Origin of the sequence: Roseibium sp. MMSF_3247 (genome assembly GCF_030733765.1) — a bacterium.
GTDB lineage: Bacteria > Pseudomonadota > Alphaproteobacteria > Rhizobiales > Stappiaceae > Roseibium.
Window position 1 is genome coordinate 56792 of the sequence record NZ_JASHII010000005.1, and the last position, 112996, is coordinate 169787.

Annotated in this window: 110 protein-coding genes and 1 tRNA gene (2 of these 111 cut by a window edge); 48 read left to right on the forward strand and 63 right to left on the reverse strand. The window is 56.5% G+C overall.

Annotated features, from left to right (window positions below):
• Positions 1 to 1486: the 3' portion of a methyl-accepting chemotaxis protein gene (locus RBB44_RS16930; protein WP_306148823.1), read on the forward strand. Its footprint begins 641 nt before the window's first position; the window shows 1486 of its 2127 coding nt (coding positions 642–2127); the start codon falls outside the window, past its left edge; its stop codon occupies positions 1484 to 1486.
• Between the two features lie 21 nt (positions 1487 to 1507).
• Here RBB44_RS16930 and RBB44_RS16935 read toward each other — a convergent pair whose 3' ends face one another.
• Together RBB44_RS16935 and RBB44_RS16940 are read right to left on the reverse strand one after the other, a co-directional pair.
• Positions 1508 to 2194 (reverse strand): MOSC domain-containing protein, encoded by a 687-nt coding sequence (locus tag RBB44_RS16935; RefSeq protein WP_306148824.1) that lies wholly within the window; start codon positions 2192 to 2194, stop codon positions 1508 to 1510.
• A 9-nt stretch (positions 2195 to 2203) separates the two neighbouring features.
• Positions 2204 to 2764 (reverse strand): MarR family winged helix-turn-helix transcriptional regulator, encoded by a 561-nt coding sequence (locus RBB44_RS16940; RefSeq protein WP_306148825.1) that lies wholly within the window; start codon positions 2762 to 2764, stop codon positions 2204 to 2206.
• A gap of 88 nt (positions 2765 to 2852) precedes the next feature.
• On the opposite strand from RBB44_RS16940, the gene RBB44_RS16945 reads away from it, so the two are divergent.
• On the forward strand, positions 2853 to 3611 hold the full coding sequence (locus RBB44_RS16945) for a hypothetical protein (RefSeq protein WP_306148826.1): 759 nt from the start codon (positions 2853 to 2855) through the stop codon (positions 3609 to 3611).
• Between the two features lie 69 nt (positions 3612 to 3680).
• On the opposite strand, the gene RBB44_RS16950 is transcribed toward RBB44_RS16945, so the two are convergent.
• The 5 genes from RBB44_RS16950 to lgt form a co-directional block, all read right to left on the reverse strand.
• Positions 3681 to 4613, reverse strand: a complete 933-nt coding sequence (locus RBB44_RS16950) for a ribose-phosphate pyrophosphokinase (RefSeq protein WP_133946006.1) — start codon at positions 4611 to 4613, stop codon at positions 3681 to 3683.
• Positions 4614 to 4856: 243 nt separating this feature from the next.
• Positions 4857 to 5378: a hypothetical protein gene (locus RBB44_RS16955; protein WP_306148827.1), complete on the reverse strand. Its 522-nt coding sequence runs from the start codon at positions 5376 to 5378 to the stop codon at positions 4857 to 4859.
• Between the two features lie 227 nt (positions 5379 to 5605).
• Positions 5606 to 6373: a peptidoglycan editing factor PgeF gene (gene pgeF / locus RBB44_RS16960; RefSeq protein ID WP_306148828.1), complete on the reverse strand. Its 768-nt coding sequence runs from the start codon at positions 6371 to 6373 to the stop codon at positions 5606 to 5608.
• Between the two features lie 42 nt (positions 6374 to 6415).
• Positions 6416 to 7504: a class I SAM-dependent methyltransferase gene (locus tag RBB44_RS16965; RefSeq protein WP_306148829.1), complete on the reverse strand. Its 1089-nt coding sequence runs from the start codon at positions 7502 to 7504 to the stop codon at positions 6416 to 6418.
• Complete coding sequence (gene lgt / locus RBB44_RS16970) at positions 7501 to 8394, reverse strand: prolipoprotein diacylglyceryl transferase (protein ID WP_306148830.1); 894 nt, start codon at positions 8392 to 8394, stop codon at positions 7501 to 7503. Before lgt ends, RBB44_RS16965 begins: the two co-directional genes overlap by 4 nt.
• Positions 8395 to 8543: 149 nt before the next feature.
• Between lgt and RBB44_RS16975 the strand changes: the two genes are divergently transcribed.
• The 5 genes from RBB44_RS16975 (at position 8544) to RBB44_RS16995 (ending at position 11660) form a co-directional block, all read left to right on the forward strand.
• Positions 8544 to 8810 (forward strand): accessory factor UbiK family protein, encoded by a 267-nt coding sequence (locus tag RBB44_RS16975; RefSeq protein ID WP_306148831.1) that lies wholly within the window; start codon positions 8544 to 8546, stop codon positions 8808 to 8810.
• Between the two features lie 345 nt (positions 8811 to 9155).
• A complete protein-coding gene (locus tag RBB44_RS16980; RefSeq protein ID WP_209174376.1) occupies positions 9156 to 9656 on the forward strand; it encodes a YbjN domain-containing protein in 501 nt (166 codons plus the stop codon).
• Entirely contained in the window at positions 9653 to 10471 is an 819-nt protein-coding gene (gene proC / locus RBB44_RS16985) for a pyrroline-5-carboxylate reductase (RefSeq protein ID WP_306148832.1), read from the forward strand. The genes RBB44_RS16980 and proC overlap by 4 nt, the downstream gene beginning before the upstream one ends.
• Before the next feature lie 83 nt (positions 10472 to 10554).
• On the forward strand, positions 10555 to 11244 hold the full coding sequence (locus RBB44_RS16990; protein ID WP_306148833.1) for a TetR/AcrR family transcriptional regulator: 690 nt from the start codon (positions 10555 to 10557) through the stop codon (positions 11242 to 11244).
• Positions 11245 to 11318: 74 nt separating this feature from the next.
• Positions 11319 to 11660, forward strand: a complete 342-nt coding sequence (locus RBB44_RS16995) for a tRNA-binding protein (RefSeq protein ID WP_306148834.1) — start codon at positions 11319 to 11321, stop codon at positions 11658 to 11660.
• A gap of 30 nt (positions 11661 to 11690) precedes the next feature.
• Here RBB44_RS16995 and RBB44_RS17000 read toward each other — a convergent pair whose 3' ends face one another.
• Genes RBB44_RS17000 through RBB44_RS17010 form a run of 3 tightly spaced genes read right to left on the reverse strand, consistent with a single transcriptional unit; the run spans position 11691 to position 14396 of the window.
• Entirely contained in the window at positions 11691 to 13085 is a 1395-nt protein-coding gene (locus RBB44_RS17000; RefSeq protein WP_306148835.1) for an ATP-binding protein, read from the reverse strand.
• Positions 13086 to 13095: 10 nt separating this feature from the next.
• Positions 13096 to 13794, reverse strand: coding sequence for a response regulator (locus RBB44_RS17005; protein WP_133946027.1), 699 nt, complete (start codon positions 13792 to 13794; stop codon positions 13096 to 13098).
• A gap of 44 nt (positions 13795 to 13838) precedes the next feature.
• A complete protein-coding gene (locus tag RBB44_RS17010) occupies positions 13839 to 14396 on the reverse strand; it encodes a MarR family winged helix-turn-helix transcriptional regulator (RefSeq protein ID WP_306148836.1) in 558 nt (185 codons plus the stop codon).
• A gap of 248 nt (positions 14397 to 14644) precedes the next feature.
• On the opposite strand from RBB44_RS17010, the gene RBB44_RS17015 reads away from it, so the two are divergent.
• The gene (locus tag RBB44_RS17015; RefSeq protein ID WP_306148837.1) at positions 14645 to 15550 is read left to right on the forward strand and encodes a branched-chain amino acid aminotransferase; all 906 of its coding nucleotides are present in this window, start codon (positions 14645 to 14647) and stop codon (positions 15548 to 15550) included.
• A gap of 108 nt (positions 15551 to 15658) precedes the next feature.
• Here RBB44_RS17015 and RBB44_RS17020 read toward each other — a convergent pair whose 3' ends face one another.
• A complete protein-coding gene (locus tag RBB44_RS17020; RefSeq protein ID WP_209174369.1) occupies positions 15659 to 16324 on the reverse strand; it encodes an outer membrane protein in 666 nt (221 codons plus the stop codon).
• Between the two features lie 323 nt (positions 16325 to 16647).
• On the opposite strand from RBB44_RS17020, the gene RBB44_RS17025 reads away from it, so the two are divergent.
• The 9 genes from RBB44_RS17025 (at position 16648) to RBB44_RS17065 (ending at position 24907) form a co-directional block, all read left to right on the forward strand.
• On the forward strand, positions 16648 to 17652 hold the full coding sequence (locus tag RBB44_RS17025) for a calcium/sodium antiporter (protein ID WP_306148838.1): 1005 nt from the start codon (positions 16648 to 16650) through the stop codon (positions 17650 to 17652).
• Positions 17653 to 17719: 67 nt separating this feature from the next.
• Positions 17720 to 19690, forward strand: a complete 1971-nt coding sequence (gene uvrC, locus RBB44_RS17030) for an excinuclease ABC subunit UvrC (protein WP_306148839.1) — start codon at positions 17720 to 17722, stop codon at positions 19688 to 19690.
• A gap of 174 nt (positions 19691 to 19864) precedes the next feature.
• Positions 19865 to 20962 (forward strand): endonuclease/exonuclease/phosphatase family protein, encoded by a 1098-nt coding sequence (locus tag RBB44_RS17035; RefSeq protein WP_306148840.1) that lies wholly within the window; start codon positions 19865 to 19867, stop codon positions 20960 to 20962.
• Positions 20963 to 21076: 114 nt separating this feature from the next.
• Positions 21077 to 21664: a thymidine kinase gene (locus tag RBB44_RS17040; RefSeq protein ID WP_306148841.1), complete on the forward strand. Its 588-nt coding sequence runs from the start codon at positions 21077 to 21079 to the stop codon at positions 21662 to 21664.
• Positions 21665 to 21714: 50 nt separating this feature from the next.
• Positions 21715 to 22050 (forward strand): HlyU family transcriptional regulator, encoded by a 336-nt coding sequence (locus RBB44_RS17045; RefSeq protein WP_008191612.1) that lies wholly within the window; start codon positions 21715 to 21717, stop codon positions 22048 to 22050.
• Positions 22051 to 22187: 137 nt separating this feature from the next.
• A complete protein-coding gene (gene pgsA, locus RBB44_RS17050; protein ID WP_133946040.1) occupies positions 22188 to 22760 on the forward strand; it encodes a CDP-diacylglycerol--glycerol-3-phosphate 3-phosphatidyltransferase in 573 nt (190 codons plus the stop codon).
• A gap of 31 nt (positions 22761 to 22791) precedes the next feature.
• On the forward strand, positions 22792 to 23043 hold the full coding sequence (moaD, locus tag RBB44_RS17055; RefSeq protein ID WP_133947544.1) for a molybdopterin converting factor subunit 1: 252 nt from the start codon (positions 22792 to 22794) through the stop codon (positions 23041 to 23043).
• Positions 23044 to 23046: 3 nt separating this feature from the next.
• Positions 23047 to 23514, forward strand: a complete 468-nt coding sequence (locus RBB44_RS17060; RefSeq protein WP_306148842.1) for a molybdenum cofactor biosynthesis protein MoaE — start codon at positions 23047 to 23049, stop codon at positions 23512 to 23514.
• A gap of 91 nt (positions 23515 to 23605) precedes the next feature.
• Positions 23606 to 24907 (forward strand): multidrug effflux MFS transporter, encoded by a 1302-nt coding sequence (locus RBB44_RS17065; RefSeq protein WP_208326650.1) that lies wholly within the window; start codon positions 23606 to 23608, stop codon positions 24905 to 24907.
• A 44-nt stretch (positions 24908 to 24951) separates the two neighbouring features.
• Here RBB44_RS17065 and RBB44_RS17070 read toward each other — a convergent pair whose 3' ends face one another.
• The 7 genes from RBB44_RS17070 to RBB44_RS17100 form a co-directional block, all read right to left on the reverse strand.
• The gene (locus RBB44_RS17070) at positions 24952 to 25602 is read right to left on the reverse strand and encodes a glutathione S-transferase family protein (protein ID WP_306148844.1); all 651 of its coding nucleotides are present in this window, start codon (positions 25600 to 25602) and stop codon (positions 24952 to 24954) included.
• 37 nt (positions 25603 to 25639) lie between these two features.
• Complete coding sequence (locus tag RBB44_RS17075; protein ID WP_306148845.1) at positions 25640 to 26299, reverse strand: ribonuclease T2; 660 nt, start codon at positions 26297 to 26299, stop codon at positions 25640 to 25642.
• A gap of 23 nt (positions 26300 to 26322) precedes the next feature.
• A complete protein-coding gene (locus tag RBB44_RS17080; protein ID WP_306148846.1) occupies positions 26323 to 26766 on the reverse strand; it encodes a cytoplasmic protein in 444 nt (147 codons plus the stop codon).
• An 88-nt stretch (positions 26767 to 26854) separates the two neighbouring features.
• Positions 26855 to 27703, reverse strand: coding sequence for a 23S rRNA (adenine(2030)-N(6))-methyltransferase RlmJ (locus RBB44_RS17085; RefSeq protein WP_306148847.1), 849 nt, complete (start codon positions 27701 to 27703; stop codon positions 26855 to 26857).
• Positions 27700 to 28215 carry a GNAT family N-acetyltransferase gene (locus RBB44_RS17090; protein ID WP_306148848.1) on the reverse strand — a complete coding sequence of 172 codons (516 nt, stop codon included), beginning with the start codon at positions 28213 to 28215 and terminating at the stop codon, positions 27700 to 27702. Before RBB44_RS17090 ends, RBB44_RS17085 begins: the two co-directional genes overlap by 4 nt.
• 150 nt (positions 28216 to 28365) lie before the next feature.
• The gene (locus RBB44_RS17095; protein ID WP_306148849.1) at positions 28366 to 29091 is read right to left on the reverse strand and encodes a cold-shock protein; all 726 of its coding nucleotides are present in this window, start codon (positions 29089 to 29091) and stop codon (positions 28366 to 28368) included.
• Between the two features lie 212 nt (positions 29092 to 29303).
• Positions 29304 to 30401, reverse strand: a complete 1098-nt coding sequence (locus RBB44_RS17100) for a DUF1176 domain-containing protein (protein ID WP_306148850.1) — start codon at positions 30399 to 30401, stop codon at positions 29304 to 29306.
• 224 nt (positions 30402 to 30625) lie between these two features.
• Here RBB44_RS17100 and RBB44_RS17105 point away from each other — a divergent pair, with 224 nt between their 5' ends.
• On the forward strand, positions 30626 to 31264 hold the full coding sequence (locus tag RBB44_RS17105; protein WP_306149100.1) for an MBL fold metallo-hydrolase: 639 nt from the start codon (positions 30626 to 30628) through the stop codon (positions 31262 to 31264).
• Between the two features lie 17 nt (positions 31265 to 31281).
• Here the strand turns inward: RBB44_RS17105 and RBB44_RS17110 are convergent, their stop codons facing one another.
• The 4 genes from RBB44_RS17110 to RBB44_RS17125 all read right to left on the reverse strand — a co-directional run bounded on the left by RBB44_RS17110 (position 31282) and on the right by RBB44_RS17125 (position 34817).
• Entirely contained in the window at positions 31282 to 32286 is a 1005-nt protein-coding gene (locus RBB44_RS17110; RefSeq protein WP_306148851.1) for a DUF1402 family protein, read from the reverse strand.
• 252 nt (positions 32287 to 32538) lie between these two features.
• Positions 32539 to 32883, reverse strand: a complete 345-nt coding sequence (locus RBB44_RS17115) for a DUF6665 family protein (RefSeq protein ID WP_306148852.1) — start codon at positions 32881 to 32883, stop codon at positions 32539 to 32541.
• A gap of 33 nt (positions 32884 to 32916) precedes the next feature.
• Positions 32917 to 34218, reverse strand: coding sequence for an MFS transporter (locus RBB44_RS17120; protein ID WP_306148853.1), 1302 nt, complete (start codon positions 34216 to 34218; stop codon positions 32917 to 32919).
• Between the two features lie 38 nt (positions 34219 to 34256).
• A complete protein-coding gene (locus RBB44_RS17125) occupies positions 34257 to 34817 on the reverse strand; it encodes a chalcone isomerase family protein (protein WP_306148854.1) in 561 nt (186 codons plus the stop codon).
• A 284-nt stretch (positions 34818 to 35101) separates the two neighbouring features.
• On the opposite strand from RBB44_RS17125, the gene RBB44_RS17130 reads away from it, so the two are divergent.
• Together RBB44_RS17130 and clpS are read left to right on the forward strand one after the other, a co-directional pair.
• Positions 35102 to 36736, forward strand: a complete 1635-nt coding sequence (locus tag RBB44_RS17130) for a methyl-accepting chemotaxis protein (protein ID WP_133946058.1) — start codon at positions 35102 to 35104, stop codon at positions 36734 to 36736.
• A gap of 289 nt (positions 36737 to 37025) precedes the next feature.
• On the forward strand, positions 37026 to 37328 hold the full coding sequence (gene clpS / locus RBB44_RS17135; protein ID WP_133947560.1) for an ATP-dependent Clp protease adapter ClpS: 303 nt from the start codon (positions 37026 to 37028) through the stop codon (positions 37326 to 37328).
• An 87-nt stretch (positions 37329 to 37415) separates the two neighbouring features.
• Here clpS and RBB44_RS17140 read toward each other — a convergent pair whose 3' ends face one another.
• Positions 37416 to 38888, reverse strand: a complete 1473-nt coding sequence (locus RBB44_RS17140; RefSeq protein ID WP_306148855.1) for a hypothetical protein — start codon at positions 38886 to 38888, stop codon at positions 37416 to 37418.
• Between the two features lie 277 nt (positions 38889 to 39165).
• The gene (locus tag RBB44_RS17145) at positions 39166 to 40317 is read right to left on the reverse strand and encodes a trypsin-like peptidase domain-containing protein (RefSeq protein WP_306148856.1); all 1152 of its coding nucleotides are present in this window, start codon (positions 40315 to 40317) and stop codon (positions 39166 to 39168) included.
• Positions 40318 to 40806: 489 nt separating this feature from the next.
• Between RBB44_RS17145 and RBB44_RS17150 the strand changes: the two genes are divergently transcribed.
• Together RBB44_RS17150 and RBB44_RS17155 are read left to right on the forward strand one after the other, a co-directional pair.
• Positions 40807 to 41016: a cold-shock protein gene (locus RBB44_RS17150; protein WP_209174351.1), complete on the forward strand. Its 210-nt coding sequence runs from the start codon at positions 40807 to 40809 to the stop codon at positions 41014 to 41016.
• 118 nt (positions 41017 to 41134) lie between these two features.
• Entirely contained in the window at positions 41135 to 41374 is a 240-nt protein-coding gene (locus RBB44_RS17155; RefSeq protein ID WP_306148857.1) for a hypothetical protein, read from the forward strand.
• A gap of 1120 nt (positions 41375 to 42494) precedes the next feature.
• Here the strand turns inward: RBB44_RS17155 and uvrB are convergent.
• The 4 genes from uvrB to RBB44_RS17175 form a co-directional block, all read right to left on the reverse strand.
• On the reverse strand, positions 42495 to 45650 hold the full coding sequence (gene uvrB, locus RBB44_RS17160; RefSeq protein WP_306148858.1) for an excinuclease ABC subunit UvrB: 3156 nt from the start codon (positions 45648 to 45650) through the stop codon (positions 42495 to 42497).
• Positions 45651 to 45763: 113 nt separating this feature from the next.
• Entirely contained in the window at positions 45764 to 47281 is a 1518-nt protein-coding gene (gene betC / locus RBB44_RS17165) for a choline-sulfatase (RefSeq protein WP_306148859.1), read from the reverse strand.
• Between the two features lie 267 nt (positions 47282 to 47548).
• A complete protein-coding gene (locus RBB44_RS17170; protein WP_306148860.1) occupies positions 47549 to 50011 on the reverse strand; it encodes a methyl-accepting chemotaxis protein in 2463 nt (820 codons plus the stop codon).
• A gap of 137 nt (positions 50012 to 50148) precedes the next feature.
• Positions 50149 to 50448, reverse strand: a complete 300-nt coding sequence (locus RBB44_RS17175; RefSeq protein WP_306148861.1) for a SelT/SelW/SelH family protein — start codon at positions 50446 to 50448, stop codon at positions 50149 to 50151.
• Between the two features lie 42 nt (positions 50449 to 50490).
• Here RBB44_RS17175 and RBB44_RS17180 point away from each other — a divergent pair, with 42 nt between their 5' ends.
• Positions 50491 to 51402 carry a choline kinase family protein gene (locus RBB44_RS17180; protein ID WP_306148862.1) on the forward strand — a complete coding sequence of 304 codons (912 nt, stop codon included), beginning with the start codon at positions 50491 to 50493 and terminating at the stop codon, positions 51400 to 51402.
• 27 nt (positions 51403 to 51429) lie between these two features.
• Here the strand turns inward: RBB44_RS17180 and RBB44_RS17185 are convergent, their stop codons facing one another.
• From RBB44_RS17185 to RBB44_RS17200, 4 genes are all read right to left on the reverse strand, one after another.
• On the reverse strand, positions 51430 to 52431 hold the full coding sequence (locus RBB44_RS17185) for a heparan-alpha-glucosaminide N-acetyltransferase (protein WP_306148863.1): 1002 nt from the start codon (positions 52429 to 52431) through the stop codon (positions 51430 to 51432).
• A 404-nt stretch (positions 52432 to 52835) separates the two neighbouring features.
• The gene (locus tag RBB44_RS17190; RefSeq protein ID WP_306148864.1) at positions 52836 to 53306 is read right to left on the reverse strand and encodes a DUF3775 domain-containing protein; all 471 of its coding nucleotides are present in this window, start codon (positions 53304 to 53306) and stop codon (positions 52836 to 52838) included.
• Positions 53307 to 53459: 153 nt separating this feature from the next.
• The gene (locus RBB44_RS17195; protein WP_306148865.1) at positions 53460 to 53711 is read right to left on the reverse strand and encodes a hypothetical protein; all 252 of its coding nucleotides are present in this window, start codon (positions 53709 to 53711) and stop codon (positions 53460 to 53462) included.
• Between the two features lie 50 nt (positions 53712 to 53761).
• Positions 53762 to 53971 (reverse strand): hypothetical protein, encoded by a 210-nt coding sequence (locus RBB44_RS17200; RefSeq protein ID WP_209174342.1) that lies wholly within the window; start codon positions 53969 to 53971, stop codon positions 53762 to 53764.
• A 305-nt stretch (positions 53972 to 54276) separates the two neighbouring features.
• Here RBB44_RS17200 and RBB44_RS17205 point away from each other — a divergent pair, with 305 nt between their 5' ends.
• From RBB44_RS17205 to RBB44_RS17220, 4 genes are all read left to right on the forward strand, one after another.
• Positions 54277 to 55404, forward strand: coding sequence for a hypothetical protein (locus tag RBB44_RS17205; protein ID WP_306148866.1), 1128 nt, complete (start codon positions 54277 to 54279; stop codon positions 55402 to 55404).
• 150 nt (positions 55405 to 55554) lie between these two features.
• On the forward strand, positions 55555 to 56754 hold the full coding sequence (locus RBB44_RS17210) for a pyridoxal phosphate-dependent aminotransferase (RefSeq protein WP_306148867.1): 1200 nt from the start codon (positions 55555 to 55557) through the stop codon (positions 56752 to 56754).
• 139 nt (positions 56755 to 56893) lie between these two features.
• Positions 56894 to 57088, forward strand: coding sequence for a hypothetical protein (locus RBB44_RS17215; protein WP_209002094.1), 195 nt, complete (start codon positions 56894 to 56896; stop codon positions 57086 to 57088).
• Between the two features lie 120 nt (positions 57089 to 57208).
• A complete protein-coding gene (locus RBB44_RS17220; protein ID WP_306148868.1) occupies positions 57209 to 57811 on the forward strand; it encodes a hypothetical protein in 603 nt (200 codons plus the stop codon).
• 3 nt (positions 57812 to 57814) lie between these two features.
• Here RBB44_RS17220 and RBB44_RS17225 read toward each other — a convergent pair whose 3' ends face one another.
• The gene (locus RBB44_RS17225) at positions 57815 to 58132 is read right to left on the reverse strand and encodes a hypothetical protein (protein ID WP_306148869.1); all 318 of its coding nucleotides are present in this window, start codon (positions 58130 to 58132) and stop codon (positions 57815 to 57817) included.
• Positions 58133 to 58496: 364 nt separating this feature from the next.
• On the opposite strand from RBB44_RS17225, the gene RBB44_RS17230 reads away from it, so the two are divergent.
• The 4 genes from RBB44_RS17230 (at position 58497) to RBB44_RS17245 (ending at position 64928) form a co-directional block, all read left to right on the forward strand.
• Positions 58497 to 60560 (forward strand): elongation factor G, encoded by a 2064-nt coding sequence (locus tag RBB44_RS17230; protein ID WP_306148870.1) that lies wholly within the window; start codon positions 58497 to 58499, stop codon positions 60558 to 60560.
• A gap of 99 nt (positions 60561 to 60659) precedes the next feature.
• Entirely contained in the window at positions 60660 to 61028 is a 369-nt protein-coding gene (locus RBB44_RS17235; protein WP_306148871.1) for an STAS/SEC14 domain-containing protein, read from the forward strand.
• 92 nt (positions 61029 to 61120) lie between these two features.
• Positions 61121 to 62083, forward strand: coding sequence for a protein-methionine-sulfoxide reductase catalytic subunit MsrP (gene msrP, locus RBB44_RS17240; RefSeq protein ID WP_306148872.1), 963 nt, complete (start codon positions 61121 to 61123; stop codon positions 62081 to 62083).
• 157 nt (positions 62084 to 62240) lie between these two features.
• Entirely contained in the window at positions 62241 to 64928 is a 2688-nt protein-coding gene (locus RBB44_RS17245; RefSeq protein ID WP_306148873.1) for an EAL domain-containing protein, read from the forward strand.
• A gap of 752 nt (positions 64929 to 65680) precedes the next feature.
• Here the strand turns inward: RBB44_RS17245 and RBB44_RS17250 are convergent.
• From RBB44_RS17250 to RBB44_RS17260, 3 genes are read right to left on the reverse strand one after another with little or no spacing between them, the layout of a single operon-like run.
• A complete protein-coding gene (locus tag RBB44_RS17250; RefSeq protein WP_133946114.1) occupies positions 65681 to 66577 on the reverse strand; it encodes a LysR family transcriptional regulator in 897 nt (298 codons plus the stop codon).
• 34 nt (positions 66578 to 66611) lie between these two features.
• Entirely contained in the window at positions 66612 to 67580 is a 969-nt protein-coding gene (gene trxB / locus RBB44_RS17255; RefSeq protein ID WP_209174328.1) for a thioredoxin-disulfide reductase, read from the reverse strand.
• 48 nt (positions 67581 to 67628) lie between these two features.
• Positions 67629 to 68630 carry a mitochondrial fission ELM1 family protein gene (locus RBB44_RS17260; protein WP_306148874.1) on the reverse strand — a complete coding sequence of 334 codons (1002 nt, stop codon included), beginning with the start codon at positions 68628 to 68630 and terminating at the stop codon, positions 67629 to 67631.
• 198 nt (positions 68631 to 68828) lie between these two features.
• Here RBB44_RS17260 and RBB44_RS17265 point away from each other — a divergent pair, with 198 nt between their 5' ends.
• The gene (locus RBB44_RS17265) at positions 68829 to 69299 is read left to right on the forward strand and encodes an Lrp/AsnC family transcriptional regulator (RefSeq protein WP_008190144.1); all 471 of its coding nucleotides are present in this window, start codon (positions 68829 to 68831) and stop codon (positions 69297 to 69299) included.
• A gap of 73 nt (positions 69300 to 69372) precedes the next feature.
• On the opposite strand, the gene RBB44_RS17270 is transcribed toward RBB44_RS17265, so the two are convergent.
• From RBB44_RS17270 to RBB44_RS17285, 4 genes are all read right to left on the reverse strand, one after another.
• Positions 69373 to 69858 carry a hypothetical protein gene (locus tag RBB44_RS17270; RefSeq protein ID WP_306148875.1) on the reverse strand — a complete coding sequence of 162 codons (486 nt, stop codon included), beginning with the start codon at positions 69856 to 69858 and terminating at the stop codon, positions 69373 to 69375.
• A gap of 134 nt (positions 69859 to 69992) precedes the next feature.
• The gene (greA, locus tag RBB44_RS17275; protein WP_133946122.1) at positions 69993 to 70466 is read right to left on the reverse strand and encodes a transcription elongation factor GreA; all 474 of its coding nucleotides are present in this window, start codon (positions 70464 to 70466) and stop codon (positions 69993 to 69995) included.
• A gap of 110 nt (positions 70467 to 70576) precedes the next feature.
• Complete coding sequence (gene carB, locus RBB44_RS17280) at positions 70577 to 73939, reverse strand: carbamoyl-phosphate synthase large subunit (RefSeq protein ID WP_306148876.1); 3363 nt, start codon at positions 73937 to 73939, stop codon at positions 70577 to 70579.
• Positions 73940 to 74108: 169 nt separating this feature from the next.
• Positions 74109 to 74354, reverse strand: coding sequence for a helix-turn-helix transcriptional regulator (locus RBB44_RS17285; protein WP_286190295.1), 246 nt, complete (start codon positions 74352 to 74354; stop codon positions 74109 to 74111).
• Between the two features lie 945 nt (positions 74355 to 75299).
• Here RBB44_RS17285 and RBB44_RS17290 point away from each other — a divergent pair.
• On the forward strand, positions 75300 to 75737 hold the full coding sequence (locus RBB44_RS17290; protein WP_209181437.1) for a MerR family transcriptional regulator: 438 nt from the start codon (positions 75300 to 75302) through the stop codon (positions 75735 to 75737).
• Positions 75738 to 75827: 90 nt separating this feature from the next.
• Here RBB44_RS17290 and carA read toward each other — a convergent pair whose 3' ends face one another.
• Positions 75828 to 77009, reverse strand: a complete 1182-nt coding sequence (carA, locus tag RBB44_RS17295) for a glutamine-hydrolyzing carbamoyl-phosphate synthase small subunit (protein ID WP_306148877.1) — start codon at positions 77007 to 77009, stop codon at positions 75828 to 75830.
• 245 nt (positions 77010 to 77254) lie between these two features.
• Between carA and RBB44_RS17300 the strand changes: the two genes are divergently transcribed.
• The 4 genes from RBB44_RS17300 to RBB44_RS17315 all read left to right on the forward strand — a co-directional run bounded on the left by RBB44_RS17300 (position 77255) and on the right by RBB44_RS17315 (position 83802).
• On the forward strand, positions 77255 to 77767 hold the full coding sequence (locus tag RBB44_RS17300) for a GatB/YqeY domain-containing protein (protein ID WP_306149101.1): 513 nt from the start codon (positions 77255 to 77257) through the stop codon (positions 77765 to 77767).
• A gap of 190 nt (positions 77768 to 77957) precedes the next feature.
• A complete protein-coding gene (gene dnaG / locus RBB44_RS17305; protein WP_306148878.1) occupies positions 77958 to 79907 on the forward strand; it encodes a DNA primase in 1950 nt (649 codons plus the stop codon).
• A 450-nt stretch (positions 79908 to 80357) separates the two neighbouring features.
• Positions 80358 to 82361, forward strand: a complete 2004-nt coding sequence (gene rpoD / locus RBB44_RS17310; protein WP_133946138.1) for an RNA polymerase sigma factor RpoD — start codon at positions 80358 to 80360, stop codon at positions 82359 to 82361.
• Between the two features lie 109 nt (positions 82362 to 82470).
• Positions 82471 to 83802, forward strand: coding sequence for a DUF930 domain-containing protein (locus RBB44_RS17315; RefSeq protein ID WP_306148879.1), 1332 nt, complete (start codon positions 82471 to 82473; stop codon positions 83800 to 83802).
• Positions 83803 to 83828: 26 nt separating this feature from the next.
• Here RBB44_RS17315 and RBB44_RS17320 read toward each other — a convergent pair whose 3' ends face one another.
• Both RBB44_RS17320 and RBB44_RS17325 read right to left on the reverse strand, forming a co-directional pair.
• Complete coding sequence (locus tag RBB44_RS17320) at positions 83829 to 84563, reverse strand: ABC transporter substrate-binding protein (RefSeq protein WP_306148880.1); 735 nt, start codon at positions 84561 to 84563, stop codon at positions 83829 to 83831.
• A gap of 177 nt (positions 84564 to 84740) precedes the next feature.
• Entirely contained in the window at positions 84741 to 85490 is a 750-nt protein-coding gene (locus tag RBB44_RS17325) for an ABC transporter substrate-binding protein (protein WP_306148881.1), read from the reverse strand.
• 309 nt (positions 85491 to 85799) lie between these two features.
• Here RBB44_RS17325 and RBB44_RS17330 point away from each other — a divergent pair, with 309 nt between their 5' ends.
• The 4 genes from RBB44_RS17330 to RBB44_RS17345 all read left to right on the forward strand — a co-directional run bounded on the left by RBB44_RS17330 (position 85800) and on the right by RBB44_RS17345 (position 88697).
• Positions 85800 to 86228, forward strand: coding sequence for a ketosteroid isomerase-related protein (locus tag RBB44_RS17330; protein ID WP_133946143.1), 429 nt, complete (start codon positions 85800 to 85802; stop codon positions 86226 to 86228).
• A 171-nt stretch (positions 86229 to 86399) separates the two neighbouring features.
• Positions 86400 to 86732: a helix-turn-helix transcriptional regulator gene (locus RBB44_RS17335; RefSeq protein ID WP_306148882.1), complete on the forward strand. Its 333-nt coding sequence runs from the start codon at positions 86400 to 86402 to the stop codon at positions 86730 to 86732.
• Positions 86725 to 87822 carry a permease gene (locus RBB44_RS17340; protein ID WP_306148883.1) on the forward strand — a complete coding sequence of 366 codons (1098 nt, stop codon included), beginning with the start codon at positions 86725 to 86727 and terminating at the stop codon, positions 87820 to 87822. The genes RBB44_RS17335 and RBB44_RS17340 overlap by 8 nt, the downstream gene beginning before the upstream one ends.
• A gap of 26 nt (positions 87823 to 87848) precedes the next feature.
• Positions 87849 to 88697, forward strand: a complete 849-nt coding sequence (locus tag RBB44_RS17345; RefSeq protein ID WP_306148884.1) for a transglutaminase family protein — start codon at positions 87849 to 87851, stop codon at positions 88695 to 88697.
• Between the two features lie 92 nt (positions 88698 to 88789).
• Here RBB44_RS17345 and RBB44_RS17350 read toward each other — a convergent pair whose 3' ends face one another.
• Positions 88790 to 89479 carry a dimethylsulfonioproprionate lyase family protein gene (locus RBB44_RS17350; RefSeq protein WP_306148885.1) on the reverse strand — a complete coding sequence of 230 codons (690 nt, stop codon included), beginning with the start codon at positions 89477 to 89479 and terminating at the stop codon, positions 88790 to 88792.
• 179 nt (positions 89480 to 89658) lie between these two features.
• On the opposite strand from RBB44_RS17350, the gene RBB44_RS17355 reads away from it, so the two are divergent.
• A complete protein-coding gene (locus RBB44_RS17355; RefSeq protein ID WP_306148886.1) occupies positions 89659 to 90756 on the forward strand; it encodes an FAD-binding oxidoreductase in 1098 nt (365 codons plus the stop codon).
• Positions 90757 to 90836: 80 nt separating this feature from the next.
• Here RBB44_RS17355 and RBB44_RS17360 read toward each other — a convergent pair whose 3' ends face one another.
• The 3 genes from RBB44_RS17360 to speD form a co-directional block, all read right to left on the reverse strand.
• The gene (locus RBB44_RS17360) at positions 90837 to 91004 is read right to left on the reverse strand and encodes a hypothetical protein (protein ID WP_306148887.1); all 168 of its coding nucleotides are present in this window, start codon (positions 91002 to 91004) and stop codon (positions 90837 to 90839) included.
• 182 nt (positions 91005 to 91186) lie between these two features.
• The gene (gene speE, locus RBB44_RS17365) at positions 91187 to 92059 is read right to left on the reverse strand and encodes a polyamine aminopropyltransferase (RefSeq protein ID WP_306148888.1); all 873 of its coding nucleotides are present in this window, start codon (positions 92057 to 92059) and stop codon (positions 91187 to 91189) included.
• A complete protein-coding gene (gene speD, locus RBB44_RS17370) occupies positions 92056 to 92610 on the reverse strand; it encodes an adenosylmethionine decarboxylase (protein WP_050775990.1) in 555 nt (184 codons plus the stop codon). The genes speE and speD overlap by 4 nt, the downstream gene beginning before the upstream one ends.
• A 200-nt stretch (positions 92611 to 92810) precedes the next feature.
• Here speD and RBB44_RS17375 point away from each other — a divergent pair, with 200 nt between their 5' ends.
• The 4 genes from RBB44_RS17375 (at position 92811) to RBB44_RS17390 (ending at position 96845) form a co-directional block, all read left to right on the forward strand.
• Complete coding sequence (locus RBB44_RS17375) at positions 92811 to 93398, forward strand: GNAT family N-acetyltransferase (protein WP_306148889.1); 588 nt, start codon at positions 92811 to 92813, stop codon at positions 93396 to 93398.
• A 129-nt stretch (positions 93399 to 93527) separates the two neighbouring features.
• Complete coding sequence (locus tag RBB44_RS17380; protein ID WP_306148890.1) at positions 93528 to 94742, forward strand: adenylate/guanylate cyclase domain-containing protein; 1215 nt, start codon at positions 93528 to 93530, stop codon at positions 94740 to 94742.
• Between the two features lie 161 nt (positions 94743 to 94903).
• Positions 94904 to 95668 carry an ABC transporter substrate-binding protein gene (locus RBB44_RS17385; protein WP_306148891.1) on the forward strand — a complete coding sequence of 255 codons (765 nt, stop codon included), beginning with the start codon at positions 94904 to 94906 and terminating at the stop codon, positions 95666 to 95668.
• Between the two features lie 328 nt (positions 95669 to 95996).
• Positions 95997 to 96845, forward strand: a complete 849-nt coding sequence (locus tag RBB44_RS17390; RefSeq protein ID WP_306148892.1) for an ABC transporter substrate-binding protein — start codon at positions 95997 to 95999, stop codon at positions 96843 to 96845.
• Positions 96846 to 96913: 68 nt separating this feature from the next.
• On the opposite strand, the gene RBB44_RS17395 is transcribed toward RBB44_RS17390, so the two are convergent.
• Positions 96914 to 97678: an SIMPL domain-containing protein gene (locus RBB44_RS17395; protein WP_306148893.1), complete on the reverse strand. Its 765-nt coding sequence runs from the start codon at positions 97676 to 97678 to the stop codon at positions 96914 to 96916.
• 120 nt (positions 97679 to 97798) lie between these two features.
• A complete protein-coding gene (locus RBB44_RS17400; RefSeq protein ID WP_306148894.1) occupies positions 97799 to 98866 on the reverse strand; it encodes an AI-2E family transporter in 1068 nt (355 codons plus the stop codon).
• Positions 98867 to 99094: 228 nt separating this feature from the next.
• Here RBB44_RS17400 and RBB44_RS17405 point away from each other — a divergent pair, with 228 nt between their 5' ends.
• Together RBB44_RS17405 and RBB44_RS17410 are read left to right on the forward strand one after the other, a co-directional pair.
• Complete coding sequence (locus RBB44_RS17405) at positions 99095 to 99925, forward strand: aspartyl/asparaginyl beta-hydroxylase domain-containing protein (RefSeq protein ID WP_008194009.1); 831 nt, start codon at positions 99095 to 99097, stop codon at positions 99923 to 99925.
• A 267-nt stretch (positions 99926 to 100192) separates the two neighbouring features.
• Positions 100193 to 100269 (forward strand) — tRNA-Ile (locus tag RBB44_RS17410).
• A gap of 238 nt (positions 100270 to 100507) precedes the next feature.
• On the opposite strand, the gene RBB44_RS17415 is transcribed toward RBB44_RS17410, so the two are convergent.
• From RBB44_RS17415 to RBB44_RS17480, 14 genes are all read right to left on the reverse strand, one after another.
• Positions 100508 to 101473, reverse strand: a complete 966-nt coding sequence (locus RBB44_RS17415; protein ID WP_306148895.1) for a DNA cytosine methyltransferase — start codon at positions 101471 to 101473, stop codon at positions 100508 to 100510.
• Positions 101424 to 101630 (reverse strand): Com family DNA-binding transcriptional regulator, encoded by a 207-nt coding sequence (locus RBB44_RS25540; RefSeq protein ID WP_371932275.1) that lies wholly within the window; start codon positions 101628 to 101630, stop codon positions 101424 to 101426. The genes RBB44_RS17415 and RBB44_RS25540 overlap by 50 nt, the downstream gene beginning before the upstream one ends.
• A gap of 148 nt (positions 101631 to 101778) precedes the next feature.
• Positions 101779 to 102504, reverse strand: a complete 726-nt coding sequence (locus RBB44_RS17425; RefSeq protein ID WP_306148897.1) for a DUF2793 domain-containing protein — start codon at positions 102502 to 102504, stop codon at positions 101779 to 101781.
• Complete coding sequence (locus RBB44_RS17430) at positions 102501 to 106451, reverse strand: glycoside hydrolase/phage tail family protein (protein ID WP_306148898.1); 3951 nt, start codon at positions 106449 to 106451, stop codon at positions 102501 to 102503. The genes RBB44_RS17425 and RBB44_RS17430 overlap by 4 nt, the downstream gene beginning before the upstream one ends.
• Entirely contained in the window at positions 106451 to 106906 is a 456-nt protein-coding gene (locus tag RBB44_RS17435; RefSeq protein ID WP_306148899.1) for a peptidase P60, read from the reverse strand. The genes RBB44_RS17430 and RBB44_RS17435 overlap by 1 nt, the downstream gene beginning before the upstream one ends.
• Complete coding sequence (locus tag RBB44_RS17440) at positions 106903 to 107787, reverse strand: DUF2163 domain-containing protein (RefSeq protein ID WP_306148900.1); 885 nt, start codon at positions 107785 to 107787, stop codon at positions 106903 to 106905. The genes RBB44_RS17435 and RBB44_RS17440 overlap by 4 nt, the downstream gene beginning before the upstream one ends.
• A gap of 133 nt (positions 107788 to 107920) precedes the next feature.
• Positions 107921 to 108547, reverse strand: a complete 627-nt coding sequence (locus tag RBB44_RS17445; protein ID WP_306148901.1) for a DUF2460 domain-containing protein — start codon at positions 108545 to 108547, stop codon at positions 107921 to 107923.
• 4 nt (positions 108548 to 108551) lie between these two features.
• Entirely contained in the window at positions 108552 to 110561 is a 2010-nt protein-coding gene (locus RBB44_RS17450) for a phage tail length tape measure family protein (protein WP_306148902.1), read from the reverse strand.
• Positions 110558 to 110863 carry a DUF1799 domain-containing protein gene (locus RBB44_RS17455; RefSeq protein ID WP_306148903.1) on the reverse strand — a complete coding sequence of 102 codons (306 nt, stop codon included), beginning with the start codon at positions 110861 to 110863 and terminating at the stop codon, positions 110558 to 110560. Before RBB44_RS17455 ends, RBB44_RS17450 begins: the two co-directional genes overlap by 4 nt.
• Before the next feature lie 65 nt (positions 110864 to 110928).
• Positions 110929 to 111267 (reverse strand): hypothetical protein, encoded by a 339-nt coding sequence (locus RBB44_RS17460; protein ID WP_306148904.1) that lies wholly within the window; start codon positions 111265 to 111267, stop codon positions 110929 to 110931.
• An 8-nt stretch (positions 111268 to 111275) separates the two neighbouring features.
• A complete protein-coding gene (locus RBB44_RS17465) occupies positions 111276 to 112199 on the reverse strand; it encodes a phage tail tube protein (RefSeq protein ID WP_306148905.1) in 924 nt (307 codons plus the stop codon).
• A gap of 3 nt (positions 112200 to 112202) precedes the next feature.
• On the reverse strand, positions 112203 to 112352 hold the full coding sequence (locus RBB44_RS17470; RefSeq protein ID WP_306148906.1) for a hypothetical protein: 150 nt from the start codon (positions 112350 to 112352) through the stop codon (positions 112203 to 112205).
• Positions 112349 to 112777: a hypothetical protein gene (locus RBB44_RS17475; RefSeq protein WP_306148907.1), complete on the reverse strand. Its 429-nt coding sequence runs from the start codon at positions 112775 to 112777 to the stop codon at positions 112349 to 112351. Before RBB44_RS17475 ends, RBB44_RS17470 begins: the two co-directional genes overlap by 4 nt.
• Positions 112774 to 112996 carry the 3' portion of a phage virion morphogenesis protein gene (locus tag RBB44_RS17480; RefSeq protein ID WP_306148908.1) on the reverse strand. The gene runs 377 nt beyond the window's last position, so the window shows 223 of its 600 coding nt (coding positions 378–600); its start codon lies off the right edge, out of view; it ends in the stop codon at positions 112774 to 112776. Before RBB44_RS17480 ends, RBB44_RS17475 begins: the two co-directional genes overlap by 4 nt.

Consider the following 112996-nt stretch of genomic DNA (forward strand, 5'->3'; position numbering starts at 1 on the left):
GATTTCGGTCGGGTCAAAGGTCATCGGTGTCGCCATTTATGAGACCGCTGTCTCCCGCGTGAGCAACATGCTTGGCAAGTATGCAGGCCTTGGTGAGACTGGGAATGTGTTTTTGGTCAACGCTGACGGGATCATTCAAAACGACAGTGTTCGAACCCCCGATGTCGATGAAGTGACGAGCGATCTGCTCCAGGGCAGTCCTATTCTCAATGCACTTGGCGGCGCGCCGGAGTTCCAGGTTTTGGACGATCTGCAAGGACAGGAATCATTCGCGGCAGCCGTACCGTTTGAATATCTCGGCAAAAACTATGCTCTTGTCGTAGTGCAGAGCGCGGCTGAAGTCCTCGCCCCGCTGGCGAAGCTGCGGAACTGGACGGTGGTCATCGCTGTGGTTTGCGCACTTGGTGCCGGGCTGCTCGGCCTTTGGGTGTCGGTGCAGTTGTCCCGCCGGATCAATGGGTTGGCGGGTGTCATGGGCGCTCTGGCCAAAGGCGATACAGCGGTCAATGTCCCCAAGCAGACCTCCGACGATGAGATCAAGGAAATTGCCGACACAGTCGCCGTTTTCCGGGAGAATGCGTTGGAGCGTGAGCGGTTGGAGGCAGAGCAAAATGCCAACCAGCAAGCACAACAAGAACAAGCTCATCGGGTCAGTTCCTTGATTGAAACTTTCCGCGATGAAGTCGAGCAAATGCTTGATACGGTTGTTCACAACAACAATCAAATGCAGGCGGCCGCCGAGGGCCTCAACGGCATTGCGGATGAAACATCCGGCGAGGCGACAAACGCGTCAGCGGCCTCCGAGCAGGCGTCTGCAAATGTCCAGACCGTGGCGTCCGCCTCTGAAGAGCTGTCCGCGTCCATTCAGGAGATTGGCCGGCAAGTTGACAGCACCACGGAGATTATCCGGGCTGCACTCGGATCTGCTCAGGAAACCAACGAGCGGATTGGCGGGCTGGCGCAGCTTGCCCAGAACATCGGCGATGTTGTGAACCTGATCTCTGATATTGCCGAGCAGACCAACCTTCTGGCTCTCAATGCAACGATTGAGGCTGCACGTGCCGGAGAGGCGGGCCGAGGCTTCGCGGTTGTTGCGTCCGAAGTCAAGGAATTGGCGACACAGACGGCCAAGGCGACCGAGCAGATTGAGGCGCAGGTGTCTGAAGTCCAGGCGGCAACAAAGGAAGCCGTTTCGGCGATCGGTACGATCGCGGAAACCATGGCTACCGTCGACAATTACACCGGAAACATCGCGTCGGCGGTTCAGGAACAGGGACAGGCGACAACCGAGATTTCTGCGAATGTCCAAGAGGCTGCTCAAGGAACGCGGTCGGTCGCGGGGTCGATGGTGGCAATCAGCGAAAAGTCGCAGATGACCAGCTCCTCCGCTGGCGATGTTTTGCGGGCGTCTAATGATGTAGCCGACAAAACCGAAGACCTCCGCGGGACGGTGGACCGGTTCCTCAAAGCCGTTGAAGCTGCTTAAGGGTTGCCGGAGCGATCCCGCCTAGCTTCCGGGCAGTCGGCGTGACGTATCTTCTACAAAATCAGGGTCGACCTTCTTTGCGAAGGCGGCCCGCCATGGTTCGGCAAGTACGGCCAGGTTGGCAAGCGTGGACGCCGTACTGCTTTCCAGTTTCGGGTTGAACCGGGCAAAGATCACGTCTTTCAGGTTCCAATCCGGGCAGGGCCGCTCGATCAAGGTCATACTGTCGCCTGCTTCGAAAATGCCGGTTTCCAAAACCCGGTGGTACCAGCCCGTTTTGCCAGTTTTCTGAAAATGCGCCGCAAGGGCAGGGTTCTGGGTGTGCATGTTAAGCTTCCAGCACGGCTGGCGGCCCTGGCAGATTTGGAGACGGGCTGAGCCGACGGCAAAAACATCGCCAATACAAAGGTCTGCTTCGGTGAAACCGGACGATGATATGTTTTCCCCAAATGTCCCGGGTTCGTATGCGAACGGGGAAATGCCAAAGAGCTCAGCCCAAGCGGCGTAGTGTTCCGAAGGATAGTGGTGCAGCGCTTTCTCAGGACCGCCATGGACCGCAAGATCCGCCTGCTGGTCTTCCACAATCCCGGTTTCTGTAAGCTGAACAGCTCCCTGAATCAGAGACTTACGGATTGCAGAGGGTGCTTTCCCGTCCCATCTGTCCTCAGGTTTTCCGGCATATACGCCCAAGATCTGTGCGGTTGTCATCTTTAAGAGTCATCCTGTGGTAGGGGTGTGCTCATGGCAAATCTGTTCAGCTTCCTGCGGCTTCAACGGAACGTCCAGAAGGTTGCAGTACCCGCCAGCATCCGTTGATTGATGGTGGCTACACTCTTTGCAAAGACCGAAGGACTTTGCACCGCGCTGTTCCAGTAGCTTCATAACCAACGCTGTCAGCCCGTCCTTTAGCGCTTCAGCGTTCGTCGCCTCAAGAGCCGAAATGGCGGCTGACATTGCAGATTGCGCGGCCAGCAAAGCGTGCCCGTCATCTGTCACGTCATAACGAATGCTGCGCTTGTCTTCTTCAAGTCGCGACTCGCCAATCAGCTCTTTCCGGGCCAGTGCTTTCAAGGTTTGCGACGCTGTGCCTCTGGTGGTTGCCAGGTAGTCGGCTACGTGAGACGGCGCCCGCGAAAACCTGTTTGCCCGAGCGAGATACGAAAGTGCAGCGAATTGTGACGGGTTGAGCGGTCCATTCCATTCTTCGGCCGCGTTCAGCCTGCCGAGGCGGTCAATCAGATCTGAGATAAATCGGGTGTGGTCGCGATCGTTGGTCATATTTTTTTATAGCGAGTCGAAATTAAACTTGCAATAGTATCGACTCGCTATTATCGAAGGGGCGTCTTTTTTCAAAAGGAGAACACCCATGTTGAAGACACTAGCTGGAAGTCTTGTCCTGGCTGCCCTGCCGGTTGCCGCCCTGGCAGGCGGGTCACACAGCGATCATGCAATTCACCAAGAGGGCGCAGTGCTGTCGCCGGAAAACGCCGAAATAGACCAGAACTACGATATTCTGGCAGCCCACGTGCATCGCTCCGGACGCACTGTGACCTTTCACATGACGCTGAAGGGAACCGCTGGGGCCACGACGCCTGAACCGGCCGGTCAACTCGCCGGGGCTCCGGTTGAGGCCTATGTTTGGCCGACCTCATTGAAGCCGGACGCTGTCGGCTTTGAAAGCGAAGACGGGATCCTGGCACTTGTTGCAACGTCTCACCCGGATTTTGATGACACACCGCTCTTTGATGAAGATGGGGACGGAGATCTCACAAACGACGGCGCCAAATGGCACTCGCACTGGGTTGTTTTAACGCCCAACGAAGCCTGTGGGGCAGGAGCTTTGTCGGTGAAGGATATCCCGGATGGGGCCTCGCCCAAAATGCCAGCGACCTGGCCGGGATTGCCGATTTACATCGACAGCCCAGGTTTCTCCCCGGTGCTCAAAAGTGAAGAAATCACGATCAATGTCAGTTTTGATGATCCGTCAGTAGCTGATGGGATGTCTTACGACGGGGTGACGTCGGCTTTGCGCGTCAATCAGAACATCCACGCTCCGCTGCTGTGCGTCGTCGACGTATTCGATGTGGCTTCTGGAGACCTCAGTCTGCCGGGCAAGCTCAACTGATCGCAGATGGTTTCACTCAAACAAAAAAGCGCCGGCAAACCGGCGCTTTCAAAAAGTCTATCAGACCAATCAGTTGAACAGACTGGAAACCGATTTTTCCAAGGCTGTCCGGTTGATTGCTTCCCCCATCAACGGAGCAATCGAGATCGCGCGAATGTTCGGCGCGGCAGTGATAGCAGCCGTCGGCTCGATGGAGTTGGTGATCACCAGTTCCTTCAGCTTGGAGGAGGTTACGCGTGCAACAGCACCGCCGGACAAAACGCCGTGGGTGATATAGGCGGTGACTGACTTTGCGCCTTTGGCAAGCAGCGCATCCGCTGCATTGCAGAGCGTGCCCCCACTGTCGACGATGTCGTCCACCAGAATGCAATCGTAGCCATTCACATCACCAATGATGTTCATGACTTCCGATTCTCCAGGCTTGTCGCGGCGTTTGTCGACGATGGACAGCGGAGCCTCGATGCGCTTTGCAAGCGCGCGGGCACGAACCACGCCACCGACATCCGGCGAGACGACCATGACATTGTCGGTCGCATAGCGCTCCTTGATGTCGCGGGTCATGACCGGTGCGGCGAACAGGTTGTCCGTCGGAATATCGAAGAAACCCTGGATTTGGCCGGCGTGCAGATCCAGTGTCAGTACGCGGTCAGCACCGGCTTCCGTGATCAAATTCGCAACAAGCTTGGCCGAGACGGGTGTCCGGCCGGAGGCGCGGCGGTCCTGGCGGGCATATCCGAAGTAAGGAATAACAGCAGTGATTCTGCGGGCAGATGACCGGCGCAGTGCATCAATAATGATGAGCAGCTCCATAAGGTGGTCATTGGCCGGGTAGCTGGTCGGCTGGACGACAAAGACGTCCTCACCGCGCACATTTTCCTGGATTTCGACGAAGATTTCCTGGTCGGCGAAGCGCCGGACCTGACATTTGGCCAATGGAACATCCAAGTATTGGGAGATTTCCTCGGCCAGGGCTCGGTTGGAATTGCCCGCGACGATCTTCATAAGCCGCAAGTCCTTCTGGTGCGGAGCCGGGTTTGTAGGGCCAAGAGGGGCCAAGCAAACACGCGGTTGGGGCGTTAGGTCGTTCAAGGTGCCGATTGCCCAAAGCCTTCTTGGGGGAAAACCTTCGGCAGGCGGCGGCGTTGTAACAACCAACCGGACAGACGACAACCGCGCTGAGGGTGTCAGGTGCGGTTTTTTTAGTTTTTATGACGCCGGTTTTGATTTATCCGGTTAAAGTTGACCTTATCGGTTGAGCCAGGCGGAAATTTCAACCACAGAACGTTCTGCGATGCGGGTCAGAACCGTGGACGTTGCCCCAGTCCAGGGATCGCCAGTAGAGCCTCCGGTTTCCTCAGCACCCGAAATCCGTTTCAAGCGGCGCCCTGATCGGTCAACGATGTCGAAAACGTAAAATACCGTACCTTTGCTAGGTTGGCCCGTCGCTGCGAGATATCCGTTCACCCGGTAGGTCGCGTCAGCACCGACTCGCCGCACAAGCTTAAGGCCGCGCAGGGCAGCCTGTTGACCAATTTCATTGGAAAGCTCATCGGCAATGTTGCCCGGGGCGCCGGTAAACGGCTCGAAGGCAAACGTCGTGCCCTGTTGTTCATCAATGGGTTGGATGAAGCTCGGCGCGACCGGCGTCGTGTTGATCGCAGCTGGAGGAGGATTTGCGCCTTGGCAGGCAGCTAGGCCACCTACCAGAAGCAGCCCTCCGATAACTTTGAGGATCCGGAGAATCGCGAATTCGGTTTTATGGGGCATTTAGATGGCTGGCCTGAATTCTCTCACATGGCGTTTGGGCCAGATTCCGGCACTTGCCGAACCCCACCCCGATTTGGTTTCTGGTTTAGCCCGACTTGTCCGGTAGGTCGAGAGGCTTGGTGCAGAACCGGTGCAGCTAACCGCCAATCCGGCCTTATTCGCGGCGAATTGGGTAGCAGGCCAACAGTTCTGGTGCAAAAGCGACCCGATGCTAACCTCATTTTTCGTTATGCACGGATCATAATGGCACTGATTTGGCGCCCGTAATCCGGTTCCTTGCGATGCGTTGTTCGTCGATAAGAAAAAAAGCGGTCCTCGTCCACATATGTACAGACGTCGATTGACGTGACCTTTGCAAGGCCGAGGTTCTTTAGACAATCTGTAATGAACGCAGGTAGATCGAACATGTGATGTTCCGCGCGCGATGACGGTTTGAAATATGTCTCATTCGCTTGCGACGTATCTGCAAACCGTTCGAAGAACTCCTGTCCAACCTCATAGGAATTCTGTGAAATCGTCGGTCCGAGTACAGCGCGGATGTTGTGCTTGCTCGCGCCAAGATCTTCCATGGCCGCAACAGTGTTTTCCATGACGCCTGAGATCGCCCCCTTCCAGCCGGAATGGGCTGCACCAACAACTTTGGCCTCCGGATCGGCAAAGAGAATCGGTCCGCAGTCCGCAGTTGCTACCCCGAGAGCCACGTTCGGGGTTTTTGTTACAAGCGCATCAGCTTTGCGATCTGCACCTTCTGCCCAAGGGCCTTCGACCGTGATCACATCTGGAGAATGGATCTGGTAAGGCGAGACAAGGTGCTCCGGCGCGATGCCGAATGTCTCGGCAACCCGTTTCCGGTTTTCAAGAACCAGAGGCCGTTCGTCATCAGAGCCGAGACCAATGTTCAAGCTCTCGTAAAGGCCACCGGATACACCGCCGTTGCGCGTGAAGAAGCCGTGCGTGATCCCATTGCAATTGAGCTCGTTCGCCTCGATTTTCATTCGGTCTCCATGGTGTATCACCGCAAGGTCTTGCAGGCGCTTCTAACTCGCCGGTTCGAAAGGGGCAAAGACTTGGCCCTCAGGTGCAATCGCGAGAACTTTAAAAAGATCGCCCATCTTGTCCGGAGCGGCAAGCCGTTCGACCGCATCCCGGATGGTATCCTGATCTGCCGGTGTTTTTCCGGCACCAAGAGCGCCCGCGCGTTCCAAAAGTCCTGACTGAAGCAAAAATGTGCCTTGAGTGAGGAGGGGAAGCGGTACTGCACCCGCTCTCCTTGCAGCAGTTGCGAGTGCCTCGAAATTCACATGCGCTGTGAGATCTGCCTCGCCAGGGTGGGCCAAAACATCATCATAAGCATGCCGGTAGAGGGCTTGCAGCGTATCGCCTGGTGCCGTTTGGGCGTAACCGTAGTCAATGAACAGAGCAAAGCCGCCATGTTCCGCAATACGCGTCGCAATTTCCTCTGCGACTGCATTGGCCGCAGGCTGCGTCTCCAAAATGCTCCCCTCCGGAGCTTTCATTGCGGCAGGGGGAATAGCGTCAGCTGGCAGCTGTGCAGGGCCCACGCCAAACTCCAGTTTCCCAGACGCATCAAGTCCGACCATGCGTTCGTTCCAACCATTCGGTGTCTTGACGAACTGGTGGATCGGGAGCGCATCAAAAAACTCGTTTGCAATCACGATTACGGGGCCGTCCGGTACATCCTGAAACGTGTTCCGGAAATTGGGCTGAAGCTGTGTGTTCTGAAGTGTTTGCGATTGAACCCGCCGCAACCTCGGACTCATCTCAACGAGATTGAGTGTGGCTGCCTCCAGGAACTCTGGCCGATGAGATGCCACACGGAGAAAGTCGGCCATGAGCGTGCCGCGGCCCGGGCCGAGCTCCACCAGCTGGAAGTCGCTCGGAGCGCCCAGCGTTTCATAAGCTTTCAGGCAGACTGCACCGATGAGTTCGCCAAACATCTGATTAACTTCCGGAGCCGTTATGAAGTCGCCTGTTCGTCCAAACGGCTCCCGGGTGGTATAATACCCATGCTCCGGATCACCGAGGCAGCGCGCCATGTAGGTTGCAACAGAAATAGGACCTTCTGATGCGATCTGTTGGCGAAGCTTCTCTTTGAGTGCGCTCACTTATCAGCTGCCTGCGGAGTTCGTTTGGCGGACCAGACCATTAACGCGATCCCCGCAAGGATCATCGGGAGTGACAAGAGCATTCCCATCGTCAGGAACCCGCTCAAATATCCGATGTGGGCATCGGGGACCCGATAGAGCTCGACGATGGATCGTCCCACGCCGTAGCCACAGGCGAAAGCGCCGGCTAGGAAGCCTGGCCGCTGCAGCAATTTGAAGCGATGGCTCAAAAGGCGGAGCACCAGGAACAGGATCACGCCTTCCAGGGCGGCTTCGTAAAGCTGGCTCGGGTGGCGCGGTTCAGGTCCGGCGTTTGGAAAGACAACAGCCCATGGGACATCTGTCGGCCGTCCCCAAAGCTCACCGTTGATGAAATTCGCCATCCGGCCGAAGAATATGCCGATGGGCGCCGCGCAGCCGGCAAGATCGAACAGGGTCCACAATGAGAGCCCGCGTTTCCAGGCAAACAGCATCATGGCAATAACCGTTCCGGCAAAGCCGCCATGAAACGACATGCCACCTGACCAGATCGCCAGAACTTCCCCCGGGTTTGCGAGGTAATAAGCGGGATTGTAGAACAGGACATATCCAAGACGTCCGCCCAGGATAATGCCCAGTGTCCCCCAGAGCACAAAGTCATCCAGATCGACCGGGGTTGGACGGTTCCTTGGTCCCCAGAGAGTATCGTTGAGCGCAAGGGCTCTCATGTACCGCCATGCCAAAACAATGCCGACGATGTAGGCCAACGCATACCAGCGCAGGGCAAACGGACCGATTTCGACGATAACGGGATCAATCGCTGGAAACGGAATGGCGAGAAGCGGTGGCAAGCTGGGACCCTCGGTTTCGGAGTAAATGCCGATGTGGGCAACGCATGCGCGATCTCGCATCGGGCGTCAAGCCACCGTGCATCACGTCTTTGGGGTACGAACTGATATATCGTTCGTATTGGCAGATGTTCACTGATCTAAGCGCTTGAAGTTCACCTTAAACCCTCATACCTGTCGGGTAGACATTTAATGCTTGAAAGGAGCAGGGCATGACCCAAGGCCCAAATCGCCTGCTGGATGATTTCGCAAAGCTGATGACCGATGCTGCCGGTGTTGCCCAAGGCGCGCGCCGCGAGGTCGAGACTGCATTTCGCGCCCAGGCGGAACGTTTTCTTTCCGACATGGATCTGGTGTCGCGTGAAGAGCATGAAGCGGTGAAAGAGATGGCCGTCCGCGCTCTTGATCGTCTTGATGAACTGGAAGAAAGACTCGCAGTACTCGAAGGAGCCGGTGAAAAGGCCTCCGAAAAGAGCTAAGCGGTCGCTTTATCAGCGTTATCGGCCGATTTCTGTTAATCAATGATGTCAGTGATGTAACAGTCAAACTCGGCGGAATTGCAGTGTTTTTGGGCAGGAAGGCTAAACTTTCTGCTCACTCGTCCACAAGTTTCGGCTTTCTGCTCGAAATTGGTAGGTAGGCCTCAAGTCCTTCCTGCACCTATACTCAAAGATAACAGGGATTCGTTCGGAGCAAGGCGGAACCGGTCTAACGATTGGGCCAGACAAGGACGCGCCTTTGCTCCTCGGCTTGGGACTTACCCCGGCGGCCCACCCGGTTATCCTGATCGGGTATACGGCCCCGGCTGGAAGGGGAGAAGGCATATGAGCCTCATCGAGATCGACTTCGAGCGACCTGAGAATCCCGTGGATACCATCGAAACTGTTGCGGCCTTGAACGACTGGACGTTCGAGCGCTCAGATGACGATGAGATCACGATTTCCATTGCCGGAAATTGGTGTGATTACCACGTCTCCTTTTCCTGGATGGAAGATGTTGAGGCGCTTCACTTGGCGTGTGCCTTCGACTTGAAGGTGACGGAGATCAGAAAGACCGAGGTTGTCCGGCTCTTGGCACTGGTCAATGAACAGCTGTGGGCTGGCCACTTCGATCTCTGGAGCAAGGAAGGTGTGGTCATGTTCCGCCAATCCCTGCTGCTCGCAGGCGGCGCGGAGCCGACTTCGGCACAAATCGAGGCCATGCTGGCCAATGCGCTTGATAACTGCGAGCGGTTCTATCAAGCCTTCCAGTTTGTGGTCTGGGCTGGCCACTCCGCGTCGGAGGCCCTCAGTACAGCCCTTTTTGAAACTGCAGGAGAAGCATGACGTTTTCCAAGGAGCGCCCCTTTGTTCTTGTCGGCGCTGGCAAGATGGGTGGGGCGATGTTGTCTGGATGGATGGCGGAGGGAATTGATCCGGCATCCATTCTTGTTGTTGATCCCTTTTTATCGCCGGAAATCGGTGCGCTTTTGAAAAAACATGGCATTGGTCATGCTGCGCAGATGCCGGATAATGTGACTGCGGGTATCATACTCGTGGCCGTTAAGCCGCAGATGATGGATGATGTGCTGCCTGGTTTGGTGCCCGCCAGCGACGACAGCACGCTGGTCCTTTCGGTCGCTGCCGGAACGCCGGTACGCAAGTTTCAGGAGTTTTTCGGAGACATCCCGACGGCACGGTGCATGCCGAACACGCCTGCCATGGTGAAACGAGGCATTACTGCAGTTTACCCAACCGAAAAAGTTACGGACGCGCAAAAGAACACGATCTCCCAGCTTCTTTCCGCCGTCGGCAAGGTCGTTTGGCTGGACAGCGAGGACCAGATTGACCTCGTCACCGGCGTCAGTGGTTCGGGACCCGCCTATGTTTTCTACATGACCGAAACGTTGAAAGAAGCCGGCAAAGCTGTGGGTTTGACCGAGGAGCTTGCGGAGCAATTGGCCATAGCCACAGTTTGCGGAGCTGGTGAATTGATGCACCAGTCCGGAGAGGACCCGGCGATTTTGCGTCAGAACGTCACCAGCCCGAACGGGACGACCGCGGCCGCGTTAGATGTTTTGATGTCTGAAAGTGGAATCCTGCCCATCATGACCGAGGCAGTCGCTGCTGCTGTGAAACGGGCAAAAGAACTGGCAGGCTAAAACCGCAACGGGTGCGGCGAGATACCCCTTTTCGCCGCATCGCTGGTCTCCTATCTTCCGGTTAGGAAACAGGAGACCAGGGCATGGCAACCGCCAAGACGAAGCAGAAGATCCTCACCGTTTTTCTGGAGTTGCTTGAAAAGCATCCCTACGAGGATGTCTCGCTTCAGCTGATTGCCGAGACCGCCAAAGTCAAATTGTCGGACCTTCGGCGTGCGTACCCGTCCAAACTTGCTCTGGTCGAAGCATTTGCGGAGAGCATTGACGCTGCGGTTTTGGACGAGCGCGACGAGGGTATGGATAATCAGCCGGCACGTGACCGTCTGTTCGATATCCTGATGACACGCATAGATGCTCTGGCGGAGCATAAGGAGGCCGTCCGGGCCCTCAAAACCGCAGCCGATGAAGACCCGGGCCTGGCACTTGAATTCAATCGCATCGCCATACGCTCGCAGAAATGGATGCTTGTCGCCGCGGGAATCGATCTGGCTGGAGCAAAGGGCACAGTGGTTGCCCAAGGGCTCGTAATGGCGTTTGCAAAGGTCGTCGATACCTGGTTGGACGAACCGGATGAAGGCATGCCGCGCACCATGGCGCGCCTCGACAAGGAACTCGACAATGGCGTGTCTTTCATGAAGCGCCTAAACCGATTGGAAGGAATGGCAAAGGGTTTGCGCAAATTTATCAAATCTGCGTCCAGGCGCGGCCGGAGCCGCAGCAGATCTCGAGAAGATGATGATTTTGCGGCCGACGCTGAAATGCCGATGCCGTAAGAACAGGGCGCGTAATTTCCAGGGTTTACTCCTGCTGGTTTAGCGATCATGGTCGCTCAAAAATGGAGTGAACCGTGAGTGACCAAATAAGTTTTGACGATTTTTTGAAAGTTGACGTACGTGTGGGCCGCGTTGTTGAGGCTGAGGAGTTTCCCGAAGCGCGGAAACCTGCCTACAAACTCCGGATCGATTTCGGACCAGAGATCGGAACCAAGAAAACCTCTGCCCAGATCACGAAACACTACACGCCCGAGACGCTTGTTGGCCGCTTGGTCATGGCGGTGGTCAACTTCCCACCGCGCCAAATTGGACCTGTCAGGTCTGAGGTCCTCACACTTGGTGTTCCAGACGCCGATGGAGAGGTCGTCCTGATGACCCCCGACAAGGACGTGCCAATCGGCGGGCGGCTCTATTAAGTCTTCTGGTTCTAACTATCTCATTGTCACTTAAGCCGGGATCCTGAGGCGGGCGCGCAACCCGCCAAGCGGGCTGTCTTCGAGGTAGAGATCGCCGCCGTGTGACCGCGTGATATCGCGGGCAATTGCAAGGCCGAGGCCACTCCCGGTCTTGTCCTGATTGCGCGCCAAATCAAGGCGGTGAAAAGCACGAAACGCCATATCGCGCTGATCCTCGGGAATGCCCGGGCCGTCATCATCGACGGTGATGATCAACCAGTCATTCTCAATTGTTCCATTGAGCTCGACACGCTGCCCATACTTGCAGCCGTTGGTCACCAGGTTTGAGAGGCACCGTTTCATCGAGTTCCGGCGAAGCAGAACTTCCGAGGGGCCGTCAAAATCGGCTTTGACGTTGTTGCCGGAAATCTCGCTCTCTTCCTCAAGCTCTTCGAACAAAAGCGCCAAATCGGTTTCTTGCGGCTCTTCATCGCCATCGCCTTTGGCAAACGCCAGATAATCCTCCAGCATGTTGCTCATTTCATCCACGTCTTTGCGCATGGCTTCGCTTTCCGGCGTGTCGCCAAGAAACGCAAGCTGCAACCGCATGCGGGTCAGGATGGTACGTAGGTCATGGCTCACACCTGCCAGCATTGTTGTGCGTTGGTCGATCTGCCGTTCGATCCGCCGGCGCATGTCGGCAAAGGCGACCCCCGCGCGCCGGACTTCCAAAGCTCCGCTTGCCTTGTAATCGCCGACCGGGCGGCCCTTGCCGAATGCCTCAGCCGCGTTTGCAAGACGGATGATCGGGCGCATTTGATTGCGCAAAAACAAGAGCGCGATGATGATCAGAACAAGGGCTGTCGAAAACATCCACACAAGGAAAATGTGTGAGTTTGAGGCAAAGGTCTGGCTCCGGCGTGTAAAGACACGAAGAACCTCGTTTTGCAGCTGAATTCGAATTTCGACAAACCGCGACCGGCCGACGGTATCGATCCAAAATGGCCGGCCGATCCGTTGGCTGATCGCCTTGCTGAGCTCCTGATCAATGACATCGAAAAACGGCTTCGGAGCGGGGGGAGGCAACGGCTCCAGCGGCAGGATCGACATGGACATGCCGAGCGCCCTCGCGCCCAGTTCTTCGATCTTTGCATGCGCCGGATCTTGCGGGTAGTTCTCAAGAACATAGACAACAGCTGCAATCTCACGAACCACGGCTTCAGACATGCGCCGCGACACAAGTTGATAGTGCCGCTCCATGAAGACGAAGGCGATCACCGATTGCAGTATGACAACCGGGATCACGATGATCAGAAAGGTTCGGGTGTAAAGGCCTTTCGGCATGACCCGGTAGAGAAACCGGGAGACGCGGCGATAGCCGCGATGAGCAGCCTTGACGGGAAGAAAAGCTGCATACCGCTGTAGAAAGCTTTCAATACTCGCCATTCAACAGGCCCTAGTCACACGCAAGCCGGTAGCCGATGCCCCGAACGGTTTGCAGGTAGACGGGGTTGCCCGGATCATCTTCGATTTTCCGGCGTAACCTGTTGATCTGGACGTCGACCGTGCGTTCACCGAGGCCACTGTCATCGCCGACAATCTTGTGCCGCGGAACGGTGGCGCCGGGTTGTTCTGCGAAAATCGACAGGATCTGTTTCTCGCGGTCGGTGAGGCGGATCGAGCTGTCGCCGTTTTTGAGTTCACCCCGCGATGTGTTGTAGCAAAACGGTCCGAACCGGATTTCCGTCACCGTCGTTGGCGGTTGGTATTGGCCTCGGCGCAGAATGGCACCGATGCGCAGCAACAATTCCTTCGGTTCAAACGGCTTGCCGAGGTAATCGTCGACGCCCGCCTCCAGGCCGGCGATCCTGTCGGGAGCATCCGTTCTTGCTGTCAGCATCAGGATTGGAACCTGTGACGTTTCCCGGAGTGACGTTGCCAGTTCCGTTCCGGTTTCACCCGGCATCATGACGTCGAGAATGATCAGATCAAACTCCAACCCGGACAGGCAAACCCGTGCTTCGGCCGCATTGGCCGCGGCAGACACGCGATATCCGTTGTCCTTCAACAGCCGTCCCAGAAGGTCCCGGATCCGGCTGTCGTCATCTACCAGTAGGAGATGAGGGGCATTGTCATCAGGAGCCGTCACAGTCATCGGCGCATTTGTCCTTCCAAACGATGAACCCGGCGGACGCCAGATCAGTCTTTCAATTCGTATGAACTGCGGATCAGCCCGACAATGTCGTTCCTGGCTTCAGGATCAATGACTTGCAACAAGAATTGCCGGACAATCACGTCGGCGCCATCAGGCAGTCCAATTAGGGCGCGTTCAAGGCGCTTTTGCTGCAAGCGGGCAAGATCATCCGCAAGCACCTGGCCACGTTCCGTTGTGTACAAAAGGCGCTGGCGGCGATCATGCGGGCCTTCACGCTGCTCGATGATATCCGCGTCGACCAACTGTTTCAGCACCCGCCCGAGGCTTTGTTTGGTGATCCTCAAAATGCCAAGCAAGTCAGTCACCATGATCCCGGGATTGCGTTCCACGAAATGGAGCACTCGGTGATGGGCGCGGCCGAAATCATATTCCGCCAGAACATCATCCGGATCGCCGGTAAAATCGCGATAGGCAAAAAACAAAAGTTCGATCAGATCGTAGGGAACAGCGTTTGCGGCTCCGTCATTGTCTCCTGCCGGTTCAGACTGGCTCAAAGGCTTGGATTCGGCGGGCAGGGACGCTTTGAAATTTATGTCAGTCATATTGACTTATTTAGGACCGATTGTTACTTGTTGACCACGGTGTGCGAAATGATTGGTCGTTTTGTTGCTTTTTTCAGCATTTAACGACAAACGAATCCAATCAGGAACGGCGCGCTTCTCAAGATACCGATAGTTGGCGTGCTGTGCAAAAGATACAGCCATTCAATGGGCCGTTGTACGCCTGAGCCGATTGAAAACGCGACTGAAAAATGAAAACACGCTCAGGAGAGCGGGCGGGAGTTTAAGACATGGCTGCACAGCCCTTTGATCAGCTGACAGGTGATATCTGGTATGACGGGACTTTTGTGCCCTGGTCCGATGCCAAGCTGCATGTGTTGAGCCACGGGTTGCATTACGGAAGCAGCGTGTTTGAAGGTGAACGCGCCTATGGCGGACGTATCTTCAAGTCCGAAGAGCATACCGAGCGTCTGCTGGCATCTGCCCGCGAGCTCGGGTTTGAAATTCCCTGGACGGCGGAGCAGATCAATGCTGCCAAGGAAGAAACTCTTGCACGCATGAACTTGACGAACGCCTATATTCGCCCGGTCGCTTGGCGCGGCAGTGAGATGATGGGCATTTCCGCCCAGAAGAACACCATTCACCTTGCGATCGCCGCATGGGAATGGCCGAGCTACTTTGCGCCGGAAGAGCGTTTGAAGGGTATTCGGCTTGATATGGCGGACTATCGCCGTCCGGATCCGAGAACGGCTCCGTTCAAGGCCAAGGCTGCCGGTCTGTACATGATCTGCACGATCTCCAAACATGCCGCCGAGGCAAAGGGCTACACTGATGCTCTGATGCTCGATTGGCGCGGCCAGGTTGCCGAGGCCACCGGTGCGAACGTGTTTTTCGTTAAAGACGGCAAGATCCACACACCGACGCCCGACTGCTTCCTGAACGGGATTACCCGGCAGACTGTGATCGGTCTTGCCAAGGACCGTGGCATTGAGGTTGTTGAACGGGTCATCATGCCGGAAGAGCTCTCAAGCTTCGAGCAGTGTTTCGTTACCGGGACAGCTGCCGAAGTGACGCCGGTGTCTGAAATCGCCGGAAACAGCTATGTCGTTGGTGACATCATCAAGACGTTGATGGAAGACTATGACGCGGCCGTCCGCCCGCAAGTTGGCGAGATGAAAACTGCAGCGACCGGCTAATCGCTTGCAAAGAGACAAGGTTCGGCAGGTTCGATCGCTGAACCTACAACAAAGAAAACCCGGCACGCCTGCGCCGGGTTTTCTTTTAGGTTTGCCTGAATTCCAAGTTTAGAACTTGTAGGCAATACCGGCCCGTACCTGGTGGTCATTGAACTCGGTGCTGACACCGGTTCCACCGAGGTTAAAGTCCTGATCGCCGAAATCCTGGTAGCTGTAGTCGAAGCGGGCGACAACATTGGACGTAATCGCGGCTTCAGCACCAGCGCCCAATGTCCAGCCGAGAGCAGTTTTGCTGTCGGAGACACCATTGGCTGTTGCTTCCAGGTCGGCGATAGCCAAACCACCCGCACCATAGATCATGTAGCGGTCAAACGCGTAGCCGAGACGGCCGCGGAAGTTTGCGTTCCAGTCAGAGCTGGACTTGAGGGAGAGACCGTTGACGGTCCCGCTCTTTTCCAGATCAGTCAGGCTGAAATCGGATTCCAGACCGACGACAACATTCGGAGTGACCTGGAAATTGTATCCGGCATAAGCTCCGCCAGCGACACCGTTGTCGTTGAAACCACGGCTTGCGCCACCGGTGCTGTTGTCAAAGTTGCCAAAGGCCCAGCCAAGCTGTGTCCCGATGTAAAAGCCGGTCCAGTCGATGCTTTGCTGTCCTGCCGGGACAGCGTCATATGCTGGCGCCGGTGCAGGTGACTGCGGCAGGTCGGCAGCGAGCGCTCCTGCAGCGCTGGCAGTGAGGGCAAAACCTGCAAGTGCAAGACGGTTCATTGAAAATACTCCAGATCCACACTAACTCATTCAATTCAAGACGCGCTCGAAGTCGCGTCCACACCTTCCCCCGGTTTGAAGATATGGAGATCGTTTGTGGCGGATCGGGTCAGAGATTATGGAGTTTTGATGACTAATGGCGGCAAATTTCTGTCAGTGTGAACCAGAGATTAAGACCGTTGCGATTTGCAGTGACTGGACAAGAAAGATCCTTGTTCCCCGCTTTCCCCGCACCAATCTATTGCGTATAACGCGCCCAGTCGAAAGAACGGCGATCCCAAATCTGCCGTATTTCAACCCTCAGACCCGAACCGGAACTCAGAATGCTGTTTGACTATTTAAGCCTGGCAGGTGGATTGGTTGCACTCATCATTGCCGGCGATGTCTTGGTCAGAGGCTCTGTCGGGGTCGCTCAGAGGCTTGGCATTCCGAACCTCGTCATCGGATTGACAATTGTTGCGTTCGGCACATCGGCGCCAGAACTTGTCATTTCACTCAAGGCAGCGCTGGATAATGCCAGCGGGATTGCAATCGGAAATGTGGTCGGGTCCAACATTGCGAATGTGTTGCTCGTGCTCGGTATGCCCGCTTTGATTGCTGCGACACCTTGCGGCGAACAGGGCGCCACCCGGACTGCGCTCTTCATGGTTGGCGTCACGCTGGTTTTCATTGCACTTTGTTTTTTCTCGCCGATCGGGCTGTGGTCGGGCATTCTTCTTTTGGCGTTGCTGGCCGTGTTTCTTGGCGGGTCCACAATTGCCGCGCGGCGCCATCGGAAGGATCTAAAAGCCGCTGCAGCTGGTGCGGATGTCACTGCGGAGGTCATGGATAACGATGATGAACTGGAAGACGTCGATGACGTTCCCGATTCCATCTGGGTTGCGCTCATCTACATCGGCCTGGGTCTCGTCGGTCTTCCGCTTGGCGCGCATTTCACCATCAGTGGTGCAACGACCATCGCAACGGCCTGGGGTGTGAGCGATGCAGTGATTGGTTTGACGGTGATCGCGCTTGGAACCTCCCTTCCGGAACTTGCAACAACTGTTATGGCCGCAATCCGGCAGCATGGCGCCGTGGCGATCGGCAACGTCATCGGATCGAATATCTTCAACCTTCTCGCGATTATCGGGATCACGGCTGTCGTTGTTCCCATCGATGTCCCGCAAGAGGTTCTGAAGCTCGATATCTGGGTGATGCTCGCCTGTGCGGTGTTGCTGACCGCGCTCGCCGGGTTCAAGGTCTGTCTTGGCCGGATTTCAGGGTTTGTGATGACAGCCGCATACGGCCTTTACATCGCCAGCGTTTACATGCTGGGCTATGCCGGCTGAGTGAGGCGAACCACGCCTTTCAGATGACTTCAGACCAATACTCTCCGATCCTCACAAAAGGACCAGCATGGGCGACGTGTCCGAAACCGATACTTCAACAGAAAACTCGAAAGGCGCTGAGGATGCGCCGGTTCTGAAGGGTGTTGAAGTCATCGCCCGCGAGGTCAAACGTCTGCCCAACGGGCCAGGTGTTTACCGCATGCTCGATGAAAACGGAGAGGTTCTCTACGTCGGCAAGGCGCGAAGCCTGAAGAAACGGGTGACCAGCTACACCCGCCTGCAGGGGCAATCGAACCGGATCATGCGCATGATCCTTGCGACGGCCGCGATGGAATTTGTCGTCACCAACACCGAACCGGAAGCCCTGCTGCTTGAAGCCAACCTGATCAAACGGTTCAGACCGCGTTTCAACGTGCTTTTGCGGGACGATAAGTCATTCCCCTACATTCTGGTCACCGGTGATCATGAATCCGCGGCCATCGTCAAACACCGGGGGGCTCGCAAGCGCAAGGGCGACTATTTCGGCCCGTTCGCCTCGGCCGGGGCCGTCGACCGGACGATCAATGCCCTGCAAAAGGCTTTTTTAATCCGGACCTGTTCGGACAGCTATTACGAGAACCGGACACGGCCTTGTCTTCAATATCAGATCAAGCGCTGCGCCGGACCGTGTACCGGGGAAATCGCGCCGGAAGACTATGCGGGCCTCGTTTCCGAAGCCAAGGCGTTCTTGTCCGGGCGCAGCCAATTGATCAAAGAACAGTTGGCTGCCCAGATGGAAACCGCTTCTGACGACCTGGAATTCGAGCGGGCGGCGATCTATCGAGATCGTTTGGCAGCGCTGTCTCACGTTCAGGCGCATCAGGGCATCAACCCTCAGACGGTGGATGAAGCAGACGTCTTCGCCATCCACCAGGAGGGCGGGCAATCCTGTGTCCAGGTATTCTTTTTCCGAACGGGACAAAACTGGGGCAACCGCGCCTACTTCCCGAAGGCTGACAAGTCCTGGGACGAGGCTGACATTCTGGAAAGCTTCCTGGCCCAGTTCTATGACGACAAGCCAGCGCCCAAACAGATCCTGTTGTCTCATCCGCTCGGTGAGCAAGAGCTCTTAGGTGAAGCCTTGAGCGAACGGATGAGCCGCAAGGTTGAGGTAACGGTTCCCAAGCGCGGCGAGAAAAAAGAACTTGTCCTGCACGCCATGACAAACGCGCGCGAAGCATTGGGGCGGCGGCTTGCGGAAACCTCAAGCCAGGCAAGGTTGCTTAAAGGCGTTGCGGAAGCTTTCGACCTGGCGACCCCTCCGCGCCGTATCGAAGTTTATGATAACTCGCACATCATGGGCACCAATGCTGTTGGTGGCATGATCGTTGCGGGCCCTGAAGGATTTGCAAAGGCGCACTACCGGAAGTTCAACATCAAGTCAGATGATCTGGTTCCCGGCGATGACTACGGCATGATGCGGGAGGTCCTGACGCGCCGTTTCTCACGTCTCATGAAAGAGCATGCCCGGCCAGAGGGCGGTGAAACGCCCAATCCTAAAGATACTCCGGAAGCGGAAGAAGCCGATGCCCCGGTCGACACGGATATTCCAGCCTGGCCGGATCTGGTTTTGATCGATGGCGGGCAGGGTCAGCTGACGGCTGCGCGGGAGACACTGGAAGAGCTTGGCCTGACCGATGTGCCGCTGGTCGGGATCGCAAAGGGGCCGGAACGGGACGCAGGTCGGGAGAAGTTCTTCATCACCGGCAAACCCTCATTCATGCTGCCAGAGCGGGATCCGGTCCTTTATTTCGTTCAGCGCCTCCGGGATGAAGCGCACCGGTTCGCGATCGGATCTCACAGGGCCCGCCGGAAAAAGGATATCGCCAAGAACCCGCTGGACGAGATTGCCGGTATTGGCCCCACTCGGAAGAAGGCGTTGCTCTCGCATTTCGGGACCGCGAAAGCGGTCTCCAAAGCCGGGGTCGATGACCTTGCTGCTGTGCCAGGGATCTCCGAAGCCATCGCCCGACTGGTCTACGACCACTTTCATGAGTAATTTATCCGCCAAATGGCATATAAGTCCCCGTGCAGTGGTTCGGCAAAACGGTTGAACTGGCTGGTGCTTTGACGGTGAAGTCTGTAAATGGCAAAGGCACGCTTCGTTCTTGAGAAGGCATAACCGTATTGCGCGTCCAGCAGAACCAACACAGCTCAAAAAGCCGGATCACTGATGTTTGAGGAGGTGGTGAAAATCGGCCGCCCGCTCCTCGTTCTGGCGGCTTGGTGCTGCGGTCTGGGTGCGGTGTTCGCCGCGTCTCTTGGTCTTTCGTCATTTATTGCACCGGACTACTGGTTGTCCGACAACATGAGCTTTTTCCTCTGGCAGTTTTTGTATGGAGGCATTGGCGGCACGCTCTGTGCGGTTGCCGGCTTTTGGTTTGTCCGCAGTTTGCGTGGGGCCTATCGGTTGCTGGTCGTGATTGCAGCCCTAGCCACGATCACGCTGGCTGTACTGACAGGTCTGCGGACCATAGAGAACACGGTGCCGCCGGTCGCTTCTTCTACAGATGCTAGGGAAATAAGGATTGTCTCCATCAATCTGGAGGCCTTGTTTCTCGGAGACCCGGTGCTCACCAGTTATCTGAAGGAAGTCGACCCCGACATCATCGTGTTTCAGGAAACGCTCTGGAATCTGCAAAAGTGGCGGTGGCATCAGCGTGGTTTGCCAATCGGCGGACCGGATACCAGTGTTTATCCGGAGCATCTGCTGGTTGGAGACCTTGGCGAACTGGTGATCTTTTCCCGCTTTCCAATTGAAGACACTTCTTCGCTGGTTATCCCGGGTGTGACGCCACCAGGCGCAAGCGTCCATTACAATGCCGATCGCGAAATCCTGTCATTCTCGATAAACGTTGATGGCCAGACCGTGGATCTGGTTTCTGTTCATTCGGACAGTCCCCGCACAGCCCGTCGCTGGCAAAACAAGCGCGCTTATTTTGATAATATGGACGCGGTGATTGCCGAACGGATTGAAAGTGCTGCCACACCGCTGATCGCCATAGGCGATTGGAACAGTGCTCCGTGGTCTGCGAGGTTCCAAAGGTCACTGGAAGCCAATGACCTTGTCACGGCCTATCCAGACCGCATCCCGCAGGTGACGCGGTACTTCTTTGACTATCGCTTGCGCTGGATCCTGGGCTCCCCGGTCGATCAGGTGGCCGTCTCAAAAGACATCGGCATCGTCGATGTGTCTCTAGGTACGCACATCGGGTCGGATCACCGGCCGCTTCTGGTGACGCTTCAACTCCCTGAGCAGGCTAAAAACTAATCTACGCACAACAGGGCGGGGATAGCCTGCGCGGCGGGCCAGAAAACGATTGAGCTCAGGCATCGGATTGGAAAGACTGCGGCAACCTTTCGACCGATTCCTGAAGAAAGCCCGATGGCCAAACTCTATTTCAACTACTCGTCCATGAACGCGGGCAAATCAACGTCCTTGCTGCAAGCTGCTTACAACTATGAAGAACGCGGCATGAACACGTTGTTGCTGATCGCGGCTTTGGATGACAGGGCAGGCAAGGGGCGGATCGCATCCAGGATCGGGCTGGCCGCCGACGCGGACATTTTTTCGTCTGCCGATGACCTTTACGCGCATGTGGATGCTGTACGAAAAGAGCGCGAGATCCACGCGGTATTGGTCGATGAAGCCCAGTTCCTGACCGAGGAGCAGGTTTGGCAACTGGCACGCGTTGCAGATGGCCTGCGCATACCGGTGATGTGCTTCGGCTTGCGAACTGATTTTCAGGGCAAACTGTTTCCGGGAAGTGCTGCTTTGCTGGCTATCTCCGACAATCTCAAGGAGATCAAGACGATCTGCTGGTGTGGCCGCAAGGCGACAATGGTTGCCCGGCTGGACGGAGACGGCAATATCGTTGAGGAGGGAGATCAGGTCGTCATTGGCGGAAATGATAAATACATCTCCCTTTGCCGGCGTCACTGGTCGGGCCGTGATCTTGGAAACAATCAATAGGTTTCATGCTTCTGAGCGGACTCTACCGATCCACACCTTGAAGGTCCCGCGTGACCGGCCTAAAAGAACGGCATCTACTTCTTGAGAAGGATGGCCAGATGTTTGGCAAGGTGTTGAAGTCATTGTTTGGCGGGTCTGATGCTCCGCAAAAGCCCGGCAACAGCGTGTCGGTCGAGTATGACAGCTACACAATCATCGCTGAGCCTCAGCAAAATGGGGGCCAGTGGCAGGTCCGTGGACGGATCGAAAAACAGGACGGTGAAGAGCTGAAAAGCCATGTGTTCATCCGGGCGGACACCTTGCCGGGAGAAACAGAAGCCGCGAATGAAATGATCCGGAAAGCCAAGATGATGATCGACCAGCAGGGCGACAGCATTTTCAGCTGATCCTTCCATTTGACCGCTTGACGAGATATGGCCTTGTAGACCAGCGTTGGGTCAACATCCTCGTGAGTCTGAGAGGTTCAGAGGTCTGGGCCATGCGCCGCATCTGCCGGATACAGACGGTGATTTAGAAAGCCAATATGAAAAACAACGTCGCCTTCAGTCTGCCGAACATCTTGACCTACGGCCGGATCCTGGCCGTACCGGCTGTTGCGTTTTGTTTTTATTTCGAGGGAACAACGCCGCGCTGGATTGCGGTTGGACTGTTTGTTCTCGCAGCGATCACCGATTTCTTTGATGGGTATCTGGCGCGTGCCTGGCAGCAGCAGTCTGCTCTTGGCCGGATGCTTGACCCGATTGCCGATAAGCTGCTGGTTTCTGTATGTCTTTTGATGCTTGCCGCGGATGGGACGATCGGCGGCTGGTCCATCATTGCCGCGCTCATCATCTTGTGCCGCGAAATCCTGGTGTCCGGTTTGCGCGAGTTTCTCGCAGAGCTGCAGGTCAGTGTGCCGGTGACCCAACTGGCGAAATGGAAAACCACGGTCCAGATGGTTGCAATTGGCCTTCTTCTCGCGGGGCCAGCAGGTGACCTGATCTTCCCGTACACGTCTTTGCTTGGTTTGACTGCCCTTTGGGTGGCAGCCACTTTGACCCTATATACGGGGTACGATTACTTCCGTGCAGGGATCGGGCACCTCATCACGGAATAATGGGATGAACCGGTCAACGGTCGAGGGAACAATGAACATTCGTTATTTTGCTTGGGTGCGCGAGCGTGTTGGGGTTGAAGAAGAGGCGATTGAATTGCCGTCAACTGTTGTGACCGTGGCAGACCTGATCGGTCATCTCAAGACCATTGATGACAATCACGCTTTTGCATTTGAAGACGAGGAAGCCATCCGCGTCGCCCTGGATCAGATGCATGTGGAAGTTGACGCGGAGCTCGGTGATGCCAAGGAAGCGGCCTTCTTTCCGCCGATGACAGGGGGCTAAGCCGTGGTGGTGGAGGCAACGGTCCGCGTTCAGGCTGAGGACTTCAGTGCGCAATTCGAAATGGACTCCCTGACAGCTGGGCGCCAGGATGTCGGTGCCCTTGTCTCCTTCACAGGGTTATGCCGCGATGAGGCCGGAACGCTTGCGGCGCTGGAACTCGAGCATTATCCTGGCATGGCCGAAGCCGAATTGGAACGGATCGCCAGCGACGCCCTGAAACGGTGGCCGCTGACCGGCCTGACAGTCGTGCATCGGTATGGGAAGATACGGCCGGGGGAACAGATTGTACTGGTCGTCGCCGCTTCTGCCCACCGCCGTGCCGCCTTTGAGGCGGCTGACTTTTTGATGGATTTTCTAAAGACCCGCGCACCGTTCTGGAAAAAAGAACACTTCGTGTCCGGGAAAGCTGAAACTTGGGTGGCGGCCAAAGCCGATGACGATGCGGATGCCGAGAGGTGGATCGCATCCTAACGGTTCGCTACCTCTGAGGTGGCCCGCCAAATTTTTGTGCTCTGCCGATCAATGGATCGGGAGAGCCCTTTCTGTTTGATCGGAATACCTTGTGAAAGAAAACGACACGTCTGCTGACTACGGCTCTCCGGCTGGCAGAGCGCAACCCTCAGCCCGAGCTGCAAAACCCGAGATCCTTCGGGACCCGGGCATTCCCTTTGCCGAGTTTGTAACAATCATCGCTCTGCTTATGGCGCTGAATGCGCTTGCAATTGACGTCATGCTGCCTGCTCTCCCGGCAATTGGCGAGGCGCTCAATATTCAGGAGGAAAACAACCGGCAGACCGTCTTGCTGCTCTACCTGGTTGGGTTCGGTGGAGGTCAGTTGTTCTTTGGCCCGATCGCCGATTCCCTCGGCCGACGGAAGGTTCTGATCGGCGGCTTGGTGCTTTACAGCCTTGCCAGCATTGCGGCGATTATCACGAATGACCTCACGCAGTTTCTGGCGGCCCGTGTGCTGCAGGGGATTGGCTGCGCTGCGGCGCGGGTCACGGCCCTTTCAATCGTGCGGGATTGCTACACCGGACGGCGCATGGCGAAGGTTATGTCTCTTGTCATGATGGTGTTCATGGCGGTGCCAATCATCGCGCCGTCGGTCGGGCAGGCGATCCTGTTCGTTGCCGGCTGGCACTGGATCTTCACCATGTTGTTGGCAGCGGGTGTCGGGATGCTGGTCTGGACCTGGATGCGCTTGCCTGAAACCCTGGCTCCGGAACACCGCCGGCCAATGGTCATGTCGAACATCGCAGGGGCCTACTGGAAGGCGCTCACGACCCGTGTGACGCTCGGCTACACAATCGGTCTGTCGTTCATTTTCGGCGGCCTGTTCGCGTTCCTCGCCATGTCGCAGCAGATTTTTGTCGATGTCTTTGGGCTGGGTGCTTACTTCCCTGTTGTTTTTGCCGGGATTGCCATAGCAATGGCCATCTCATCCTTCATGAACTCGCGTCTGGTGGAAGCCATCGGTATGCGGCGCCTGTCTCATACCGCTGCACTGATCTTCACAGGGCTGGGGGCACTTCTGGCGGCCGTCGCTGCGTTGGGATTTGAAAGCCTGTGGCTCTTCCTCATCCTGACAACCCTGATCATGACGACGTTTGGGTTTTTGGGTGCAAACTTCAACACTATGGCGATGGAACCGCTCGGCGATATCGCGGGCACCGCATCGTCAGTGATCGGTTTTGTGAGCACCCTGGGCGGCGCCATTTTAGGTTATGTGATGGGCCAGCTTTTTGACGGGTCGACAATGCCGCTGGGGCTTGCATTTGCCTGTTATGGCTTAAGCGCAATTGCCTGCATCTTGTTTGCTGAAGGCGGCCGTATGTTCCACGCATTGGAGCGCGGCGACCAATAATTGACCGATAGAAAAAAAGCCGGGCGGGTGCCCGGCTTCTTGCATCAGCGTAAGGGCGCCGGATCGTTGTCCGGTACCGGAGCTGCTGGCATTTTGGTGTCCGCAAAGGCAGGGACTGCTGTCTCAAAAGCGTCCAGCCAGGCCACCAGTTTTGGATGATCAGATCGCCAGTCGCCGTTGTAGCGAATGTCCAGATATCCGAGAGCGCACGCCAGTGTCAGCGTACCCGCATCAATATCGTCAGCCGATTTTGGAGCAGCTGGAGCATTGGCTTCGAAATGTGCCAGGGCGCGGTCCATCTTCGCAGCCTGATAGGTGTCCCAGTCCGGGTCGCGGAACTTGGGCTCCTTGAAACGCTTCTCATAGACCCTCAGGATCGCCGCATCCATCATTCCGTTGGCGAGGGCTTGATCCCGAAGGACCGGAAATCGTGCTTCGCCTTGTGGAAACAGCTTGCCGCCGCCCGCCAGAAAATCGAGATACTCCAGGATAACCGAACTGTCGTAGATGACGTCGCCGTTTTCCAATACGAGCGCCGGGATCTTTCCGAGCGGATTTTGGCTGCGCAGATCATCCGAGGGATCTGCTGTGTTGGCTTCGACAATCTCGATCCGGTCCTTGAGACCCAAGATTGCCATAGCCAGTTTGACTTTGCGTCCAAACGGTGACGGCGGGGACGAGCGCAATTTCATCATGGTGAAACTCCTTACATGAAGACGAAAATGTCTGATGCTATCGGGCAAGCGGCGGGACGACGGTGAGCGAACCGGAGCGGCAGCCGTTTCGATCGACAGAATGACAGGAGCGGAAATCCAGATCCTTCGACATGCAGATTCGGACTTCTTGAAGTTCGCCGCGTTCGCAAACAATCGCGATGCCGTCCTTGGAAAGTCCCGGATTGACGCTTGAGAATGCCGCTTCGATCTTGGATGGCGCGGCCTGTCCGCGTTTGTTGATCGTCCGGAAAGCTTTGGGAATCTTGACCTTCTCGAACGCGTCCCGGGTCAGATCAAAATAATCCTCAGGCGTCAGGCCAGAGCAAGTACCGTGTTTGCGCCATTGATGAAATATCAGGCCGTGGCTCGGCATGATGTCGTCCATATCAAAGGCAATCTGCCGATCAATCCGGCGTTGGCTTGTATCGCAGCTTTCCGGATAGCCGCGGTCGTATTGCGGCCAGAGACCATGAACAACAAAGCGGAACGGTGTCCGCACATCACACTGGTGGGGACTGGCATCCGGTCCAACTTCCCGGCAGTAGGCCGGGGACCAGGAGAGCGCCAGGACATAAAAGTCGAAGTCACCGGGTGTGTCGGCTTTGGCAGTTGGCGAAAATCCGAAGGCAACGGTAGCCGCCACAGCAAGGTGCTGCAGAAATTTCGCCAATCTCATGATGTGATGCGTCCAAGTGTTGGTTATTGCGCAGTCAGCGTACGGCATGAGCCGCCATAAACATACCACTTATCGCGCTGGTTCAGACAGGTTTCGACATTCCAGCTGATCCCGAACACGCCCGCATGAGCTTCCAGCAGATATTTGACCGACACCCTGCTGCCGTCCGACAGGCTCGCAGTTCCACTGCAATAGCGGCGGGTCACAGCGCTGGATATGTTGGCACGGAAGGTGGTGTCGCGGATTTTATCAAGCTGGACGATGCGGACCCCATTGAAGTAGCTGGGAGCGCGCCTCACAGTGTTCTGCACAGCGCGTTGAACGGAAGTGGCGTCACAGCCAGGCAACTGATTTGATCGCTCACTGGAGAAATAGAGCCGGTGATCGTCTGCTGCCGCGGTGGCTGTCATAATCCCCGAGAGGGCCAGCACAGGAAGGGCAAAGCGGGCAACACGAAACAAACTCATAGCCGAACCTCCGAAAAATGCTTGGCTCTGACGATGGGCGACACCCGGGAGCAGGTCAAGCAGGGATCGTTAAAATCGGCTCATGAAGTCATTCGCCGACAATTTGATGAACATTCCAATCGGCTCCCGGCCCTTGCCGAACTGTTTCACAAAGCCACGGAAGCACTACATTCATTTCGCCTGAAAGGGTAAAGGGCGGGTTAACCATAGTCATGCCCGAGCCCAACATCCTCGTGTCCGGGCCGCTTTTGCCCGCATTTAGTTCCAGAGCCAGGATATCGCGCAGCCCAGCCTCCTCAAGGTCCTTATGCATTCGCGAAATGGCCCGTACATCTTTCATCGGATACCAAAGAGCAAAGGTGCCTGTCTGCCACTTTCGCCAGCTTTTTATGACCGCTGTGGTCATATCGCTGAATTCGCTTGTTTTTTCAAATGCCGGGTCAATCAGCACAAGTCCGCGCTTTTCCTTGGGTGGCAGAAAACTGCCAAGCGCCAGCCAGCCGTCCAGGTGGATCGTTTTCACCTGATGGTCGCCTGCGAACAGGTTTGAAAGGGTTTCAAAATCCGCCGGATGAAGCTCTGTGAGGGTCAACCTGTCCTGTTTTCGCAGCATGCGCCGGGCAAGCAGGGGAGAACCAGGGTATGTTTTCAGGATGCCATCGCCATTTTCGCCGCGCACAACATTAAGCCAGGGAGCCAGAAGCTCCGAAACACGCTCCGGCATATCACTAGCGAGCACCTTACCGATGCCCTGTTGCCACTCTCCCGTCTTTTGGGTTTCATCCGACATCAGATCATAGCGCCCGATGCCCGCATGGGTATCGATGATCCGGAAACCCTTTTCCTTGCGCTGGAAATATGTGATCAAACGCGCCAAAACGGCATGCTTCAGAACGTCACCAATGTTGCCGGCGTGGTAGGCGTGGCGGTAGTTCATTTCGCAGCGCCCAGTGGGTCTTTACGTAAGAAAACAACGGCTTTTTCGCCATGGTCTGCCGTGCCGATTTCTTCAAAGCCGAGCCGCTGATGAAACCGTAAAGAGCCTGGATTTGGTGGCCTTGAGTTCACCTCGCAGACGAAGCTGCGGCCAGTGTCTTTCAGCTGATCGAACAGGGCTTTGTAGAGTTTCTCGCCAATCTTCAAACCGCGCCGAGTTTCATCGACACAAATTCGATCCGTATAGGAGAAGTTGGAGACGTTTTCGCTTAGCCAGCGGTAATTCGCGCTGCCATAATCCGCGCCGTCGCTGATCGACAATAGAAAACCCACGGGCTCCTCGTCGACCTCCGCCACCAGGCAAACAAGCGATTGGCCGATCAGATCCAGAAGTTCTTCTGCAGACAACTCGTTCACAGCCGGCACGGCAGCGTTGTTCAGGGGCAGCAAGTGGCTTAAATCCCCTGGGCGGAACGGCCGGACAGTTGTGGTCGGATTTGAAGTTGTCGTCATCTGCTGCCTTTCTCATGCGCATTCTGGCAGCCTTATAGTGCTTGGCGTGCGGCAATAAAAGCAGGCCGTTTGCCTAAAACAACGGGCGCACCAGTGGTGCGCCCGGAATTTCTTGTTGCAGGGCTTCCGGCAGTGCCGGAAGAGTGCAGCTTATTCGTAATCCGGCTGCTCGCCTGTGCCGTCGTTGACCGGCTGGTCGTCAGAGCCGGCATTCGAACCGTCTTCCTCGAGCATTTGCAGGTTCACCGCTTTTGGGCCCTTGCCCCGGCGATCCGGTTCAGTCTCGAAAGAAATGCGTTGCCCGCTGTCCAGGGAAGCAAGTCCGGACCGCTCAACCGCCGAAATATGGACGAAAACATCGGTCTCGCCATCGTCAGGGGTAATAAATCCGAAGCCTTTGTCAGACTTGAAGAATTTCACAACGCCGGACTGGCGTGGCCCACGTTCGACCGGCGGATAATCGCGCCGTGGAGGACGATCTCCCCCTTCGCGGTTTCCGCCGCCGTATCCGCCCCGGCCGCCACCGCCGCCGTAACCACCGCGGTCTCCGCCGCCATAGCCACCGTCACGACCGCCGCCGTATCCGCCCCGGCCGCCGCCGTAGCCGCCATCACGGCCACCGCCGCCACCATAACCGCCGCGGTCTCCGCCGCCGTAGCCACCGTCACGGCCGCCGCCGCCACCATAACCACCACGGCCACCACCGCCGCCAAAGTCATTATCGCGCCCACCCCGGTGACCGCCATCACGGCCGCCGCCATAATCACCACCGAAGTCGCTTCCGCCAAAGTCACTGCCGAAGTCTTGCGGACCGCCAAACTCGCGCTTGCCGCCGCGCCGACCACGCGACCGCCGGTCCGAATCCCCATCGTGCATTACGTAATCACCTTAATTTCCGTGCCATTCCGACACTAACGCCAATTCTCACCCGCCTTTTCGGCCGAGCCTAAATCGGAGAGCACATCAAGATGCGCTCACCAAACTCAAGGATCGGGGTGAAGTAGAGCTGCCGCACCCCATTCCATCCGCTGCGGAAACATCATAAGGGCGCGATTGTGAAAATCGCAAGAAAATCCTTAGGGGAAAGGTTATTTAGACGCGTTTTTTAGAGGCCAAGTGTTTGACCAATTGGACAAGTCCGGCTCCGTGTTATCACACGTTTTGCGCGAAGCTTCTTCAAGCAACACCAATCCGGTACCATTCCAGACCCATCTGTTCCACAGTCCGCACTCGCCTACGCCGGACCCCTTAAAGTAGCTGATCAACTGACGGTCGGCTGGTACCCAACGGGCATTGTAAATCAAATCGGTGGCGATTGGACCGCTTTCAGACATTCTGGCGACATGCACCTGACGTGCAGCCCCATCCTTGCCCGCATAGATCGCGACATAAGGGCTGTTGTAGGCCGTTGGAGCACCACACGGCACGATATAAAGAGATGCGCCGTCCTCCAGCGGAACACGGACTGCATTCAGGCTGGCAAAAATGGTCGGGTCGATGGAAGAACAGAGGCGGTTGGCGTGCCAAATTGCGGAAACTTCGGCTGGGAGCTCCTCCGGAGCCAAAATTGGAAGCGCATGCGGTGCGTTGACCGGAGGCTCAGCTCCGGGTGAGACAATGGCTGACGCCGTTCCTGTCCGGTTTTGCCGGTTGTCCAGCCAGAGAAGGCCCGATTTTAGTCCTTGCAGAGGAACGGAAACGGATACTGTCTCCGCGCTGCCTTCTCTGGGCATGTGTACGGTCAGTTCTTGCCCTGTTTGCAGAGCCGTAAGCAGTGTGGATGTGACTGCACCCGTCGGGTACCAGAAACCTTCCCCGCCCAGCGGCCGAAACCCGGCTGGGGATGTTACTCCCGCCTGGATTTCCCTGAGTTGTTCAATCGGCAGAGATTCTATCGTTGCCCCGTCGACATCGAAGCGCAGTGTACCGGTCTGGGGGAGGACAGTGTTTGTGGTCAGCCGCAGCAGCGGTTGGGCATCCGCGCGCCAATCCCGGACAATCCGCAAATCAACCCAGACGGACTGGTTCCGGGTGAACGATGAGGAGAAGCACACTCCCGTGCTTGCGCAATCGACAAGCCAAGTATCGAACACCGGCGCTGTGCGGCCTGGCTGAGCTTGGGCGCTTCCGGCAATTCCTAAGGCCAGAAGAGTTGCCGTGACAGCGCTGAACAGTCGAAACGTCATTCGGTGCCGAACCTGATTTCTTTAGCTCTTCCAACAAGAGCCTCTCACCTTTTACGAAATCAACGCCGCAAGGTGAACCCATGGACCATTACAAACATGCGGCTCTGGCGATTTGTCCCGTATTTGTTACAAGGGGCAGGATAACATTCATCCAGGAGATAACATTGGCGCAAGACATGTCGAATTCGGATGCCGGGGCAGGAGAGACTGGCCAGGGTGAGGAGATGCCGCCGATCCAGATCATGATTGTGCCTGTCACGGGGTTCCAGCAGAACTGCTCTGTGATCTGGAACCCGGCGACCATGGTGGGCGCTGTCGTTGATCCGGGCGGCGATGTCGACACAATCATGTCCGCAGTCAAAGAAAAGGGCGTGAAAGTCGAGAAGATTGTCCTGACCCACGGCCACATTGATCACATCGGCGGCGCTGCTGATCTTGCCGAACGCCTTTCAGTTCCTGTCGAGGGACCGCATGAGGCCGATCAGCCCTTGATCGACCGGGTTGCCGATCAGGCGGCTCAGTTCGGAATGGGGGAAGCCAAACCCGTATCGCCTGATAAGTGGATGCAGGAGGGGGACGTTCTGGCAATGGCGGGACGTGAATTTGACGTCTTGCATTGCCCGGGCCATTCACCTGGCCATCTGGTTTTCATTGACAAGGAGTTGCGGCTGGCGATCTCAGGCGATGTGCTCTTTGCCGGGTCGATCGGGCGGACCGATCTGCCGGGAGGAAGCCACGAGACGCTAATCAAGTCGATTACTGAAAAGCTTCTCCCGCTTGGTGACGATATCTCGTTCTTGCCCGGGCATGGGCCGGCATCGACATTCGGCCACGAACGCCAGACCAATCCATTCTTGACCTGAGCATCCGGCCGGATCGATTAGAGCAATGATTCCAGCTCTTCGATCCGGTCATTCACCAGCCAGCCGTAGTAGTTTTCGCGCGGCCAGGAGTTGCCGCTGCGGCGGAATTTGGCCGCGCGGCTCCAGGGATCCCCGAGATTATAGAGCGTTGCCGTCAATCCGGGGTTTTTTGAAATATCCACTTTGCCGACAGACTTGTAGGCGTCGATCGCGTCCCGGATGATCGCGGCCATGTAGTGCAATGACTGGTTTGGATCCATGGTCGCCTTGTAGACGGCTTCCGGATTTGTGGACTTCAACTTGCGGAAATTGCTCGTGCGTGCCACCCGATCGGTCATCTTCAGAACCGTCAGTGGGCTCAGCTGTCCAAGACCGAAGCTTTGACCCGCATAGAGCGGTTGAAAGAACGCTTCGTTGAAGTTTTTCCGTGGATAGCGGACGCCATCGACGCTTTTGCCGCGAAAGCGGCTGTTCCAGACCTGTTCGTAACAGGACCAGCGCCGGTCGCTCGCCTTTTGCACGTGCTCCTTTCGGCACCGGTCAAATTGCGGGCGCTCCACAAAGGTTTCGACTTGCTCGCCATTGAGCTCGAAATCAAACCGGATGCCGGCGTAAGCAAGTGCCTTTACGTAATAGGACTGGGCGCTGTCGAGAGTGTCATAGTTGTAGGTATGTTCCCCGACGATCGCCCCGACAATATGGATCGGATCAATGCCATACCGGCTCGCGACGCGCTTGATGGACGACATCAGCCGCCTGTCACGCCGCAAAACGCTCAGCACCTTTTCGAATTTGGCATCGTATGATGAATTGGAGGCGGACGTCCTGCGGGATGAGGCGAAGGGGATTTTCGGTTGAGAGCGGTATCTGTTGCCTTCCGGGACAACTCGCACCGATTGGGCATATGCGGCACTTGTGAAACCGTCGCTGCCACCGATCGGTAGCAAATTTCCGAGGCAGAAAAACACTGCGAACATGGCAACGGGAACGGTGACCCTATGGACGACAGTGATGCGTTTCATGTTTTTGCTCGGGGCCAACGCTCTTAATGTATCGCACTCCCAAATTGGGGGTGGCGGATTTCAATGGTCCGTAACCGTGTATATTACGCAACGTTACAAAGCGGCATATTATTTTGTTTTATGGCTGCGAAAAAAACACTCTTACCGGCGTGATGCAACTCTGCGAACCTCATACATCCAAGCCATCAACAAGGAAGTGATACAAATCACAAAGGCTTGTCCGGCCGCGTACGCAATGCATGCGCTGCCTTCTCAAGACCCTTTGCGAATGTTCGGTCCCATGTGTAGCCGGACATCATGCGGAACACGCAGCTCGTCATAATAGGCCCTGCTGTTCCTCAATCCACACATCTCCCGTTGTATCGAAACATACCAGAGCGCTTCGCAGGCTTCGGCAAGGTGGGGAGAGATTGTTTTCTCTGTGGCTTCTGCGTTCGCCCTTGCCGCTTCGAGTTTTCTTAAAGCGGTTTCGAGCCGCTTCTGCAGTCGGAACAGCGTTGCCGCTTTCTCGTTAAAGATCTCATTCTGTAGGGCCTGCGACAGCGGATCTTCATCTTGTTTCGGTTTGTGAAGGATCTGCGGTGGCCGTACGGACATGTTTCAATCCTGAGAGCAAGTGCAAGGAACGGTTCAGGACAAAGTGGACTTGTCTTTTGTCAGGATGTCCTGTGCCCAAATTAAACTCCCGAGGGCTGCCAGTTTCAAGGCACAGGGGAGGGCTGCATATGTGAGGCTTAGGACCCAATCCAGTCTCGGCGTCATGTCTCCCCCCGGTACATAGCCCAAAACGCCGAGGATCGGCAGGGCCAATCCGGTCGCAGCCGCAAGGGACGTCTTGGAAAGCAGCGCCATCAGTGAAAAAAGGCGCGATGCATCAGTCTGGCGGTCGTCAGCGTCGATATGGTCTGCAAGAATGGCAGGCGGCAAGGCCAGGTCAGCCCCGAGAGCCAGGCCCGACAGCGTGCACACAACCGCATAGGCGGCAATATCTCCGCGGCCGAGAAATACGGCCCAAATGAACGTAACGATCGCGAGCCCGAGGGAGAGCTGCCAAGCCCGGATTTTCCCAAACTTCGAAGCCAGTTTGATCCAAAGCGGCATGGATGCAGTGCCGGCTAGGAAATAGATCAGCAAAAACAGTCCTGTATATGGCTCAGCGCCGAGCCGGTCCCGCACATAAAAGAGAACAAGAACCGCGGGAATAGCACTGGCGAATGTATTCAGAAGAACGAGGGAAAAGAATACTGACCGCCAGCGGTCCTTGAGCAGGCTCAGCCAGTTTTGCCGGTGATGCGCTTGTTTGGGGGCGGAGAGCTCGGCCGTCTTCATCCATGAAAGTAGAAGCACCAAGCCGACAACAAGCAGCGGGAGGTAAGCCACCGTCAAATAGTGAAACGCCTGTTCCTGACCGGCCCATTGGGTCAGCAGGGTTGGTGTGATGGCGGCTGCAAGCAATCCGAGAAGACCAAGGGCCTCACGCCCGCCGGTGATCCGGGTACGGTCTTGGGGCCGCGACTTCCATAAGCCGCCCAGGGTTTGAAGGTTGATCGTGACGATCGAAAAGCCGGTGGTACAGATGAGAATCGATAGCGCAAACCATGCGAGAGGTGCTGAGGCCAGCGGATGAAACAGCATCCAAAAGCCTGCGCCCAGCATCAAGGTCCCCACGGCCAGGATTTTTGGCCGGTGCGAGTGAAGCCGGTCGCTGATGCTACCGATGAAAGGATCTTGAAACGCGTCAATCAGCCGTAGGGCCAGGAGGACGACACCAAGGCTTGCAAGGGACTGACCTAATGTGACGGCATAGAAGTCAGGCGCATGCAGATAGATCGGCAAGCCGGCGAAAGACAGAGGGAATGCCAATGCGCCATAGACCAGGATGGACCGTTTCGTAATCCGGCCGGAGGACTGCCTGCTAGTCGCCAAGTTCACAGTTTGGGCGGGGTCGCCTGCTGTCTGCTCGGAGATCGTCAAGAGCCGGCGCCGACCAGTTTCGCGCGCAAACGCGGGTTTTGAGTGTTGCTGCCAAGCCAGATGTCAAAGAAATGTTTTGTGAAAGCTGGGTCCATGATTGTGCCGATCTCTTTGTTGCCGAGATAAAAAACACTGCTACCAGACGCGGTGCGGACCCCAGTTATGGACTGACCGGAAGACACATTCGGAAAAATCGCTGCCATTTGCTTGGTCCAGCCGTCCAATTGAGCTTTGGAAACGCCCTGTTTGGCCATTTCTTCTGCGGACTTTTCGGCAATTGCCTTGCCTTTGAAATTGCGCAGATAGGTGAGCCGCAGAGCGAACGGATTGGACGAAGAATACACCCCATTCGGAGCGTAGAGCTGTGCGTCGAAGACGTTGAAACCAAGGAACTTCATGCGTCCTTCCCCAACAAGGCTCGCCGAAGGGACAGACTTTACTGCAGCGCCTAAATCTGCCTGAGCTGCGGTCGTGCCGAATGAGAAGATGATCGCGGTACACAACGCCACCGCAATAACGATACGTTTGGTCCAGGGATGTCTTTTCTGAATTTGCACACCGGCCTCCTAGTTGGATCCACTGGTGTACGAAGTATGCGGGATTATGGATTGCCGTCTGCTGCTGGCTTTTAGCAGAAATCGGCTGGTAGATTGCTAAAGTGTCCGGACTTCTGAGCCGTTAGTTTTTTCTTTAGAACAATACAAGGTCCACTATCACCCTTGCATATATTCCCAATATTCGTGGGAGTTTTGTCTTGTTGAAAGAGGGTTTGCCTGCGTTCGATTAAGAGAAAATTTGCAGTCTATCGTTATATCTTTTCTGAACCTTATGGGGGAAGATTATGAAGTTCTGGCAATCTGTGAAATTCACCACGACGGTGCCAATCGTGGCCGTGGTAGCGGTGGCGTTTATCGCCTTCGCCTACATCACATCCTCTCAACGTGTAGCCGCTGTGCAGCAAGCGTTTGAGCAGCAAATAAGCATGAGTGCCAACCTAACGAACCAGGCTCTGGGAAATGCTATTTGGGATTTTGATCAGGACCTTGCAAACACACTGCTTTCGCCTTTCCTCGATAATCCGAATTTTTCCTGGGCTATTGTGCAGGAAAAGAATGGCGACGTTTTTGCCTCACTGATCCGGGATGAAGAGGCTGCCAACGAAGAACTCATTGGTCTCATCCCTGAGGAACTGCGTGGTGAAGATGCGGCAGCAACGACTACCTTCTTCTCCGACTATAACTATGAAATCGGTATCAAGCCGATTACGCGCGGAGAAGGTGATTCCGCCGAAAAGCTCGGCATGATGTACGTCGCTTTCGACATCTCTGCGATCAATACGGCGCGCAGTGAAGCGTTGATGACGGCGCTGGTCATTACAGTGATCGCGATCCTTGCTGTGTCCTTGGTACTGGTTGCATTGATCCGCCGGATTACTGGTCAGATCGGTACTTTGTCCGACACTATGGGAACTCTGTCGAACGGCAACTACGATATTGCCATTCCGTATGTCGAGCGTGTCGATGAAATGGGCCAGATGGCCCGTACGGTCGAGATTTTCCGGGACAACGGCCTTCGCCAACGCGAGCTGGAACAAGAGCAGCAGCTGAACATCGAGAACGAGCGCCGCCGCCAGACCGCGCTCGAAGAGATGATTTCTAGCTTCCGTGACGACAGTCAGCGCCTGTTGGAGCCCGTCTCGCATTCTACTGATAGCATGGCCAATATCTCCGGGATATTGATGGACCTTTCGACCACCAATACCGAACGGACAGCTTCTGTGGCTGCGGCAACCGAACAGGCTTACGCAAGTGTACAAACGGTCGCCTCGGCTTCCGAAGAACTGTCGGCGTCTATCAGTGAAATCTCCCGCCAGATCGGCGAGACGAGCGAAGTTGTCTCGACGGCCAATGACAAAGCGACCTCCGCCAATGAGCAGGTTGCAAGCCTTGCGGCATCGGCGCAGAAAATTGGCGCGGTTTTGCAGCTTATCCAGGAAATTGCGGAGCAGACCAACCTTCTTGCATTGAATGCGACCATTGAGGCAGCACGTGCCGGTGAAGCCGGCAAGGGCTTCGCGGTCGTTGCGGCTGAAGTCAAGGAGCTGGCAACGCAGACCTCGAAAGCAACGGAAGAAATCTCCGCTCAGATCAACGCTATCCAGGGCGCCTCTGCAGACTCGGTGGCAGCAATTGAGGAGATTGCGACTATTATGGAGCGTGTGAACGAGTTCACAAATTCCATCACTGAGGCGCTGGAGCAGCAAGGAGCTGCGACTGAGGAAATCAGCAGCTCGATCCAGGAAGTTGCGTCCGGCACCCGGGAAATAAGTGAAAACATGACCGGCGTGAAAGCCGCTGTTGACGACACAAGCGCGTCGGCGTCTGAAGTGTCCGTTACATCTTCGGAAGTTGCTGACAACACGCGTCAATTGGCGACGCGGATCGACGATTTCCTGAAAACAGTGGCAGCTGCCTAAAGGCAATCACCCAGAACAGAGACAAGGGTCCCACGTGGTTCGCGTGGGGCCTTTTTCTTTGGCGGCCGGATTGCTGGTTCTGCTTCACAATTGTTTTTTGCAAGTACTGTTCTATAGTGATTGCACAGCAAAAATCGTGACGGTTGACAATTTGTGAGATGCGGTGTGTTTGGCACGCAGCATTCCCAGTTTTCGGTTCTCCGTGCACATCGCCGAGATCATGCCCTTTGCCAAGACTGCTCTAAAGGTCAGAAGATGTGGCGGCGGACACTATCCAAAAGGTAATTTCATGAGTGACTCTGATGTGAAATTACGCCTTAGCAAGCGAACCAAAACAGAGAAACCGAAGCTCTATAAAGTGGTGTTGCTGAATGACGACTACACTCCCCGGGAGTTTGTCGTGCTCATCTTGAAAGGTGAATTCCGTCTGGATAGCGCCCAGGCGGAAGTAGTCATGCTGACTGCGCATCAAAAAGGTGCGTGTGTCGTATCAGTTTATCCAAAAGACGTGGCCGAAACAAAAGCCACGCGTGCGATCGACGCTGCTGGGCGTCTTGGATATCCGCTACAGTTCAATGTTGAACCCGAATAAGGTGCTTGGGCGCGATCGCTCGGTTGCTTCGAATAAAACAACAAAAAACCCGGCTTAATGCCGGGTTTTTCGATAGTAGTCTTATTATCAGTCCCGCAGCTTAACGACCTTATCGCTGCCCCCGCTCGGGCCGTCGTCATCTGGATTGCCGTCGTCCGGTTCTGCAGCACTTTCAAGAAGGTCATCGTCGTCATCCGCGACGGGAAGCGGGTCGGTGATGCCAAGCTCCGCTGCTGGATCAAAACTCTCGGTTAAGCCAAGCTCTTCAGCCGGCCCGCGGCCCTCCATCGCCATCTGGTAGTTGGCGATGACGGTTTTCAACTGGGCGATCTGTTCATTGGCCGTGTCGACCTGGATCTTGTACCGCTGCAGCCGTTTGTTTTCATCGACCAGATCTTCAAGATTGTCTGCGAATTTCTGGTTCTGGTTCCGCTGGTGGTTCAAATCGGTCAGCGCGGAGTTGTAACGCAGGTTGACCTCACGCAGCTTGGCAGTTGTCGCCATAAGCTCGTTGCGGTCTTTTTCGTGGTTTTTCTGAGCACTGTCCAGAAGGTGCTCGATCTCCTGCATCCGCTTGACGAGTTCGCGGTTCCGCTCCTTGATCGTCGAATTCTCGCGGGCCATTTCCTGCAAGGATTGGGCGCCAATCCGGCGCTGTGAGGAGAGGTTCTCGATCTCGGCGTTCAGTGCGTAAACTTCGTTGTCGTGTTTGCGCTGTTCTTCTTCCAAACGGGACTTGGCGTAGACAAGCTCCTGATTGGCGACATCAAGGTGCGACTTCAGATCGATGTTGTCGTTTCGGAAATCGATCAGCTCACGCTTGGCAGCTTCAAGTTCGCTGGATGCCTGATTGTTCTTGCGGACTTCCTCTTCCAGCAACTGAGCGCTCTCAGAGAGGTTCTGTTGCAGTTCCTTCTCGCGGTGCTTAACGGCCTCAAGATCCGAACTCAGGCTTTCTGCATGCTTCTCCAGGGTCTCAAATTTGGCTTTGAGATCGTTCAGCTTGCCGGTCAGATCCGCAATTTGCGCATTGGCATCAACCAGCTTTGCGCTCTGATGACGGTACTCGTCATTGATCTTCTTGTTGTTGTCCCGGATCGTGACAATGTCGTTCCGAGCCGTTTCCAGCGCCGTGCGTGTTTCTGTTGAGCGCTTGCGCAGCGAATGAACTTCAGCCTGTGCATCCTCCAGCTGGGTTGTGAGCGTTTTCACCTTGTGCTCAGCGTCCAGCAGGTCGGTCGAGATTTTGGCGTTTTCGGATTTCAGCCGGACCTCGGTCTCAACGCTTGCGCGTGAGCTCTCGATGTATTCAGCCATCATGCGGATGCTGGTCTGGCTTTCGGCAGCGAAGGCGGCCATCTGATCAAAGGTCTGGGTGAGCCCGCCGACACGGCCTTTCAGGCCATCCAGCTGGTTCATCTTTTCCTGCATTCTCAAGGCGAACGGCGACAGCTGTTCCACGTTGGAAGACGTGTCCTGCTCCGGTGTCTGTTCCGTTACGGTCTCGATCTTCTGGTCCAGGTCTTCGCCGGGGCGCGAGGATTTCGAGAAAATGCCCATTCCGTGCTCCTGAAGTGCCGCGAACGTCATCGGTCTCGCGGGATACGCAATACATTAAGCCTTTTTTAACCCAATTGAAGGGGCCGTACAACGACTCAGACAGTGCTGCCCACATTACACCGGTCAGTGTTAGCGTAAAAAGAAGGATATCCCCGGCATTTTAGCCAAAGTGCGCGAATGGTTAACGCATGAATTCAGGAACGAGGTCCTGCCTTTCCAGGAGCGAAACCGCAAAACACACGTCCCAAAAAACCGTAGTCACTCAGAAGGCTGGGCGTCAGGCAATGTCGACGTAATAGGCGATGCCTTCGTAACTGAACTGACCCATCGTCTGGACGCTGTCTCTTTCTGCATCTACCGCAGTGTAGAAATGGTTGCCGGTCTCGGTGTTGAAGAACCGGTACAGCGCGGTGTTGCTGGCTGTGTCGCCATCATAGGCCTGGTACGCAACTCCTTCGTAAACGAAAGCTGCATTGTTGTTGGTGACGTCTTCGCGCTCGGCTTCGCTTGCGGTGTAAAAATGCGTTCCGGTCTGGGTGTTGTAAAAACGATAGACGTTCACAAGGCTGGACAAGTCCGTGCTGGAGTTTGCGGACAGAAAGGCGACCCCCTCGTAAGAGAAGGAAGACGCATTCGCGATGACAGAATCCCGTTCTGCTGAGCTGGCAGTGTAGAAATGCGTCCCGGTATCTGTGTTGTAAAACCTGTAAATCGCGTTCTCGACCGTGGTCACGACCGGCGTCGGTGTCGTCGTGGTGTCCATGTAAACGTCGTTGCTGGCGATGTTGGATGTCAGCCACGATTCGTGTCCGGCGACAGACGCCGCGGCCGCGCTGGTCGAAACAATGCCGACCACACTGACGTCGTTGCCGCTGCCGGTGAATATCGGGCCGCCACTGTTGCCTGAATTGATTTCCAGGAAACTGGTGTCGACATAATTGTCGACGACATCCTTGTAGGCATAGCCGCTGTCGAAGGTCAGGTTGTTGCCATAGCGCCCCGGGAAGCCGAGCACGCTGACATTTCCGCCCGTGTAGCTGTAGTTGATCCCGAACCAGCCATAGATGTCCCCTGCAGCCTCGCTGAGAGAGAGGAGGGCGATATCTTTCTCCGCGCCGCCGAGGGTGAAAGCGCGGTTGTCGCCGCTGTAGATCAGCCCGTCATTGTCGGGGTCAAAATCAGTGTAATAGTTGTAATAGGCAGGCGTGTAGAACGTCGGGTTGGAATCGTCCGGGTCATAAGAAAAATAGACCTTTACCTCATCGGCCAAGCCGCCCAACGTCGCGTCGTAAATGGAGTGGCTGGCGGTGAGAACGTCATTGCGGCCGACCAAAACGCCGGAGCTGACGAAAGACTGGCTGCCCCAGGTCGCGACAATATAGGCAACGGCCTGGCCTGGATAACTGTCGTCGTTCGCTTCAAATGACATGTCTTGGTCCGGTTAAATCTGCGGATGGTTCGGGTTGCATCGTAGTATCAACCCGGCAGCGCGTCTTTTCTTCCCCTTGAGGTCGGTGTGCCCGCGCTTGTGTGTCTTTTGTACTGATAATAGCGCGGGTGTTAACAATCGCTGTAACCTGAAACACAGTTTTTGCCTTGCGGGATCTATCCAGGGACGTTTTTTGGCCGTTTGCTTGACCCCAACCGTCAATTGAAATGGATCCGCGCCAGACCGTGTGACCAGAGCCCGTCTCCCCAGACACGCCGGCTTGATGCAAATAGTTGAAGTGCACACTGTTTTTGCCTTTATTAAACCTCAATTCTCCGCTATGAATTCACGCATCGATATTGCTGACGAACTTTGTATCTGCGCAGGCGACTGCGAACTGAACGATCTTCCCTCTCAACGTCGACTTCACGCACGGACCGCGCAATGCGGGTCGGGCACTCTTCTATGACCGATTGAAAGGACATCGTTATGACCATCGGTACCGTTAAATTCTTCAACTCCACCAAAGGCTACGGCTTCATTCAGCCGGAAGACGGCGGCAACGACGTGTTCGTCCACATCTCCGCTGTTGAGCGCGCTGGCATGGCAACTTTGAACGAAGGTGACAAGGTCAGCTTCGAAGTTGTTCAGGACCGCCGTTCCGGCAAGTCCGCAGCAGACAACCTGTCCGCTGCCTGATTTGGTAACACTGTCCGCTCTACCGGATCACCGAGGGCGGCATTTTACATGAGTTTCAAAAGCCGGGGCATGTGCTCCGGCTTTTTTGTTTCCAGCAGACGGAAGGTTGCTTGCTCCCATGACGAAGCCCCTGACACGCGACACGCTGTTCAAACCGCAGAGGCCGACTGCGGCGACCAAAGCGGAAATCACGAAACAGGTCTCGATGGACCTTACCCAAGTCGAAACTGATTTGCGCAATGCCAAGACCGCGAAGCTGAAGCAGGCGCGCCTTGAACGGGACGCAAGGCTTGCGGAAGATGCCAAGGCGGCGGCAGCCTCAAAACCTGTTAAAGCTGCGAATGCTCGCAAGCTCTGAAGCCAACTGACCTGGCTCCCCGATGTTGTCTGCCTTAAAGAGTTGAGCCGAAAGGAGACTCTTCTCCAACACCTTGGTCCAGGCTCGGGCCGGAGTGCTGCAAATCAGAAAGCGCCAACACAAAAGCCGCCGCGAGGATTTCCTCCGGCGTTTGGCTCAGGGTACCTCCCGTTGATCACAGGAGTGGCGGGGCGCGTCAGGCCTTGCCTGCGCAGCAGATGTAAAAATACGTTTCTTCGGCAAAGGCTGGTACGCCCCGCCCGGGCCTTCAAGAGGATCCGGCTTGCTCTTCAACGGGCCAGCGGGAGATTTGTCTTGTGTTCTCGTATCAGGAAAACACCCGCCCTCCACAGTCGCTGGCGTTGTTCAAGGCGCGGTGGCAACTGCCTGCCGCCGTCTCGCCCGGATCCTTGTCCGGCGCGCGGATCGTTACCCCGCCGCCCCAGACCAGCCCGGCCTGCTCCCTTCCAAGGGACGGTCCCCCGGAAAGCCCATGTGAGCAGGCACCGGAGAAGTATACGGGCAGGGGAAGGCGGCGTGGATAAGATTTCTGTGTGTCAGGAGGCGCACCCCTTGCCGTCCCGGACTTGATCCGGGACCTTTTTCTCTAGCGTTGGTCTATGACCTAGAAGATTGTCCGCGATCCGATCCGGACGGACCTTTTCCTTGGTGCCGGCTCGGAGGCCGGGACGGCGTAGAAGGAACTACCTCACCACACCCTCTAACGTCATCCCCGACTTGAAGAGCCTGTCCCCGACATGATCGGGGAGGTAATCCATGCCGTGATTTGCCCACCCGATCTGTGCTTGTGACGAGGGAACGGTTTGGATCCTCAAGTCAAGCCCGAGGATGACGGAGTGGGTGGAGAGGCCTTACCACACGCTCAGCCGTCACCCCGGACCAGATCCGGGGCCTACTCGTTTCCAGAGCGAATGAGAAAGGGGACCGCGTTGTAACAACTTCTGCAGTCATCCCCGCCCTGTGCGGGGATCCATTTGCTGCCTTCGCCCAAGGAAGGGGGAAGGGTTAGGCGGGCCACGCTTTAAAGAACTCCCATCTAGCCGGTGGGAACCGATGCATTGGATCCCCGCGCAAGGCGGGGACAACCACTGAGGGAGTGTTACCGCCCCGGCCGCCCGCTCTTCTTCGGCCGGCCGCGCCGTTTTTTCTCGTCGACCGGATCCTCATAGGAGCCAACGCCGATCTTGCCGCGCGGGGTGTGATGCGGGGCATCTTCGGCCGAGATAATGGGCGTCGGTTTCTGCGGCAGCGGGCCCTTGGGCATCGGCACTTCGGTCCGCGCGTTGGTCATCTCGTCCAGGGTTGGCTTGCGGGGTCTGCTTGATCCGCTCACGCTCGTACCGGCCTGACGGCCTGAGCTCCGCGAGGGCGCGCCATCAGGCGCGGCGCCTGTTCGGCTTGCGGGCCTCTGGCCCGAATTCTTTTCCCTTGCTGCTTTGGCCCGGTCCTTCGCCGTTTCCTTCTTCTTGCCGCTCGCGCCTTCCTTGGTACCGCCGGCGCCGAATTTCTTGTCGCCTTTGTAGCCGCCGGTCGCCCCGGAAACATCCGATTGGCGGGCCATGGCGTCGTCGGCGACGGCCAGTTCGGTTTCTTGCAGGCGCTTGATTTCGTCGCGCAGACGGGCTGCTGTCTCGAAATCGAGATCGGCGGCGGCGTCGCGCATCTGTTTTTCCAGATCGGAGATGTGCGCTGCCAGATTGTGGCCGACCAGCGAGCCTTCCTCGGCGAACCCGGCATCGACCGTGACGTGGTCTTGCTCGTAGACGCTTTCCAGAATGTCGCCGATGGAGCGCTTGACGCTCTCCGGCGTGATGCCATGCTCGGCATTGTAGGCCAGCTGCTTGTCGCGGCGGCGGTTGGTTTCCGCAATCGCCCGCTCCATGGACCCGGTCATCTGGTCGGCGTAAAGGATCACCTTGCCGTCGACGTTCCGGGCCGCGCGACCGATGGTCTGGATCAGCGAGGTTTCGGAGCGCAGGAAGCCCTCCTTGTCCGCATCGAGGATCGCGACCAGCGCACATTCGGGAATGTCGAGGCCCTCGCGCAACAGGTTGATGCCGACCAAAACGTCGAAGGCACCAAGGCGCAAATCCCGGATGATCTCGATCCGTTCCAGCGTGTCGATGTCGGAGTGCATGTAGCGCACGCGCACGCCGTTCTCGTGCAGGTATTCGGTGAGATCCTCGGCCATGCGCTTGGTGAGGGTAGTCACAAGCGTGCGGTAGCCCTTTTGGGCAACCTCGCGCACTTCGCCCAGAAGGTCGTCGACCTGGGAGGAGGCAGGCCGGATGTCGATCACCGGATCGACGAGGCCGGTCGGGCGGATGACCTGTTCGGCAAAGACGCCGCCGGCCTCTTCCATTTCCCACGAGCCGGGCGTCGCCGAAACCGCGACGGACTGCGGCCGCATGGCGTTCCATTCCTCAAAGCGCAGCGGCCGGTTGTCCATGCAGGAGGGCAGGCGGAAGCCGTATTCGGCCAGCGTTGCCTTGCGGCGGAAGTCGCCCCGGTACATGGCGCCGATCTGGGGAATTGTGACGTGGCTTTCGTCGGCGAAGACGAGGGCGTTGTCGGGCAGATATTCGAACAACGTGGGGGGCGGCTCGCCCGGCTTGCGGCCGGTGAGATAGCGCGAATAGTTCTCGATCCCCGCGCAGGAGCCGGTCGCCTCCAGCATTTCCAGATCGAACATGGTGCGCTGTTCCAGCCGCTGGGCTTCCAGCAGGCGGCCGTGGGCGTTCAGCTCTTCCAGACGGCCCTTCAGCTCGGTCTTGATCGACTTGATGGCCTGCTGAAGGGTGGGCTTGGGCGTCACATAGTGCGAGTTGGCGTAGATCTTCACCGACTTCATGTCGCCGGACTTCTTGCCGGTCAGCGGGTCGAACTCGGTGATCTGCTCAATCTCGTCGCCGAACAGGGAAATCCGCCACGCCCGGTCCTCATAGTGCGCCGGAAAGAGTTCAATTGTGTCGCCGCGGACCCGGAACGTGCCGCGCTGGAAGGCGGCGTCGTTGCGCTTGTATTGCAGGGCGACCAGATCGGCGATCAGCTGGCGTTGGTCGATGCGCTCACCAACCTCGATGGCAAAGGTCATCGCCGTATAGGTCTCGACCGAGCCGATACCGTAGATGCAGGAGACGGAGGCGACGATGATGACGTCGTCGCGCTCCAGAAGCGCCCGGGTCGCCGAGTGGCGCATCCGGTCGATCTGCTCGTTGATCGAGCTTTCCTTCTCGATGTAGGTGTCGGTGCGCGGGACGTAGGCCTCCGGCTGGTAATAGTCGTAGTAGGAGACGAAATACTCGACCGCGTTGTCCGGGAAGAAGCTCTTGAACTCGCCGTAGAGCTGGGCCGCCAGCGTCTTGTTCGGCGCGAGGATCAGCGCCGGGCGCTGGGTGCGCTGGATGACCTGCGCCATGGTGTAGGTCTTGCCCGAGCCGGTGACGCCGAGCAGCACCTGGGTCTGCTCGCCGCCGGTGACACCCTCCACAAGCTCGGCAATGGCGGTCGGCTGATCGCCCTTCGGCTCATACTCGGATGCCAGATTGATCGGCACGCCGCCTTCGGATTTCGCCGGGCGTTCCGGCCGGTGCGGCACCCACAGTTCGCCGTTCTTGTGCAGCGGGTTGCCGCTTTCGATCAGCGCCGACAGAGCCTCGACGGTTGCGGTCGCGCCCTGGTTGCCGCCGAGCTCGCCATAGCGGCCGTCGGCAGCGGATTTCTTCTTGTTGTCCTTCTTGTGCTGTTTGAGTTTGGCTTCGAGTTCCTCGGCCTCCTCCAGCGACATGTCCATGCCGGCGACAGGATTAAGACCGCCGGCGGCCCGTTCGCGCGCCGTGTCCGCCTTGCCCATCGACGTGCCACGGGCGGATTTCGCCGGTTTCTCGAGCTTGCCCTTCGCTTTCGCGCCCTTGGGCGACAGCTTCGCCTTGCGGCCTTCCTCGACGTTGGCGGCAACTGACCCGTCGCCTCCGGCCCGCTCGCGTTCTTTCGAAGAGGTCCGGGCCGTGCGTTTGGACGAGCCGGGCGTGCCCGGTGCCAGCTCTGCGAGCTTCGACGGATCCTTGATCTTGGATTTGGAGGGGGGTGTCGGCTTCTCTGCTTCCTCGGCAATCTCAGCTGCCCAGTCGGATATGGAGCCGGAGAGGGGCGCGCCAGACAGCGGCTTCTGCGGCGCTTCGCCGAAACCGTCCGGCGTTCGCGGGGCAGGCGTTTTTGGATCGTCAGCGGGGGATTTCGGGGGGCGTTTACTCATGGGCTGCAATATGGTCCGACTCCCCGCCCGAGAAAACCCCTCCGTTGCGGCTTTGTTCCAGTTTCTCAGACTTCTTGCCAGTCTCCTGACAGAAGGGTGTCAGGAGGTCATTCTCACTCCCCTCTGGGATACCGCTGGCCGTCTTCGACTTCGTTGAGGTCCATGTGGTTGCGCATATAGCGTTCTGAGGCTTTTTGGAGGGGCTGGTAGTCCCAGGGGAAATAGGCGCCATTGCGCAGGGCTTCATAGACGATCCAGCGGCGGGCCTGCGATTGGCGGACCTCAGCGTCAAAGGCGGACATGTTCCATCTTTCCGAGACCTTTTTGGCATAAGCCGTGGCCGTTTCGGTATGGGCGGGATCTTGTGCAAGATTGGTCAGTTCGTCCGGATCGTCCGCAAGGTTGAATAGCTGGGGCGGATCGAGTTCGCAGTGGATGTATTTCCAGTCCCCCTCCCGGATGCCGACTAGAGGCGCGTAAGAGGCTTCAGCGGCATATTCCATGAGAACAGGTTCGGCCCTTGCCACGCCTTTGGCCAGCGGGACGAGACTGGTGCCGTCTGTCCAAGGCATGATCTCGCTCATGTCGATGCCGGCAAGATCGCAGACCGTCGGCAGGACATCGAGGGTGCTCACTGGTGCGGTTTCCAGATGCGGTGACAGGTCCTTGTCGCAGATCATCAAGGGCACGCGGGAAGACCCTTCGAAGAAGGTCATCTTGAACCACAGGCCGCGTTCACCGAGCATATCGCCGTGATCGGAAACGAAAAGGATGGTGGTGTCGTCCGCCAGATCCATGGCGTCGAGGGCTGCCAGGATTTCGCCGATCTTGTTATCGAGATAAGAGATGTTGGCGAAATAGGCCCGGCGCGAACGGCGGATGTCATCTTCGGTGATGTCAAAGCTGCGCCAGTCATTGGCATCGAAGATCCGTTTGGAATGCGGATCGTGATCTTCATAAGCCTTGGCTGGAACCTCCGGCAACAGGTGATCGCACTTCTCGTAAAGGTCCCAGTATTTCTTGCGGGCGACATAAGGGTCATGCGGATGGGTGAAACTGACCGTCAGGCAGAAGGGGCGGTCGTATTTGCCGCGGCCGTAATCATAGATCTTGCGGATGGCCTGAAAGGCGACGTCGTCGTCATATTCCATCTGGTTTGAGATTTCCGCAACGCCAGCCCCGGTGACGGACCCCATGTTGTGATACCACCAGTCAATCCGCTCTCCCGGCTTGCGATAGTCCGGTGTCCATCCGAAATCGGCGGGATAGATGTCGGTGGTCAGGCGTTCCTCGAAGCCGTGCATCTGATCCGGTCCGACGAAGTGCATCTTGCCCGACAGGCATGTCGTGTAGCCCGCCCGCCGCAGATGGTGCGCGTAGGTCGGAATGTCTGATGCAAACTCCGCAGCGTTGTCATAAACGCCCGTGCGGCGCGGCAGCTGACCGGACATGAAGCTGGCCCGACCCGGGGCGCATAGTGGAGACGCCGTGTAGCTGTTTTGAAACCGGACAGAACGCTCGGCAAGTGCCTTCAGATTTGAAGCGTGCAGGAAATCAGCCGGACCGTCGGGAAACAAGGTGCCGTTCAGCTGATCGACCATCAGGATGAGGATGTTTTTCTGTCCGGCCATATTGTTTCTCCGAGCTTACGAAAGGTCATGGAAGAAACTTGTCCGTTATTTTGATTGAGTGATCAATCAAATCCGACCGGTGTTTGTGTCATTTGGACTCGGCGCAGCGAGATCCAGCATCTTGGGCGAGAGCGGTGCCCGATCAGAAATGATAGAATTTCGTGCCATAACGGAGGATATTTTTGCCACCTCTCCTAATGCTTGCCCGATTTGCGGAGCGTTGCGCTTCTGGTGATGCGGGCATTGCAGTTGTTTTAGCGCAGGCTATCAAGCCGCGGCGACGTCTTTCAGGAACCTGTCGATCCGTTGGGTGACACCATCCAGTTGCTGCGTGGCCTCATCCGCAATGGATTCAACCTGTGCGGCGGACTGGCTGGTCTCACCGGAGCCGCGGGAGAGATCTCCGATTGTTTCCGAAACGCTGGCCGTCTGACCGGCTGCCTGTGTCACACCGGACGAGATCTCGGAGGTGGCACCAGCCTGCTGCTCGACGGATGCGGCCATGGCAGCTGCGGTTTCGTTGACCTCGTCCATCATGGTCATGATTTCCGTAATCGCTGACACGACAGCTTCGGTGGACCCTTGGATTTCCGAGACCTGACCGGAAATCTCATCGGTTGCCTTCGACGTCTGCGTCGCGAGCTCTTTGACTTCCGCCGCGACCACGGCAAAGCCTTTGCCTGCATCGCCGGCGCGTGCGGCTTCGATTGTTGCGTTGAGAGCCAGAAGGTTGGTTTGTTCCGCAATGTCCTGAATGAGCTGGATAACGGCACCGATCCGTTCAGCAGCGGCCGACAGTCCCTTGATCTGATCATTGGACGTCCGGGTTGCTTGGGTCACGTCTTCAACGCGGCCGAGGGTGGCGTTGACTTGCCGCCCGGCTTCCTGGACGGAGGCTGAAAGTTCCTCCGTTGCAGCCGCAATCGTCTGGACGTTGTCGCTTGCCTGGCTTGAGGCATGGCTGACGTTTTCGCTTTTATCCGTTGTCGAGCGGGCAATTCCAGTTAGATGTTCGGCAGTCTCTTCAAGCTGCCGCATGTTGCCATTGACGGAGGTCAGGGCGGCTTCAATATCAGCTCTGAACTCGGTAACCAGTGAATCGACAGCCTGCTGGCGTTTGAGCGCGGTTTCCGCATCGCGTTGGGTCTGTTGCTCCAGTTCGACACGCTCCACTTCGCGATCCCGGAAGGTGCCGACCGCGCGGGCCATGTCTCCGATTTCATCCTTACGGCTATCGGCGGTCAGGTCGAGGTCGGTTTGACCCTCTTGCAGTTGCCGCATGGCGTTGGTGAGGGATCGGAGCGGACGAATGATCGCGCCTGACAAGAGAACGACAAAACCAACGCCAATGACCAATGCGACCAGCAGGGCGATAGAAATCTGCGTTCGGGCAGTGGCTGCTGAGGAGACGGCCGTCAGCCCCGCCGCCCGGCTGATGGTGCTTGCCTGTTCGCTCAATGCCGAAGCTGCGGTTGCAAATTGGGCTTGCCCGGTCTTCTGTGCATCGCTGTTCGTAACGACATCAGCAAAGGTTGCGCGCAGGACCGGCAGCGCTTCACCACCGGCCGTGACAAGCGTGTTCAAAGGACCGTTCAAAAGATCCAGAAAGGCCTTGTCAGACGTGGATTGAAGGGATGACTGCCGGATGCCCTCCAGGGCGTCCAGCTGGGTTTCGGTTTCGCCGAGATAGGTCTGAAAGGCGGCACTCGAAGCTTCTGAGGACTTGGTCAGGTACTCTGCATAGGCGCTGCGCACGCCAAGGACATTGCGGGCCACGCCTTGCGTAAAGTTGGACAGGAGCGCGATGTCTGCGGTCGCTTTGTCGAACCCGCGCAATTCCGCCGTCAGCTCCTCAATTGGCGCCTCGGCTTCTGCAATGATTGTTGTCGTAAGGCCGACGAGTTGTTCTACGGCCGGTTGGAAGGTTTCGGACCAAACCGCAGCGGTCCCGTCGCTGGCACCGGCCTTCAGGTGCACTTTGATTTGTTTTTCAAACGCTTTACCCGCTTTAGTGAGATCCTTGACAGAGGCTCTGAGCGTTTTTGTCTTCACGGTACGCCGGACAGCCTTGGCGTCCTTGTCCAGCGCCTTGACACGCTCAGAAAGGGCTTTGGCGTTTGCCTTGTCCGGTGCGTTGACAAAGGCTTTGGTTTCCTGCTCCAGAACGATCGCGGCGATCCGCATGTCTGCAAGCCGCGGGGCGACCTTGGAAAGGTTGTTCATCTTGCCTTCGTTGTTGAGGGCAAGGCCAAGACGGTACGCTTTTAAGGCCTTGTACTGTTCAAACACCTCGTTGGTCGTTTCAACCAGGCCAGATGTCAAACCATCAAGATTGGTAATCGCTTCATCACGCGCACTTCTGGTATTTTTCAGATTGCGGAAGCTTTCTTCCAGCTCGCTAACAGCCAAGGTCAGCTGCTGCGCGGCCTCTGGTTTGTTCCGGGCCAGTTCATCGCTGCTTGCAGATAACGTGTTGATGCTCGCTTCAACCACACTGGCAGTCTGCTCAGTGCCGTCGCGCCCGAACGCTTCTGCACCTGCAAGCAGTGGCGGGATATCTCCCAGAAGATCACTTGCCGCTTTTGAGGTCGTGACAGACTCCTGAACCTGGCTCGCGGCGAGGTATCCGCCGGCACCGACACCGACGGAACACAAAAGCATTGCGCCAAAGCCGATCTGAAGTTGTGTTTTGATCGGCCAGTTTAAGAACGACATATTTGGCAAGCGCATTGGGCGGGCCCCAGTCCAGTCTAAAAACGCCTGCAAGTGTGCCGGAATGGATTTAACAAGATCCGAATTTTAGGCAATTTTGCCGAATATTTTGCGATTTCTGCTTGTCTACGGGTTTCTACCCAGGCGGGAATCCCCTACGCGCGACTGCCGGGTGTGTCTGAATGCCCCAGATCCCTGTCCGGCCACAGCAGGTCGCGAAGCCGTTGTTTCAGGATTTTGGCCTCCGGGAAGCCACCGTCAGTTTTTCTGTCCCAAACCGGCGTGCCGTCACATGTGATCGTGAAAATCCCGCCTGTGCCAGGAAAAAGTGTGACGGCGCCCGCCTCTTCAGAAAAGGTCGACAGGATTTCCTGCGCCATCCACGCCGAGCGGAGCAGCCAATTGCATTGGCGGCAATAGGTGATGATGATATGGGGCGCGGGGATATCCTGCATGGGTCCTCGTTCAATTCTTCGGTCAGACGTCAAAGGCTCTTTTTGCCACATTCCTCCACAATGACACCAGCCGGCCCATCAGCGGTTTTGGAGAAGGTTCTGCAAGACAATTCAGATCTCCAGGCTGTTCTCGGAGAGGTTTTGTCTGCAGAGCGGAAGGACGGTCTGAGCAATCAGGTTTTGCGGATCTCGGCTCAAAAGGGCGTGTTCTTTCTGCGTATCGGTCAGGCCGGATCCGAAGCACTGGTGGACCGGTTTGCTGAGGCCCACAATTTGCAATTGGCCGCCGATCTGGGCGTTGCCGTTCCGCCCGTGTACATGGATCCGGATCGCGGGCTATTGCTTACGCGAGCCCTTGAAACCCGCCAATCAGCGAAAAAAAACCTTCCGGACATGCTGGGACAAGAGCTCGCCCGGCTCCATAATTTAAAGCTGAGGTTTGAGGGGGAGATCAATCCGCACACCACTTATGCGGCGCTTCGGGAGCGGGTTTCTGAGACGCTTGATAGCAATCCAGACTTGTCGCTGTCGAAGGATGTTTTGGCGGTCCTCCCTGACCTCGATCGGCTGATGGCAGATGTGGGTTTGCAAAGCCAATTGGTGCTGGTGCCGAGCCATGGAGACTTATCTGAAGGCAACTGCCTACTGGCTGACAACCGTCTCTGGCTGATCGATTGGGAGTTTTCCGGCATGGCGGACCCTTGCTGGGATCTTGCTTACGCCATTCAGGAAATCGGATTTGACGCGGAAGCTGAGCGGCGGTTTGTGACTGCCTACGAATCCGGGCAACACCGACCCATCGACCGGGCCGATTTGGAGGCCATGAAAGCGCGGTGTGATGCCATTTCAGCTCTGTGGGCAGTTGTTCAGCTTCTGGACAGGCGCGACCCGGCGACATTTGCACCTTTTGCGCTTGAACGCGCTGCCCGTGCCCTGAAACAGAAACCGGCATAGCAGACGTATGAAACGCCGCAGTACCGTCTAATCGATCGTATCGGTTCCAGGAGCTGCGAGGCAGGCGCTGTAGAGCTGGTTCATGCGTGTTTGCAAGCCGGGGTCCTGGGGCGTGCTGAGCAGCGGTTCCCAGATGTTTTCCGACTTCAAACCATCAAGCGTGCAGCGGCATGCGGCAACACAGAGTGCTTCGTTCCCGATGCTTGTCGTGCAGCTTTGCGCGCAATTGGTCTGAAAGCTGCGGCTGGTCTGGTCCATGTTTGGTCCCAGCAACGTCACACTCCAAACCAGACCATAAAGAAGCGGTTGATGCAGAAGGTAGATCGGCAGGGAATGGCGGCCCATCCATCTAAGCGCCCTGCCTGCTAAACCGCCGAATTCCATCTGTTTGAGAGGTTCCATGAGGGCGAATTGGCGAATGGCCTTTGACAGCGCCACACCTAATAAAGTTGCCCCGGTCCACGGCGCGAGCGGGACATAATCGACGCTGGGCATAGCCGGGGTGCCAAGGCCGGTCCAGAGCCACATATCACCATCAAACACACTCGAGGATGCCCAGTGCGGCAGGGTGAGGATGATCGCGCTGGCAACCACGGCGTAGAGCAGCGGAAGTCGCGTGAAGGGCAGAGCGATCAGACTGGAAACAGCAATGCAATGCAGAATGCCGAAACGGACAAAGTTGTCTCCAAAGGCAAAGTAGGTGCCGATCGACACACAGGCTGCGGAAACAGTGATAAGCGCAAAGCGTTTCCAGAAGGAGCGCCAGCGGATCTCTTTGTGATGCGCGAGATCCAGGCTGACCCCGACCAGGATCAGGAAGCTGGCAGCGATCGAGACGGCAAACGCGCGCCAACCAGGCGCCCCTCCGACATCCCAGTCAACGAAGGCAAACCACGAGAGATCCCACGAAAAATGGTAGATCGCCATGGCAACGATTGCCACGCCGCGGGCCAAATCAAGAACGGCAAGGCGGCCTTCGTGCGTCGAGGGCACACCGCTGGAGGGACTGTTTATAGAGGGTTGTGTCATGGCTTCCGATCAACGTTCGCCCATGACCAATAAGCTGAAAGGCTGGAGATGCAAGCCGGTCGGTGTGTTTGACCGGGACAGCCCTAGCTGTTGAATGCCATGATCAAAGTCGTGACCAGTGCGGCCGCCCCGAATATTGCCCCAACAAACGGCCAGGGTGACGGTCTTTGTGTCGCAAAGATTTCCTGATTGACCGGATCACGCAGCATTCACACCACCCCTTCGATCACCACAACTGCGCCCGAGGTTGCTGCATAAATTCCGCGGCGAAAAGATGGTAAACGAGATCTAAAGATGTTTTCCCAAGGAAAACGCCAAGCTGTGGACTGCGCGAAAACGATCCGGAAAACGGATTGACTCAAGCCAAGTTGCTGGCGCGTCAAAAGGTTTTCCGGCGGGGAATGCTACAGGGAAAGGGAATCCAGACCGGCTTCCAGGTGATCGGCGAGCATCGGCATGCCAAGCAGATAGGAAGCGGTTGAGCCAACGGCCCGATCCTTGGCTTCTTGAACGGCTTGCGCGAAGTCTTCTGCCTCGAAATCCCCCCGGCCGATCCAGGTGATGGCAACAAGCTCCGCAGCTTCGTCGACGTTCAGATCTTCCAAGAGCTCACGTAGTTCCTCATCAGAGAGATTGTCGCTTCCTTCTTCCGCCAGACCGTCGTGGCCATGAGCTTCCTCGAGGGTGTCGGCGTCAAACTCGACGTCCCCTTCATGGCCATCTTCAAACGTATCAGCAGTGGTTTCTGCAACCGCGCGGGCCTTTTGCGCCAGCATCCGAACAGTGTCAGCCGAGAGAGAAAGATCGATGTCCATGGCAGCCTCCGAAGAACTGACTTCTTTATCGATCCACTTTTGTCCGTTGGCAATGGCCATGGCCTAATTTCCTGTTTCTCAAATTTTCCAACAGGAGGCTCATATGAATGTGCCCGCGGAACCTCCAGATGGCATGACCTTACGGGGAGATCTTGTTTCCGGCCTTGATCGGGATCAACGCATTGTGGTGTGTCTCGCCGAGACCCAAAAAGCTCATTCGCCGGTTTCGGAGGGCCGCGGCTGTGTCAGGGCAGGGATGGTGGTGCCCGGTGTTGTCGTGTCTTTCGCCTCAGATCCCGCAATAGCGGCGGCTGCGGTCAGGATTGCCGCTAAAAATATGCCGAGGCAAATAGCCTGCAACAGGGGGCGGGCGTCCTGCAGGTCTCTGGACCTTTTCCGGGTTACCGTCTGAGGTTCGTGATTTTGGGTTTGAAAATCAGCTGATTTTGCGTGTGTGTCTGTCATGACAGCCTGTCTTTTTCTTTGGAATTGGGGGCTGCAAATCGTGAGGGCGGTTAGTCGGTAAAATCGCGGAACAGGCGGGTGCCGAGCATCCGGGTCAGTTGCGCCATTAAGATCAGCGCCAAAAACGGCAAGGCGGCCGCTGGTTCCGGAACAACAGCCAGCAAGGTCAAAAGCACTGCTGCCGACCCGAACAATATCGCCAGTACGGCGACATGGCGGTCTTCGTTATGGCGTTCAGATTTCTGGGTGCGTTCCAACATTCTGGCCTCCGCGGTTTTAACGGATGCACATTCCAATCAAATTGCGCCGGGAGACCGTCTGCTCTTGGGCTTTGCTGGTGCCATTTCGTGACATTTGTGGGGCGTTGCAAAATGCCGGTTTCTTGCGGTTGGACATCTCCAAAATAAATCAGCAATAAAAGCGCAGTGCTTTCAAAGAAATTTCTGCATAAATTACTGAGGTATTTAAATAATGTTAGACTTTATGCGTTCCATTTTATGGTTTGTTTGCACTTTTTTTCGATACTGCGGGCAGGGTAGGTAATCGGTAGAGAGTGCAGACGGCTATGGTGGTCAAAGCAGCGCAGAACGCGTTGGCACAAAGCAAGGATGACAAGCCAGCAGAACAAGAACTTGAAACGAAAGTTTCAGAGGACACACCTGCGCTTGCTTTGGCTGGGCTCCAGTTTTTCGTTGCTGATATTTCTCAGAAAACGATCCTTTGGCATGAGATCGGCAGTCAGAGCTTCCATAGTGAGGTAAAGGACCTGCAGGAAGCGCCGTCGAACCTCGCCTTGCGCAACCTGTCACCGGAAGACAGGAAAACGATCTTGCGCCTGATACAGGGCGCCATCCGCGATGGGGTTGCCGGGCCTTTTGATGTCGGCGGCGGGCCTGATCACCGGATCCCGGGTATCCCGATCGTTGCACACCGCTATGAGCTGGTTGACGGGCGGATCGTTGTCATCTGTTTTCCATCGATTGGAGAGGACGAAAACCCGGGCCGCATCGTTCTCGGGCTTGCGCCGATCCTGCAGCACTTTGTTGCCTCGTCAAATCGGGTGGTGCTGCTGGTCGACAACTTTGGCTATGTGCGCTTTGCAAGCGACGGCTTTGTCAAAACCTTTCAGATCGAAGACGCCCGACTGATCATCGGCCGCAACATCGCGCACATTCAAAAACGTGTCGGCCGGACCATCGTTTCCCTGGCGCTGGGCGCATTGACACGCCGGGCGAGTGCATCCGGCCGCGGCAAGTTCCTGCTGGCCTCCAACGATGCCATCGAGCTGACCTATGAAGCCATGCATTTCCGGATCGGGGGAACGGTTGGAGGGGTTCTGTTTTCCGCAGGCCGGATCGGCGGTGATGTCGATTTTCTCAAAGTCTTTGAAATCTGCAGCGCGCCAATGCTGGTGATCAACACGAAGTCGAAGATGATCATTGCTGCCAACAAGGCGGCGATGAAGACCTATCATCTGACCAACGAAATCATGGACAGCAAGCCGGTCACGGACATTCTGTTACATCCGAATAACTACTCTTCCTTGCTTGGTGCTGCACAGTCGGAGACCGAGGTCCCGATGTCGATCCCGGTCAATATCCTGAACGGCCAGACCAAGAAGAAACGCTTCCGCGCAATGCTCATTGACAAGGACAGCAAGGAACCGAAGCTCGTTTTGGAAACCCGCAGCTGATCCGTCTGATGCACCATCAGGACCCCAATCCGGCCAATCGCAACAGATCGCCTTTATTTTTGCCATTCCGAGCCTTCATGCTCTTGTCATGATGGCCCAGCGGATCTAGGGTCCGCGCGCTAACTTTCCCGTTTCCCCCTGGAGGACATTATGGGCTTTCTTGCTGACGCATTGGCGCGAGTTCAACCATCTGCGACCATCGCCGTCACCAACAAGGCACGCGAGCTGAAAGCCGCAGGCCGCGATGTGATCGGTCTCGGAGCTGGCGAGCCGGATTTCGACACCCCGGAAAACATCAAGGCGGCTGCCATCAAGGCCATTAACGACGGCAAGACCAAGTACACGGCTGTCGATGGTATTCCGGAGCTGAAGGCTGCGATTGCCGAGAAGTTCAAGCGGGAAAACGGGCTCACTTACGAAACCAATCAGATCACTGTCGGCACCGGCGGCAAGCAGGTGCTCTACAATGCACTGGTTGCCACCATCAATCCGGGCGATGAGGTTATCATCCCGACGCCATACTGGGTCAGCTATCCGGATATGGTTCTTCTGGCTGGCGGCGAACCGGTCATCGTTGAAGCCGACAAGTCCACCTTCAAGATCACACCGGAAGCGCTCGATGCTGCCATCACATCGCGCACCAAGTGGCTGATCTTCAACTCGCCGTCCAACCCGTCCGGGGCTGCTTACACGGAAGCTGAACTGAAGGCGCTGTGCAACGTTCTGGTCAAACACCCGCATGTCTGGATCATGACCGACGACATGTATGAGCACCTGGTCTATGACGATTTTGAATTCACGACACCGGCCCAGGTTGAGCCAACGCTTTATGAGCGCACGCTGACGGTCAACGGTGTGTCGAAGGCCTATTCCATGACCGGCTGGCGGATCGGCTATGCCGGTGGCCCGGTTGACCTGATCAAGGCCATGGCGAAGGTTCAGTCTCAATCGACCTCCAACCCGAACTCGATTGCGCAGTGGGCCGCGGTTGAAGCGATTTCCGGCACGCAGGATTTCATTCCGAAGAACAATGAAATCTTCAAAGCGCGCCGCGATCTCGTTGTTTCCATGCTGAACCAGGCAAAAGGCATCACCTGTCCGGTTCCGGAAGGCGCGTTCTATGTCTTCCCGTCTTGCGCTGGAACAATCGGCAAGACCGCTCCGTCCGGCAAGGTCATCGAGAACGACGAAGACTTCGTGACCGAACTCCTGGAAACAGAAGGTGTCGCGGTTGTCCACGGGTCGGCCTTTGGCCTCGGTCCAAACTTCCGGATTTCCTATGCAACCTCGACGGAAGCCCTGGAAGAAGCCTGCACCCGCATTCAGCGTTTCTGCGGCAATCTGAAATAAGTTCATTTTTTTCGGCATCTAAGGGCGGCTCCGGCCGCCCTTTTTGTTGGGCTCACTCTGACTTCGGCCGATCAGGCTTTTCTTTCTCGAAGGGCGCGCATAGGGTGAGGTCGATTTACATTTTGTTTTGGAGGCTGGCGTGGCTGTTCTTCTTCCGCTTTGGCAACGATTGCTGATCACTGTGGCTGCCATGCTCGCGGTGAGTTTTGTTGTCAGCCTGCTCTGGTCGTCTTTGCTTGGTTGGGCCATACCCGGCTATGTATCCGGCGTGGTTGGAGGTGTGACGGCTCTACCGGTCTGGGAATTCTTGAAGCGGATCCGCCCGGGCCACTAACCGGCCCGTTCAGCATAGCGTTTGCGGGAAGTCTTCGCAGATGACCTTGATTGTAGTCTTGCGTATTTACGATCAAAACTTGCATCGGTAAGCTGTCGACCTCACGAGCGAGGCACACGCATGCAAACCCAACAAAAACGATGGCTGACCGACCTCATGGAAGGGGTGCCGTCAATCGTATTCATTCTTTTGTGGCGCCAATCGGGGGATCTGGAGTTCGCCGGCTGGGTAGGCTCTGGGCTGTGCCTCGTTGTTTTAAGTGCCCTGATCGGAATGAGGGTCCGGATGCATCCGATCCTGATGGGCGTCAACATTCATATTTTATTGGCAACGCCGCTGATTGTTTGTGTGTTTCGCCTCGGGTTTGACGGTCTGGGAGACGTCCTTGCCGAATATGCGTATGGGGGCGTTCTGGTAACCGTTTTTGCTGTCGGCCTTGCCCAGATGCTGTTTTCGCGATCGCGGTTCTCCGCGTTGGAGAATGTCACAGATTGTGCGCAACTGATTTATTCTGCTGTTTTGCTTGCGATCTGCGCTAGCGGTGCTGTTTGGGCACTGCTTACCCCAGACAGCCGTTTTGTGCCGGTGGTGGTGACAATCGCAGCTTTGATAATCGGCCGGAATTTCCTGCAGGCGCGCTTGTCGGACAAAAGTGCGGGCGCGGGAATTCTGGGTACAGGTTCTGCGGCAGCGCCGGGCACATCCCAAGATTTTCAGGTCTGAACCCTAGTTCTGACAGGCCGAATTTGCGCCAGGACAAGACGAGAGTGTGTTTGTCCGGGTGTTGTTGCGGTTGATCTGCTGTGTCCGGTTCAGCCGATTGTTGCTGTCGATCCGTTGCTGGGTTGAGAAATTGTTCTGCTGACGATTGAGGTTCTGATTGAGCTGTTGTTGCGCGGACGGCCCGAGCGTCGTGCCGGGTTGGATAACGCCGCGCGGCTGGACTGATTGCGCCTGCGCGAGACTGCCGCCAGAAAACACCAGGCCCGCTGAAACAATGGCGACACCAAACGCCGATAAGACAGTTCTAGTCATCAGCAACATGTTTATACCTCTCATTCCACCTCGTGCCTGCGGACCAGTATGAGTCGAGCCGCGCGCAACACCAAATTAATTCCCGAATTGAAGCATTTCGGTGACCGGACGAGCGAAAGGTGCCAGTTGGTAGCGCCGAATGCGCCGCCTGTTTGCTGCGGTGCAGGGTAAGATTTCCTTGCGTTTACCCCGTTTCGGGCGCGACGATAGCGTCCCGCCCTTGATTGAAGGGCCATGACGAACATCAAGCCCGGCGCTTTCCGGGTTGTTGGCCTTCGATCCCATCCGGGCGAGACGCGGCGGGCCCGCGTCCTGAACCGCCGGCCGTGCCGCGTTGTAACGAGGATACCCTCGGGCAAACGGGAGGCTCAGTATGGCAAACACCAACAATGGACAGGCAATCTCCAGCGGCAGGGAACCGCGCTGCGTGGCTTTGGTCGGACCCTTTGGCAGCGGTAAAACCAGCTTGCTGGAGGCGATCCTGGCGCGCACGAACAAGGTGGACCGGCAGGGCAAGGTGTCAGACGGAAATACCATTGGTGATGGTTCGGCAGAAGCCAGGGCTCATGGAATGAGCGTGGAGCTGAATTTCGCGGATGTGGAATACCTGGGTGACCGGTTCAATTTCATCGATTGTCCGGGTTCGGTCGAGTTTTTGGGGGAAATGGACAGCGCCTTGTCCGGTGCGGATCTGGCTGTGGTTGTCGCTGAAGACGATGAGCGCAAGGTTCCGGCCTTGCAGCTTATTCTGAAAGCCCTTGAAGCCCGCGCCATCCCGCGGGTTTTGTTTTTGAACAAGATCGACAAGAGCACTCGGCGGGTCCGCGATGTCTTGAACCTGCTGCAACCGGCGTCAAGCGTCCCACTTGTTTTGCGCCAGATACCGATCTGGGAGGACGGTCAGGCAACCGGATTCATCGATCTCGCCCTGGAACGGGCGCATGTTTATCACGAAAAGGAGCCGAGCACCGAGATCGACATGTCGGATGAGGACCGTGCGCGCGAACATGAAGCCCGGTTTACGATGCTGGAGCATCTTGCCGATCACGATGATGACCTGATGGAAGCGTTGCTGGAGGACATTGCGCCGGACCGGGAGACGGTGTTCGCTGATCTCGTTGCGGAAATGCAGGACGGCCTGATTTGTCCGGTCTTCTTCGGCTCTGGCGAACATGGCAACGGCGTCACCCGCCTCTTGAAAGCCCTTCGCCATGAAGTGCCCTCGGTTGACCGCCTCAAGGCGCGCCTTCTTGATGCCGCGCCCGAAAGTGCGATCCAAGTGATCAAGACGCTTCACACACAACATGGCGGTAAAGTCTCCGTGGCGCGCGTGTTGAGTGGCACTCTGGCGGACAATGACAGCCTTTATGTAAACGGAACCACGGAAGCGAAGGTCTCGGGGCTGTTCTCGCTATTTGGACAGCAATTGAACAAGATCTCCAAGGCGTCTGAGGGCGACCTCGTCGGCCTGGGGCGTTTGGATGATGTTCAAACCGGTGATGTTCTGAGCCTTCAGGGCAGCAAACTCGCAGCTCTGGACACTGCGGACACCCGGCGGCCGGTCTTGGCGACGGCGATTGAAGCCGGGCAGCGCAAGGATGAGGTTCGCTTGTCAGCTGCCCTTTCCAAGCTTTCCGAAGAAGACGGCTCCCTGACAATCGCACAAAACCAGATAACGGCTGAAACCTTGTTATGCGGGCAGGGAGAGATGCACTTGCGCGTCGCTCAGGAGCGCTTGTCTGGAAAATACGGGCTGGATGTCGCCGTGCATGCGCCGCATGTGCCTTATTCCGAAACGATCCGTGGCAGCACAACAGCGCGCGGACGTCACAAGAAGCAGTCCGGTGGTCACGGGCAGTTCGGTGACGTGGTTCTTGAGATTTCGCCACTGCCGAGAGGAGATGGAATCCAGTTCACCGATCGTATTACCGGGGGCGTGGTGCCCAAGCAATACATCGCATCGGTGAAGGAAGGTGTTCTGGAAGCACTGGGCCAGGGGCCGCTCGGGTTTCCTGTTGTCGACCTGTCAGTCTGTCTCGTCGACGGGTCGTATCACTCGGTCGACAGTTCCGATCAGGCGTTCAAGATGGCAGGTATCCTGGCGATCCGGGAAGGCCTGTCCGACTGCAAGCCCGTTCTGCTGGAGCCTATCCACAAGGTGGTCGTTGCGTGTCCAAGTGATGCGACCGCTAGGATCAATGCCATTGTTTCCGCCCGGCGCGGGCAGCTGCTTGGATTTGACGCCCGTCCTGGCTGGAGCGGTTGGGACGAGGTTCAGGCGTTGATGCCAGAAGCTGAAATCGGTGATTTGATCGTTGAACTCCGGTCCGCGACGGCGGGAGTTGCCAGTTATACGGCAGAGTTCGATCATATGGCGGAGCTGTCGGGCAAAGCAGCGGACCAGGCTCTCCAGCGTTCGGGAAAACAAGCGGCGTAGTGAGCCGCGCGAGTGCAAAGTGTTGATCTGTCTCATTTGATTGTGTTTCCATTCCCCTACGCTTTTAACGGGATGGTGGACGCAGAAAGGAGATTGTCGGTGCTTGCGATTAAAAAACAGGAAGGGGACCGCGTCTTTGTTCATCTGCGCGGTCCTCTCAACGCTGACTTGATGCAGGCCGGGTTAGAGGATCTCATCGAAGCCGCAGAGGATCTGGCCAACGGCACGATGCTCTATGTCATTGATGATTTCGAATGGCCAACCGCAGGCGCGTTGGCTGTCGAATTCAAGATGATGCCAAACCTTCTGAAGCTTCTGGGGAAATTCCGAAAGTGCGCGGTCTTGTGCGATTCAGGCTGGATTCGCAAGGTTGCTGAGATCGAAGGGATGCTGATCCCGGGGCTTGAGATCAAAAGCTTTGTTTCAAAAGACCGGGAAGCCGCTGAAAATTGGCTGAAACAAGCCTGACACAAGTCTAACACTGGGCATCGGTCACTCGGGCGTTATTTGCGTTTGAACACACAATCCGGTCTTTCTACGTCCAGATTGGGAGTTTGACGATGAATATCTTGACCAAACGCAGCTGGGAATTGCCCGAGCGCGAAGCGACCCCAGAGCATGTCTTCTTGAACAGACGCCAGATCCTTGCGGGGCTCGCAGGGGGAGGTGCATTGCTCGGAAGCGGACTTGGGATAAGGCCGGCCTTTGCCGAGGCTGACCCGAGCGCGGGGCTTTATCCTGTTCCACGCAATTCTGCATTTACCTTGGACCGGCCACTGACTGACGAAGACGTGGCGTCGAAGTACAACAATTTCTATGAGTTTGGCTCTCACAAGCAGATTTGGCCGGCGGCCCAGAACCTTGAGATCCGTCCATGGACTGTGATGCTGGACGGCCTCATCGACAATCCTCAGACGATTGATATCGATGCACTTCTCGCCAAGATGCCTTTGGAGGAGCGCCTTTATCGCCATCGGTGTGTTGAGGCTTGGTCCATGGCGGTGCCGTGGTCGGGCTTCCCGCTTGCCGAACTCGTCAAACTGGCGGGGCCGCAAACCGGCGCCAAATATCTTCGGTTCGAAACATTCCTCAATCCGGAAGTTGCCAGCGGTCAGAAACAATCCTGGTATCCGTGGCCGTATGTTGAAGGCCTGACCCTTGCAGAGGCGACCAATGAACTGGCGTTCATGGCGACCGGGATCTATGGAAAACCGCTTGCCAAGCAGTTTGGTGCCCCGATCCGGTTGGTAACACCTTGGAAATACGGATTTAAATGCATCAAGTCCGTGGTGCGGATCTCATTCACTGACAAGCGTCCAGTGAGCTTCTGGGAAGAAATCCAGCCGAAGGAATACGGCTTTTGGGCTAATGTGAACCCGTCGGTCCCACATCGGCGCTGGCCCCAGGCGACCGAGAAACTGTTGGGAACCGATCAACGCCGGAACACACTGCTCTACAATGGATACGAGGAACAAGTCGCGGGTCTTTATAAAGACATGACCGGCGAGCTTTTGTTTATGTAAAATGGCGTTGCATCTGTTGTTTTTGCATCGAGACTATTAACAATAGTCTCGATGCGAGTATGTATTACTGTATATTGAAGTTGTTAGCATTTTTGAAATAGGCTGAGCATCGTTGCTTTTTCTCTAAGTGTGCTTTTGTGCACTCAGAAAGGCTTAGATGGTCGTCGATTGGATCGCAAATATTGGCGCTCTTTCGTTGGGCGCATTGGCGTTCTACTTTTTTGCGCGCCGGGATACATTGCACGCGCGCCGGTCGGTAAGCGCGGCATTCCTTGGCGCGTTGTTTGGCCTCCTGTCTGCTTTGGTCGTAATGATGCCCGTTCATTTTGGCGATGGTGCCACGTTCGACACGCGGGCTGCGCCAGCGATTCTGAGTGGCTACTTCCTTGGGCCTTTGGGGGGGATCATCACGGCAAGCATCGCAGGCGCTGCGCGTTATTGGGTCGGTGGCCCATTTGTGATTGGCGGCAGCCTCAGCCCGTTTTTTTACGCGGCTTTCGGTGCGATTGTCGGGGCCTGCTGCCGTCATCGTGATCTCGGCCCGGGTCCATTGCGGCTGTTGTCCATTGCGGTTGTCGGCACGCTTTTCGTCCTTCCTTGTTTCTTCATAGATAAAGGCGTTGAGGCAGGGCTCCAGATCCTCGAAAACGCTTGGTACTTGCTGCTAGTTGGAAACGTGGTCGGTGTGGTCATCCTTGGCCTGATGATCAGCGAGGCCAAGAAATTCTCCGTTGAGCACAAGGCGCTCAAATCCACGCTCTTTCTGACTGACCTCGCCCGGTCATCTGCTGGAATTGCTGTGTGGCGTTTCGATATGGCTGCCAATCGTCTCACCTGGGACGATGCAATGTTCCGTTTGTTTGATGTCGATCCCGGGTCTTTCAAAGGCGAGTTTAATGACTGGGAGCGGACCGTTCACCCCGATGACATCGATGCAGCCCGCCGGCAATTCCTGGAGGCCTATGAGAAGAAATCTGGGTTCGCCACCGATTTTCGTATCGTCCGCCGGGATGGCAGCGTCCGCTGGTTGGCCGCCCATTGTAATTTTCTTGAAGACGATGCCGGCAACGTTACTGAAGCCGTCGGGGTGAATTGGGACATCACAGACAGCAAGGAAATGGCGGACAGTCTCTTTGAAAGAGAAAAGGAAGCACGCCTTCGCTCAGAAGAGCTGGAAGTCACCTTGGCATCGGTTGTACAGGGTGTCAGTGCGTTTGATAAGGATGGCAGACTGCGCTTTTGCAATGATCGTGCCGGGGATTTTACGGGGCTTCCGCCAGAAATGCTTGTGCCGGGCACGTCCTACCACGCCTACAACCAGTATCGGCTAGGCGCTTTCGTGACCGGATTTCCAGGAGAGACCACAAAAGCTGTTCCTGAGAGTGCCCAGCCTACCTCACACATTCGCTCGTTAATCCACCTGTCCAATGGCCGGATTCTGTCTTTTTCCGCAGCTCCAATGCCGGACGGCGGATGGGTGGAGACCTATGAAGATGTCACCGAGAAAGTCGTTGCGGATGAGCGCGTCAAAAAAGCCGCTGAAACAGATAACCTGACCGAACTGGCCAATCGATTGTCCTTCCGGGAGACTTTGGATCACGTCGTAGAAAATGCCGGGAATGTCGATGGGGTGTCGCCATCGCTGCTGCTCATTGACCTAAACGACTTCAAGGCAGTGAACGACAGTCATGGCCATGTCGTCGGCGATCGTTTGCTGCAACACGTTGCCAACACTCTGAAAGCAGTCATCGAAGGTGGTGATCTTGCGGCCCGTTTGGGCGGCGATGAGTTTGCGCTTGTGCTCAAGCCGCGCACGGAGGAAGACATCCGCGAGATTGCTTTCGGTTTGTGCGCCGCTTTCGACATGCCCGTTAATCTCGACGGGCTCATGGTTCAGAGTGGACTGAGCGTTGGTGTGGCGATCATCACTGCGGATGGTGCCGGTTCTGAAGAGACGCTCTCACGTGCTGATCTGGCGCTCTATAAGGCCAAGCAGGAGAAAAGATCCGCATACCGGGTCTTTGACGCCGATATTGCGCAGGAAGATGCAGAGCGGAAGCGCACGAAGAACGCTCTGATCCGCGTGGTGGAAAATCAGGGGCTTGATGTTTTTTGCCAGCCGATCCTGAACCTAGAAACACATCGGGTTGATCACTTCGAGGCTCTGGTTCGTTGGCATCAGGGCGAGGCAAGTTATGTCCCCCCTTCAAATTTCATCCCGCTGGCCGAAGAGATTGGCCTGATCGCGAAGGTTGGCGATTTTGTTCTGTCTGAAGTGTTGCAATCCCTGGCAACCTGGCCGGACGATTACCACGCCTGTGTGAATGTCTCGGTTTTGCAGCTTGGCGATGGACGATTTGTCGAACGAGTTCTTGGCGGTCTGAAAGCAGCTGGAATTTCTCCGCATCGCCTGGAACTGGAGTTGACCGAAAGTGTCTTGATGTCCGCAGGCTCAGCCGCTCATGAGGATCTCAGAAAATTGCGAGATGCTGGTCTGAACCTGGCCTTGGACGATTTCGGCATCGGCTTCTCGTCATTTGGCTATTTGCAGGAACTGCCATTCAACAAGCTCAAGATCGACCGCAGGTTCGTTTCGGAAGTCGAAAAAGACGAGGGCAGTGCAGCGATTTTGAGAACGATCGCGGCGCTTGCTGACAATCTGGATATGAAGTCGACGGCCGAAGGCGTCGAAACGGCTCAGCAGTTGGGCGTAGTGAGAGCTTGCGGATGCCACTACGGTCAAGGCTACTTTATCGGTCAGCCAATCCCGCTTGAGGATGTGCAACAGGCGTACTTTGAGGTTCCCAAAGTTGCCAAGGCTGCGCTTAGAGCGGGTCGCGTTTAATCGGTTTCATTTGACCGAGACGATTTTTGTTTCTGGCGAGACGTGGTCCGCGCGGTGGTGCGGGGTACCATAAGCGGACCACAACAAAGCCAGAGGCAAAAATTGTCCGGCCCGAAGGGTGAGCTTACTGAGCCCATCGGCCGCGTTGCGACGTTTGCCCGGCCAACCAGGCCGCGCTTCACGACGCGCCTTGCCGAATGAACTCAGTAAGCTCATCAAATGAACCCGATTAAACGCGACCCGCTCTAACGCTTGAGTAGTTTATGTAGGCAAAAAAAAGCCGGGTCTTAAAGGACCCGGCAGTTTGAATTGATTCACTGTAAACAGTGGAATCACCTTCCAGAGGGGAACAGCTGGTCGAGGCATCACTGGGAGGAGGACGTGATGCCTGTGTGACCAACAGTGATGCTTATATGCAGTGCACAAGCTGCTTAAACAAGAGGCAGCGATGCAGATCTGCTATGCAAATCGCGCAGGGCTTTGATCATCCTTAGATTTATCAGTTTTCTGAGTTAGTTACAGGCTGAGGGTCACATCAGACACTCGCGCACGAGCGTCTGTTGGGGGATATCTTATTTCGAATTCAGGCTCGGGTGCCTTCAATAAAACTTGGTTCGTTGCCGCAATGCTCATCACAACAGCACGGTGCAGAGAGCTGCCCGAACAAACCATACTTCCCGAACGACAAATGCAGCTTCTCCATTCCGTCTGGTGCTGAGTGTGACCGATGCGGGTCGCTCGGGGGCTCTCTTCTAGTACACCCAGTTTTGGGCGTTCTTCAAAAGGAACTCCCGGAAAGCCGTTACCCGTGCGGTGTTCTTGAGCTCCGAGGGATAGACGAAATACGTGTCGAAGGACGGCACCTTGTCTTCTTGATCTTCAAGCACGGGAACCAAGTTTCGGCCATTGTCGATGATGTAGTCTGGCAACATCGCAATACCGGCGCCTGTCTGAACAGCGCGCTTGATCGCGATGATGTTGTTGACCTGGAGCACCGATTGCCGCGGTTTGCCATCCACGCGGCCAGCCGTCACCAGCCAGTTCATCGAGCGCAGATAGGCAGGGGCCTGCTCGCCGAAGGTGATGATGCGATGATCATCAATGTCTTCGATCGAAGAAGGCGCGCCAAAGCGCTGGATGTATTCAGGTGACGCAAACACGTGAAAGTGCACGGTGAAGAGTTTGCGTTGAATGAGATCCGGCTGTGTCGGTTGGCGCAGCCGGATCGCCACATCGGCCTCGCGCATGCTGAGATCGAGCTCGTCGTCGTCGAAAATCAGCTGCAATTCGACATCCGGATAAAGATCCGTGAAGCTTCTGATCCTGGATGCCAGCCAGGTTGACCCCAAGCCAACCGTGGTCGTGACTTTCAAAACACCAGACGGCTTGTCCTTGCTGTCCTTGAGCCTGGATTGCACGGCCTCCAGCTTCATCAGGACATCACCGGCAGTGCGATAGAGAAGTTCGCCCTGTTCCGTGAGCAGCAGGCCGCGGGCATGCCGGTGGAAGAGGGGAACCCCCAGATCGTGCTCAAGCGCACTGACCTGGCGGCTCACAGCGGATTGGCTCATATGAAGCGTATCGCCCGCATGGGTGAAGCTGCCGGCTTGCGCGGCAGCATGGAAGATACGCAATTTGTCCCAATCCATGGCATTCCCCAATCCGTCCAGCCGGGAAACTGCGTTACTCAGCAGCCTGTTGTGAACCGACAGCATCTTGTTCGGCGAGATACTTTTCCGCTTCAAGGGCAGCCATACAGCCCATTCCGGCTGCGGTGACCGCCTGGCGGTAAATATCGTCGGTAACGTCACCGGCTGCGAAAACGCCGGGGATCGATGTCTTGGTGGAATCCGGTGCGGTCTCCAGATAGCCGTTCGGTTTCAAGGTCAATTGATCCTTGAACAGTTCAACAGATGGCGCGTGGCCGATCGCAATGAACACACCATCGGTGGAGATTTCCTGAAGCTCGCCGGTCTTGGTGCTTTTCAGGCGCACACCCGTGACCGCTTTCGGCTCGCCGCCCCCGAGGATCTCGTCAACCTGATGGTCCCAGATCACCTCGATTTTCTCGTGTGAGAACAGCCGGTCCTGGAGGATCTTTTCTGCGCGCAAGCTGTCGCGGCGGTGAACCAGCGTCACCTTGGAGGCAAGGTTCGCCAGGTAGAGTGCTTCTTCGACGGCTGTGTTGCCGCCGCCGACCACGACGACTTCGCGGTTCCGATAGAAGAAGCCGTCACATGTGGCACAGGCCGAAACACCGGCACCCATGTAATCCTGTTCAGAGGAGAGGCCCAGCCAACGGGCTTGTGCGCCGGTCGCGATGACCAACGTGTCTGCCGTGAACACAGTGCCGCTATCTGCTTCCAGGCGGAACGGGCGCACCGACAAGTCTGCCTTGATGATCGTGTCGTAGATGATCTCCGTGCCGACATTTTCAGCCTGCTTTTGCATTTGCTCCATAAGCCACGGGCCCATGACCGGGTCTGCAAAGCCGGGATAGTTCTCGACATCGGTGGTGATGGTCAGCTGACCGCCCGGCTGAATTCCTGCAACCAAGGTCGGTTGGATCATGGCGCGGGCCGCATAAATGGCGGCGGTATAACCGGCCGGGCCGGAGCCGACGATCAAGAGCTTGCTGTGCTTAGTACTCATGGGCGTAGTATAATCCGTGTTTCTTGTCTCAACCGTGACTGCCAGTTGTCAGTCACCTTGCGATATTTGACCGGTTTGGTGAAGCGCCCTGTAGTCTGCCAGAATACGTTCTGCGATCACAGGTGTTGCGTCAATCGGGTCGTAGGTAGTGGTTTTAAGTGGCCCTGGGAAGGGGTGAACACATCCCATACCTTCCAAAGTCGCCAAAAACCGGGTGATCTTTGCGTGACCACCGCTTGGATGAAAGACGTGGACCGGCTTGCCCGTGGCTGTGGCCTCGCCAATCATGTTGGTGGAATCAGCTGTGACGATGATGGCGTCGGATTTTGCGAGAAAATGGCCGTACGGATTGTTGCCGGTTCCATCCCAGAAGAAATGATCGCCATCGCGGGCAAGGGTCTTAATCCCGTCGACCAGCAACTCGGGGGTCCGCCGCGAAGCTGTGATCAGAAAATGCGCCCTGTTCTGTCCCGCTGTCTCACGCAGTCCGTCCAGAAATCGGGTTTGATTATTGTCTGTGAAGGTGTGGTGCCGGCTGTTGCCGCCCACAAGTACAGCTACTCTCGGCTGAGGGAGATTGTCGATCTGCGGCACCGGTTCTCCCTTCAGTTCAGCAAGACGCACTGCAGAAAACTTGTGGGGAGAGGTCGGTGTGACCAGGACATTGTCCCCGCGGAGCGGATCGTGCTCGGGAACCCAAATGAGATCAGCAGTCTTTGCACCGGACCTTGGGTCTTTCAGGAACACCGTGAAGGTTTTGCCGTTGGACGCTTTCTTGAGACGGCGCAGGTAGGCCGCGGCCCTGCGGCCGGAGGCCACCGCAATATCGGGGAACGGCGGCGCGATCGGGCTTCCGGGCTTGTCTTCCCTGTCTGCGGGTGGAAACGGGCCAAACGGCATCCACCAGGAATAGGGCGGTTTGGGAGAAACGGTCCGCATTTCGTAGGGAAGTTTGAGGGTATCTGCGACGCCGACGCATTGCGCGACGTCGCCCGCCTTACCATCCGTCAAAATCCAAAGGGAACGGGGCGATGCCGTTGCATTCAACATAAACTGCGGGATTTCCCTGTCGGAATCTTTCAAGATTGTGCGCAAATTTGTTATAGTCTTGCACAAACGCGCAAAAAGTCATAACTCGGCACCGTAGAAACACGTTTGTGCATGAAACTCAAGTTTTTGCGGAACCTCACGTCAGCCCCAGTTTCGGGCCGTGTGACGGCACCGTCCCAGAATTCATAGGAGAGCGGTGTGAAAGCGCGCCTTGATGCCATTGACTGGCAAATCCTGAAGGAATTGCAAGATGATGGCCGGATGACCAATGTTGAGTTGGCTCGCCGGGTCGGAATTTCCGCGCCGCCATGTTTGAGACGTGTGCGTGCGCTTGAGGAAGCTGGCCTGATACAAGGTTACCGGACGCTCCTGGATGAAAAGCAGCTCGGGTACGATGTCACAGCGTTTGCCATGGTTGGCCTGCATAGCCAAACCGAAGCGGACCTGATTGCTTTTGAGCAGACGGTGGAAAAATGGCCGCTGGTTCGCGAGAGCTATATGCTTTCAGGGGAGGTGGACTTCCTTCTGAAATGCGTCTCGCCGGATTTGCAGACATTCCAGAATTTCGTGATCCGTGAACTCACGGCTGCGCCAAACGTGGACAGTGTCCGCACAGCACTCACCATCCGTCGGACCAAGGATGAGCCGGTCGTGCCGATCGACGGCTGACTTTTATTCCTCAGGTCATTTTAAATGTGTGATGGTCTGCCTGACTAAAACAGGCAGCTTTGGCCTTCGCGTTTTAGGCTTTCGGGGCCGTTTTCATTTCCTGAGGGACATTCTTCAAGCGTTTCCGTAGCCGATTGAGGAGCGATATGTCGCGGAGCGCCGTTGCTACGAGCGTAAAGCTGATGCTGAGCAACGCACAGGTCGTCAGGATCGCGATTGGCAGCCACTGATCATAGTGGAAGGTGTCGAGCGCCTGGTCCACCGGGTCAACGCCTGAATAGAGACGGCTGCGAATGACCTCCCGGTAACTGCCGATCTGTGTGGAGCCATGCTTGATGTAGCCGAGACCGGCAACCATCGCCAAAACAGCTGCGCTCAAGGCCACCAAAAAACCAAATAGCTTCAACGCGAAAAAGTAAGCCCGCTCGTCAGCGTGATCCAACAGCCGCCGGAAGATTTTCTTCTCCCTGTAGGCAAGCTTGGATGTCAGAAAGAAACGATATCCCCACAAGGGGATGGCAAGCATCAGCAGCCAGAAACCAATTACGTGAAAAACCATTTTGGATCTCCGAATCCCACCGCCTTAGACCTTAAATCCTTTCACGATCAGAATAAAAGGTACTCGGCGGTGAAAATCGAAAACTTGGCAAAATTCTGTATTGGGCTTCTGCCGGATTGGACAGGCTGGCAGCGTCAGATGAACTGCACTTCCACGATCTCGTAGGAGCGGGCACCGCCTGGTGCGGCGACCTCCACGCTGTCGCCTACCGACTTTCCGATGAGCGCACGGGCGATCGGAGAAGAAATAGAAACCTTGCTTTGTTTCACATCGGACTCAACGTCGCCGACGATCATATATTTCTTTTCTTCTTCCGTGTCTTCGTCAACCAAGCTCACGGTCGCGCCGAACTTGACAACATCGCCAGACAGCTTGCTCACGTCGATGATTTCGGCGCGGGACAGTTTGTCTTCCAATTCCGCGATCCGGCCCTCGTTCAGGCTCTGAGCTTCCTTGGCTGCGTGGTATTCAGCATTTTCCGACAGGTCGCCATGCGCGCGGGCTTCTGAAATGGCATCAACAATGCGCGGGCGCTCGACACCGGTCCGTTCCTTCAGCTCGTTTTGGAGCATGGTGTAACCGGCGGAGGTCATCGGAACTTTTTCCATGGGTCTAAGACCTTCAGCTTATTGGGTCCTCTCGAAGAAGACCACGCTTCACAAAAACAAACCCAGCCGGGAAAGGGCACTTTCCCGGCCGGTTTCAACTCATATTAGCCTTACGCGAAGTAGGATTGCAAAGGCCTAACTTCAAGACTCCCCGCTTTATGCGCACAGATGCCCTTCGCAGCAGCAATCGACCCTGCAAGCGTGGTGTAATACGGAACCTTGTTCAAAAGGGCTGCACGGCGCATTGAGCGGCTGTCGGCAATCGCCTGAACACCTTCGGTCGTGTTGAAGACAAGCTGCACTTCGCCATTCTTGACCGCATCGACAATATGCGGACGGCCTTCCATGACCTTGTTGATCTTCTCAGCCTTGATGCCTTGCTCTTTCAGGAACGTCTGGGTCCCCGCTGTCGCGATAATTTTAAACCCGGCATCTTCCAGGCTGCGGACGGCATCAACGACGGACGCCTTGTCCTGATCCCGCATGGAGACAAACACCGTGCCTTCCGACGGAACGCCCGTACCGGCCCCGATCTGGGACTTTGCGAAGGCTGTTCCAAAGTGGTTGTCGAGGCCCATGACTTCACCGGTGGAGCGCATCTCCGGCCCAAGAATTGTGTCGACGCCCGGGAACCTTGCAAACGGGAACACGGCTTCCTTGACGGCGATGTGGTCGAATTTCTTCTCTACAAGGCCGAAGGACGCCAGGCTTTCCCCGGCCATGACACGGCTGGCGATCTTGGCAATCGGCTCGCCAACGGTTTTGGCAACAAACGGTACAGTCCGCGATGCCCGCGGGTTCACTTCAAGAACGTAGATTTCGCCGTCCTTAATTGCGTATTGCACGTTCATCAGGCCGCCAACCTCAAGGGCGAGCGCCATTTCTGTTGTCTGGCGCTTCAGTTCCTCGATCAGGTCGTCAGACAGCGAGAACGGTGGCAGGGAACAGGCACTGTCACCGGAGTGAATGCCAGCTTCCTCAATGTGTTCCATGATACCGCAGACGAAGACATCCTTGCCATCGCACAGGGCGTCAACATCAACCTCGATAGCGCCTTCCAGATACCGGTCGAACAGCAGCGGGTTCGTGCCCAAAACCGTGTTGATCTGACCGGTCTTGTCGTTCGGGTATTTCGCCCGCACCTCGGCAGGAACCAGTTCCGGCAGAGTGCCAAGAAGATAGGAATTGAGGCTTTCCTCATCCCGAATGATCTGCATGGCGCGGCCGCCCAGAACATAAGACGGGCGGACCACCAGCGGCAGACCGAGCTGGCTAGCAATCAAGCGGCCCTGCTCAACGGAATAGGCGATGCCGTTTTCCGGCTGCTTCAGGCCAAGCTTGATCAACAGCTTTTGGAACCGGTCACGGTCTTCCGCCAAATCGATCATGTCAGGCGACGTGCCAAGGATTGGCACGTTGGCCTTGACCAGAGACTGGGCCAGCTTCAAAGGCGTCTGGCCACCGAACTGAACGATAACGCCGTGCAGGGTGCCGTTTTCTTGTTCCTTGCGGATGATTTCCAGAACGTCTTCCGGTGTCAGCGGTTCGAAGTAGAGACGGTCTGACGTATCGTAGTCCGTGGACACGGTCTCCGGGTTGCAGTTGACCATGATGGTCTCATAGCCGGCATCTTCCAGTGCGAAGGCGGCGTGACAGCAGCAATAATCAAACTCGATGCCCTGGCCGATCCGGTTCGGACCGCCGCCGAGAATGATAACTTTCTTGGCGTCGGACGGATTGGCTTCACAGGCCGGAGCACCCATGAAGGGAGCCTCGTAGGTGGAGTACATGTATGCGGTCGGAGACGCGAATTCGGCCGCGCAGGTGTCGATGCGCTTGAAAACAGGGTGGACGTTCAGCTCATTCCGCATCTTGACAATATCGTCCGTGTCCATGCCGGCAAGGCTTGCAAGCCGTGCATCGGAGAAGCCCATACCTTTGAGTTTGCGCAAATTGGCAGCATCCTTGGGCAGGCCGATATTCCGGATCTTGGCTTCCATGGCGAGAATATCGGCCATCTGTTCCAGGAACCAGGTGTTGATGCCACTGGCCTGATTGACTTCTTCCACCGTCATGCCGAGGCGCATGGCTTGCGCAACCGACAGCAAACGGGTTGGGGTTGCGGTTGAAACGGCGGCCCGCAACGCGTTCTTGTCGTCGCCCTGGTCAAGGCCCGGAATGTCGATCTCATCCAGACCGTTCAAGCCGGTTTCCAGACCGCGCAACGCCTTTTGAAGGCTCTCGTTGAAGGTCCGGCCAATGGCCATGACTTCGCCAACCGATTTCATCGCCGTTGTCAGGTAAGGCTCGGAGCCCGGGAATTTTTCGAAGGCAAAGCGTGGGATCTTGGTGACCACATAGTCGATGCTCGGCTCGAAAGAGGCTGGTGTTGCACCGCCCGTGATATCGTTTTCCAACTCGTCCAGTGTGTAGCCAACCGCAAGTTTCGCGGCGATCTTCGCGATCGGAAAGCCGGTTGCCTTGGAGGCGAGGGCGGATGAGCGGGAAACGCGCGGGTTCATCTCAATGACCACAAGGCGTCCGTTCTCCGGATTGACGGCGAACTGGACGTTCGAGCCGCCGGTTTCGACGCCGATTTCGCGCAGGACCGCGATCGAAGCGTCCCGCATGATTTGATATTCTTTGTCGGTCAGCGTGAGGGCTGGTGCGACGGTGATGGAGTCGCCGGTGTGGACGCCCATCGGGTCAACGTTTTCGATGGAACAGATGATGATGCAGTTGTCCGCTTTGTCGCGGACGACCTCCATTTCATACTCTTTCCAGCCGAGCAGGCTCTCATCGATCAGGACCTGGCCAACCGGAGATGCGTCGATGCCCGAGCGCACGATCGTCTCATATTCTTCCCGGTTATAGGCAACACCGCCGCCTGTGCCGCCGAGCGTGAAAGCGGGGCGAATAATGGCTGGCAGGCCAATTTCATCCAGAGCGCGCATGGCCTCCAGATAACCGGTGTTCCGGTCGTAGCCGGTGATCTTACCATCTTCACCGCGAATGGCCGGAGAGGAGGCAATGGCCGCCCGGGGATTCTCAAGACCGATCACGTCCATGGCTGCACGGAACTTTTCGCGGTCTTCCGCTTTGTCAATGACGTCGGCACGCGCGCCGATCATCTCAACACCGTATTTTTCCAGAACGCCCATCTGTTCCAGGTCCAGCGCACAGTTCAGCGCGGTTTGCCCACCCATCGTCGGCAAAAGCGCGTCCGGGCGTTCCTTTTCAATGATCTTGGCGACCAGCTCTGGCGTGATTGGTTCTATGTACGTCGCATCGGCCAGGTCCGGATCCGTCATGATCGTCGCTGGGTTCGAGTTGACCAGGATAATTCGATAGCCTTCTTCGCGCAGGGCCTTGCACGCCTGTGTTCCCGAGTAGTCAAACTCGCACGCCTGGCCGATAACAATCGGGCCGGCACCAATGATCAGGATGGAGGAAATATCTGTGCGTTTAGGCATCTCGGCTCGCAGCTCGAAGCGAGCGGTCCGGAAAAGCGCGTGTTTGCTTCCGGTCCGCTCGGTCGTTAAGTGAATGACGATGTTGGCTGAGCGCGTCTTATAGGGAAAACCGTGCCGCGTGGGAACCCCGGATCGCGCTAAACATGATGTTTATATCAAGGAAAATCGATCAGGCGTCGGGTTTGTCCTTGGGGGGCGGTGCATCTGTCGTTGTTACACCGTCAAAGTCAGCGATCCCTTGCGATAGGGCGTAACAGGCCAATCGGATTGATTTCGGGATTTCAACCGGCCGCCCGTCCCGATTTCCCTTCTCGTAGTATTGGATCATCCGCTTTTTCAGCCCGAGCTGCTCGGCAGCGTCTTTTTGCTTCAATCCGAGTGTTCGTCGCCAGCTCCGAAATTGTTCCGGTGTCATGATGGGGGTCGGGTTCTTTGATTTTGAGTCTGGCATCTTCAAATAAAGCGTGTGTTGAAACCAACGCCTTGATCGGCAGTCAGTAATTGTTTCCTGACACAAATATCTTGCGACCGAAAATGTCAATCCGGAAGTGCACATAGTGCGACTGTGGTCGGAATAAATGTGTCTGCTTTTAGTACCAGATACCTAAGGCTATGAGGCCATTCGTAAGACCTAGGAGTGACTTCCCTTTAGTACGAATCGTGGAATTCACGGATTGATCTGCGCTGTTGATCCTTTTGAACGCTCTTTTCCTCGGAAATTTTTCGTCCTTAGTGCCGTTGCGGAATAAAGTTAATTCTGCTCCGGAGCTTGGGGTAAGGACCGTTCCGCGAATTTCTGATTTCCTGAATAAAATCCCCAGCTTTTGAGCATAATGAGCTGAAGTTGCGTTTTAACAGCGCCAATTATCGATAATATCAGTGCGTAGTGTAATATTTATCATGTCGATTAGGAAGTTTACCTTATTATTAGACTTGCGAACTTGTCGTCGCGTGAGTGTATAATTTTCAACGTTCTTTGTAATGTTTCTGATATATTAGATTATCGATAATTCATATTTCTTGAGGTTATAAAATCGGCGAGAAAATTTTATCTAAAAAATACATGTATACATCGGAAAACGCCGTATGTTTACGGTAATTATATGACACGTACTCTGCGAAAAAATGCGTGTTTCCGTGATTTAGTCTAGATTTTTTCTATGGAATAGGTGTAAGGCTTGGCGTGCTTAATCTCGGACGTCCGCAGGTAAGCTTTCGTTGTTCAACACACTGGGTTGTGCATTGGAGCTCGTCTGAAACGCGTTTTTAGCCAGCGCCCGGTTGGTGGGATCCGGTGCTACTGGTGCGATTCAGAGCCTGTTATACGACTGAGAAAAATAAAAAGATCGGGCAAGAGACTATGAATAAGATAGCTACGAATATGGTGGTTGTTCCGGATATCGCGGGTCCGGATACTGAAATTCCGCAAGACGACCGTCCGCTGGCCATTTCCGAAATGTCGGAAAAGTTTGGCGTCACGCTCCGCACACTCCGCTTTTACGAAGAAAAAGGGTTGTTGCATCCGGTTCGCAAGGGTGCGCGCCGGTTCTATGGGGCGCGTGATGTTTCCCGCATGCGTGTTATCCTGCAAGCCAAGAAAATTGGCCTTACCCTTGTTGAAATTCGCCGCGTGATTGCTCTGGTTGAAGGCGGCACGCCGCGTCAAGAGCAATTTGCCGAGCTTCAAAGCATTTGCCTTTCCCAACAAGAGATTCTGCTGGAACAGAAGCAGATGCTGGACGAGCAGATCGCAGAAGTCGACCAGATCTTGGGAGCGTTTGCTCAGTTGCGTGGCTAAACGCAAATCAGATGCATCTCTGACGAAAAACGGCAGCCATTTCGGCTGCCGTTTTGTTTTTTCCAGACACTATGTTTACGCCGATCAGGCTTAAGCGGCCTTGGCGGTTTCCATAAGGTCGGTAAAGCGCTTGAAGAGGTAGCGGCTGTCCCGCGGGCCGGGAGAGGCTTCCGGGTGGTACTGAACAGAAAAGACCGGCTTGTCTTTCATCGCCAAACCGCAGTTGGAGCCGTCGAACAGCGACACATGGGTCTGCTGCACGTTGTCCGGCAGGCTTTCTGCATCAACCGCAAAGCCATGGTTCATGGACGTGATTTCCACTTTACCGGATGTTTGATCCAGTACCGGATGGTTCGCGCCATGGTGACCCTGGTGCATCTTGATGGTCTTGCCGCCAAGTGCTAGTGCGAGCATCTGATGGCCGAGGCAAATCCCGAACACCGGCAGCCCGGCATCGATCACGGATTTGATCGTACCTACGGCATACTCACCTGTTGCAGCTGGATCGCCAGGGCCGTTGGAAAGGAAGACACCGTCAGGCTTGTGAGCCAGGATATCTTCTGAGGTCGCGTTGGCCGGCAGAACAGTCACGTCACATCCAGCGTCAGTCAGGAGACGGAGAATGTTGCGCTTGATGCCGAAATCGAGAGCAACCACCTTGAACTTGCCGCCGTCCGCATTCAGATATCCTTCGTCCCAAGCCCATGTCTTTTGTGACCATTGGTGTGTTTGGGTGGTGGATACGTCTTTGGCGAGGTCCATGCCGACAAGGCCGGGCCAGTTGGCGGCAGCCAATTTCAAGTTATCCAGATCAAAGTTGCCGTCCGGATCATGGGCAATGACGCCGTTCGGGACGCCTTTTTCGCGGATCAACGCTGTGAGCGCGCGGGTGTCGACACCGCTGATGCCGATGATGTTGCGGCTTTTGAGCCAGGCATCGAGATGCTGCGCAGCGCGGTAATTGGCTGGATCTGTGATCGAGGCGGCAAGGACAGTGCCGCGGATGCCGCTGTCTGCGGCCATATTGACGGTTTCAATGTCTTCGCCGTTGGTGCCGACATTGCCGATGTGAGGAAACGTGAAGGTGATGATCTGGCCAGAATAGGACGGGTCCGTGAGGATCTCCTGATAACCGGTCATCGCGGTGTTAAAGCAAATTTCTCCAACCGCTTGGCCGGTTGCGCCGAGGCCGTATCCTTCGATCACGCTGCCGTCGGAGAGCACAAGCAGGGCGGTCGCCGGGGTGTCAGACCATGCGTCTGCAGTCGTCATGTCTTGTATCCAGAGTTTGATGGTGACATCATGCACTGCAGGAAAGGCGATCGGAGCGAAGGAAATCCTTGCATCTGGCCGTCTGCATTAAGCGCGGGACTCTATGGGAAGCGGGCAGGATCGTCAACATTGATCCTATGAAAAAAGATCTTTGAAATTCAATTGCTTGGCTAAAATGAACTGGTGGGTGTAAAGCACACTGACCCGTTTATACGGCAGGGGTGGGGCAAACCATGCGCGATGTGATGCGAGACAGAATCAACTCGGCCTTAAGGGCTGCACAAGATGCCGGTGACAAACGACGCTGCGCCACGCTTCGGCTCGTTCAGACGGCTGTCAAAGACCGGGAAAGTGCTGCCCGGGAAAACGGCAAAGACGGGATCAATGAGGATGAAGTGATTGATATCCTTCAGAAAATGGTCCGTCAGCGCGATGAATCGGCTGCTGATTTCGAAAACAGCGGCAAGTTGGAGCTCGCCGAACAAGAGCGCAGCGAACAAGCGATCATCCGGGAGTTCTTGCCCGAACAACTGAGTGAAGACGAAGTGCGGTCGGCTTGCGAGGAAACCGTGCGGGAAATTGAAGCTCACGGGTTGCGGGACATCGGCAGATGTATGAGTGAGCTGAAATCCCGCTATCCTGGCCAGATGGACTTTGTGCAGGCCTCCTGTGTCATGCGGGACATGCTGCGGAACGGCAATAACGATAACGCCGGCAGTGAACAGGCCGGTGAAGCAGACGGCAAAAGCGCAAACTGAGCGGGAGGCCCGCGGACTGGCTGCAGAGAAATGCTGGTTGGGTTTCGCACAAATCATCCCCAGAACACTTTGGCCCTTTCAATCCGGTAGCGAAGCCAGCCAATAAACCCTATTTTGAGGTGTAAGGCAGCCAGGCGGTTTGAGATCGCCTTGCTTGCTGCGATTTATTCACACGGATACCGTTCCCTTCATGCGATTTGAGCCGCGCCTTCTTGATGAAATTCGAACCCGATTGCCACTTTCGGAAATCGTGGCACGGCGGGTCACGTGGGACCGCAGGAAGACCCAGCCGGGGAAGGGCGACTATTGGGCATGCTGCCCATTCCATCAAGAAACGACACCCAGTTTCCACGTTGATGATCGGCGCAACCGCTACAAGTGCTTCGGGTGCGGTGCTTCCGGCGATCATTTCAAGTTTGTCATTGAGACCGAGGGCCTGAGTTTCCCGGAGGCCGTTGAGCGTTTGGCCGACCAGGCGGGGGTGGCCTTGCCGGCCCCTGACCCGCAAGCTGCTCGCCGGGAACAAAAGCGGGCAAGTCTTGCTGATATCTGTGAAATGGCCGCTCAGTTTTTTGAGGCTCAATTCAAGGGACCGCGTGGCGAGGGCGCGCGGGCCTATGTGCAAAAACGAGGGTTAACGCCGGAAACGCTGCGCGAGTTCCGGTTCGGCTTTGCACCCGACAGCCGGGACGCCTTGAAGTCGCACCTGAAGGGCCGCGGCGTTGAAGAGCCAGCGATGATCGAGGCGGGTTTGTTGATCAAGCCCGATGATGCGCGCCCATCCTATGACCGGTTTCGTGGCCGGCTTATGATCCCGATCCAGGATGATCGTGGCCGGGTGGTTGCGTTTGGCGGCAGAACCATGTTGCCGGATGGGCAACCCAAATACCTCAATTCGCCGGAAACGCCGCTTTTTCATAAAGGGACAATGCTGTTCAACGCCCACAGGGCACGGGAACCTGCGTTCAAATCCGGCCAAGCGCTTGTTGTTGAGGGCTACATGGATGCGATTGCCCTGTATCAAGCAGGCATTCGTCATGTTGTTGCCTCGCTCGGAACCGCTTTTACAGAAGATCAGATCCTGCGTCTGTGGCGTTTTGCGCCCGAACCCATGGTCTGTTTTGACGGGGATGCCGCCGGGATATCAGCAGCGCACCGCGCGATTGATCGGATTTTTCCGGTTCTCAAAAGTGGCTACTCTTTCCAGTTCAACTTCCTGCCGGACGGTATGGACCCGGATGACTTGGTCAAACAGCGCGGAGTTGAGGGCTTTTGGGCCGAGGCTGAAAAGTCCCGAAACCTGTTTGATGTTGTTTGGGATCGGGAGATCTCAGTTGCACGGTTGGATACGCCGGAGCGCAAGGCGGCTTTGGAAAAACGGTTTGATGACCTGATTGGCACCATCCGGGACGATCGGGTCAAACGGCGATACCAGCTCGATCTGAAGTTCAAGCTCTCTAATCTCTTTTTCGAGCTCTCCCGCAAGGACCGGAAGGGCGGAAAGAAGCCAGGCGCAGATCCGTCCGCCAACGTTATCGGTCTCGCGCGCGAGCGGGTAGCCGTCAGTGATGACTTCGGAACCGAGCGGCTTGTTTTGGGCCTTTGTATGCGGTTCCCGGATTTGCTTGATCGCAACTTCGAGCGTGTCTCTGGCCTGCCTCTGGTCAATGAACTGCACATTGGTGTCCGCGATGCCCTTTGCCGCATCGTCGATGATCTCGAAACCGCAGCCATTTCCGATTTGATCGCGTCGTTTGATGATCCATTGCGCGACGTGATGCACGAGATGGTGCTTGAGACCATTGGCCTTCAAGAACAAAAACAAGCCGAGTTTTATGCACTCAATCACCGTTTCCCGTTGCTAAAAACCAACCCGCCCGAAGACTTTGTCGAGGCGGCGTTCTTGCACTTCCTTGACGTCTTGGAATTGAACGCACTGGAAGAAGAGTTGCAGTCTGAGCTCAATGCTGCGGATGATCAGATCGACGAGCTTGCGTGGCAGCGGATACAGGCTTTGACACAGGACCTCACCCGACGCAGGGAAGAGTGCGCTCGTGAGGAAGGGGAACTCGCCGAAAGAGCCAAGAAAATCCGGTCTAACGGAGATGCTGGGGGCGCAAGCCAAGTCGCGGCGGGATAACGTATTTTCTGACGTTGGCTACCGGCTCTGGGTTTTGGTCCGGAAAAGCGCACAAAATGCAGCGGAAAATACCGAAAACTTATTGACCACTGCCGAATCACACTTGCGAATCGTGCGCGTCGAGCTAAATAGAGGTTTTGCAGCCTTCGCGAGCCTCAGCCTTCAAGCTGCTGACGGCCAATAGTCAGAACAAAGCTGCAAGCCGCTGAAACAGAAAAACGCGAACGCACGTGCGGTCGCGAAACCGGGTACTGCGTGCATTGTCGATGCAATTAATGACATTGTCGATAAGTGAGCAGTTAATTGGGACTTAAGGGACACGGCTTACAACCTGCAGAACAAGTTGATTCGTCTGGCAGCCGCCGCAGCAGTGCTGGCGCGCCGGGAATGCGGGTTTGAGCCAAACAGGGCGCGGCGCGGCCGATCCAAGGCCGTGAATTGGAGCACGATATGGTAGCCAAAGCGACACAAGCTGACGACAATCAAGAACAGGGCGCGGACAATGCCGATGGCCCGTTGCTGGATTTGTCGGATGCTGCTGTCAAAAAGATGATTAAGGCCGCGAAAAAACGCGGCTATGTGACATACGATGAACTCAACGAAGTTCTTCCGTCCGATCAAAACTCTTCGGAAAAGATCGAAGACATTATGTCGATGTTCTCGGACATGGGCATCAATGTGATCGAGGCCGAAGAAGCGGAAGACGGACCGGAAGAGGTTGACGGCGGCGAGCTGGTTGCAGCCAAATCCTCTGCAGTTGCCAAAACAACGACAGGCAAGGAACCTGCAGACCGGACAGATGACCCGGTTCGCATGTACCTGCGCGAAATGGGCTCTGTTGAGCTTTTGTCACGCGAAGGCGAGATCGCGATTGCCAAGCGGATCGAAGCTGGCCGTGAGGCGATGATCGCTGGCCTTTGCGAGAGCCCGCTCACGTTCCAGGCCATTATCATCTGGCGTGACGAACTCAATGAAGCGCAGGTTCTCCTGCGTGACATCATCGATCTGGAAGCCACATACGCTGGCCCGGATGCCAAAGCCGGGCCGACTGGCGACAATGATGATGATCCGGATGCGGAAGAAAGCGAGGGTGGTTCTGAGAACCAGGCTGGCGGCCCGTCCGAAAACACAGAAAACGAAGATGGCGAAGGCGACGGTGAGGACGACGACGACGAGTTCGAGTCCAACGTTTCGCTCTCTGCGATGGAAGCTGAGCTGAAGCCGCAGGTTCTCGAAACTTTCGACCGCATCGCTGATGACTATAAAAAGCTGCGTCGTCTGCAGGACCAGCTTGTCGAGAACAAGTTGGCCAACAAGACCCTGTCTCCGAGCCAGGAGCGCCGCTACAAGAAGCTGAAAGAAGACATTGTCGTCGACGTGAAGAGCCTGTCGCTCAACCAGAACCGCATCGATGCTCTGGTCGCTCAACTCTACGACATCAACAAGCGCTTGATGGGCTATGAAGGCCGTCTTCTGCGTCTGGCGGACAGCTACAATGTCGACCGTCAGGACTTCCTGAAGCAATACCAGGGCGCGGAGCTTGATCCGAACTGGCTGCGCAAGGTTGCGAACCTGTCGACCCGCGGCTGGAAGAACTTCATCGCCAAGGAAAAGGAAAACGTCCGCGAGCTGCGCCACGAAATCCAGACGTTGGCAACCGAGACGGGCCTTGAGATCACCGAATTCCGCCGTATTGTTGCGATGGTGCAAAAGGGTGAGCGCGAAGCGCGGATCGCCAAGAAGGAAATGGTCGAAGCGAACCTGCGCCTCGTTATTTCCATTGCGAAAAAGTACACCAACCGCGGTCTGCAGTTCCTTGATCTCATTCAGGAAGGCAACATTGGCCTGATGAAGGCTGTCGACAAGTTCGAATACCGCCGCGGTTACAAGTTCTCGACCTATGCGACCTGGTGGATCCGGCAGGCAATCACGCGTTCGATTGCCGACCAGGCCCGGACGATCCGTATTCCGGTGCACATGATCGAGACGATCAACAAGATCGTTCGGACCTCGCGCCAGATGCTCCACGAGATCGGCCGTGAGCCGACCCCGGAAGAGCTGGCTGAAAAGCTTCAGATGCCGTTGGAAAAAGTCCGGAAGGTTCTAAAAATTGCCAAGGAGCCGATCTCGCTCGAAACACCGATTGGTGACGAGGAAGATTCGCATCTCGGCGACTTCATCGAGGACAAGAACGCTGTTCTACCAATTGATGCAGCGATCCAATCGAACCTGCGTGAAACCACGACCCGCGTTCTGGCGTCGCTCACGCCGCGTGAAGAACGCGTCCTTCGGATGCGGTTTGGCATCGGCATGAACACCGACCACACACTGGAAGAGGTTGGGCAGCAGTTCTCGGTGACCCGTGAACGTATCCGTCAGATCGAGGCTAAGGCGCTCCGGAAGCTGAAGCACCCGAGCCGGTCTCGTAAGCTGCGGTCATTCCTCGACAGCTGATCGGCCTTCGCGATAACTTGATGAAAACCCGGCACATTTCTGCCGGGTTTTTTGATAAGAAGCGAAAGATTGAGCGCGCCCGTTTGCCGGGCAGGGCAAGGCGAACCGTTTGACCATTCTCGAAATTCCGGAAAAGCGTCCCGAAACGCCCGAAGTTGCCCCCCGCATCGGGTTTGCAACCGGGGTCGTCGTGTCCCTGGTCTTTCACGGTCTGGCGGCGCTGCTTCTGGTTGGCGGATTTCAAGGACTCCGGCCACCTGAGGGAGTGGAGTCGGTTGAGGTGGAGCTGGTGACACTTCCAGAGCCGGTTTCGCCGGAGCCCGTACCCTTGGAGGAAGAGGAGGCGCCACAAGAAGAAGCTGCCGAGGAAGAGCCTCCGGTCGAGGAAGAAGAGCCGGCACCTGAAGAGCCTCAAGAAGAAGAGGCCGAGCAGGAGCCAGAAGAAGACGTGCAGCCTGAGGGACCTGAGGAAAACCCGGAACTCCCGGAGATCCCTGTTTTACAGCCCGTCATTGAATTTGGCGATGAAGATACAGCGCCCGAAGGCAGCGAGTTGGGAGAGCCGCAACAGGCAGAAACCAACCTGGAAGAGCCGAATTTAGAAGACACGCCGATTGAAACGGCAGATGCTTCAGAGCCAGAGCCAGAGCCAGAGCCAGAGCCAGAGCCAGAGCCAGAGCCAGAAACGCCAGTTGAAGATGCCGAAGTCGACGAGGCCGCGCTCGACGAGCGGGAGTTGGACGCGCCCGAGATCGAAACGCCTCTGCCTGTCGAGGCCGGGGAGACTTCTGAACCAGTTGGGGAACCGGAAGACGCTGCCCCCGAGCCGGCCGACCCTGGCCCCGAGCAAACTGAAGCCTTAGACGAAGACGAGACTGCTGAGCCCGTAGAGGCCGGTGCAACTGAGGAGCCGGAGGAGCTGCCAACGCCTCCTGAGGCAACACCTGAGACGACACTGGACGAACCGGTTGGAGGTGAGCCGGAGGGTGCGGAAGCACAAACGGTTGTTGCCGCGATCCCGCGGACGAAACCGCCTGTGCCGGCGGGAGTGACATCTTCTGCCCCGCGTGGTGAAGCGTTGCGACCAGCCCGCACACTGTTGTCAGGCGACCTGCTCGCAGATGGGCGTGTGCGGACTGCCATGCGCGGCATGTCGGACAGTGAGCGGTTGAACCTTTTGTGCGCAACGGAGCTGCGAGCGCAACTACAGGCACAAAATCCGCCAATCCTGCCAGATCTCCTACCGACGTTTCAAACGCCTCCGGGTCTAACGGTGTTGAGGCCAAGCGGTGCGGCGTTCCGAACGTTCGGCACGTGGCACAATGTCGATTTCCGCTGCCAGGTGGATCGCGCGATTACGCGTGTTGAAAGCTTCAGCCTGCGGGTCGGGTCACCCGTGCCGCGATCACAATGGCGCAGCCGCGGATTTCCGATCTTCTGATTATCGGACGAAACGAGTATAAGGTGTCAGTTGATTAGATAGTATTCTTCAAGGATGGCATCAAAAACGCCGGTCTCTTTGACTTTTGCCAGCCCGCGCTGAAATTCTTCGACAAGCTTTGGATCCGTGTCTTTCTGAAAAGCCATATAAGCGTAACCGCTCAGCTCTTGAATCGGCAGCGCACGGCGGATTTTTCTTGGATCCACATCCTCAAGTTCGATGAGTTCCTTGATGACAGCGTCATCAATGATCATCAGGTCTATGCGTTTTAGCATCAATTTGCGGAGGTTTAGCCTGTCGTTTTCAACGGAAGACAGGTTGGTAAAACCGTTGGCTTGAAGAAACTCGCCTTTCGCGTCACCAAAATAGACACCGATCCTCAGAGGCCGTGCATCTTCCAGGGATGTAAGCTTTGGGGCGTTGTCATGGACCAGTTGATAGAGAGAAACCCCATAAGGTGCGATCTGGCCAACCCAGGCGAATTTGTTCTCACGATCCGGAGTTCTGAGGATCGAGTAGATCAAGGTGCCAGGCGTCTGCAATGCCATCTGATAACTGCGCGCCCAAGGCAAGAACTGGATCGGAGCCGCGCGGCCTGTTTCTTTCAAGACAGCCTCGACCACTTCTGTCCCAATCCCCTTCGGAACGCCATCATCCAGATAGTTGAACGGCGGCAGATGCTCTGTGACGATTTCCAGCGTTTCCGCTTTGGCGGTAAACGCGAATGAGATGTACAGCGCAGCTAGGAATGCCAGTTTCAAGATACGCTCCGAGTGGTTTTACTGCTTTGAAGAATACACGAGGAAATCCAACACGCCACAATAAGTGCAGGCAAGAGAGATTGCACAGCCGGTTGAAAGTGACAAAGGCAATGCCGCCAGCATGGTGGACGAACCGAGTATTGCCGGTCGCCAGAGTTTTGGTCGAATCGAGCCAGCTCAATTGATCAGAAGGTATTGGTTCAGGATCTGTTCGTACTGTCCGTTTTCCTTGATGAGTTCAAGGCCGCGCTGCACAGACATCACAAGATCAGGATCCGTTTCCTTGTGAAAGGCCATATAGAGGTGCCCGCTGACTTCGTCGATTCCCAGCGTCCTGCGGACTTTGTTTGAGGCAATGCCTTCTTCCGCGAGGAGGGGGCCAATCACACTGTCATCGATCGCGATGAGGTCGATGCGCCCCAGCATCAGCTTGCGCAGGTTTAGATGATCATCTTCGGTTGTTTGCAGATTTTGAAAGCCGTTTTTTCGCAAAACGGCCTCCTTGGCATCGCCCCGGTAGACACCAACCTGTAATAACCTGGCATCACTTAGCTGGGTTAATTTGATCACCGGTTGGTCCGCGCGTTGATACAAAGACGCACCGAAGGGCGCGATTTCTCCGACCCAGGCAAACAACGCCTCGCGTTCCGCCGTTCTTGCGATGGAATAGACCAGTGTGTTGGGTTTCGTTAAAGCGATCTGGTAGGCCCGGGCCCAGGGCATGAATCTGATTTCTGACGTATGTCCGGCGGCATCCAAGGCAGCTTGCACGACCTCTGTCGACATGCCGCGCGCTTCGCCATCTTCCAAATAATTATACGGGGGCAGGTGTTCGGTGACGATAGTGATGTGCTCTGCCTTTGCCGGCAGTGCGATTAACGCCAACAGGATCAATAAAGCAAAAGCTCTCAACGCTTTAATTGTCATGGTGTTTATCTTTTTGTCTCACCTCTTCTTTCCTAGGGTAAATTTGATTTGTAATCAAATGCTAAAAAGTAATTCAAAATATATTGCTTGTATTTTGTTTGTGCGCAACTTTTGAATTGTAGTGTTTTGTGCAGCAGGCTGGCCCTTCTGATCCAAGGGCTACCGCTTTGAAAGATCGATCGCACCTTTAGACTGATTGTCATGATTTTGGTTAGGTTCCGTACACCAGGGCCGCTGTGCGGTCTTGTCCCCGGCAGCGTTGGACGGCACACTCCTTTCAACCAAACAACACCAACCTGTTGAGTTCCAATGCCAAACAAGCAATCGCGTTTTCTGATCGACACGTATTTCGCTGCATTTAATGCCGGTGACACCAAGAAGATGGAAAGCTTGGTCGCCGAGGATTTGATCCATGATGTCAATCAGGGTGAGCGACGGCTGGGTAAGGACGCCTTTTGGTCGTTCAACGTTCACATGACCCGCTGTTACAAAGAGCGCCTGACGGATATCGTTCTGTTTGTGAACGAGGAGGGCACGCGAGCGGCTGCCGAATTCATTGTTCACGGCACGTATATCGCGACCGATGAAGGATTGCCGGAGGCCGACGGCCAGACCTATGCGCTTCCTGCGGGTAGTTTCTTTGAAATTCGCGACGGCCAGATCGCTCGCATCACCACCTACTACAATCTCCAGGATTGGATTGCCCAAGTGGGAGGTGAGGCCAAGGAAGCCTCGTAACATCAATCTCTGATGTCTTCCACGTCGCAGGGTGTTTGCTGAACTTCAAACCGTAGGCTCGTGAGATCGAGCTGTGTGCCGTTTGCCTCAGGACACTCTTGACGCGCTTCAAAAAACTATATAACTAGAATTATAGTTATATTGATTGCGCTGACAGGGACGAGGTGTGTCATGGTTCTGGAAGAAGCCGCGCAAGGCTTTGCGGCGCTGGGCTCGGAAGCCCGGCTGCAAGTGTTGTTGACCTTGGTCCGGGCAGGGCGGGAAGGTTTGAGTGTCGGTGACATTCAAACTCGCACCGGCATGGCCGCGTCCACGCTGGCGCATCATCTGAAGTTTCTCGCATCTGCAGACCTGGTGGTTCAGGAAAAAGACGGCCGGTCGGTGATCAACCGTGCCGCTTTCGAGCGGCTGGAACTGCTGGCTGGATACATCTTGAAAGAATGTTGCGCGGAAGAGGGCAAGTCCTTCTTTCTTGGCGTTGAAAGGAAAGCGGCAAATGACTGAGACCGTAGACGTAGCGCAAAACACAAGCTGCTGCGCATCCGGCACTGATGGCCAAGGCGCGGCAAAACAAACGTGGTCCTTTAAACGGTTTCCAGGGCGGGACTATATCCTATCGCCCTGGGCAATTGTTGTGACCGTTCCAGTTCTGGTCCTGGTCCTCGACCAAGTTCAATTCGTGCCGTTCGTGAGCTTTGCCATTCAGGCGTTCCTCGGCACCTTGCCCTACATCGCGTTCGCGGTCCTGTTGATTGCGTGGCTGAAAGCGGCCGGAGCAGAATCCTATGTGGGCAAAGCCTTTGAAGGGCGGGAAACGCAGGCGATCGTCCTGGCGGCTTTGTTTGGCGGGCTGGCTCCTTTCTGTTCATGTGAAGTGATCCCATTCATTGCCGGCCTTCTGGCGGTCGGTGCTCCGCTTTCGGCCATTATGGCGTTCTGGCTGTCATCGCCTCTAATCGATCCGCCGACGCTTTTGATTACAGCGGGTGCACTTGGCTGGGAGTTTGCCATCGGGAAGGCGGTCTTCGCAGTGGCCCTTGGTTTGTTTGGCGGCGCGTTGGTGGCATTTGCCATCCGCTCAGGCCTGTTTTCAGATCCGGTGCGTGTCGGATCGTCTGTCTCTGGCTGTGGCTGTGGGACATCGCCAAAGACAGGCCGGCCAGTCTGGCAATTCTGGAAAGAGAGTGAGCGCACAAGTACGTTCGGGACCGAGCTCAAGGCAAATGCTTTGTTCCTCGTGAAGTGGCTGGCCCTGGCTTATGTGCTTGAGGCATTGCTGGTCATCTATGTGCCAGCGGACATGATTGCGCGTGTTGTTGGCGGTGAAGGTGTTGGCACCATTGTCATTTCCGCTTTGGTCGGTATGCCGGCCTACCTCAACAGCTATGTGGCTCCGCCGCTGCTTGCAGGTCTGATGGACCAGGGCATGGGCGCAGGCGCTGCGATGGCCTTCATGATCGCAGGTGCTGTCAGCTCCATTCCGGCAATGGCTGCGGTGTGGTCGCTGGTCAAGCCGCCAGTCTTCGCAACCTACCTTGGACTTGGTTTCACCGGTGCGGTTCTGTCGGGGCTTTTGTTCCAGATGATCGTCTAATCAGATTTCGGACTTGAGGGGGCACCATGTCCATCTTTGTGAATGTAACTATTCAACCTGACCAGGAACACGGCCGAAAACTGTTGGTGCCGACCGGAATTCCAACCCCGCACCAGACACCCATTTCTTTCAAGGTGGAAGGTGGCGCTGTTGAACTGAGCGGAGAAGTCTCAACGGGGCAGATGGCAGCTCTGATTTCACCGGAAGACGGAAAGCCGGTAACCGTATCTTATGCCTATGCAGATGGCGGTTCGGGTTATCCGGAGCCGATGTTTCAGCCCCGGTTGAACCGGTTCACGCGCGCGGCCAACGAGCTTGTTGACGATGTGCGCGGGCTCGTTGACAGCTCAAAAGACGGTCACGCGGCCATTGAGGCGATCGTAAATGCGGTTGCAGAAAAGTTTCAATACGGACATCCGGAGGTGCGCTTCAATGATGGCCTCGATGAAGTGCCGTATATCTCCTGCGGTCTGACGGAAGGGTCCTGCGTTGACATCAACACGTACCTGATTGCGTGTCTACGGGCTGCAGGGCTCGAGGCCGGATATGTCTACGGCTACTTCTTTCCGGAAGAAAAGAACGGGACCTGCGTTGATGGTCACTGCTGGGTGGTGACACGGTACGAGGGCCTGGTTCTGGAGTGGGACATTGCACACCATTTGAAACTTGGAACTCGGGAGATCTGCTGCGGTCTCAATCCCAAACCGGGGCACCGTGTGGCGACCGCGCATTCCATGGGCCTCAGTTTCCCAACGCTCGGCATCCATGAGACCAAGCTTCTCGGCGAACCAGCCTGGATTTCCTCAGACGGCAAGCTGGCAAGCGCGGATCTCGATATTCGATGTTCAATTGCCGATGAAGCTGTTGCGGCTTAACCGGTAAATCCGGCCAAAGTCCCGGATCAAATCCGGAACAGCAAAGTGGGCGGCGTTGCGCTATTCTTGAGGGGCAACGCCGATCTTGCTTCTTAACTGCGCTTCCGGCTGAAAACCATTTTCTGACCTGCCAGCTTGTCCTGCGGGCCGGTCCATGCGTAGGCCAACAGGGCCGGTTCTGTTTTGGACACCGTTATGCGGTGCGCATGTTCAGGCGGGTTGAAGATCATGGATCCCGGCGCATAAACGCCCTGATGGTTTTCAGAAACGGCGCCGGAAAGGCAGATGTAACTCTCTGAAATTCCGTCATGTGAATGCGCCGGATAGGTGCAATTCGGGGCAAAGAGAACCAACCCCAGGATCACCTCAGTCGTCAGGATTGGTCCGTTGGGACCGCAAAGTTCGGCATAAGCGTATTTCTTGTCGAGCCCGCGCGGGACCTTCTCGTAGCCGTATTGCCAAGTCAGCTGGTCCTGCACGGATTCAATGGAGCGGATCAAAGTGGCCGTTCGTTCTAGGCGTCCTTCGTCCAAAGCCCGTTTCAGATGGGCTGTCACCGGTTTGTGGGCCGGGGCATCGAAACGAAGTTCGGCATTTGATTTTATGACGCGGGAAATCGCCTCGCGGACAGCACGCTGATGCGCCCGGATGCGGTCACTGCCGCCGGAGGACAAAAAGCGATAGACCTCATAATATTCCCGGAGGAGGTAGCCCCAGTCGGGATAATCCGACAGCCGGCGGTGTGCCAAGGTCTCCGATTCGCTCTTTTCAATTTCCAGCAAGGTGCGATCTCCTCTCGCCAAAATGGAGGCGCTGCAGTGTGTCCGCGTGGCAAAGTAGAGGCTTTTGTCACGGCGGCAATCACAAACACATATCCGGCATGCACGAATTCCGGAAAATCACATATTGCGCTTGGCGTATGGCCAGCTAACCTGCGCGCCGCATATCTTGGGAAGTCTTCATGTCTGTCATAATTGTCGGGGCCGGAATATCCGGTCTATCTACCGCCTGGGCCCTCACCAAACGCGGCGTGTCCGTCACGCTGATTGAACAGGGCCCAATCCCCAATCCTTTGTCGGCTTCCGGCGATCAGCACAGGATCATCCGCCGGGCCTATGGTGGGCATGGCGGGTATCAGCGCCGGATCGGTGACGCATACGCAGCCTGGGACGAAATGTGGGCGGACATTGGCCAAAAGCACTTGGTAGAGACCGGCTTTCTGCTGCTTTCCCAGGTCGAAGGGGACGGCGGCGATGAGTACCGCACGGGTCTGATCGACGGCGGTTACCCCTTTGATGACATGAGTGCCACGGAGACTGCCGCGCGCTTTCCGTTCATTGATGCAGATACGATCCGCTGGGGCGCTTATAGCGACGAGGGCGGTGTTCTGCTGTGCCAGAAAATTGCCAGTGATCTGCGAGATTGGCTCCAAGAAACAGGAGCTGACATCCGCGAGAACACGCGGGTTATATCGGTCGACCCGGACGCTGGATCTGTGACAGTCGCTGATGGATCTGTCCTTCGTGCAGATCATGTGATTGTCACGGCCGGAGCCTGGACGCTTGGCCTGTTTCCAAAGTTCAAAACAAGCCTCACCACCTACAGGACGGCAGTTGTGTATCTCACGCCGCCAGAAGACTTAAAGGCGGCGTGGGCTGCCGGTCCCGCGATCCTCGATCCCGGTGGAACCATCGACGGCTATGTTCTCCCGCCAGTCCCGGGAACGGGCCTCAAATTCGGAGCGGGTATTCACAAATACACCGCAGAACCCGATCAGGACCGGGATGCCAAAGACGGCGAGGGGGAAACCTTGCGCGACTACTTCGCGCCGCCGTTCGGCCGGATCAAGGAATACAAGGTCGATGATGTTGTGACCTGCGCTTACACCTTTACCTCGGACGAGCATTTTTTCTGCACAACCGAGGGCAAGGTGACGGTCGTCTCCGCATGTTCCGGGCATGGCTACAAGTTTGGGGCCGTTGTCGGGCAAAAACTCGCAGATGGGTTTCAATCGAGCGACATGGACACGGCCCGTATCTGGCTGGAAGCCAGGGATTGACGGTCTGCGTGAAGGTGTGAGCACTCAATGAAACAAACCGGGAGAGCATCAAGTGCTTTGCCCGGTATGTGTTTCAGCCCTTAAAGCAGATGTCCGGAGTGCAGCAGATAGCGTTCTGCAGTTGCCTTTTCTGGCCGGTTTCTACCCTTTTGAGGGTCTGAAAACAGCGACTTGAACCAAGTCTGCTGGTTGTTCATTGCTCGGATCATCAGATCCTGGGCGTTGGGTTGGATGTGTTTCTTGCTCATCTCTATCACTCCCTTTCAATGATACGGCGGATGTGCCGTTTCTTGTTAGGTGTTGACCAAAGATGAGAAGCGCATGTCCAATCCGTGAACGTCTTGTTATGAATAGAAGTTTCCGGCTGCAAAGCAAAAAAGCGGGCTTGAAGCCCGCTTTTTTGAAGATCAGCGCAACAAATAGGGCCGACCTAAGCTTTTGCCCGACCTTCTTCGACTGCGTCGAGGATAAACTTTGGAAGTGCGAAAGAGGCTGCATGGACATCGGGTGTGTAATACCGGGTGTCGAAACCTGCTGCCTTGAAACGCTCCTCAAGGACCGACACGGCCTGCTTGCGCAGCTCCGGATTGTCGGAGGCCCAGCCAAGGGTCATGTGACCACCGAAATAGGTCGGGATCGCTGCGATATAGGCCGTTGCGTCCTTGAAGATGCGGGAGAACCGCTCAACACTGGTGACAAGTTCGTCTCTTTGCAAAAACGGCACGCCGTTTTGCGTCACCAGGACCCCGCCCGGGGTCAGGATACGGTGAATGTCGCGATAGAACTCTTCTGAGAAGAGGACAGCACCCGGGCCGTGCGGGTCGGTGCTGTCGACGATCACGACATCAAAACGCCGGTCTGTTTCAGCGGCAAATTTCAGGCCGTCTTCAATCACCAGCTCAAACCGCGGATTTTCCAGAACACCCGTGTTGAAGTCGGCAAAATGCTCTTCGGAGAAGTCAACGACCGACTTGTCGATCTCGACCTGAACGAGGCTTTCCACGCTTGCGTGCTTCAGAACTTCTTCGGCCAAGCCGCAATCACCGCCGCCAACGATCAGAACAGACTTTGCCGCGCCGTGGGCGATGATCGGCACATGGGACATCATCTCATGGTAGATGAATTCGTCCCGCGTGGTGACCTGCGTCACCCCGTCGAGCATCAAGATCTTTCCAAACACAGGATTGGAAAAGAGCACCAGATCCTGGTGCTCTGTCTTTTCCTGATAGAGGATCTCGTCGCAGGTGTAGCTGACCTGAACGCCCGGATGGAGCGTTTCGTTGAAGACCAGACCGTTGCTCATTCTGCCGCATCCAGAGCATGCGGTTTTGACAGCTGGTTCGCCACCTCACGCCCGCGCAGCAGCTCGGAAACAGCAGTCTTGCCCGGCTTGAAAGCCTTGCGCAGCACTTCAACGCACTTCTCGGGCTGTGCATCTCCGCACATGAAGACGTCAAAGGCGGCATAGCCAGCTTCCGGCCATGTGTGAACGGAGATATGGCTTTCCGCTAGCACCGCAACGCCTGACACACCGGTTGGCTCGAAGGGGTGCAGGTGAATGTGCAACAAGGTTGCTCCGGCCTCTTCGACACACGCGCGCATGGTCTCTTCCATATAGGCGAGATCATCAATGCGTTCAGCATCGTAGAGGTCAATAATCAAATGCGCACCAGCGCAGTGGACCCCTTCTTTTTCAATGAAGTGATCCAGGCGGTCGTCTGAATACACAGAGGCCGCGGTCGAAACGTTTTCTTCCTTCTGGGTGGTGCTTCTTGGCTCGGCAACGCTGATGGCGTCTTCTGCTACGCGAGCCTCCAAGTCCATCCCCAGTTCGAAGAGGGCGTTGCTTTTCATGATCGCTCTCCCAAACCAGCAGATGTCCCCGGTGGAGGGCCTTGGCCCCTATTTCCGGAGCGCCCTCCTTACAGATATTGTCTTTGAATCTCAATGGGGTGATCGCAAAAAATTGCTGCGGATTGTGCAGCTCTGCTATGTGATGCACTACGATAGAACGGATCGGTGAAAAAACATTCCGCGATTTGAGGGCGTTAGCAATGGCAATTGAGATCCGGCGATTAACTGGCGAAGAACTGAAAAAAACTTTGGGTGCGTTGGCTCAGCTGCGCATATCGGTTTTTCGGGCCTGGCCGTATCTTTATGAGGGCTCGCTGGACTACGAAGAAAAGTATTTGGGTCGGTATGCGGAGACGGAAGACGCAGTGATTGTTGGCGCCTATGTTGGCGACCGCTTGGTCGGGGCGGCGACAGGAGAGCCGCTTGGCGGAGAATACGAGGCTTTCCAGGCCCCGCTGCGCGCAAAGGGCTTCGATCCGGACAAGTTGTTTTACATGGCTGAATCGGTCCTGGACCCAACGTATCGCGGGCGAGGAATTGGTCATCTCTTCTTTGACGAACGAGAAGCCCATGCAAAGGAGTTGGGTTTTGATGAGGCTGTCTTTTGTGCAGTCGTGCGCCCGGATGATCATCCGATGAAACCGGCGGACTACCGGCCGCTGGATTCGTTCTGGACAAAGCGCGGTTATGCAAAGCTGGAGGGCGTGATGGTAGCCTTCCCATGGCAAGACGTCGGTGAAAGTGAAGAAACCGACAAACCCATGCAGGTTTGGCATCGGCGGTTCTGACGTTTGGCCGATCCAGCAACTGCCAAGAGCAACCATCGACATATGTCAGTGATTGACCGCGGGAGATCCTGGCTATGATGCAGTCTTACTTGTAAGCCGCGCAGGCTCAAAGATTGGGGAGGTCCTTTTGTGGGTGATACGGCAGATGAAGCTAGTAAATTGACATGGGACCCGCGCGAGATCCGGGACTGGCTGCTGGAGCAGGGGCGTTTCGAAAAGGACCTGCACAGCTTGCTTCAAAGTTTGGGTGGCCAACTCCTGGAAGCGGGGGCGCCGGTCTGGCGGTTGCGGCTGGTGATGCGCACCCTGCATCCACTCACAACCGCTGTCGGTTCGGCTTGGGAACGTGAACCCGGCGGATCACGGCGGGTCGAGTCCGCCCACGGCCTTGAGCAACGACCCGCCTACATCGGCAGTCCCATGCAAATAGTTTCACAGACACGAACACCTTACCGGCGGCGTTTGAGCAATGAACTCGGAGATCAGGACCATAACGTCTTGCATGAGCTGAAAGCCCGCGGCGCGACGGATTACCTTGCACTGCCGCTGCGCTTTTCTGACGATAGGGGCGCGATTTTTGTCGTGACCACCGATTGCAGCGGCGGTCTGTCGGACGCCGATGTTGTGGCTTTTACTAGGATTGGGGCGGCTTTGGCCCCGATCGTCGAGGTCTATCGGTTCCGCGATACTTCGGCAGCCATAGCGGAAGCGTATCTCGGGCGGCGAACCGGTCAAATGGTGCTCGATGGCCGGATAAGGCGGGGCGATATCGAGCGCATTCATGCCGCCATTATGGTCAGCGACATCCGGGATTGGACCGGTTTGAACATGCGTCTGTCCGCGGAAGAGGCGTTGGGCCGCGCCAACCGGTACTTTGAAATCATTGCCGAGGCAGTGGAAGGCAAGGGCGGTGAAATCCTGAAGTTCATCGGAGACGGTGTGCTTGCGATCTTTCCGACTGAGGATGGTCAAGTCGACGATCGTGCCGTATGCGCGAACGCTCTGGAAGCAGCTCAAACCGCACTGCAGTTCGCCCAGGACGCAGAGCCGCCACTTGATCTCACCTTCGGGATCGGTCTGCATTTTGGGGAAGTTCTTTACGGCAATATCGGATCATCACGGCGGATAGACTTTACGGTACTCGGTTCCGCCGTAAATCTGGCATCTCGTCTGGAAGGATTGTGCCGGCAATGGGGCCGGCAGGTTTTATTTTCAGAAGATGTGGCAGGCCGGCTCAATGTGGAGATGGAAAAATTGGGTTCCGCAGAATTGAAAGGAGTGAACGAGAAAGTTGGTGTTTTTGGTATTTTGAATACGTACGGTAATTCAATTTTCAAACAATAATGATAATTCGATTGTAATATATTCTAATGTAATAATTACATTTCTAGTATTTATTCTATTTAATACTGTGATCATTGTTTGTCTTTATCGTTTCCCAATCCATGCTGAGGCTGTTCCAATGCGGAATTTCCGCCTCCATGAAGTGTTGGAGGACTATGAAGATGATCAATTGGAAAATGTTTGCCGGGGCCGGTGTCGCCGTTTGTATGCTGGCAGGGCAGGCGTCCGCGACAGAATGCCCCCGTGGCGGGACTTTGATCGCAGGCGCCAGTGATTACCGGCCGTATCAGAAGGTCGAGGGCAACGAAGTCAGCGGAATGGACTTTGAAGTCATCGCCGTTGTGCTCGACAAGCTCGGATGCGGATTGGAAACCCAGGCGCTCCCTTGGGCCCGCCATCTGAAAGGGCTGGAAGACGGCAATGTCGATATTGCCTCCCCGGTTTCCAAGACGGAAGAGCGCGAGGCCTTCGCGCATTTCAGCAGTCCCTATGTTGATGCACAGGAAGTCCTGTTCGTGCCCGCTGGCAAAGAAGGGGCGTACAGCTCTCTGGCTGACTTCTTCGAAAAGGGCGGCAAGCTCGGGACCATCCGAGAATATGCCTATGGTGGCGATTTCAATGATCTGAAGGATAAATATGCCAGTCAGATCGATGACACCGACAGCCAGGAATCCAATCTGAAGAAGCTTGCTGCTGGACGCATCGATGCGACACTGGGTGAAGTGTTCGTGGTGTCGGAGGATATCAAGCGGTTGGGGTTTGGTGACAAAGTCGTGGCGTCAAATGTCATCATCTCTTCCGATGCATCCTACATCATGTTCAGCAAGAAGAGCGTGCCGGAAGAGTTCGTAACGGCTTTCAGCGAGCAAATGCAGGCGATGAAAGACTCCGGCGAATTCGACACCATCACGGCGAAGTACAAGTAAGCCCGAATGGGCTACGATTAAACGCGTCCCAATGCGAACAGCATTGGGACGCGTTGTTCTTCTGGCCCAAATTCAAAAACTAGCAGAGCATATAGTCTAAAAAGACAATGTTTTTCGCCTGCTGTTCGTCTGATAGCAGAGGCGGCTTCGGTATGTGCAGCGGAACAAAGCCCATCAACGGATCTGGACGTTCATCCAGCCGCCATTGATCACCAACACGTGTGCCGAATTTAAACCCTTTATTGAGCGAATGGCCCGACACTTGTCGGAAAGTTGAGCCGTATTTGTTTGCGGTGAACGGCTGAGTGCGGGCGAAACGAGAAAAAGAATGGCGAGAGTTGCCAAGAAATCTTTGAGTGCCAATACATTAATCCTCGCGCTGCTTGGCCTGTGGATCGGCGTTTTATTGATGGGGTCACCAGCAATCTCTCAGGAACTGAGGCTTGTGACGTCGCCGTGGCCGCCATCCAACTACTTGGATGAGGAAGGACAGCCAACGGGTCTGACCGTCGCAATCATCGAAGCCATAAAAGAGAAGCTCGGTCTGTCGACACCGATCGAGGTCATCCCTTGGGCGCGGGGTTACAAAATTGCGCAGTCCGAGCCGAACATTTTGCTGTTTACCGCGGCCAAGACACCTGAACGGGAAGAGATGGGCTTCACGTTCATCGCGCCGGCCGTGATGTGGACACATGGGCTGCTTGCCAAGAAAGACACCGCTATCAAGATCAAGAGCCTGGAAGACGCCCGTTCGCAGGGTTTGACCGCAGTTGGGGTTCGAGGATCCTGGCAGGTCAAATTGCTTCAGGAAGCAGGCATCGATACTGTCGAAGCGGATGATCAGGAAACATGTGCCCGGATGCTTTTGGCTGGCAGGGTACATGTCTGGATTACCTCCCAGCTGCAGGCATCAACCGTGTTGCAGGAAATCGACATGCTGCCGTCTGCAGTGGAACCGGTGTTCATTCATAGACGCTCCCCCTCTTATCTCATGGTGTCGAATGGCACTGACTCGCAACTTCTGCAAAAGTGGCAAGACGCATTTGATGAGCTGAAGAACGGCGACGCACTTCACAAGGTGGCAGAACAGTGGAGTCAAAAGCTGGGCATTCCGCTCATATACGATCCGGAAGAAGGCTTTTCCGCCAAAAACGATGCTCTCGATACCACTGGCTGAACCTCAATGACACCCGAGCCATAAAATGGCGCAAGGGCAATGAATGCCCCTGCGATTGATGGTGTTGACTAGTTCGCAATCTGCCATTGAATGATGACCGAGGCAGAAATGGTTTCTTCCCCTGCCTCGATCGGAACAGCATCGGCCTTGGCCATCATCATGCCTTCTGCGCGCATCATGACCGGCCGGGGCATCTGAATGCCGGTTTCTGAAATTGAGACAATACCGCCGAGTTCAACACCGGCCGCTTCTGCAAAAATGCTTGCTTTGTGTTTTGCTTCCTGGACCGCGCGCTTGCGAGCCTCATCGAGTTTCTCGTCCGGGTCGCTCACCTGAAAGCGGATGCCGTCGACTGAGTTCGCGCCGCTGTCGACGACACCTGTCAGGAGGTCGCCCAGTTTGGTCAGGTCGCGGACATTGATTTCCACTCCGTTACGCACCTCATAACCGGTGATGTCTGGCTGGCGGTTTGAGTTGTCCGTGATGCGCTCATATCGCGGATAGATCGCAAAGCCGCTTGTCTGAATGTCCTTGGCCTCAATTCCGGCGGCTTTGATCTTCTCGATCACCTTGGCGAGATCGGTAGTGTTTCCGGACAGAGCATCAGCTGCCGTCTTTGAGATCGTGACCACCCTTGCGGTGATCACCGCCATGTCCGGGGCGACAGAGACTGTTCCGCGGCCGTCCATTGTGATTGTCCCGGTGAGGGCCGCGGTCTCATCAGCATAGCCAGGAGCGGCGGCGAATGATGCCACCGTAAAAGCGGCGGCGATGAAGGCGTTTCTTGAAACTTTTGGCAGCTTGCCAATGCTCGACTGAATGAACTGCTGCATGGGTCTTATTCCTTTGAACGATATTCAAAAACTGTTCCAGAGGTGAACCGCCAATAGGGCAGGGGTAAGGCCACGTGGTTCAGCTGGCATTCATCTAGTCCGTGCCCTTCGAATAAGGGATCAGCTGCCCGGCTGAGTGGCGGCGGGCAGATCGCCGATCTCGCCGTTTTCGGAAAGCAGCACCGCAACAGGCCTTGCTGCCTCGATTTTGGAACACACGATCACGATCATCACCGTCAGCGGCACACACAGCACCATCCCGACCACACCCCAGATCGCGCCCCAAAGCGCCAGAGATAACATGATCACCAATCCGGACAGGTTCAGGTTTGCCCCCATCAGCCGGGGTTCGATCAGATTGCCAATGGAAAACTGGATTAGTCCAAGGCCCGTCGCGATGATCAGGAATGGGCCAAGGGTGTCGTAATAGACGATCGCCAGAAGGCTCGGGAAAATCACGCCGATCAAAGACCCGATCGTCGGGATGTAATTCAGGACAAAGGCGATGAACCCGAAGAGGGCCGCGTACGGTAAGCCGATTGCAATAAGAACTAGGCTTGTGAGGACGCCAGTTGCGACAGACACAGCGGTTTTGATGGTGAAATAATGCATCAGGGAGGAATTGATTTCCGCGCGGATCGCAAAAGCGGCTTTCGCCCGCTCCGGTGTCGCGAACAGCTTCTCGAACTTCCGGTCGAAGGTGGACTGCTCAAGCAGCAGGAACAGCACATAGATAAAAACAAGGCTCGCAGACCCCGCAATTGCGGTCACCACACTTGCTCCCGCAGTCACCATCCTTGGCACCACTGAGTCCGGGAAAAGGTCCCGCAGTTCCACCGGGTCGTTGAGATGGAACAGATCCGCTGCCTGCATGAACAGCTCTTCCAGCCGCCGTTGATAGGCTGGCGCATCCTGGGCGAGCTGGGTAAGGTTGACGGCGACAATGTCCAGAACAAACGTGCTGACACTAAAGATTGTCAGTAGGGCGAGGGGAAACGCCACAAGCCCGGGCAGATGAAAATTCCCGTAGCCGATCCGCCGGTATACGTTCGACAGTGCGTTGATCATGTACCAGACGATGATTGCGATGATGAACGGCAGAAGCAAGGACCGCCCGACCACCAGAAGCCAGCCAACCATGGAAATCAGGAAGACGGTAAGGGTCAGGGTCAACAGGGGTGAGCGCATGCGAAGGTCCCGCCAAACTGATTGGCATTGCAGATTCTTTCGCCCGACCGTACCCCGCTCCGAGGGCCATTGAAAGTCCGGTTCTGATGGTAGAAAATGGACATCCTCGGGAGTGGACCAAACCGCGGAAATGAGCAGTTTCCCGTTCTTGCGTGCACAGTCAGGACGTGACATTGTGCGGCGCTTTTTGCTTCCCGCTTCCGGAGGCGCAATAACAAGAGGTCGTCGATGAATTCCAAAGCTGTTCGCCGCTTGCTGCGCGTGATCATTCCACTGGCCATTTTGTTTTGGCTCGTGCCGTGGATTGCAGGGATCTTCATTGTGTGCGGCTTGATCGACTTTGCCCGCCACAAGCGGTTCGACAGTGCGCTGATCGCCAAGTACTTCTCCGGCAACGGCCTTCTGACCTGGGTGCTGTCACCGGTGAACCTGCTGTTTGATTTGATCTCCAAGCGTCATCATTACCGCATGCAGCTGAGCGAGTTTCCTGATGAGGAGCGCGCTGAAATCGAAGAGATGCTTCAGGTCTTCAAGGATCGCCAGGATGAAATCCTCACCGACTTGAAGGCCCGCATGGGCGACAAGCGCCGCGGCATGGTTTTTTATCGCTGGTATGACGAACAGGGCGATCAGTCGATCCCTGAGTTCAATCGCGACTTCAAATACATCAAGACGATCGGTGTATCCCTGTTCAATGGTCAGGAGAAGACGTCCCTCCATTTCGGTCCGCTCCGCCTGACCATCCGTCTTCTCTACAACATGACCACCCGCCAGAGCGATGAGGTGTTCATCGAGGTGAACGGCGAGAAGCATTTCTGGCACGACGATCCGCTGTTCATCTTTGACGACACGATCCAGCACCGCTCGGTCAATGGCGAAGACGGCCTGCGTGCCTGCGTGTTCGTCGATGTCCTGCGCCCGAGCGCGTTCACCGGTCTTCAAAATGTCTGCGTGAAGATCTTCAACGTGCTTCTTTCAGGCATCAACCGGGTTTTCTACAAGAACTGGGACATGCTGAACAAGAAACAGGACGGCGCCGCACCCGCTGCTGGCGAGTAACTTCCTGAGGTCAAATTAGTTAGGGCCGTGCCGGTTTTCTGCCGGTGCGGCCTTTCCTGTTTGAAGAGCGGCCGTTCAACCGCCGTGCTGCGCTTTCGGAATGAAGTTTTTGCCTGATGAGTGTGCGGGTACAGGTGCAAAGAAGCTGCGCTTTGGGTCACGCAAACACTGCGTTGTTGAGGAGGCTGGAAACCGCTTGAGAGGCCGGGGCCTTTCGTGTAGTTAGCAAATCAGGGCGTGTGCCAAATCATCTTTGGCCGCCCTCGTGGGCCTGTAGCTCAACTGGTTAGAGCCGTCCGCTCATAACGGATTGGTTGGGGGTTCGAGTCCCTCCGGGCCCACCATTTTTCTCCAGCACATCTCTCTCGGTGAGCCCTTCGGGAAAGGCAGTCAGACTGTAGCTCGCCACCCAAAACTGGAATTTTTGACACAACGATCTGGAATTTTCAGTTTTTCTCGTGATTTCGGGTGCGCTGGGCGGCAAAGGGGCTCAAATCTCGGCTTGTTTGATACCTTCTAGCTTATTTCAGGTCATCTTCTGAACAGCGCTTAAAGACCCTTTAAACCCCTTAAAATCGCCATTTACAGCGTCATATGTGTAGCCTTTAACACCTTCCACGCATGCGCTGCAGCCAGGCTGACCACCCCGTTACCGGCCGCATCGGATCGGTCCATCCGATCGGCCACCCCATGATCCAGTCCGAGAAGTTCGGGTTGAAGGTCAGGATGCCTTGCAAGGATCTCGGACCAGCGGCCAACTTCAAATGGAGCGGGCGGGAACAAGGGTAGGTCACTTCGCCCGTCGGCACTGCATTCCAGCTCCGGATCAAGAGCCACATCTGGGTCCACAGACGGGCCGCCTTGCCAAGTGCGATCTGTGCTCCTTTCTGTGTCGGGTCGTTCCGGAACCTCATGCCCTTTTGCGACAGTTCCAGTTCGATCCGGTTGCAGTAAAGGGACTTTGTCGGCGTGGGCCAGAATGAAGAGCCGTCGCCGTAGGTGGGTCGCACCAATTTCAAGCGCCGAAAACATGCCTGCTTTGATTGTGTAGCCCAAGCCGCGAAGGTCTTTGAACACCTGGGCGGCTCCCAGGGTGAGGTGTCCTTCGACGTTTTCGAAGAAGCACCACTCAGGATCGACCTCTTCGACAATGCGCCTGATGTGCGGCCACAGATGGCGCGGATCGTCTTCTCCTTTCCTCTTTCCCGCGAAGGAGAAGGGCTGACAGGGATATCCGCCAGTAACGAGATGAACTTTCGAACGCCATGGTCTGCCGTCGAAGGTGGTAACATCGTCCCACAAAGGAGCCGGATCCAGGGCCTTGTCTGCCATCCGCGCCACGAGGGTGCTTGCAGCGAAGGCTTCCCGCTCGACGTAACAAACAGTTTGATATCCGGGTTCTGCGATATGGAGGCCGAGCTCCAGGCCGCCAACGCCTGCGCACAATGCAACTCCTTTGAGGGCAAATCCATTGAGGGGAGTTTGGGCAGGAAAGCCGTCATGTCTGGGATGAAGAGCCACACGTTGATCTCCGTGATGGACGCTCATGCTGATCAGCATCACGGCGTTCGCTGGAGGGCTCAACAGGCCTCAGATGATTGAGCGTACCGCACCTGCGGCACTTGATCTGGATATCGTTGGAGATGATGCCTTGTCTAGTCTTGAATAACAGGGCGTTACAACTCCCGCACCGAATGTCCTGCATTTCAACCTTGGAGAGAATCGCTCATACTCGGCCGGCATCGCGCGATGCAAGCGGGTGCGGCGGTTATCTCAAGTTACTGCTGGGCGGGTTCTTGGTTTGGCGATTGAGGCCCGCCGTCCGGATTTTCGGGTCCGGACCGCCCGTGTCTTTAAGCTTGCGGCACCACCGGCAACAGGTAATGCAGCGCCACCTTCACAGCCCCTGCCGTAAAGCTGCCGCCATTCGCGCTCAAGCGCACATTCGTATCTGAATAAAACGCTTGCGGTCCGATCACCCCAGCATTGGTGGAGCCTTCCGCAATCCCGAGCGACCCGCCGAACTTGGACGCTTCCCCAGCTATACCGCAGTCATAAGAAGTTGCCCCGGTGATGGCTGTGGTTGTCCGGGTCGACACACACCAGACGACGGCGCGGTTTGGAATAACGATGGTAGTGTCCACGCTTGCGCCACTCAAACCCGACAGTTCTTCTTCCACCGTGCACATCCGGCTTTCGGCACCGGACGGTGTTCTTGAGAGTGTAGCCACTTGGGAGAGCAAGGCGCCATAATTGGCCCAACCAGTGGCCGTGTAGACCGCCAACGTCCCTTCATCAGAAATGAAGGCAATCAGACCAATAAATGGCACCAGGAACATCCAGGCCCCATCAGCGTAATGCGCTATATTACCGTCTTGGCCGGTCCAATCCCCGGTCCCGCCACTGGCGACGATGTAGCTGTCGCCGTCGCTGGCTGCCGGTGGTGCGGTCAGACCCCGATCAAGTACCGCCAAATGGGAAAGGGCATCCAGAACTGATAGCGCTTCGTTGTGAGTGATTTCCTTCTGCGCCTGAGATGCCGCGATCAAAGGGAGTTTATGCCGGGCGGTGGTGCTCATAAGATTTCCTCCGTGGGGTATCCGCGGCCGACTGTGCCGGAGACTTGGAAAACACGAACTGCAATCGACGCTTCGACGCTGCCGAAGTCTGCCACCTGGTCCGCGGCCGTGTAGGTGTGATTGGTCGCTGTCAGTCCGGTGATGGTCCGAACAACAATGGATCCGGATAGGATCTCCAAGTCATAACGCTCGCTGTCTTCATGGAGCGGCACATCAGAGCCACCTGTCCATGTTCCATTGCGCCGCGTGCGCCGGATCCAGCTTATGGTCAGGTTCCCGGCAAGATCCCGCTGCCCTCGCACATGCGCTGGCGCAAACGGCTTTAACGCCACCGCTTCAAAGGTGTTTGAACGGTTCTTAAAGGCCGTATCAGTGGAGGGCAGGGGAGATGGTCCATAGGCCCAAGTCCGAAGAACACCGCGATCAGACAGTGGCACATCCGCCTGTATCAGCGCCTCATCCAGCAGCACCACGCGGCTGCCGGCTGCCACCGGATCCCGCATGGCATGTTCCGTTCCGCGCCGGCCGCGGAGCAGAGTGGAGAGCTTCCAGGTCTGCGGCGCAATTAGGTCCGCTTCGGCAAATTGCAGGATTTCCCAATCGCCATCGCCGTTCCGGATCGCCAGCGCGTTCTCCGGACCGGCCAGGAGTGTGTCTTCAGAGACGGATGCCAGCGTTCCATAGGCGAGTTTGACCGTCACCGAATTTTCCCGGTCAAAGCGATAAGGCGTTCCCGAATAGAGGTCTGTTGTCTTGACGCCGAGCGTTGCCGGGGCAACCACCTGGCCAACGATCCGGTTTCCTTCCAGCACCGTGATGCCAGCCCATGGATCAGCAAAACCTGCCAGCCAGGGCCGGTGTTCAATCTGCGTCTCTTCAATCACTGGAAGGTCCAGCACTTCCAGAACCGCTTCCCCGTACGTCGGAATGGGTGGCGGCGGCGCGGGCGGCGGCGGAGCGGTCCGGGTGGATCGATAGTTTGCCGTGTCGACCGAGACCGCTTCGCACTGCCGAGCTCCGCCATCGATGATCCGGGTGAGCCGCATGTCGCGGGCTCTCCCGGCAATGCCGATCGAGATAACATCTGCCGGATCAAACCGGATCAAAGAGGGCGGCAGGGCAAATCCTGCTTGTTCTCGCGCTGACCATTCGCCGTAAAGCCAGTCTTCGATCATACCGCCGGCAATGCCTGCGTCGATGACAGCCGGGGCCGACAACCGCGTCACCCGTTCAGACGAGGCCACCAACCGTCCGGCCGCCGAACTCGTCTGGCGGTAGTCTCCCTCCGCATCCCAATAGACGAGCATGGCCCGCACCGGCAGATCCGTCTCTTGAGCCCGTGTGATCGACCAGTCGGCGTTTTGGCGGTCGGGCGCGGCCAGATCAGCCTCTTCGATCTCACCTTCCGGTTCCAAGCCGCGGGGAATGAACTTGATCAGGCCTTCGCTTTCCACCGCATCAAACCGGTAGAGCTGAGCTAGGACCTCGATCTGATCACGGGGTGAAGCCAGATCCGGCCGCAGCCAGCCGGTGACAGTGGCTTCCAGCAGCGAGACATCAATCGCGGTAAACCCAACCTGTGCGCAGATGTGCTTGATAAGGTCTGCCAGTTCCACAACACCGAATTTGCCCTGCACCCAATGGCCATAGGGCCAGTTGTTGCCGTCCGACCAGACGTTCAGATAATAGGGAAACGACGGATAGGGCCGGGCATCCCAGGTCCACAAATGGCTCCGGCCAAGATCCAGCATAGGACCGCCATAAACGGCCGAGACAGGGTTGTTGCCGCTGGATAGATCCCAATAGTCCAGAAGCGCCTGAATGCCGCGCCGTTGAATGAGATCGTCCCGCTCCTGGGCCGAATAATACGGCCAGGCGTTTTCCGAGGATTTTGGATCGACAAAGACGTTCGGCTGGTTGGTGGCTTTGTCGACCGAGGGAAAGCCATATTCGGTGAAGAGGATCGGCTTCGACTGCGGCACCCATCCCGTCGGAGATCCGCTTTCAACGCCTCCCGGCCGGTCATAGTGCGGATTTAGCCACCAGTTCTTGAAATCCTTCGTGCGGTACACCCAGGGCTTGCCAGATCCGTCCGTGATCGGCGTGCGGATCTGGGCATCGCGGTCGGCCGGACTGGCGTAATACCAGTCATAATCCTCGCCGCCTTCGACGTTGCCGGCGAGATAGGCTTTCGAATAGATCGACTTGGTCCCGTCCAGAAAATCGAGATGGGTCCGGCCGTCGCGCCAGTCCGACAATTTCATGTAATTGTCGATGGCAACGGCATCGATCGACGGGGAACTCCAGAGCGGATCCAGATGGAAGAAAAAATCACCGGTGCCGTCCGCCGGATCATGGCCGCGATACTCGGTCCAGTCGGCCGCATAAGTGATGTCGACGGACCCGCCCAAGACGGATTTGCAATCACCCGCGAGGCTGACCATTTGGCTCACCGCCGGATAGGTTGAGGATGAACTCCGGACCTGCGTCAGGCCGAACATTTCCGAGCCGATGACGAAGGTGCTGACGGCGCCCGGGTCTACGGCATTCACGGCCGCGCAGAGCCTGGCGTAATGCAGCACCATGCGCCGCAGCGACCATTCGGCCGGACCGGAATAACTGCAGGTAACGGCATCCGTGTCCGCATCCACCGACAGGCTGATATGGCCAGGAGCCGCTGTCCCGAACAGCGCATCAACCTGGGTTACAGCTGCTGCAGTTTTATCGACCGTTCCGGGTTGCCCGGCCGCCGGGGAACAGGTGATGCGCCCGCGCCAGGGATAAGCCGCCTGTTCCGCTCCACCATAAGGATCGGGCAAGCCATTGCCGGGCGGCACGTCCATCAGGATGAACGGATAGAAGATCACATCATAACCGCGGGCTTTGAGATCCCGGATGGCTTGCACCACGGTCTGGTCGGACGGGGTTCCGCCATAGACCGGCCGGGCCGGATCTTGCGGATCCCGGGAGATTTCGAGCGCGGTTTCACGGGTGTCCGAATGCACCGCCCAGGTCAGCGGTGTGGTGTCCTTGCCCGTGCCGAACTCGACCCCCGGCCTTATCTGGCAGTGCCCGCAGCGCAAGTCCGTGCCGAACCAGGCCACCACAAGCAAAACGGAGGTCACATTCGGGCAGGTGAAGGAATGATTGTCGAGTGCAACGGCCCAGTCGGTCCCGCCGACCTGGTTGTTGGTGTTTTCTGCCTCACTGGCGCCTTCGATGTCTGGATTGACCTTCCGGACTGGTTCATCGGCATAGACCCATTCGCCGGCGCCGGGAATGACGACCATGCCTTGAACGTCTTCCTCGACTCCACCAAGGCGGCGGAAGACTTCAAACTCGAATTGTGGAATGCGGTTGCCGAAGTTTTCTAGGGGCAGATCTTCAAAGACGATATAGGCCGTTCCCCGATAGGCAGGTGCTGAGCCTTCCTTGGTTTCGATCAGGGGATCTGGCTGCTGGTCATCGGTTCCCCGGTAAACCCGATGCGGCATGGTGGAGCGGTCTAGCAGCTTGCCATCGGCCCAGACCCGGCCAATCCCGACAATCGGGCCTTCGCAGATCGCGATCGCGAAGTTGCCATAATAAAGGTAAGTGGTCGTGGTGACTTTCTGGCCGCCACCGACACCCTTGCCGCCGGCCTTCTGGGTCGAGGTCGCAACCTCCATGCGCAAACGGGTCGCCCAGATCACCTGTCCCGCCAGCCGCAGGCGGCCAAAGGCATCCGGGATCGGCGCGCCTTCGGTCGAGGTCTGCAGGCGCAGATCGCCAATGCGCGATCCGTTGACCGCTGTCTTTCTGGATGGCGTCAGTGCAGAGACCAGCAGATTGTCGGCATAGGCACCGGCCACCGTTGCCGCGCCTGAGATCAATGCAGAGGTAAAGGCGCCGGCGCCGATCGCGCCGGAAAAGGCCGTTGCGGCGGCGCCCAGAACCAGTGTCGCCATCAAACCACCCCCGGAAATTGGAAAGCAAAGCGGATTTTTCTGCGCCAGCCGTCAAACAAGGCCACTTCGGCAACGGGCAGGTTTTCATGCGCATGGATGATTTTTCCCGCGGGATCATCGATGGTGGTAGTCAGCAGCGCGCAATGTTTAGCCGGAAGGTGTTCCTTGAACGCAAACAGCAGTACATCGCCCGGACCAGCTTCTTCCACGTCAATCGGCACCAGGTGACGGCTTGCAGCGTCCCGCAGAGTTTCTGCGCGGTGACGTTCCGCCCAATCCGGTGTGTAAGGCGGCGGTTGTTCCGGCTCTTTGCCAAAGAGATCACGCCAGACGCCGCGCAAGAGACCAAGGCAATCACAACCGGCGCCTTTGCAGCTCGCCTGATGGACATAGGGTGTGCCGATCCAAGTGCGTGCCGCTGCAACGACATCGGGACGGGAGACAGAAATCCTCATCTGAACAGGCTCCCGCCATCGTTCAAGTCATCCTTGTCCGCAAAGCCGATGATCACCTGGTTGCCGGGAATATGCGGGAACCCACCGAAGTTGATCCCGTTGCCGAACCTGGCCTGGCAAGTGGCAAAACTCTTGTCGCATCCGGCCTGAACCGTAAATGCATCGCCTGTTTCAATGCTGTCAGCCATCGGAAGGGACAGTTCGAAGGTCACGGTGCCACGCGCGTTTGAATGGCGTTTGATCTCCATGTGACGGCCTGCGTTGCCGCCGCTGGCCCAAGTCAGAAGACCATGGCGGAAGAGACCGTCTGTTTTGTCATCGAGGCCTGAGGCGGTGAAGCTCAGAAGATCAAAACCCTCGACAACCACACCGGAGAAGGTCCAGGCCGCCAGCGATACCTGACAGCGGTGATCGCCGAGCTCCCAGGAACAGTTGCGGTCGAACTGGCGGCCGTAAGGTTGCCCGAGCCGGTGGGCCAAACCGCGCAGTTCCGCCAGGAAAGCGGTCGGGCCGCGGGTGATCTCGCCGATATTGCCCTTGCGCACAAGCAACCGGTTGGATGGTTCGGTCCAGTCGGCCAGCCAGATCTCGATCTCCGCGTCATCCCAAAGCCCGCGGGCAATGTCATCTTCGGTGATGGTGGCGGACGAGAGAGCGCCTTCGACATCCAGATTGTCGACGGCAAGGCCCAGGCTGGTTTCGATCGAAGTGGCGGTGAACCCGGTGGCCGCTTCATAGGTGAGACCATCGATAGTTAGGGACCGGTCGTGATCGGTAAACCCAAAAACCGCACCATCCCGCCGTTCCACCCGCCAGAGGCGGCAATGGGTGGTCGCACGGCTGTCCAGGTTGGCTTGCATGGGGGTCGGCACGGTCTTCATGAATAGCCCTCCAATAGAACCGTAGCGCATTGCGATCGGGCCGCAAGCGCGACTGCGCGCCGGACCTGATGGTCCGCCCTGTCTGGAGGGCATCGCAAAGCGCGGTGCACCCGTGAAGACAAAACCAAGCCTTTCATACGCGCACCTCCACGATTGGAATGGCGCGGATCTCGCCGAGGCGGATGTTGGTGAGATTGGTCTGGATGACGTCCGTATCGAAACGGCAGGGTACATCGAACTCAAACCCGGCCGTGATCGTGCCTGAGGCTGGGGCAATGTCGAAAGTGATCTGGCCACTTGTCAGATCCACCGACCAGCCAGTGGCCTGCGGCGTGCCGTCGATCGCGATCGTAACCGTCCCGTCGACCGGCTTGGAGATCGTCCGGTTCCAGGTTCGTCCACCTGAATGATAGGCCTTGGTGAGCCGAAAGACCGTCGTCGATCCATTTCCTGCCCCGAGAACTTGATCCGTCGGAGATATGCTGTCGGAGGGAAGGCAGGACTTATAGTCTGACCAGTCTTTGAAGCGGAAACCTCTGAGGCGTCCGGACCTTGCTTCAAAGAAGGCCACCACGGCGGCAAGATGATCCGGGTGCCGGATCCCGGATCCAACATCATATTTGCGCCGGCTGTCCGCCCATGGTGTGTTGCGCTCTTCAAAGCCTGACGTCAGTTCCACGATTTCCGTGCGCCGCTCCGGTCCGCCTTGCGCGCCTCTCGCCACAATTTCCGGGAACTGGATCTCGTCAAAGTCGGCCATTGCGTTATCCGTTCCGGCCTCCGCGAACAGTCATGCGGGCAAACTCCCCGGCGAGCTGCGACCGGGACGCCCGGAAGCTTTGAATGTCTGGCGTCGTAATGTTCATGATGAACGTGTCGCCGGTCTGCTGGACCGGACCGGGTTTGCTTCTTGCCGTTTGGGTTTGCGTCAATCTCGGTGCTGGAAAAGCGGACGTTGTGACCAGGCCGCCGTCCTGATAGCCGCGAAGAGCGCCCTGACGCAGAGCTTCCAGGGTATTGACGCCGATCTTCCGTGTCGACTTGGCGTCAAAGACATATTCGTTGCGGTGCACCAGACCGGCGATGTCAGTGTCATTGCCGCTAAGTGTCGGACCACCGCCGTCATAAAGGTTCAGCGTGGCAGCACCGAGCGCAGACGTCAGCGAAGACCCACCACCGAAGACGCCGCCAAACAACCCGCCGACTGACCCAAGCGTCGGGTAACTCGTGCCGAACAGACTGTTGGACAGCGGGTTGATCGCTGCCAGCTGTAACCCGAGTTGCGACACCTGGGAAATGAGCGCAGATAGGGCGCCTGTCAGATCACCACTGGCGAGTTTGTTGGTGATCGAGCGGAGAGCAGCTTCACCAGCTGATTGTACGGCCGCCCAGGCTTCCTGCTGGTTTTCGAGGGCCTGGGTTTCTTCCAGGATTGCACTGGCGTTGTCCCGCAGAATTTCAGCCGACTTGGAGGTGAGATCCAACCCAAATTCCCGGATCTGGAATTCTGCCTCCAAAGCAGCGATCGCCCGTCGGCGTGCGGCCTCGCTTTCGCCGATCAGGCTGGTTTCCAGCCGCAGGCGTTCAAGTGTCTGATCCTGTGTTGCCAGAAATCTCTCAACCTGCTCGCGCTGGCGTTCCAGATCACTGGATTCGGACCGGCGCGGCCTGAGCTGGGATCGCAAGCGGTCTAGGGCGTTTGCTTCCTCAAAAATCCCGAAGGTGCTGCCTATTCTCGCATTCGCCGCTTCATCGATATTGCCGAGTGCGGTCGCCTCTAGACCAATGCCGCGCAGGGAGGCCTCCACTTCATTCAACCGGCCAATGAGCTGCAGCAACCCGTCATCGGCACCTCTAGCCTCGCGGATGATGGTGCGGATTGCAGCTTCTGCTTCTGTGTCTGGCGCTGTCTGCGCGAGTTCAAGGAGCCGCGCAATCAGGCTTTCGGCACTGGTTTCAGTGTTTGCAAATTCCTCTGCGGTTGCCCTCAGCTCCCTCTGAAACTCCCGGACACTGGAGGCATAGTCTGTCAAAGGTTCGGCCAATGCCGAGAGCGCATTGGCTTCTAGCCGCAAGCTGCGCAGAATGCTGGTTTCGATGTCGCCGATCATGCTGGTCAAAAGACGGCGCTGTTCTTCCAGCTCATCCCGATCAAGGGCGATCCCGGCGATGCTCGGCCGGTCCTGTAATCTGTCGAGCGCAGCCGCAACTTCGTCATAGCGATCGGCAAGCGCCTCGATCAGCGCACCTTGTGCTTCCAGCGCATCTGTCGCGCTGTCATCTGCGGCGATCGCATTGTAAAGTGCAGCAGCTCCGGCCGCCCCGGCTGCCAATCCGGCAACCGCCAGATTAATCGGGTTTAAAAAGCCGATTAATCCCTGTTTTAGAAGTGCGATGGAACCGCCAATGGAGTTGACACCCTTGGAGCCGAGCAGGAATTGAACCTGGCTGCCCTGCTGCAGGATCGCTGTGAAGAGAGATTGGCCGCTGGCGACCTGGATGGCACCATCGGAAAGCTGCTGCGCCAGGACATTGACTTCATGCGCCGCCAACCGGTTCGAATTGGCCGCTTGCTGACCGGAGAACCGGAAGGCGTTTCCTTGCGCTCGGGCAGCTTGAGCGGCAGCAGTTGCTGCTGAAGAGAGTTTGCCAAGATCGGTGGACGTGTTTTCGGCGGTATCGCCAATGCTGGAGATTGCGCGCAGGCTTTCACGAGCTCCGGTTTTCACACCGCTCGCATCCAGCGTTGCCAGCATTTTGAGGTTGAGTGTCATGGCCGCTCCCCATTCAGGATCGGCAGGGCCGCGTCTTCCATGATTTTCAGATCAGCGAGAAGTTTGGCCCAAGCGTGCCGGCTCCGGCCTTTGAAGGCGGCAGCTGCTGCGCGGTAGTCGAGCCCGGTCCAGACCAGGCCAGCCGGGCCAGCCAGCATCCGCCACTGGGTTTCCAGGCTTAAAAAGGCAGAAACGCTGTGCCAGTTCGACCGCATGACCTCAAAAGTCTCCGTTTGGTTTAGGGGCTCACCGGGAAGCTCCAGGCCGAGCGCCCGGAACTCATCGGCGATTTCGGTGTCCAATTCGGCTGGTCTGCTGGGATCGGACAGGCCGCGCCACGCCTGTGCCCAGGCGCGGGCGGCCTCTTTCAGTTTTTTATGCGCGCGGCCTGGCCGTTCAAAGCCGACAGATAGGCCCGGTAAACAGCGATCCGGAAATGCTGGAAGGGCAGGCACTGACCAAGGGCTTCTTCGCTGAAGAGGACTGGATTGCCACCCGCATCTTCCACGTTCCGCCAATCTGTCAGAATGGTTGAGATCAGCTGCTCCTGGCCTTCTGCTTCGAGTTCTGCCAGCTGTTCGTGGCTGGTCATCAAAAACTTGCCCTCAAAATCCTGCTGGCTGAGTTCTCCAGGCCTGTCCGGGTCGGGCAGGGAGACTGTCACCGGCCACCAAAACGAATAAGGATCACAGATCTGGAAGTTCATGATGGTTCCTATCTGATGCTGAGCGTGAACTCGTCGTCACCGGCCTGAGGCTGGAAAATCAGCGGCAGCGCATAGTTGGTAATGCGGTTGGTCTCGCCCATCGTCGGGCGGCCTATCTGAACAGACGGCGCGTCCAGTCGGACGATGTGCCCCGCCACCGTGCCGTGGATGAGTTGCAAAGCCCCGGTGGTTTTGGCCTGGGCAATGTCGAACCAGTTGGCGGCAGCCATCGCCTTGGCTTCAACTACGGCCGAACCCGTTGTTTGCCGGTCGACCAGCTGGATGCGTTCATCGCCGATCAGAAAACGCGGGACGACGTCGACGCCGAGATCAAACGATACCCGCTCGGAGATCCGCGCAGCCCCATGCAGCGAAAAACTGGTGTTGGCATTTGAGACCGGCACCGGTTTCTGGAAAGCGGTCACATCGGCAGTGGGCAAGGCACTGTCCGTGACGGTACCGAGCAGACCCATCAGCTGGAAGCGGAAACGGGGGATCTGCTTCGGCGCGATGTCCAACTGGAAAGACCCACGGCAACCAAGCGCCACATGCCGGACGCCGTCTTGGTTGAAGTAGATCGAGACGCTTTCTTCACCGTCCGAGACCGGCTCATAATCAACCGAAGTGGAGGGTGTGATCGTTTCCGACAATCCGCAGGCACGCAGAAGAGCGCCATAAGCAGGCACGGTCCCGGCCGCCCCGGCCCCGGCACATTCGACCGAAAACTCCATCTGCACATAATTGCCGACAAGCTCGATCCCCTGATGGCCAAGATATGGCAGCAGCAGATCCCGATTGATGTCCTCTCCGGCAAGTGGTGTCAGGGTGACATCGGTCGCCAGAATCGCGTTGGCGGCCCCGGTCGGAACGCTGTCGGTGCCGTAAACCGGTTCGATCTTCGCCAAGATGGCGAGCTTCCGGTGCTTGCGCATGGATTAGGTCTCCTTGCCGCGTTTTCGGGGCTCGGCCTTGCCGTTAGCCACAGCAACTGGAAGCTCATCAGGCTTCAGCTTCTTGAGCTCACCTGTTTCCGGATCCCGACAGTAACGGCCGCCAGTCCGTGCTCCGTTCTTTGCCTCACTCATGATTGGTGCTCCAGGTAGGAGGTCGCGCCATAAAGGTCTTCGAACCAGACGGTTCCCGATCTGGCCTTCAGCAGCTTGCCGGAGATGAAAATCAGCTCGGTGTCGGTACCGGCCGGGACGAAGCCGATCAGCTTGGAGCGCACCCAGGCTTTCAAGGTTTCGATATCACCAGCTGCGGCTGACATCCGGCCATCGGTGAGGTTCTCGGTCACAAGAATGACCGCGATGTCTGAGGCGAGCTCCTGGAGCAAACCGCCTGTCGACCGGCTGTTGTCGCTGCCAGCTTCTTCGGCAACCAGCACATAGGCAGCCGGGACCGCGCGCCGGCGCTTTTCGATCGCGGCAAATTCGATCGCACCGGCCACTTCTTTAAAGGGCGTTCCAGCTTCCTTTAAACGGTTGATGATAGAGGCAACGACGCTCATGAGGGTTCGCCTCTTTCGGCCGCAGCTTCAAAATGTGCATCGGCGATCGCCAATATTTCGGCGCGGTCTTCTTCAGAAAATCCGAGGTAAGAGCGCGCCGGAATGACGATGGTGCGCTGCCCATATGTGACCGGCCTTTCGCTGACACGTTTGTGCGCCTTTCGGGCAAAGCGGAACTGATTGCCTACTTTCCGGAACCTCACTTTCCGGCTCTGCGGA

Bases quoted from the DNA above. Each gene is read 5' to 3' on its own strand.
- clpS (WP_133947560.1), top strand. From the start codon at position 37,026: ATGAGTGACTCTGATGTGAAATTACGCCTTAGCAAGCGAACCAAAACA.
- RBB44_RS17145 (WP_306148856.1), bottom strand. From the start codon at position 40,317: ATGTCATTTGAAGCGAACGACGACAGTTATCCAGGCCAGGCCGTTGCC.
- RBB44_RS17185 (WP_306148863.1), bottom strand. From the start codon at position 52,431: ATGACACAACCCTCTATAAACAGTCCCTCCAGCGGTGTGCCCTCGACG.
- lgt (WP_306148830.1), bottom strand. From the start codon at position 8,394: ATGCGAGATCGCGCATGCGTTGCCCACATCGGCATTTACTCCGAAACC.
- RBB44_RS17200 (WP_209174342.1), bottom strand. From the start codon at position 53,971: ATGTTGGAACGCACCCAGAAATCTGAACGCCATAACGAAGACCGCCAT.
- RBB44_RS17115 (WP_306148852.1), bottom strand. From the start codon at position 32,883: ATGTCCGTACGGCCACCGCAGATCCTTCACAAACCGAAACAAGATGAA.
- rpoD (WP_133946138.1), top strand. From the start codon at position 80,358: ATGGTAGCCAAAGCGACACAAGCTGACGACAATCAAGAACAGGGCGCG.
- RBB44_RS17110 (WP_306148851.1), bottom strand. From the start codon at position 32,286: ATGAAACGCATCACTGTCGTCCATAGGGTCACCGTTCCCGTTGCCATG.
- RBB44_RS17210 (WP_306148867.1), top strand. From the start codon at position 55,555: ATGGGCTTTCTTGCTGACGCATTGGCGCGAGTTCAACCATCTGCGACC.
- RBB44_RS16955 (WP_306148827.1), bottom strand. From the start codon at position 5,378: ATGCCCCATAAAACCGAATTCGCGATTCTCCGGATCCTCAAAGTTATC.
- RBB44_RS17330 (WP_133946143.1), top strand. From the start codon at position 85,800: ATGCCAAACAAGCAATCGCGTTTTCTGATCGACACGTATTTCGCTGCA.
- RBB44_RS17340 (WP_306148883.1), top strand. From the start codon at position 86,725: ATGACTGAGACCGTAGACGTAGCGCAAAACACAAGCTGCTGCGCATCC.
- RBB44_RS16940 (WP_306148825.1), bottom strand. From the start codon at position 2,764: ATGACCAACGATCGCGACCACACCCGATTTATCTCAGATCTGATTGAC.
- RBB44_RS17260 (WP_306148874.1), bottom strand. From the start codon at position 68,630: ATGTTGAATGCAACGGCATCGCCCCGTTCCCTTTGGATTTTGACGGAT.
- RBB44_RS17360 (WP_306148887.1), bottom strand. From the start codon at position 91,004: ATGAGCAAGAAACACATCCAACCCAACGCCCAGGATCTGATGATCCGA.
- carA (WP_306148877.1), bottom strand. From the start codon at position 77,009: ATGACGACTGCAGACGCATGGTCTGACACCCCGGCGACCGCCCTGCTT.
- msrP (WP_306148872.1), top strand. From the start codon at position 61,121: ATGAATATCTTGACCAAACGCAGCTGGGAATTGCCCGAGCGCGAAGCG.
- RBB44_RS17385 (WP_306148891.1), top strand. From the start codon at position 94,904: ATGATCAATTGGAAAATGTTTGCCGGGGCCGGTGTCGCCGTTTGTATG.
- RBB44_RS17290 (WP_209181437.1), top strand. From the start codon at position 75,300: ATGAATAAGATAGCTACGAATATGGTGGTTGTTCCGGATATCGCGGGT.
- RBB44_RS17085 (WP_306148847.1), bottom strand. From the start codon at position 27,703: ATGAACTACCGCCACGCCTACCACGCCGGCAACATTGGTGACGTTCTG.
- RBB44_RS17190 (WP_306148864.1), bottom strand. From the start codon at position 53,306: ATGGCCATTGCCAACGGACAAAAGTGGATCGATAAAGAAGTCAGTTCT.
- RBB44_RS17245 (WP_306148873.1), top strand. From the start codon at position 62,241: ATGGTCGTCGATTGGATCGCAAATATTGGCGCTCTTTCGTTGGGCGCA.
- RBB44_RS17000 (WP_306148835.1), bottom strand. From the start codon at position 13,085: ATGGCGAGTATTGAAAGCTTTCTACAGCGGTATGCAGCTTTTCTTCCC.
- RBB44_RS16950 (WP_133946006.1), bottom strand. From the start codon at position 4,613: ATGAAGATCGTCGCGGGCAATTCCAACCGAGCCCTGGCCGAGGAAATC.
- RBB44_RS17080 (WP_306148846.1), bottom strand. From the start codon at position 26,766: ATGAGTTTGTTTCGTGTTGCCCGCTTTGCCCTTCCTGTGCTGGCCCTC.
- RBB44_RS17195 (WP_306148865.1), bottom strand. From the start codon at position 53,711: ATGACAGACACACACGCAAAATCAGCTGATTTTCAAACCCAAAATCAC.
- RBB44_RS16935 (WP_306148824.1), bottom strand. From the start codon at position 2,194: ATGACAACCGCACAGATCTTGGGCGTATATGCCGGAAAACCTGAGGAC.
- RBB44_RS17225 (WP_306148869.1), bottom strand. From the start codon at position 58,132: ATGTTGCTGATGACTAGAACTGTCTTATCGGCGTTTGGTGTCGCCATT.
- RBB44_RS17375 (WP_306148889.1), top strand. From the start codon at position 92,811: ATGGCAATTGAGATCCGGCGATTAACTGGCGAAGAACTGAAAAAAACT.
- speD (WP_050775990.1), bottom strand. From the start codon at position 92,610: ATGAAAAGCAACGCCCTCTTCGAACTGGGGATGGACTTGGAGGCTCGC.
- dnaG (WP_306148878.1), top strand. From the start codon at position 77,958: ATGCGATTTGAGCCGCGCCTTCTTGATGAAATTCGAACCCGATTGCCA.
- RBB44_RS17460 (WP_306148904.1), bottom strand. From the start codon at position 111,267: ATGAACTTCCAGATCTGTGATCCTTATTCGTTTTGGTGGCCGGTGACA.
- uvrB (WP_306148858.1), bottom strand. From the start codon at position 45,650: ATGAGTAAACGCCCCCCGAAATCCCCCGCTGACGATCCAAAAACGCCT.
- pgeF (WP_306148828.1), bottom strand. From the start codon at position 6,373: ATGAAAATCGAGGCGAACGAGCTCAATTGCAATGGGATCACGCACGGC.
- RBB44_RS17390 (WP_306148892.1), top strand. From the start codon at position 95,997: ATGGCGAGAGTTGCCAAGAAATCTTTGAGTGCCAATACATTAATCCTC.
- moaD (WP_133947544.1), top strand. From the start codon at position 22,792: ATGAACATTCGTTATTTTGCTTGGGTGCGCGAGCGTGTTGGGGTTGAA.
- RBB44_RS17435 (WP_306148899.1), bottom strand. From the start codon at position 106,906: ATGAGGATTTCTGTCTCCCGTCCCGATGTCGTTGCAGCGGCACGCACT.
- RBB44_RS17155 (WP_306148857.1), top strand. From the start codon at position 41,135: ATGACGAAGCCCCTGACACGCGACACGCTGTTCAAACCGCAGAGGCCG.
- RBB44_RS17220 (WP_306148868.1), top strand. From the start codon at position 57,209: ATGCAAACCCAACAAAAACGATGGCTGACCGACCTCATGGAAGGGGTG.
- pgsA (WP_133946040.1), top strand. From the start codon at position 22,188: ATGAAAAACAACGTCGCCTTCAGTCTGCCGAACATCTTGACCTACGGC.
- RBB44_RS17335 (WP_306148882.1), top strand. From the start codon at position 86,400: ATGGTTCTGGAAGAAGCCGCGCAAGGCTTTGCGGCGCTGGGCTCGGAA.
- RBB44_RS17140 (WP_306148855.1), bottom strand. From the start codon at position 38,888: ATGGGCATTTTCTCGAAATCCTCGCGCCCCGGCGAAGACCTGGACCAG.
- RBB44_RS17395 (WP_306148893.1), bottom strand. From the start codon at position 97,678: ATGCAGCAGTTCATTCAGTCGAGCATTGGCAAGCTGCCAAAAGTTTCA.
- RBB44_RS17355 (WP_306148886.1), top strand. From the start codon at position 89,659: ATGTCTGTCATAATTGTCGGGGCCGGAATATCCGGTCTATCTACCGCC.
- RBB44_RS17015 (WP_306148837.1), top strand. From the start codon at position 14,645: ATGGCTGCACAGCCCTTTGATCAGCTGACAGGTGATATCTGGTATGAC.
- betC (WP_306148859.1), bottom strand. From the start codon at position 47,281: ATGGCCGGACAGAAAAACATCCTCATCCTGATGGTCGATCAGCTGAAC.
- RBB44_RS17450 (WP_306148902.1), bottom strand. From the start codon at position 110,561: ATGACACTCAACCTCAAAATGCTGGCAACGCTGGATGCGAGCGGTGTG.
- RBB44_RS17090 (WP_306148848.1), bottom strand. From the start codon at position 28,215: ATGACGACAACTTCAAATCCGACCACAACTGTCCGGCCGTTCCGCCCA.
- RBB44_RS17270 (WP_306148875.1), bottom strand. From the start codon at position 69,858: ATGGTTTTTCACGTAATTGGTTTCTGGCTGCTGATGCTTGCCATCCCC.
- RBB44_RS17470 (WP_306148906.1), bottom strand. From the start codon at position 112,352: ATGAGTGAGGCAAAGAACGGAGCACGGACTGGCGGCCGTTACTGTCGG.
- RBB44_RS17405 (WP_008194009.1), top strand. From the start codon at position 99,095: ATGAATTCCAAAGCTGTTCGCCGCTTGCTGCGCGTGATCATTCCACTG.
- speE (WP_306148888.1), bottom strand. From the start codon at position 92,059: ATGAGCAACGGTCTGGTCTTCAACGAAACGCTCCATCCGGGCGTTCAG.
- RBB44_RS17005 (WP_133946027.1), bottom strand. From the start codon at position 13,794: ATGACTGTGACGGCTCCTGATGACAATGCCCCTCATCTCCTACTGGTA.
- RBB44_RS16990 (WP_306148833.1), top strand. From the start codon at position 10,555: ATGGCAACCGCCAAGACGAAGCAGAAGATCCTCACCGTTTTTCTGGAG.
- RBB44_RS17325 (WP_306148881.1), bottom strand. From the start codon at position 85,490: ATGACAATTAAAGCGTTGAGAGCTTTTGCTTTATTGATCCTGTTGGCG.
- RBB44_RS17105 (WP_306149100.1), top strand. From the start codon at position 30,626: ATGCCGCCGATCCAGATCATGATTGTGCCTGTCACGGGGTTCCAGCAG.
- RBB44_RS17415 (WP_306148895.1), bottom strand. From the start codon at position 101,473: ATGAGCGTCCATCACGGAGATCAACGTGTGGCTCTTCATCCCAGACAT.
- RBB44_RS17445 (WP_306148901.1), bottom strand. From the start codon at position 108,547: ATGGCCGACTTTGACGAGATCCAGTTCCCGGAAATTGTGGCGAGAGGC.
- RBB44_RS17465 (WP_306148905.1), bottom strand. From the start codon at position 112,199: ATGCGCAAGCACCGGAAGCTCGCCATCTTGGCGAAGATCGAACCGGTT.
- RBB44_RS17150 (WP_209174351.1), top strand. From the start codon at position 40,807: ATGACCATCGGTACCGTTAAATTCTTCAACTCCACCAAAGGCTACGGC.
- RBB44_RS17100 (WP_306148850.1), bottom strand. From the start codon at position 30,401: ATGACGTTTCGACTGTTCAGCGCTGTCACGGCAACTCTTCTGGCCTTA.
- RBB44_RS17430 (WP_306148898.1), bottom strand. From the start codon at position 106,451: ATGGCGACACTGGTTCTGGGCGCCGCCGCAACGGCCTTTTCCGGCGCG.
- RBB44_RS17075 (WP_306148845.1), bottom strand. From the start codon at position 26,299: ATGAGATTGGCGAAATTTCTGCAGCACCTTGCTGTGGCGGCTACCGTT.
- RBB44_RS17475 (WP_306148907.1), bottom strand. From the start codon at position 112,777: ATGAGCGTCGTTGCCTCTATCATCAACCGTTTAAAGGAAGCTGGAACG.
- RBB44_RS16945 (WP_306148826.1), top strand. From the start codon at position 2,853: ATGTTGAAGACACTAGCTGGAAGTCTTGTCCTGGCTGCCCTGCCGGTT.
- RBB44_RS17230 (WP_306148870.1), top strand. From the start codon at position 58,497: ATGGCAAACACCAACAATGGACAGGCAATCTCCAGCGGCAGGGAACCG.
- RBB44_RS16975 (WP_306148831.1), top strand. From the start codon at position 8,544: ATGACCCAAGGCCCAAATCGCCTGCTGGATGATTTCGCAAAGCTGATG.
- RBB44_RS17250 (WP_133946114.1), bottom strand. From the start codon at position 66,577: ATGGATTGGGACAAATTGCGTATCTTCCATGCTGCCGCGCAAGCCGGC.
- RBB44_RS17440 (WP_306148900.1), bottom strand. From the start codon at position 107,787: ATGAAGACCGTGCCGACCCCCATGCAAGCCAACCTGGACAGCCGTGCG.
- RBB44_RS16980 (WP_209174376.1), top strand. From the start codon at position 9,156: ATGAGCCTCATCGAGATCGACTTCGAGCGACCTGAGAATCCCGTGGAT.
- RBB44_RS17285 (WP_286190295.1), bottom strand. From the start codon at position 74,354: ATGACACCGGAACAATTTCGGAGCTGGCGACGAACACTCGGATTGAAG.
- RBB44_RS17130 (WP_133946058.1), top strand. From the start codon at position 35,102: ATGAAGTTCTGGCAATCTGTGAAATTCACCACGACGGTGCCAATCGTG.
- greA (WP_133946122.1), bottom strand. From the start codon at position 70,466: ATGGAAAAAGTTCCGATGACCTCCGCCGGTTACACCATGCTCCAAAAC.
- RBB44_RS17175 (WP_306148861.1), bottom strand. From the start codon at position 50,448: ATGCAGGATATCCCCGCGCCCCATATCATCATCACCTATTGCCGCCAA.
- RBB44_RS17020 (WP_209174369.1), bottom strand. From the start codon at position 16,324: ATGAACCGTCTTGCACTTGCAGGTTTTGCCCTCACTGCCAGCGCTGCA.
- RBB44_RS17400 (WP_306148894.1), bottom strand. From the start codon at position 98,866: ATGCGCTCACCCCTGTTGACCCTGACCCTTACCGTCTTCCTGATTTCC.
- RBB44_RS17170 (WP_306148860.1), bottom strand. From the start codon at position 50,011: ATGCGCTTGCCAAATATGTCGTTCTTAAACTGGCCGATCAAAACACAA.
- RBB44_RS17300 (WP_306149101.1), top strand. From the start codon at position 77,255: ATGCGAGACAGAATCAACTCGGCCTTAAGGGCTGCACAAGATGCCGGT.
- RBB44_RS17095 (WP_306148849.1), bottom strand. From the start codon at position 29,091: ATGCACGATGGGGATTCGGACCGGCGGTCGCGTGGTCGGCGCGGCGGC.
- carB (WP_306148876.1), bottom strand. From the start codon at position 73,939: ATGCCTAAACGCACAGATATTTCCTCCATCCTGATCATTGGTGCCGGC.
- RBB44_RS17025 (WP_306148838.1), top strand. From the start codon at position 16,648: ATGCTGTTTGACTATTTAAGCCTGGCAGGTGGATTGGTTGCACTCATC.
- RBB44_RS17070 (WP_306148844.1), bottom strand. From the start codon at position 25,602: ATGATGAAATTGCGCTCGTCCCCGCCGTCACCGTTTGGACGCAAAGTC.
- RBB44_RS17425 (WP_306148897.1), bottom strand. From the start codon at position 102,504: ATGAGCACCACCGCCCGGCATAAACTCCCTTTGATCGCGGCATCTCAG.
- RBB44_RS17205 (WP_306148866.1), top strand. From the start codon at position 54,277: ATGGTGGTCAAAGCAGCGCAGAACGCGTTGGCACAAAGCAAGGATGAC.
- trxB (WP_209174328.1), bottom strand. From the start codon at position 67,580: ATGAGTACTAAGCACAGCAAGCTCTTGATCGTCGGCTCCGGCCCGGCC.
- proC (WP_306148832.1), top strand. From the start codon at position 9,653: ATGACGTTTTCCAAGGAGCGCCCCTTTGTTCTTGTCGGCGCTGGCAAG.
- RBB44_RS25540 (WP_371932275.1), bottom strand. From the start codon at position 101,630: ATGCAGGACATTCGGTGCGGGAGTTGTAACGCCCTGTTATTCAAGACT.
- RBB44_RS17035 (WP_306148840.1), top strand. From the start codon at position 19,865: ATGTTTGAGGAGGTGGTGAAAATCGGCCGCCCGCTCCTCGTTCTGGCG.
- RBB44_RS17010 (WP_306148836.1), bottom strand. From the start codon at position 14,396: ATGACTGACATAAATTTCAAAGCGTCCCTGCCCGCCGAATCCAAGCCT.
- uvrC (WP_306148839.1), top strand. From the start codon at position 17,720: ATGGGCGACGTGTCCGAAACCGATACTTCAACAGAAAACTCGAAAGGC.
- RBB44_RS17345 (WP_306148884.1), top strand. From the start codon at position 87,849: ATGTCCATCTTTGTGAATGTAACTATTCAACCTGACCAGGAACACGGC.
- RBB44_RS17040 (WP_306148841.1), top strand. From the start codon at position 21,077: ATGGCCAAACTCTATTTCAACTACTCGTCCATGAACGCGGGCAAATCA.